Source organism: Arthrobacter sp. NPDC080073 (assembly GCF_040686575.1).
Taxonomy (GTDB): Bacteria; Actinomycetota; Actinomycetes; order Actinomycetales; family Micrococcaceae; genus Arthrobacter.
Genome location: NZ_JBFBKR010000010.1, coordinates 1 through 115,343, shown reverse-complemented (window position 1 = coordinate 115,343; position 115,343 = coordinate 1). Strand labels below are relative to the sequence as shown.

At 63.8% G+C, this 115,343-nt stretch carries 106 protein-coding genes, 1 tRNA gene and 1 rRNA gene; 37 read left to right on the top strand and 71 right to left on the bottom strand.

What is annotated here, in order from left to right; translation table 11 throughout:
* The first annotated feature begins 39 nt into the window (after positions 1–39).
* Positions 40–393, top strand: coding sequence for a hypothetical protein (locus tag AB0O52_RS13315; protein WP_234750020.1), 354 nt, complete (start codon positions 40–42; stop codon positions 391–393).
* Between the two features lie 212 nt (positions 394–605).
* The gene (locus AB0O52_RS13310; RefSeq protein ID WP_364538243.1) at positions 606–1,034 is read left to right on the top strand and encodes an OsmC family protein; all 429 of its coding nucleotides are present in this window, start codon (positions 606–608) and stop codon (positions 1,032–1,034) included.
* Between the two features lie 76 nt (positions 1,035–1,110).
* On the opposite strand, the gene AB0O52_RS13305 is transcribed toward AB0O52_RS13310, so the two are convergent.
* Positions 1,111–4,596 (bottom strand): S41 family peptidase, encoded by a 3,486-nt coding sequence (locus AB0O52_RS13305; protein ID WP_364538241.1) that lies wholly within the window; start codon positions 4,594–4,596, stop codon positions 1,111–1,113.
* Between the two features lie 84 nt (positions 4,597–4,680).
* On the opposite strand from AB0O52_RS13305, the gene AB0O52_RS13300 reads away from it, so the two are divergent.
* The gene (locus tag AB0O52_RS13300; RefSeq protein ID WP_364538239.1) at positions 4,681–5,580 is read left to right on the top strand and encodes a TIGR01777 family oxidoreductase; all 900 of its coding nucleotides are present in this window, start codon (positions 4,681–4,683) and stop codon (positions 5,578–5,580) included.
* 17 nt (positions 5,581–5,597) lie between these two features.
* Here the strand turns inward: AB0O52_RS13300 and AB0O52_RS13295 are convergent, their stop codons facing one another.
* Positions 5,598–7,220, bottom strand: a complete 1,623-nt coding sequence (locus AB0O52_RS13295) for a serine/threonine-protein kinase (protein ID WP_364538237.1) — start codon at positions 7,218–7,220, stop codon at positions 5,598–5,600.
* A gap of 143 nt (positions 7,221–7,363) precedes the next feature.
* On the opposite strand from AB0O52_RS13295, the gene lipB reads away from it, so the two are divergent.
* From lipB to AB0O52_RS13280, 3 genes are all read left to right on the top strand, one after another.
* Positions 7,364–8,032 carry a lipoyl(octanoyl) transferase LipB gene (gene lipB / locus AB0O52_RS13290; RefSeq protein WP_364538235.1) on the top strand — a complete coding sequence of 223 codons (669 nt, stop codon included), beginning with the start codon at positions 7,364–7,366 and terminating at the stop codon, positions 8,030–8,032.
* Positions 8,029–9,048, top strand: a complete 1,020-nt coding sequence (gene lipA, locus AB0O52_RS13285) for a lipoyl synthase (protein WP_364538233.1) — start codon at positions 8,029–8,031, stop codon at positions 9,046–9,048. The genes lipB and lipA overlap by 4 nt, the downstream gene beginning before the upstream one ends.
* Positions 9,049–9,137: 89 nt before the next feature.
* On the top strand, positions 9,138–9,902 hold the full coding sequence (locus AB0O52_RS13280) for a DUF4191 domain-containing protein (RefSeq protein WP_364538231.1): 765 nt from the start codon (positions 9,138–9,140) through the stop codon (positions 9,900–9,902).
* 64 nt (positions 9,903–9,966) lie between these two features.
* On the opposite strand, the gene AB0O52_RS13275 is transcribed toward AB0O52_RS13280, so the two are convergent.
* The gene (locus AB0O52_RS13275) at positions 9,967–10,404 is read right to left on the bottom strand and encodes an RDD family protein (RefSeq protein ID WP_364538229.1); all 438 of its coding nucleotides are present in this window, start codon (positions 10,402–10,404) and stop codon (positions 9,967–9,969) included.
* Positions 10,405–10,722: 318 nt separating this feature from the next.
* Here AB0O52_RS13275 and glnA point away from each other — a divergent pair, with 318 nt between their 5' ends.
* On the top strand, positions 10,723–12,147 hold the full coding sequence (gene glnA, locus AB0O52_RS13270) for a type I glutamate--ammonia ligase (protein ID WP_364538227.1): 1,425 nt from the start codon (positions 10,723–10,725) through the stop codon (positions 12,145–12,147).
* 211 nt (positions 12,148–12,358) lie between these two features.
* Positions 12,359–12,631, top strand: coding sequence for a hypothetical protein (locus AB0O52_RS13265; RefSeq protein ID WP_364538225.1), 273 nt, complete (start codon positions 12,359–12,361; stop codon positions 12,629–12,631).
* 154 nt (positions 12,632–12,785) lie between these two features.
* On the opposite strand, the gene AB0O52_RS13260 is transcribed toward AB0O52_RS13265, so the two are convergent.
* Positions 12,786–12,950, bottom strand: a complete 165-nt coding sequence (locus tag AB0O52_RS13260; protein WP_148667595.1) for a DUF2207 domain-containing protein — start codon at positions 12,948–12,950, stop codon at positions 12,786–12,788.
* A gap of 92 nt (positions 12,951–13,042) precedes the next feature.
* Positions 13,043–14,437, bottom strand: coding sequence for a GAF domain-containing serine/threonine-protein kinase (locus AB0O52_RS13255; protein ID WP_364538223.1), 1,395 nt, complete (start codon positions 14,435–14,437; stop codon positions 13,043–13,045).
* A gap of 180 nt (positions 14,438–14,617) precedes the next feature.
* Here AB0O52_RS13255 and AB0O52_RS13250 point away from each other — a divergent pair, with 180 nt between their 5' ends.
* Complete coding sequence (locus tag AB0O52_RS13250; RefSeq protein ID WP_364538221.1) at positions 14,618–14,878, top strand: hypothetical protein; 261 nt, start codon at positions 14,618–14,620, stop codon at positions 14,876–14,878.
* Between the two features lie 7 nt (positions 14,879–14,885).
* On the opposite strand, the gene AB0O52_RS13245 is transcribed toward AB0O52_RS13250, so the two are convergent.
* From AB0O52_RS13245 to AB0O52_RS13235, 3 genes are read right to left on the bottom strand one after another with little or no spacing between them, the layout of a single operon-like run.
* Positions 14,886–15,407: a GNAT family N-acetyltransferase gene (locus AB0O52_RS13245; RefSeq protein ID WP_364538219.1), complete on the bottom strand. Its 522-nt coding sequence runs from the start codon at positions 15,405–15,407 to the stop codon at positions 14,886–14,888.
* Between the two features lie 50 nt (positions 15,408–15,457).
* Entirely contained in the window at positions 15,458–18,469 is a 3,012-nt protein-coding gene (locus AB0O52_RS13240; RefSeq protein ID WP_364538217.1) for a bifunctional [glutamine synthetase] adenylyltransferase/[glutamine synthetase]-adenylyl-L-tyrosine phosphorylase, read from the bottom strand.
* Between the two features lie 9 nt (positions 18,470–18,478).
* Positions 18,479–19,819, bottom strand: a complete 1,341-nt coding sequence (locus AB0O52_RS13235) for a glutamine synthetase family protein (protein ID WP_284751784.1) — start codon at positions 19,817–19,819, stop codon at positions 18,479–18,481.
* A gap of 190 nt (positions 19,820–20,009) precedes the next feature.
* Between AB0O52_RS13235 and panB the strand changes: the two genes are divergently transcribed.
* Entirely contained in the window at positions 20,010–20,921 is a 912-nt protein-coding gene (gene panB / locus AB0O52_RS13230) for a 3-methyl-2-oxobutanoate hydroxymethyltransferase (protein WP_364538215.1), read from the top strand.
* A gap of 24 nt (positions 20,922–20,945) precedes the next feature.
* Here the strand turns inward: panB and AB0O52_RS13225 are convergent, their stop codons facing one another.
* A complete protein-coding gene (locus AB0O52_RS13225; RefSeq protein ID WP_234753867.1) occupies positions 20,946–21,110 on the bottom strand; it encodes an SPOR domain-containing protein in 165 nt (54 codons plus the stop codon).
* Positions 21,111–21,225: 115 nt separating this feature from the next.
* Between AB0O52_RS13225 and map the strand changes: the two genes are divergently transcribed.
* Positions 21,226–22,104, top strand: coding sequence for a type I methionyl aminopeptidase (map, locus tag AB0O52_RS13220; RefSeq protein WP_364538213.1), 879 nt, complete (start codon positions 21,226–21,228; stop codon positions 22,102–22,104).
* 72 nt (positions 22,105–22,176) lie between these two features.
* Positions 22,177–22,980, top strand: coding sequence for a polyphosphate--glucose phosphotransferase (gene ppgK / locus AB0O52_RS13215; protein WP_364538321.1), 804 nt, complete (start codon positions 22,177–22,179; stop codon positions 22,978–22,980).
* A 51-nt stretch (positions 22,981–23,031) separates the two neighbouring features.
* On the opposite strand, the gene nrdR is transcribed toward ppgK, so the two are convergent.
* The 3 genes from nrdR to AB0O52_RS13200 all read right to left on the bottom strand — a co-directional run bounded on the left by nrdR (position 23,032) and on the right by AB0O52_RS13200 (position 25,638).
* Positions 23,032–23,544 carry a transcriptional regulator NrdR gene (gene nrdR, locus AB0O52_RS13210; RefSeq protein WP_364538211.1) on the bottom strand — a complete coding sequence of 171 codons (513 nt, stop codon included), beginning with the start codon at positions 23,542–23,544 and terminating at the stop codon, positions 23,032–23,034.
* Positions 23,545–23,709: 165 nt separating this feature from the next.
* Entirely contained in the window at positions 23,710–25,083 is a 1,374-nt protein-coding gene (hisD, locus tag AB0O52_RS13205) for a histidinol dehydrogenase (protein ID WP_364538209.1), read from the bottom strand.
* Positions 25,084–25,092: 9 nt separating this feature from the next.
* Entirely contained in the window at positions 25,093–25,638 is a 546-nt protein-coding gene (locus AB0O52_RS13200; protein WP_364538207.1) for a hypothetical protein, read from the bottom strand.
* Positions 25,639–25,754: 116 nt separating this feature from the next.
* On the opposite strand from AB0O52_RS13200, the gene AB0O52_RS13195 reads away from it, so the two are divergent.
* A complete protein-coding gene (locus AB0O52_RS13195) occupies positions 25,755–26,255 on the top strand; it encodes a flavin reductase family protein (RefSeq protein WP_364538205.1) in 501 nt (166 codons plus the stop codon).
* Positions 26,256–26,277: 22 nt separating this feature from the next.
* On the opposite strand, the gene dnaE is transcribed toward AB0O52_RS13195, so the two are convergent.
* The 24 genes from dnaE to AB0O52_RS13075 all read right to left on the bottom strand — a co-directional run bounded on the left by dnaE (position 26,278) and on the right by AB0O52_RS13075 (position 53,651).
* Entirely contained in the window at positions 26,278–29,835 is a 3,558-nt protein-coding gene (gene dnaE, locus AB0O52_RS13190; protein ID WP_364538203.1) for a DNA polymerase III subunit alpha, read from the bottom strand.
* A 60-nt stretch (positions 29,836–29,895) separates the two neighbouring features.
* Positions 29,896–30,822 (bottom strand): RluA family pseudouridine synthase, encoded by a 927-nt coding sequence (locus AB0O52_RS13185; protein WP_364538201.1) that lies wholly within the window; start codon positions 30,820–30,822, stop codon positions 29,896–29,898.
* Positions 30,815–31,435: a signal peptidase II gene (gene lspA / locus AB0O52_RS13180; protein WP_364538199.1), complete on the bottom strand. Its 621-nt coding sequence runs from the start codon at positions 31,433–31,435 to the stop codon at positions 30,815–30,817. The genes AB0O52_RS13185 and lspA overlap by 8 nt, the downstream gene beginning before the upstream one ends.
* 93 nt (positions 31,436–31,528) lie before the next feature.
* A complete protein-coding gene (locus AB0O52_RS13175; RefSeq protein ID WP_364538197.1) occupies positions 31,529–32,206 on the bottom strand; it encodes a DivIVA domain-containing protein in 678 nt (225 codons plus the stop codon).
* A 166-nt stretch (positions 32,207–32,372) separates the two neighbouring features.
* Positions 32,373–32,660 (bottom strand): YggT family protein, encoded by a 288-nt coding sequence (locus tag AB0O52_RS13170; RefSeq protein ID WP_284983860.1) that lies wholly within the window; start codon positions 32,658–32,660, stop codon positions 32,373–32,375.
* Positions 32,661–32,763: 103 nt separating this feature from the next.
* On the bottom strand, positions 32,764–33,294 hold the full coding sequence (gene sepF / locus AB0O52_RS13165) for a cell division protein SepF (RefSeq protein WP_364538195.1): 531 nt from the start codon (positions 33,292–33,294) through the stop codon (positions 32,764–32,766).
* Between the two features lie 88 nt (positions 33,295–33,382).
* Positions 33,383–34,132 (bottom strand): YggS family pyridoxal phosphate-dependent enzyme, encoded by a 750-nt coding sequence (locus AB0O52_RS13160; protein ID WP_364538193.1) that lies wholly within the window; start codon positions 34,130–34,132, stop codon positions 33,383–33,385.
* On the bottom strand, positions 34,125–34,820 hold the full coding sequence (locus AB0O52_RS13155; RefSeq protein WP_364538191.1) for a polyphenol oxidase family protein: 696 nt from the start codon (positions 34,818–34,820) through the stop codon (positions 34,125–34,127). Before AB0O52_RS13155 ends, AB0O52_RS13160 begins: the two co-directional genes overlap by 8 nt.
* 39 nt (positions 34,821–34,859) lie before the next feature.
* A complete protein-coding gene (ftsZ, locus tag AB0O52_RS13150) occupies positions 34,860–36,092 on the bottom strand; it encodes a cell division protein FtsZ (protein WP_364538189.1) in 1,233 nt (410 codons plus the stop codon).
* 215 nt (positions 36,093–36,307) lie between these two features.
* Positions 36,308–37,147, bottom strand: a complete 840-nt coding sequence (locus AB0O52_RS13145; protein ID WP_364538187.1) for a cell division protein FtsQ/DivIB — start codon at positions 37,145–37,147, stop codon at positions 36,308–36,310.
* Positions 37,140–38,513, bottom strand: coding sequence for a UDP-N-acetylmuramate--L-alanine ligase (gene murC, locus AB0O52_RS13140; protein ID WP_364538185.1), 1,374 nt, complete (start codon positions 38,511–38,513; stop codon positions 37,140–37,142). The genes AB0O52_RS13145 and murC overlap by 8 nt, the downstream gene beginning before the upstream one ends.
* The gene (gene murG, locus AB0O52_RS13135) at positions 38,510–39,616 is read right to left on the bottom strand and encodes an undecaprenyldiphospho-muramoylpentapeptide beta-N-acetylglucosaminyltransferase (protein ID WP_364538183.1); all 1,107 of its coding nucleotides are present in this window, start codon (positions 39,614–39,616) and stop codon (positions 38,510–38,512) included. Before murG ends, murC begins: the two co-directional genes overlap by 4 nt.
* 6 nt (positions 39,617–39,622) lie before the next feature.
* Positions 39,623–40,927: a putative lipid II flippase FtsW gene (ftsW, locus tag AB0O52_RS13130; RefSeq protein ID WP_364538181.1), complete on the bottom strand. Its 1,305-nt coding sequence runs from the start codon at positions 40,925–40,927 to the stop codon at positions 39,623–39,625.
* A gap of 2 nt (positions 40,928–40,929) precedes the next feature.
* Positions 40,930–42,531 (bottom strand): UDP-N-acetylmuramoyl-L-alanine--D-glutamate ligase, encoded by a 1,602-nt coding sequence (gene murD, locus AB0O52_RS13125; protein WP_364538179.1) that lies wholly within the window; start codon positions 42,529–42,531, stop codon positions 40,930–40,932.
* Entirely contained in the window at positions 42,513–43,622 is a 1,110-nt protein-coding gene (mraY, locus tag AB0O52_RS13120) for a phospho-N-acetylmuramoyl-pentapeptide-transferase (protein ID WP_364538177.1), read from the bottom strand. The genes murD and mraY overlap by 19 nt, the downstream gene beginning before the upstream one ends.
* Positions 43,619–45,109, bottom strand: coding sequence for a UDP-N-acetylmuramoyl-tripeptide--D-alanyl-D-alanine ligase (gene murF / locus AB0O52_RS13115; RefSeq protein WP_364538175.1), 1,491 nt, complete (start codon positions 45,107–45,109; stop codon positions 43,619–43,621). The genes mraY and murF overlap by 4 nt, the downstream gene beginning before the upstream one ends.
* A gap of 6 nt (positions 45,110–45,115) precedes the next feature.
* A complete protein-coding gene (locus tag AB0O52_RS13110; protein WP_364538173.1) occupies positions 45,116–46,732 on the bottom strand; it encodes a UDP-N-acetylmuramoyl-L-alanyl-D-glutamate--2,6-diaminopimelate ligase in 1,617 nt (538 codons plus the stop codon).
* A 162-nt stretch (positions 46,733–46,894) separates the two neighbouring features.
* Positions 46,895–48,691, bottom strand: coding sequence for a penicillin-binding protein 2 (locus AB0O52_RS13105; RefSeq protein ID WP_364538172.1), 1,797 nt, complete (start codon positions 48,689–48,691; stop codon positions 46,895–46,897).
* A gap of 54 nt (positions 48,692–48,745) precedes the next feature.
* On the bottom strand, positions 48,746–49,411 hold the full coding sequence (locus tag AB0O52_RS13100; protein ID WP_364538170.1) for a hypothetical protein: 666 nt from the start codon (positions 49,409–49,411) through the stop codon (positions 48,746–48,748).
* Positions 49,408–50,406: a 16S rRNA (cytosine(1402)-N(4))-methyltransferase RsmH gene (rsmH, locus tag AB0O52_RS13095; RefSeq protein ID WP_364538168.1), complete on the bottom strand. Its 999-nt coding sequence runs from the start codon at positions 50,404–50,406 to the stop codon at positions 49,408–49,410. The genes AB0O52_RS13100 and rsmH overlap by 4 nt, the downstream gene beginning before the upstream one ends.
* A gap of 185 nt (positions 50,407–50,591) precedes the next feature.
* On the bottom strand, positions 50,592–51,023 hold the full coding sequence (gene mraZ / locus AB0O52_RS13090; RefSeq protein ID WP_059389147.1) for a division/cell wall cluster transcriptional repressor MraZ: 432 nt from the start codon (positions 51,021–51,023) through the stop codon (positions 50,592–50,594).
* A 377-nt stretch (positions 51,024–51,400) separates the two neighbouring features.
* Complete coding sequence (locus AB0O52_RS13085; protein ID WP_364538166.1) at positions 51,401–51,766, bottom strand: DUF3040 domain-containing protein; 366 nt, start codon at positions 51,764–51,766, stop codon at positions 51,401–51,403.
* A gap of 235 nt (positions 51,767–52,001) precedes the next feature.
* A complete protein-coding gene (gene dinB, locus AB0O52_RS13080) occupies positions 52,002–53,204 on the bottom strand; it encodes a DNA polymerase IV (RefSeq protein WP_364538319.1) in 1,203 nt (400 codons plus the stop codon).
* Positions 53,205–53,387: 183 nt separating this feature from the next.
* Entirely contained in the window at positions 53,388–53,651 is a 264-nt protein-coding gene (locus AB0O52_RS13075; RefSeq protein ID WP_364538164.1) for a hypothetical protein, read from the bottom strand.
* Here AB0O52_RS13075 and AB0O52_RS13070 point away from each other — a divergent pair.
* Both AB0O52_RS13070 and AB0O52_RS13065 read left to right on the top strand, forming a co-directional pair.
* A complete protein-coding gene (locus AB0O52_RS13070; protein WP_364538162.1) occupies positions 53,629–53,901 on the top strand; it encodes a hypothetical protein in 273 nt (90 codons plus the stop codon). The two genes, AB0O52_RS13075 and AB0O52_RS13070, sit on opposite strands and share 23 nt — an antisense overlap.
* Positions 53,898–54,989: a polyprenyl synthetase family protein gene (locus AB0O52_RS13065; RefSeq protein WP_364538160.1), complete on the top strand. Its 1,092-nt coding sequence runs from the start codon at positions 53,898–53,900 to the stop codon at positions 54,987–54,989. Before AB0O52_RS13070 ends, AB0O52_RS13065 begins: the two co-directional genes overlap by 4 nt.
* Before the next feature lie 105 nt (positions 54,990–55,094).
* On the opposite strand, the gene AB0O52_RS13060 is transcribed toward AB0O52_RS13065, so the two are convergent.
* Positions 55,095–55,448: an Rv2175c family DNA-binding protein gene (locus AB0O52_RS13060; protein WP_364538158.1), complete on the bottom strand. Its 354-nt coding sequence runs from the start codon at positions 55,446–55,448 to the stop codon at positions 55,095–55,097.
* Between the two features lie 224 nt (positions 55,449–55,672).
* On the opposite strand from AB0O52_RS13060, the gene AB0O52_RS13055 reads away from it, so the two are divergent.
* Positions 55,673–57,040, top strand: coding sequence for a LysM peptidoglycan-binding domain-containing protein (locus tag AB0O52_RS13055; protein ID WP_364538156.1), 1,368 nt, complete (start codon positions 55,673–55,675; stop codon positions 57,038–57,040).
* Between the two features lie 74 nt (positions 57,041–57,114).
* On the top strand, positions 57,115–59,205 hold the full coding sequence (gene pknB, locus AB0O52_RS13050) for a Stk1 family PASTA domain-containing Ser/Thr kinase (protein ID WP_364538154.1): 2,091 nt from the start codon (positions 57,115–57,117) through the stop codon (positions 59,203–59,205).
* Between the two features lie 94 nt (positions 59,206–59,299).
* Here the strand turns inward: pknB and AB0O52_RS13045 are convergent, their stop codons facing one another.
* Together AB0O52_RS13045 and AB0O52_RS13040 are read right to left on the bottom strand one after the other, a co-directional pair.
* Entirely contained in the window at positions 59,300–60,694 is a 1,395-nt protein-coding gene (locus AB0O52_RS13045; RefSeq protein ID WP_364538317.1) for a class II 3-deoxy-7-phosphoheptulonate synthase, read from the bottom strand.
* 99 nt (positions 60,695–60,793) lie between these two features.
* On the bottom strand, positions 60,794–61,594 hold the full coding sequence (locus AB0O52_RS13040; RefSeq protein WP_364538152.1) for a lysophospholipid acyltransferase family protein: 801 nt from the start codon (positions 61,592–61,594) through the stop codon (positions 60,794–60,796).
* Positions 61,595–61,750: 156 nt separating this feature from the next.
* Here AB0O52_RS13040 and AB0O52_RS13035 point away from each other — a divergent pair, with 156 nt between their 5' ends.
* Positions 61,751–62,566 (top strand): alpha/beta fold hydrolase, encoded by an 816-nt coding sequence (locus AB0O52_RS13035; RefSeq protein WP_364538150.1) that lies wholly within the window; start codon positions 61,751–61,753, stop codon positions 62,564–62,566.
* A complete protein-coding gene (locus AB0O52_RS13030) occupies positions 62,559–63,134 on the top strand; it encodes a hypothetical protein (RefSeq protein WP_364538148.1) in 576 nt (191 codons plus the stop codon). Before AB0O52_RS13035 ends, AB0O52_RS13030 begins: the two co-directional genes overlap by 8 nt.
* Here the strand turns inward: AB0O52_RS13030 and AB0O52_RS13025 are convergent.
* Entirely contained in the window at positions 63,131–64,246 is a 1,116-nt protein-coding gene (locus tag AB0O52_RS13025) for an ROK family glucokinase (RefSeq protein ID WP_364538146.1), read from the bottom strand. The two genes, AB0O52_RS13030 and AB0O52_RS13025, sit on opposite strands and share 4 nt — an antisense overlap.
* A gap of 208 nt (positions 64,247–64,454) precedes the next feature.
* Here AB0O52_RS13025 and AB0O52_RS13020 point away from each other — a divergent pair, with 208 nt between their 5' ends.
* Positions 64,455–66,266, top strand: a complete 1,812-nt coding sequence (locus tag AB0O52_RS13020) for a long-chain fatty acid--CoA ligase (protein ID WP_364538144.1) — start codon at positions 64,455–64,457, stop codon at positions 66,264–66,266.
* Between the two features lie 97 nt (positions 66,267–66,363).
* On the opposite strand, the gene AB0O52_RS13015 is transcribed toward AB0O52_RS13020, so the two are convergent.
* On the bottom strand, positions 66,364–69,759 hold the full coding sequence (locus AB0O52_RS13015; protein WP_364538142.1) for a pyruvate carboxylase: 3,396 nt from the start codon (positions 69,757–69,759) through the stop codon (positions 66,364–66,366).
* A 313-nt stretch (positions 69,760–70,072) separates the two neighbouring features.
* Here AB0O52_RS13015 and AB0O52_RS13010 point away from each other — a divergent pair, with 313 nt between their 5' ends.
* On the top strand, positions 70,073–70,891 hold the full coding sequence (locus tag AB0O52_RS13010) for a ParA family protein (protein WP_364538140.1): 819 nt from the start codon (positions 70,073–70,075) through the stop codon (positions 70,889–70,891).
* A gap of 116 nt (positions 70,892–71,007) precedes the next feature.
* On the opposite strand, the gene AB0O52_RS13005 is transcribed toward AB0O52_RS13010, so the two are convergent.
* The 5 genes from AB0O52_RS13005 to gcvH form a co-directional block, all read right to left on the bottom strand.
* Positions 71,008–71,601 carry a MerR family transcriptional regulator gene (locus AB0O52_RS13005; protein ID WP_284983831.1) on the bottom strand — a complete coding sequence of 198 codons (594 nt, stop codon included), beginning with the start codon at positions 71,599–71,601 and terminating at the stop codon, positions 71,008–71,010.
* Positions 71,602–71,844: 243 nt separating this feature from the next.
* On the bottom strand, positions 71,845–72,348 hold the full coding sequence (locus tag AB0O52_RS13000) for a bifunctional nuclease family protein (RefSeq protein WP_059389161.1): 504 nt from the start codon (positions 72,346–72,348) through the stop codon (positions 71,845–71,847).
* Entirely contained in the window at positions 72,348–73,064 is a 717-nt protein-coding gene (locus AB0O52_RS12995) for a MerR family transcriptional regulator (RefSeq protein ID WP_234753791.1), read from the bottom strand. Before AB0O52_RS12995 ends, AB0O52_RS13000 begins: the two co-directional genes overlap by 1 nt.
* 20 nt (positions 73,065–73,084) lie before the next feature.
* Positions 73,085–73,564, bottom strand: a complete 480-nt coding sequence (locus AB0O52_RS12990; RefSeq protein WP_364538138.1) for an FHA domain-containing protein — start codon at positions 73,562–73,564, stop codon at positions 73,085–73,087.
* A 142-nt stretch (positions 73,565–73,706) separates the two neighbouring features.
* The gene (gene gcvH / locus AB0O52_RS12985; RefSeq protein ID WP_364538136.1) at positions 73,707–74,093 is read right to left on the bottom strand and encodes a glycine cleavage system protein GcvH; all 387 of its coding nucleotides are present in this window, start codon (positions 74,091–74,093) and stop codon (positions 73,707–73,709) included.
* A gap of 163 nt (positions 74,094–74,256) precedes the next feature.
* Here gcvH and AB0O52_RS12980 point away from each other — a divergent pair, with 163 nt between their 5' ends.
* The gene (locus AB0O52_RS12980) at positions 74,257–75,150 is read left to right on the top strand and encodes a DNA-formamidopyrimidine glycosylase family protein (RefSeq protein WP_364538134.1); all 894 of its coding nucleotides are present in this window, start codon (positions 74,257–74,259) and stop codon (positions 75,148–75,150) included.
* Positions 75,151–75,172: 22 nt separating this feature from the next.
* Here the strand turns inward: AB0O52_RS12980 and AB0O52_RS12975 are convergent, their stop codons facing one another.
* The gene (locus tag AB0O52_RS12975; RefSeq protein ID WP_364538132.1) at positions 75,173–76,396 is read right to left on the bottom strand and encodes an MFS transporter; all 1,224 of its coding nucleotides are present in this window, start codon (positions 76,394–76,396) and stop codon (positions 75,173–75,175) included.
* A 174-nt stretch (positions 76,397–76,570) separates the two neighbouring features.
* Between AB0O52_RS12975 and AB0O52_RS12970 the strand changes: the two genes are divergently transcribed.
* Positions 76,571–77,017, top strand: a complete 447-nt coding sequence (locus AB0O52_RS12970; RefSeq protein ID WP_364538130.1) for a MarR family transcriptional regulator — start codon at positions 76,571–76,573, stop codon at positions 77,015–77,017.
* A 59-nt stretch (positions 77,018–77,076) separates the two neighbouring features.
* Here AB0O52_RS12970 and AB0O52_RS12965 read toward each other — a convergent pair whose 3' ends face one another.
* Positions 77,077–77,373, bottom strand: coding sequence for a zinc ribbon domain-containing protein YjdM (locus tag AB0O52_RS12965; protein WP_364538128.1), 297 nt, complete (start codon positions 77,371–77,373; stop codon positions 77,077–77,079).
* 231 nt (positions 77,374–77,604) lie between these two features.
* On the opposite strand from AB0O52_RS12965, the gene AB0O52_RS12960 reads away from it, so the two are divergent.
* The 5 genes from AB0O52_RS12960 (at position 77,605) to AB0O52_RS12940 (ending at position 81,452) form a co-directional block, all read left to right on the top strand.
* Positions 77,605–77,955 (top strand): hypothetical protein, encoded by a 351-nt coding sequence (locus AB0O52_RS12960; protein ID WP_364538126.1) that lies wholly within the window; start codon positions 77,605–77,607, stop codon positions 77,953–77,955.
* A gap of 253 nt (positions 77,956–78,208) precedes the next feature.
* Positions 78,209–78,607, top strand: coding sequence for a hypothetical protein (locus AB0O52_RS12955; RefSeq protein ID WP_364538124.1), 399 nt, complete (start codon positions 78,209–78,211; stop codon positions 78,605–78,607).
* A 124-nt stretch (positions 78,608–78,731) separates the two neighbouring features.
* Complete coding sequence (locus AB0O52_RS12950; RefSeq protein ID WP_364538122.1) at positions 78,732–79,727, top strand: hypothetical protein; 996 nt, start codon at positions 78,732–78,734, stop codon at positions 79,725–79,727.
* A 38-nt stretch (positions 79,728–79,765) separates the two neighbouring features.
* Positions 79,766–80,338: an ATP-binding cassette domain-containing protein gene (locus tag AB0O52_RS12945; protein ID WP_364538315.1), complete on the top strand. Its 573-nt coding sequence runs from the start codon at positions 79,766–79,768 to the stop codon at positions 80,336–80,338.
* Between the two features lie 481 nt (positions 80,339–80,819).
* Positions 80,820–81,452 (top strand): FtsX-like permease family protein, encoded by a 633-nt coding sequence (locus AB0O52_RS12940; RefSeq protein ID WP_364538120.1) that lies wholly within the window; start codon positions 80,820–80,822, stop codon positions 81,450–81,452.
* A 347-nt stretch (positions 81,453–81,799) separates the two neighbouring features.
* Here the strand turns inward: AB0O52_RS12940 and AB0O52_RS12935 are convergent, their stop codons facing one another.
* Both AB0O52_RS12935 and AB0O52_RS12930 read right to left on the bottom strand, forming a co-directional pair.
* A complete protein-coding gene (locus AB0O52_RS12935; protein ID WP_364538118.1) occupies positions 81,800–82,144 on the bottom strand; it encodes a hypothetical protein in 345 nt (114 codons plus the stop codon).
* A 1,113-nt stretch (positions 82,145–83,257) separates the two neighbouring features.
* Entirely contained in the window at positions 83,258–84,100 is an 843-nt protein-coding gene (locus AB0O52_RS12930; protein ID WP_364538116.1) for a hypothetical protein, read from the bottom strand.
* A gap of 323 nt (positions 84,101–84,423) precedes the next feature.
* Between AB0O52_RS12930 and AB0O52_RS12925 the strand changes: the two genes are divergently transcribed.
* Positions 84,424–85,608: a transposase family protein gene (locus AB0O52_RS12925; RefSeq protein ID WP_364538114.1), complete on the top strand. Its 1,185-nt coding sequence runs from the start codon at positions 84,424–84,426 to the stop codon at positions 85,606–85,608.
* 348 nt (positions 85,609–85,956) lie between these two features.
* Here AB0O52_RS12925 and AB0O52_RS12920 read toward each other — a convergent pair.
* The 10 genes from AB0O52_RS12920 to AB0O52_RS12875 all read right to left on the bottom strand — a co-directional run bounded on the left by AB0O52_RS12920 (position 85,957) and on the right by AB0O52_RS12875 (position 95,717).
* Positions 85,957–86,030 (bottom strand) — tRNA-Pro (locus AB0O52_RS12920).
* 127 nt (positions 86,031–86,157) lie between these two features.
* Complete coding sequence (gene der, locus AB0O52_RS12915) at positions 86,158–87,708, bottom strand: ribosome biogenesis GTPase Der (protein WP_364538112.1); 1,551 nt, start codon at positions 87,706–87,708, stop codon at positions 86,158–86,160.
* A 76-nt stretch (positions 87,709–87,784) separates the two neighbouring features.
* Positions 87,785–88,450, bottom strand: coding sequence for a lysophospholipid acyltransferase family protein (locus AB0O52_RS12910; RefSeq protein WP_364538110.1), 666 nt, complete (start codon positions 88,448–88,450; stop codon positions 87,785–87,787).
* On the bottom strand, positions 88,443–89,156 hold the full coding sequence (gene cmk / locus AB0O52_RS12905) for a (d)CMP kinase (RefSeq protein ID WP_364538108.1): 714 nt from the start codon (positions 89,154–89,156) through the stop codon (positions 88,443–88,445). The genes AB0O52_RS12910 and cmk overlap by 8 nt, the downstream gene beginning before the upstream one ends.
* Entirely contained in the window at positions 89,156–90,262 is a 1,107-nt protein-coding gene (locus AB0O52_RS12900; protein WP_364538107.1) for a prephenate dehydrogenase, read from the bottom strand. The genes cmk and AB0O52_RS12900 overlap by 1 nt, the downstream gene beginning before the upstream one ends.
* 3 nt (positions 90,263–90,265) lie before the next feature.
* Entirely contained in the window at positions 90,266–91,534 is a 1,269-nt protein-coding gene (locus AB0O52_RS12895; RefSeq protein WP_364538105.1) for a pseudouridine synthase, read from the bottom strand.
* 163 nt (positions 91,535–91,697) lie between these two features.
* Complete coding sequence (locus AB0O52_RS12890) at positions 91,698–92,363, bottom strand: SMC-Scp complex subunit ScpB (RefSeq protein WP_364538103.1); 666 nt, start codon at positions 92,361–92,363, stop codon at positions 91,698–91,700.
* Positions 92,360–93,241 (bottom strand): ScpA family protein, encoded by an 882-nt coding sequence (locus AB0O52_RS12885; protein ID WP_364538101.1) that lies wholly within the window; start codon positions 93,239–93,241, stop codon positions 92,360–92,362. The genes AB0O52_RS12890 and AB0O52_RS12885 overlap by 4 nt, the downstream gene beginning before the upstream one ends.
* Positions 93,242–93,246: 5 nt before the next feature.
* Positions 93,247–94,146: an AAA family ATPase gene (locus AB0O52_RS12880; protein ID WP_364538099.1), complete on the bottom strand. Its 900-nt coding sequence runs from the start codon at positions 94,144–94,146 to the stop codon at positions 93,247–93,249.
* 245 nt (positions 94,147–94,391) lie between these two features.
* Positions 94,392–95,717, bottom strand: coding sequence for a cation:dicarboxylase symporter family transporter (locus AB0O52_RS12875; protein WP_364538097.1), 1,326 nt, complete (start codon positions 95,715–95,717; stop codon positions 94,392–94,394).
* Between the two features lie 152 nt (positions 95,718–95,869).
* Between AB0O52_RS12875 and AB0O52_RS12870 the strand changes: the two genes are divergently transcribed.
* The 6 genes from AB0O52_RS12870 to AB0O52_RS12845 all read left to right on the top strand — a co-directional run bounded on the left by AB0O52_RS12870 (position 95,870) and on the right by AB0O52_RS12845 (position 102,649).
* Complete coding sequence (locus tag AB0O52_RS12870; protein ID WP_364538095.1) at positions 95,870–97,537, top strand: ATP-binding protein; 1,668 nt, start codon at positions 95,870–95,872, stop codon at positions 97,535–97,537.
* Complete coding sequence (locus AB0O52_RS12865; RefSeq protein ID WP_364538093.1) at positions 97,534–98,247, top strand: response regulator; 714 nt, start codon at positions 97,534–97,536, stop codon at positions 98,245–98,247. The genes AB0O52_RS12870 and AB0O52_RS12865 overlap by 4 nt, the downstream gene beginning before the upstream one ends.
* 110 nt (positions 98,248–98,357) lie before the next feature.
* Positions 98,358–99,002 carry a GntR family transcriptional regulator gene (locus AB0O52_RS12860; protein WP_364538091.1) on the top strand — a complete coding sequence of 215 codons (645 nt, stop codon included), beginning with the start codon at positions 98,358–98,360 and terminating at the stop codon, positions 99,000–99,002.
* A 7-nt stretch (positions 99,003–99,009) separates the two neighbouring features.
* On the top strand, positions 99,010–100,530 hold the full coding sequence (locus AB0O52_RS12855) for an MmgE/PrpD family protein (protein WP_364538089.1): 1,521 nt from the start codon (positions 99,010–99,012) through the stop codon (positions 100,528–100,530).
* Complete coding sequence (gene prpB, locus AB0O52_RS12850) at positions 100,531–101,439, top strand: methylisocitrate lyase (RefSeq protein WP_364538087.1); 909 nt, start codon at positions 100,531–100,533, stop codon at positions 101,437–101,439. It abuts the gene before it with no gap.
* Positions 101,440–101,509: 70 nt separating this feature from the next.
* On the top strand, positions 101,510–102,649 hold the full coding sequence (locus tag AB0O52_RS12845) for a bifunctional 2-methylcitrate synthase/citrate synthase (protein WP_364538085.1): 1,140 nt from the start codon (positions 101,510–101,512) through the stop codon (positions 102,647–102,649).
* Between the two features lie 142 nt (positions 102,650–102,791).
* Here the strand turns inward: AB0O52_RS12845 and AB0O52_RS12840 are convergent, their stop codons facing one another.
* Entirely contained in the window at positions 102,792–103,295 is a 504-nt protein-coding gene (locus AB0O52_RS12840; protein ID WP_364538083.1) for an 8-oxo-dGTP diphosphatase, read from the bottom strand.
* A 57-nt stretch (positions 103,296–103,352) separates the two neighbouring features.
* On the opposite strand from AB0O52_RS12840, the gene AB0O52_RS12835 reads away from it, so the two are divergent.
* Positions 103,353–104,072 carry a hypothetical protein gene (locus AB0O52_RS12835; protein ID WP_364538081.1) on the top strand — a complete coding sequence of 240 codons (720 nt, stop codon included), beginning with the start codon at positions 103,353–103,355 and terminating at the stop codon, positions 104,070–104,072.
* 30 nt (positions 104,073–104,102) lie between these two features.
* Here the strand turns inward: AB0O52_RS12835 and xerD are convergent, their stop codons facing one another.
* The 9 genes from xerD to AB0O52_RS12790 form a co-directional block, all read right to left on the bottom strand.
* Entirely contained in the window at positions 104,103–105,065 is a 963-nt protein-coding gene (gene xerD / locus AB0O52_RS12830) for a site-specific tyrosine recombinase XerD (RefSeq protein WP_364538079.1), read from the bottom strand.
* 2 nt (positions 105,066–105,067) lie between these two features.
* Positions 105,068–105,730: an NUDIX hydrolase gene (locus AB0O52_RS12825; protein ID WP_364538077.1), complete on the bottom strand. Its 663-nt coding sequence runs from the start codon at positions 105,728–105,730 to the stop codon at positions 105,068–105,070.
* Positions 105,731–105,757: 27 nt separating this feature from the next.
* Positions 105,758–107,500 (bottom strand): CTP synthase, encoded by a 1,743-nt coding sequence (locus tag AB0O52_RS12820; RefSeq protein ID WP_364538075.1) that lies wholly within the window; start codon positions 107,498–107,500, stop codon positions 105,758–105,760.
* 118 nt (positions 107,501–107,618) lie between these two features.
* On the bottom strand, positions 107,619–109,358 hold the full coding sequence (gene recN / locus AB0O52_RS12815; RefSeq protein WP_364538073.1) for a DNA repair protein RecN: 1,740 nt from the start codon (positions 109,356–109,358) through the stop codon (positions 107,619–107,621).
* Between the two features lie 3 nt (positions 109,359–109,361).
* Positions 109,362–110,384 (bottom strand): NAD kinase, encoded by a 1,023-nt coding sequence (locus AB0O52_RS12810; protein WP_364538071.1) that lies wholly within the window; start codon positions 110,382–110,384, stop codon positions 109,362–109,364.
* 13 nt (positions 110,385–110,397) lie between these two features.
* Entirely contained in the window at positions 110,398–111,210 is an 813-nt protein-coding gene (locus AB0O52_RS12805) for a TlyA family RNA methyltransferase (RefSeq protein ID WP_364538069.1), read from the bottom strand.
* Positions 111,211–111,212: 2 nt separating this feature from the next.
* On the bottom strand, positions 111,213–111,434 hold the full coding sequence (locus AB0O52_RS12800) for a hypothetical protein (RefSeq protein WP_364538067.1): 222 nt from the start codon (positions 111,432–111,434) through the stop codon (positions 111,213–111,215).
* 9 nt (positions 111,435–111,443) lie between these two features.
* Positions 111,444–112,433, bottom strand: a complete 990-nt coding sequence (locus AB0O52_RS12795) for an HAD-IIA family hydrolase (protein ID WP_364538065.1) — start codon at positions 112,431–112,433, stop codon at positions 111,444–111,446.
* A complete protein-coding gene (locus AB0O52_RS12790) occupies positions 112,426–113,301 on the bottom strand; it encodes a hypothetical protein (RefSeq protein ID WP_364538063.1) in 876 nt (291 codons plus the stop codon). Before AB0O52_RS12790 ends, AB0O52_RS12795 begins: the two co-directional genes overlap by 8 nt.
* Before the next feature lie 6 nt (positions 113,302–113,307).
* Between AB0O52_RS12790 and AB0O52_RS12785 the strand changes: the two genes are divergently transcribed.
* Positions 113,308–114,387 (top strand): hypothetical protein, encoded by a 1,080-nt coding sequence (locus tag AB0O52_RS12785; protein WP_364538061.1) that lies wholly within the window; start codon positions 113,308–113,310, stop codon positions 114,385–114,387.
* 701 nt (positions 114,388–115,088) lie between these two features.
* Here the strand turns inward: AB0O52_RS12785 and rrf are convergent.
* A 5S ribosomal RNA gene (gene rrf, locus AB0O52_RS12780) occupies positions 115,089–115,205 on the bottom strand.
* Positions 115,206–115,343 lie beyond the last annotated feature (138 nt).

Genomic DNA, 115,343 nt, shown 5'->3' with positions numbered 1-115,343 from the left:
TTGCTACGGCTCGTAGAAGATTCTGGCTAAGCTGGAGCCATGACTATCCTCTTCAACGTCCTGCTGTTCTTGCACATCGTCGGCGCAGCCATGATCGTGGGCTACTGGATCGCCACCCTGAAGCAGCCGACCGTGCACCCGCGCCAGCGGGACGGCGCCTTCGTGCAGCTGATCACCGGTGTTGCCATGATGGGAATCCTGCCCATGCTGCCCAATGCCGATCCCAACTACTTCAAGCTCGGCATCAAGTTCGCGATCGGCCTCGCTGTCGCCGTGCTCGCCGTCATCGGCTCGCGGAAGGTCAAGAAGGGCGAACCGGTGTCCACAGGTCTGGCCCATGGCGTAGGCGGCCTGGCACTGGTCAATATCGCCATCGCCACGATCTGGCAGTGACCTCGCACATGCGCTGACCGGAGCACACTGCGCGGCCGCCCGGACCTTCCGTCCGGGCGGCCGTTGCTGCTTAAGCAGTTGCTGCTTAACCCGCGCAGTCACAATCCTCTGAGAGCGGACAAGCGGTGCGCCGCCGCCGTCGAATCCTTAGGATTGAACCCGGCGGCATCCGGTATCCGGATGCCAATTCGCAACGACGCTGAGGAGTGGACATGGCTACAACACGCACCGCACACACCGTATGGAACGGCAACCTGATGGAAGGCGCCGGCAACACCACGCTGGACAGCTCCGGACTCGGAACCTTCAACGTCACCTGGAAGGCCCGTGCGGAGTCCGCAGAGGGCAAGACCAGCCCCGAAGAGCTGATTGCTGCCGCACACTCGGCATGCTTCTCGATGGCCTTCAGCAACGGCGTGGCAGGCGCAGGCTTCACGCCCGAAGAGGTCAACACCAAGGCTGACGTCACCTTCCAGCCTGGCGTTGGCATCACGGGCATCCACCTGACCGTGAGCGCACGCGTCCCCGGCCTCTCCGAAGAAGAATTCCAGCGCCTCGCCGAAGACGCCAAGACCAACTGCCCGGTGTCCCAGGCACTCCGCGCAACTCCTATCACGCTGGATGCGACGCTCGCTTCCTAGCGGCAACACGTCCCAAGCAGCGAAGTCCCCGCTTTTCCTTCCGGAAGGGCGGGGACTTCGTTCTGCGGGCCTTCAGCTAGCCCTTTTGCGGCCTTGCGGGCAAAGCGGCCGGGCGGACCGTGCGGTAGCCTTGGCGCAGCGGTGGCCGGTCCGTGGGTAGTTCCTGGACCATTTCCTTGAGCGCGCCGATCCCGTACTCCAGCTGGGGATCCGTGCCGGCCGCGTAGGCGTGGGGCGGGAACACCACTTCGATGTCAGGCTCAACCCCGAAGTTCTCCACGCTCCAGCCGATGCCGCCGGAGAACCAGGTGGCATAGCGCGGCTGGGTCACGCCGGTGCCGTCAGCCAGGGAGAAACGGTTGTCGATGCCTACGACTCCGCCCCAGGTCCGGGTGCCGATAACCGGGCCGATACCGCGGAGTTTTGACACCTGCGTGATGATGTCGCCGTCGGAGCCCGCGAATTCGTCGGCCAGGATGATGACGGGGCCGCGCGGTGCGTGATGCGGGTAGGTACGCGGCTTTTCGCCACGGGGCATGCTCCAGCCGGTGACCTTGCGGCCGATCAGTTCAGCGACGAGCTGCGAGGTGTGGCCGCCACGGTTCCGCCGCACGTCGACAATCAACCCGTCCAGCGCGGTCTCGGTATCGAGATCCCGGTGAAGCTGCGCCCAACCGTTGGCCATCATGTCCGGGACATGCAGATAGCCGAACTTTCCGTCCGAGGCCTCCCGCACGGTGCGCCTGTTGGCGTGCACCCATTCCTGGTACCGCAAGCGTTCCTCATCCTTCACCGGAACCACGGCGATCCGCCGCTGTAGTCCCGCCGCCGCGCCGTGCCCACCGCCATTCACGATCGTGAGTTCCACGGTCCGGCCCGCTGCGCCCACCAGTTGTTTCGCCGCAGTACGGTCTGCGGAGAGCCCGACGCCGTCGATCGCCAGGATCACGTCGCCCACCTTCGCGTCGGCTCCCGGCCGCGTCAGCGGCGAGTTGGCCAGGGGGTCGGAAGAGTCTCCGGCGAGGATGCGCGTGATCTCCCAACCGGCCTCGGTGAGCTTGAGGTCGGCGCCGAGCCTGCCTTGCCCATTGCTTCCGGGCTCGCCTACCGCCGCCGGACGCACGTAAGCGTGGGAAGTGCCCAGCTCACCGTGCAATTCCCACAGGAGGTCCACCAGGTCGTCGTGCGAGCCCAGGCGTTCGACGACGGGACGGTACCGTCGGTGCACGGACTCCCAGTCCTGGCCGGCCATGTCTTCGGTCCAGAAGAAGTCCCGCTGCAGCCGCCATGCTTCGTCGAATGCCTGTCCCCATACGGCCAATGGATCCATGACCACCCGGATCCGGTTCAGCTCGACATTGACAAGCTCGCCCGATTCTTCCTCGGCCTTGGCGTCGGACGGTACGGCGAGAACCTTCTTGTCGTTGACGAAGACCAGTTTCTTGCCGTCTCCGGACAGTCGGTAGCGTTCCACCGCGGAGGCGAGCGTGACCTGCTTTTGCTTCGAAAGCTCGTAGCGGACCAAGGCCGGAGCGGGCGCCTTGTCCTGCACCGTGCCGCGGCCATCTCCCGTGACACCTGAGAGCGGGGTGTCGAGCCACAGCAGTGCTCCGCTGGAGGCCGAAAGCGCCGAGTAGTTGCCCTGCGGCACCGGGACGCCGATGACGCGCAGCGGCAGCCCCTCGCGGTCCACACGGACCGTGACGGCGGTCCCGGCAGGTGGAGCGTCCGCTTCGTCCTCGTCCAGCAGATCCACTACCGGGCCGAAGGGCGAAGGAGTGGCTGCAGCGAGTGCCACGAGGTACGGCTTGATGGGGCTGGGGAAAGACAAGTCGAAGGCATGGCCGTCGTAGACGGGATCGAAGCTGCGGTTCGAGAGGAACGCCAGGAATTTGCCATCGGGAGTGAAGGCCGGCGATTCGTCGCGGAAGCGGCCGTCGGTGACCTCCAGGATGTCTTCTGGGGTGGCGGTATTGACCATGCGCAACTTGCTCCGCGAGCCGAAGGACGTCACAGGTTCGGACCATGCGAGCCATTGTGAGTCCGGCGACCATGCGAGGCCTTCAATGCTGCCGTCGCCCACGCTGACGAGCAGCGACATGGTGCCACTGGCAGTGTCGGCCAGATAGACGTCCCCGAACGCGGTACCTACGGCAAGCCATCGGCCGTCGGGGCTGGCTTCGAGGGCGCTTGGACGCGCAGCCCTCGGAAAATCGATCCTGAGGAAGTCGAGCCGTGGCTCTTCGGCTCCGCCACCTGTGGAGCCGACCGGGACAGCCCCGGCGTCAGGGGACGCCGCAGCCGGCTCCGCGTGCGGTTCCGTCAGTCGGACCCCGGACGTCGCGGGCTGTCCCGAGACGGCCGATGCCGAGACGGGCCGTGGCAGTTGCCCGGCCCCGTCCTCTTCGGATCCGCGCGGCGCGGGTGCAGCGTCCTGGACCGGAGCCTGGACGGCCGGCCGTGAAAAACGCGGGGCAATCCTCTTGATGTACAACGAATCGACGCCGTCGTGGTCCGCCACATAGGCGATACGACCGTCAATGAGGGGCCGGGGAAGCCTTGCCCGGACGCCGGGAGTCGCTTCGACCACCCGGGACGGTCCGTCTTTGTGGCGCAGCCAGTGGATGGTTCCGTGGGATTCCACAGCGCTGGCCGAACCAACATGGTTGGGGAAGACGTCGCCCAAGTGTGCGGCGACTTTGAGGGGGGCCGGCCGGCGCGACTGGGAGGCCGAGCCTAGGCTGATGTCCAGCCGGACCGCTTCGGCATCGGCCTCAAGCGTCCGCAGGAGCCACAACTCGCCTGCCGATTCGAAGATGACCCGCTTGCCGTCACTCGCAGCGTGCCGGACGTAGAAGTCCTCGTGATCGGTGTGCCGGCGCAGATCCGAACCGTCCGGTTGCACCGAATAGAGATTTCCGTAGCCCTCGTGGTCCGAGAGGAAGGCGATCCGTCCGCCTACCCACAGCGGGTCCGCGAGGTTCCCGTCGAGCCCGGGAAGCAAGCGCGCGAACTCGCCGTTCCCGTCGGCGTCGATCCACAGTTTTCCAGCGGTACCGCCGCGGTACCTCTTCCACCAGGCAGGCTCGCGGGAGAGCACGCTGGCAAGGACCACGGGACGCTCGTCCCCCACTTCCGGGCCGAACGCCACCGATTCGACGGGGCCGAAGGGAAGCCCGACGGCGGGGCCGCCGTCGAGCGGCAAGGCGTAGGCATGCGTGTGCCGCCCCTCGGCCTGTTCGAAAGCCGTGGTGACCACAACGTCGCCCGAGGAGGTGAATCCCTTGACGCGGGTGGTGCCGTGACCGAAGTAGCTCAACTGCCGGTACCCGCCGCCGTCGACATTCGCAGTCACCACCTCGGGAGCGGCCCCGACGATCGTCGTCCAGACGAGCCGCTTGCCGTCCGGGGTGAAGCGGGGATTGCGTGCAGGGAGCTGCTGGGCCGAAATCCGCCACGCGCGGCCTCCGGCCACGGGTGCAATCCAAACGTCGTCTTCGGCCACGAAAGTGATCAAATCACCGTGCAAATGCGGGAAACGGAAGTAGCTGGAGGAGGTCATTGTTCGATCATAGTCAAAGGAGAAGCGGGCCCTTTTGAGGCCTGCCGTAATGCCGAAGTGATGCTTGCCATGATGAGATGGGGCATGCGAATCGTGATATCGGGTGCTTCGGGATTCATCGGGACCGCGCTCTCCGCGCGTCTGCTTGGCAGCGGGCACGAGGTCCTCCGGCTGGTTCGCCGTCCGCCTGCGGGAACCGGCGAGGCATATTGGGATCCGGCCGCGGGTCAACTGGATGAGGCGGTACTCGACGGCGCAGACGCAGTGGTCAACCTCTCCGGGGCGGGCATCGGGGAGCGCCGATGGACCAAGGCACGCGTGCGGGACATCATCGACTCACGCTTGCGGACAACAAGAACCCTCACGGCGGCCATGGGGCGGCTTGGAACTCCGCCCGGAACCTTCCTGAGCCAGTCGGCCTCGGGTTACTACGGTTCGTCCCGTGCCGGCCTGCTCCGCGAGGACGCGGGGCCAGGCAGAGGCATGTTGGCCACCCTGTGCGTCGACTGGGAGGCCGCCGCCCACACGGCACCCGCCGGCGTACGAGTGGTGACGCCGCGCACGGGTGTGGTCCTCAGCCCTGATGGCGGAGCGCTGGGGCCGCTCCTTCCGTTGTTGAAGTTGGGCGTGGGCGGACCCTTGGGAAACGGCCGCCAGTATTGGCCGTGGATTTCCCTCGTGGATGAAGTTTCAGCCTTCGAATACCTGCTCAACTCCTCGCTCGAAGGTCCCGTCAACGTGTGTGCCCCGGAAAGCGCCGACGTCAACGCCATCGTTGCCCAGCTGGCGGCGGCCCTGCACCGGCCGGCGTTCCTTCGCGTACCCGCCCCCGTACTGCGGCTCGCCCTCGGCAGCCATCTGGCAGAGGAACTTGTGCTTGCCAACCAGCGCATGGAACCGGCACGGCTGATGGACTCCGGCTTTGCCTGGCAGCACCCCGCGCTGGCGGACGCCGCCCGATGGGTGGCAAGCGGCGGCAAATGATCCCGTTGCTTTGCTTGTTAGCTCTGCTTTGCGAGGATCTCGGTGATCCTCCACGCGTCCCCGCCACGCAGGAGAACCACCCTGAGTTCCCGGGGTTCGCCGCGGGGACGCGCTCCGACGACCTTCCCTGAACCGTCCCGTTCTTCATAGGCGGAGGTTTCCACCGTGACGGCAACTGTTGCCTGGTCCGGGCCGGGTGTCCCCTCCACGCTCACGCTGGTCAAAGTGGTGGAGAAACCCGCGAGAACCACGCCGGCGCGGATCAATTCGTCCTTCAGCTTTCCATCCGAGGCCGCGGCCGCCGAGCCCTGCACGTTGACGTGGTCCAGGAGCGTGAACTTGCCGGAACTCAACGCTGCGTCCCGGATCGCCGACAGTCCCCTGATGGCTTCCTCGGGGTTGGGTGACCGGATCAGGTTCCGTGTCGCCGCGGGAACCTCGCTTCGCTCTTCCTGGCCGGGCTCCGACGCCGCGCCCTGCGCCGGCGGACCGGCTGCCGGCCCGCGATCGCCGGCCTGCCACGCCGTGCCGGCCCACCACAGGGTGGTTATTGTTCCGGCACCCGCAACTATCCCGAGGGCAAGCACAATGGAGGCCACCCGCCGTCGTGCGGAAACATGCGCAACCGCCCGGCGGCGCGTTCGTCCTGGCCCCGGCAGACGGAAGCGGTTGAAAAGCGCCGGGATGCGCGCGCGCTTTGAACGGGGACCTGAAGCCCGACGTCGGGTCATCAGTTCCGGAACAACCGTCGCGTGCACCGAAACGGACAGGTCAACGGCTTCCGGCGCTGCGCTCCTGTAGACCGCGACACCCAATTCCGCCGCGGAGGGCCGCTGTTGCCCATCAGGATGAAGCCCGGCCTCGATGGCAACTGCCAGGGCTGTGGGGACCGCGGGCACCAGCAACGTCAGGGGCGGCCTCCGTGCCGCAGTGTCCGGAGCGGAACCGGTGAGGCAATACCAGCCAAGGGCTGCGAGGGCGTAGGTATCGCGCTGCGGCTGGAGTTCCGCGGTCCCCCGGACAACCGGATCGGGATCCACGAATCCGGGAGTTCCGGACTCAGGGACCCCGGCAGCGTCCCCCACTGCCCGGGAAATGCCCATGTCCGAGAGGAGCGGCTTCCCTTGGGCAGTGAAGAGCACATTCCCGGGCGAAACATCGGAATGCGTCATGCCGTGGCGGTGCAGATATGCCAATGCATGTGCGAGGGGCGTCAGGATAGTCACCGTCTCACCCACGCCAAGGCGCCCCCTGCTGGACACCAGCTGCCCAAGCGAGCCCCCGGGGGCGTAATCCATGACCACGCCCACGCCGCCGTCGAAGGACCCTGCCAATTCCACAACGCCGTGGACCTTGATGATGTGCTCGTGGTCCAGCCCGGACAGAAGCCGCACCTCGCGGAGCACGGCTGACATGGCCTCGCCTGGATCCGCCGTCGCCGGGCTCCGGCCAAGGCATTTCACGGCAAAGTTGTTCCCCGACCGCTGCTCCGTCGCGAGCCACACCGCGGCGCTCCCGCCGCGGCCCAGCTCACGGACCGGAACAAATCCCGGGATCACAGGCTCGGAAGGTCCGATATCCGGTGAGGGCATGGTCCCCTCATGGTCCTGACCGCCCTCGCCGGGCGAAAAAGTCTCCATGCCTCAACAAATACCGGAAATCGCGGATCGCCGCAGAAGTTATCCACAGGCCAGAGGGCCGGAGCCCTCGAGCAATCCGAGTGCGACTGAGAGCTTGGCCACAAAATCATGGACTGAGTCCGGCGGGGTCTAAGCTTGTCCCCATGACTCTTGAGTTTTCACAGCTGGGTCTTGCCCCGGATTTCGTTGACTACATGCACGGCTGGGATATCCAGCGCGAACTCCACAACAAGGTTGTTGCCGGCGAGAAACCCAGCACCGTCTTGCTCCTTGAACATGCGGCGGTGTACACGGCAGGCAAGCTCACGGAGGATCACGAGCGCCCGTTTGACGGCACGCCGGTTGTTCCCGTCGACCGGGGCGGCAAGCTGACCTGGCACGGACCGGGCCAGCTCATTGCCTACCCCATCCTCAAGTTGAAGAACCGCGCGGGGATCCGCGACTACGTCGAGCGACTCGAAGCCGTCATGATCGCGATCATCGAGGACTACGGGATCAAGGCCACGCGGGTCAAAGGCCGGGCCGGAGTCTGGGTCCTCGCCGACGACAAGGGTCCGGATCGCAAGATCGCCGCGATCGGCATCCGGGTGCTGGACGGCGTCACCATGCACGGCGTGGCGATCAACTGCAGCAACGACCTCGCTCCCTACGCACAGATCATCGCGTGCGGCATCACCGACGCCAGCGTCACCACCATGTCCATCGAGACAGGCAGGACCATCAACCCGGCCGACATTGCCGAGCGCTTCATCGAAGAGTTCCGCAAGCACGAAGAAGCACTCGTATCCAGCCCCGAAGGAGCACTCCAGTGACCCTGGCACCTGAAGGCCGTAAGCTGCTGCGCGTTGAACAGCGCAACAAAGCCGTCCCGGTCGAACGCAAGCCCGAGTGGATCAAGGCCAAGGTCCAGATGGGCCCGGAGTTCGTGGGCCTGAAGAACCTCGTGAAAAAGGAAGGCCTGCACACCGTCTGCGAGGAAGCCGGCTGCCCGAACATCTTCGAGTGCTGGGAAGACAAGGAAGCGACCTTCCTCATCGGCGGCTCCGAATGCACCCGCCGCTGCGACTTCTGCCAGATCGACACCGGCAAACCCTCCCCCCTGGACCGGTTCGAACCCACCAAGGTCGCCCGCTCCGTCCAGGCCATGAACCTGCGCTACGCCACCGTCACCGGCGTCGCCCGCGACGACCTCGAAGACGAAGGCGTCTGGCTCTACGCCGAAACCGTCCGCAAGATCCACGAACTGAACCCCGGCACCGGCGTCGAACTGCTCATCCCCGACTTCTCCGGCAAACCCGAACACATCAAAGCGATCTGCGACTCGAACCCGGAAGTCTTCGCGCACAACGTCGAAACCGTGCCCCGGATCTTCAAGCGCATCCGCCCCGCGTTCCGCTACGACCGCTCCCTGGACGTCATCACCCAGGGCCGGGCCGCCGGCATGGTCACCAAATCCAACCTGATCCTGGGCATGGGCGAAACCCGCGAAGAGATCTCCGAAGCCCTGGCCGACCTGCACGCCGCCGGCTGTGACCTGATCACCATCACCCAGTACCTGCGCCCCTCCGAACGGCACCTGCCCGTGGACCGCTGGGTCAAACCCCAGGAATTCGTCGAGCTCGCCACCGAAGCCGAGGAAATCGGATTCCTCGGAGTCATGTCCGGCCCCCTGGTCCGCTCCTCCTACCGCGCCGGACGCCTCTGGGCCACGGCGATGCGCAAGAAAGGCCGCGAAATCCCCGCGCACCTGGCCCACATCGCCGAAGGCATCCAGGACTCCGGCACTACCCGCCAGGAAGCCCGCACCCTCCTCGCACACCACGCATAGCACGTCGGCTAAAGCACGGTCAAAGGACCGGACCCCGGACAAGTCCGGCGTCCGGTCCTTTGGCATAAATCACGTAGAATTAAGGCACTATGGCGAAATCCCCTGATTCCAGCAACTCGACAACATCGGCTGCCGACGCTCCCAAGCGCGGCTTGTTTTCCCGCAAGCCCAAGGAAGCCAAGGCCAAGAAGCCGAGCCAGCTGAAGCAGATCGGCGAGGTCTTCAAGATGACCCGCCGCAATGACCCCATCGTCGTGTGGCTCATGCTGTTGGCGTTCTTTGGCGTCGTTGCTGTCAGCCTCGTCGTCGGGCTCCTCCTGAACAACTGGGTCACAGGCCTGATCATCGGAATCCCCTTGGGCCTGCTGGCAGCTGTCTTCATTCTCTCGCGCCGCGCGGAACGGGCTGCCTTCGCGCAGATCGAGAACCAGCCCGGAGCTTCCGGTGCGGCTTTGGGAACCCTGCGCCGCGGCTGGATCACTGAGGACCAGCCGGTCGCCGTCAACCCGCGTACCCAGGACGCTGTCTTCCGCGCCATCGGCCGTCCCGGCGTCGTGCTGGTCAGCGAAGGACCGTCGCACCGCGTCAAGCCGCTGGTTGACGCCGAGCGCAAGAAGCTCGCCCGCATCCTGCCGAACGTCACCATTCACGTGATCGAAAGCGGTCGCGGCGAAGGCCAGGTGCCCATCAGCCAAATCGCAAAGACCATGAACAAATACAAGAACGAGCTCACCAAGGTTGAGGTAGGAGCGGTCAGCAAGCGGATCTCTTCGCTAGGCAACCGCCTGCCGATCCCCAAGGGCATCGACCCCTACAAGGCACGCCCTGACCGTAAGGCAGCACGCGGACGCTAACCAAGACGACAGCCGCCCGTTCCTGGAATTCCAGGAACGGGCGGCTTTTTTGTCCGTGTACGAGTTACATCCGGATGAGAATGGTGTTCATGGCCCTGTCGTGGAGGCCACGCTGGTCGGGATCGAAAACAACCGCAGGAATCACCAGGCACAGGAGGATCGTCCTGACCAAGGCAGCCAAGGGTCCAGCCTGTGCTCCTCCGAGCCGCACCACGTGGATGCCGGCGACCCGGTGTCCGATGCTGTAGCCCAGCGTGCCGATGAGAAGGATCTGTTCCACCGCGAAGACGGCGAGCGTCGCCCACTGGTTGCCGCCGAAGGCAAAGTTGCTGATCACCAAGGCAATGACCCAGTCGATGCAGATTGCCAGGATGCGGCGGCCGGCCCGGGCAATGGAGCCGGGGCCGGACTCGGGCAGGCCGAGCCGCGCTCCCGGGTACTTGGAAATTCCGGACGTGTCCGGCCCTGTGAGCCATGAACCAATATCTTTGCGATCAACCACGCTTCAAGCTTACGGCTTCACCATCGGATGGTTGGCGGCGATGGTCGCAGGTAGTGGAACGTTCACAGTGTTCACAAGGAAACAGACACATAGGCGTAAGACATAGACTGGCACTGCAGTAGACCAGTAGCGTTTACACGGCGGGCAGTTCTGTAACCTGCCCGAAACAATACTGACACTCCGGGGAAATCCCATTTCCCTATGGTTGGAGAAGTTGCTAGCCGCCGCATCAGGGATACTTTTTTGTTTCCCTGCTTTCGGTTTGCGCTGGACCAGACGGCCCGAGGGCCTGTTACCTGTTATGCGTTAGGAGCATAGATGTTCAAGACTGCGGACGAAGTCCTCAAGTTCATCAAAGACGAAGACGTTAAATTCGTCGATATCCGCTTCACCGATCTTCCGGGCGTCCAGCAGCACTTCAATGTGCCGGCGAAGAGCGTTGACGCTGACTTTTTTGTCAACGGCCAGCTCTTTGACGGATCTTCCATCCGCGGTTTCCAGGGCATCGCCGAGTCCGACATGCAGCTCATCCCGGACGTTACCACGGCCTTCATCGACGCCTTCCGCGTCGAGAAGACCCTGGCACTGAACTTCTCCATCGTGAACCCCCGCACGGGTGACCCCTACCACCGCGACCCGCGCGGCGTTGCCGAAAAGGCCGAAGCTTACCTGGCCTCCACCGGCATTGCGGACACGGCATTCTTTGCTCCCGAAGCCGAGTTCTACGTCTTCGACAACGTCCAGTTCGAATCTTCCCCGCAGGGTTCCTTCTATAAGGTCGACTCGATTGAAGCCCCTTGGAACACGAGCAGCGAAGAAGAAGGCGGAAACCTCGGTTACAAGACCCCCTTCAAGGGCGGCTACTTCCCGGTATCCCCGGTTGACCACCAGGCCGACCTCCGCGACGCCATGTGCCTCGCCCTGGACGAAGCAGGCCTCGAAGTCGAGCGCTCGCACCACGAAGTCGGCGCCGCAGGCCAGGCTGAGATCAACTACAAGTTCACCACGCTGGTGCACGCTGCCGACGACCTGCAGAAGTTCAAGTACGTCATCAAAAACACAGCGTGGGAGTACGGCAAGTCCGTTACCTTCATGCCGAAGCCGATTTTCGGTGACAATGGCTCCGGTATGCACTGCCACCAGTCCCTCTGGAGCAACGGTGACCCGCTGTTCTACGACGAGAAGGGCTACGCCGGCCTGTCCGACACCGCGCGCTGGTACATCGGCGGCCTGCTGAAGCACTCCTCTGCCGTGCTCGCCTTCACCAACCCGACGGTCAACTCCTACCGCCGACTGGTCAAGGGCTTCGAAGCTCCGGTCAACATGGTCTACTCGCAGGGCAACCGCTCCGCCGGCATCCGCATCCCGATCACGGGCTCCAACCCGAAGGCCAAGCGCATCGAGTTCCGCGCTCCGGACGCCGCCTCCAACCCGTACCTGGCGTTCTCCGCCCAGCTCATGGCCGGTATCGACGGCATCCGCAACCGCATCGAGCCCCCGGCTCCGATCGACAAGGACCTGTACGAACTGCCTGCCGAGGAAGCCAAGGACATCCCCAAGGCTCCGGGCTCGCTTGAGGAAGCACTCGAGGCCCTGCGCGAGGACAACGAGTTCCTGCAGGCCGGCGGCGTCTTCACCCAGGACCTGATCGACACCTGGATCGAGTACAAGTACGAGAACGAGATCCGTCCGCTGTCGCTGCGCCCGAACCCGTACGAGTTCGAGCTCTACTACGGCGTCTAGCTGGATTGCAGGGCTAAACCGCCCTGGGAACAATGCGCCCCCTGCCCTTTCACCGGGCGGGGGGCGCTTCCGCTTTTAACCGCACTTCGCAATTGCGCGCGCCTCCGGCCGTTGAAAGCTTGGGGCTCCCAGCCTCCGCAAAGGAGAATCCGACGCAGTTTTGACGCAACTGGGGCAGGTTTAAGGAATGAGGCTTTGGAAAAGACCCGTAGTGCACGCAATGGCGGCCCTCGCAGTGGTGCTCCTGGGCGCGGCCGGCGCCTCAGGAGTTGACCGGATGGCAGCAGCCAACATATCTGCCCCTGCTTCGATCGGTTCGTCAGTTCCCGCGGCAGACGGACAGCCACCCTTGCGCCGCCTTGTCCTCCGCGGCCTCGCCGAGGGCTCGCTTCCCGGAGGCTTACCGTATGACGAACTTCGGGAAGAAGCGTACAACGAGAAACATCAAGAAAAACACCACGTTGAGCCGGCCATCCTGGCTTAGCACTGATATGCGCGCGGACCCCAACGCCGTCTCCGTTACCGAATCGGAAATGTCCGCAGTAGAATCCCGCACAAAAAAGAACGGCTGTGTCCGTTAAGACACAGCCGTCCTTTTGCAAAGGCCCCGGATCGCCGGGGCCGGACCCCCAATTTTCCTACACCCGCCGGCGCCCGCTAATCAACCTGAAGAGGAAGACGATAATCGCCAAGACGATCAGTATCGGGGCGATCCACAGAAGGAATCCAAGGGCCTTGACAGTTCCGCCAATGATAAAGAAAAGGATCGCGATGACCGCGACGATTCCGAGGATGACATTCATGATGTACCTTCCGTTTCAGTCGTAAACATTCTGATGATTGCCTTTATCGTTGTGCAAACCTGAGTAACCATACTGTAAGTAGGCTTACTAATCTAATCGACATCGACCGACGCGCGCACGGCTTGTGCCGAAAGCCGGATTTCGAGCCGTAATTCCAGGTCGTTCATGACTACCGCGGCCAGGTCATGGAGTGTGTCGATCTCCGCTGCGGACATCTTTCGCGGAGCGAAGTCGAGGATGCACAGGGTCCCCAAGTTGTAGCCCTCGCGGGTAGTCAGCGGGGCTCCCGCGTAGAAGCCGAGTCCGAACTCCCCCGCCACCAGCGGGTTCGAGAGCGCGCGGGGATCCTCAGGGGCGTTCTCGACAACCCATGTCCCTCCCTGAAGGATGGCCGAGGCGCAGAGACCGGGGTCCCTGTCGATCTGTTCAACCGCAGTTCCGTGGTGGGACTTGAACCAAATCCGGTCATGGTCCACGACGCTGACGATTGCTATGGGTACATCGAAGAGCCGGGCCGCCAGTGCGGTGATCCTGTCGAAAGCGCCGTCCGGCGGCGTATCGAGGATTTGGTATTGGTGCACCGCCGCCATTCTCTCGGCTTCGTCCGCCGGAATGATGGAACTGTCTACTTTGTGCTTGCCCCGGTCAGAGTGGGCCTGCTCGTACAGGGCCTCGGATATGTCCCGCGCTGTCGGTCGGGCTTGGGGATCGGCCGCCGTCATCGCGCCCAAGAGGGTCCGCCAGAACTCGTCAAGGTCGGCGGGGATCGGCGGGTCCTGGATCAGCCGGGCAAGCGCGCTTTGCAGGGGATCTCCCGGGAAAGCGATCCGCCCTGTAAGGCACTCCAGCAGCACCAGGCCGAGGGAGTACACGTCACTGGCCGGGCTCAAAGGCTCCGAACGCGCCTGCTCCGGGCTCAGGTATGCCGCTGTCCCGAACACGCCGCCATCAGGCCCCTGCGGGGCTTCGGAGATCAGGGCGATGCCAAAGTCCGTCAGCTTCGCCCGCATCCTCGCGGACCCCTGCTTGTAGTCGAAGAGCATGATGTTGCTTGGCTTCACATCCCTGTGAATGACGCCACTGCGATGGATGTATTCCAAAGCGTCCGCGAGATCATGGCCAAGGAGGGCCGCGTCTCGCGAAACAACGGGACCATCGGCCAGCCGCTGTTTCAAGTCCGGCCCTTCAACCAGCTCCATCACCAGGTAAACCTTGGGTCCTCCGGGCCCCTCCCGGTCGACACCGGCGTCAAGGAGGGTCACCAGGCCGGGATGACTCATGCGGGCGAGGATGGCCACCTCATCGTCCAGAGCGACGGGCCCCGCCGCGCTTGCGGGCCTGTTGATGATCTTGACCGCGACGTCGCGTCCAAGATACTCATCCGAGGCCCGGTAGACGGTGGCCATGGAGCCGGAGGCGATGCGCTCGTGCACACGGTACCTACCGCCAAGGAGAGTATCTGCAGGGCCTTCGTCCGGTCTATTCATTCAGTAAGCTTACTTTCTCGCTGGGCGAGAGCGATGCAGCACGATGAGCTTGTCAGGCAAACACCTCGGAAGCCTGTCGCCGCAGTAGACGCCGTGGTACGTTCAGCGTGATCAGGATGCTTGGAGCGAGTCCTCATCCCGTCCGGCTCCTGGCGCAACTTCTGAAAGCGGAGGCATACGATGACAACCTTGATGATCTTCCATGAGGTCGACGACGTTGAGCACTGGCTCAGCTCACCAAAACGGGAAGAAATCTTCGGACCCATGGGCATTACGGTCCGAACGTTCGCAGACCCGGCAAAAACCAACCGCGTCGGCCTGATCGTCGAAGTCCCGGACATGGAAACATTCCAGCGGATCATGGAGTCCGAAGTTGCGGCCGACGCCATGAAATACGACGGCGTGCGCCCGGAAACAATCCTGACGCTCGTCGAGTCCTAGATACGGCCTAGCCGCCGAAACCCCGGTACATCGTCCATTGCGGACCGGAGGAACCACCCAGGTACCTGCCCGTCTGGAGAAAACCCGCCTTTGCGTACGCCGCCTGGGCGGCGGGATTGCGTTCGTTAACCGAGAGTACGACGCCGTCCTGGCCGCCACCCAGCCTCCCTGTCAGTTTCTGCGCTTCCCGGGCCGCAGCTACAGCCGACAAGGAGCCCAGGCCCCTCCCCTGGCTCGTCTGGTCGATCAGGAACCCGCGCAGGAGCCACGCCGAATCGTCGTCGGGCCATCCCGCCAAGGTCGCGGCCCCGGCCTGCAAGGTGAAGACTCCGACGGCGGCACCAGCCGCTTCGATCACGTACGGCAGGCGGCTTTCGTCTTCGAGACCCATGAGCATCATCGTGAACGGATCCCCGACGAAATCTTCCTGCCCCGCGGCCAATTCCATCGCAGCGACGTCGCCGAGCTTGATGGCGCGGGCATCGTCGTCGAGATCCTTCAAGGGAATGAGCCACACGGTTTCCAGCATCCTTTGAGCTTAGCCGCCTCCGCGCCCCGCGGGCCGGCAGGCGCGGGGGCTCACTGGCCGTAGAAGTCCTTCTCGAACACAGCCCGGGTCCGCCGGCTCAGGCGCAGGTAATCTTCCTCGAACACCGCGGCTTGCCCGGGAGCGTAACCACACCATCTGGCAACTGCCTCGAGATCCCGGCGGGAGGCCGGGAGGAGATCGGAGGCGCGTCCGGTGCAGATCACATTCGCCGATCGGATACGGCTCGCGAGCCGCCAGGCTTCGCGTAGCAACACGACGTCACTCCTGTCGATCAGGCCCAACGCCTCAATGGCGTCGAGGGCCTGCAGCGTGGACGTCGTCCGGAGTTGCGGATGCTTCCCCGCGTGTTGGAGCTGCAGCAACTGCACAAGCCATTCGACGTCGCTGAGTCCGCCCCTGCCGAGCTTTACATGCCTGGCCGGATCCGCGCCTCTCGGGAGCCGTTCCGATTCGACCCGTGCCTTGACGCGTCGGATTTCGCGCACATCGGTCTCTGCGAGCGATTCCGGGTAGCGGATCGGGTTGATGAGCCTGAGGAACTCCGCGGCCAATTCGTCGTTACCGGCCATTGGCTGTGCCCGCAACAGCGCCTGGGCTTCCCAGATGAGGGACCACCGCCGGTAATACTCCGCGTATGACTCGAGGGAACGGACCATGGCCCCGTTCTTCCCCTCCGGGCGAAGATCGGCGTCGACGCTGAGGACCCGCTCCGCCAGGATGGCCGGCTTGAGGGGTTGGGTCAGCAACGTGGAAATGTGCCCCACGATGGCAAGCGCTTGCTGCTGGGCTTCGGATTCACTCGCGTCGGGAAGGGCGCGATGGACGTACATGACGTCGGCGTCCGAACCATAGCCGATCTCGCGTCCGCCTTGCCTGCCCATGGCAACCACCAGCACTTGCGTCTTGAGGGGGCCCTCGGAAGCCACGATGGTCTCTGCGACGTGCAAGGCGCCCAGAACCGCAGCCCGGTCGGCATCGGCCAGTGCCGCGCCCACCGCGTCTTGTTCCAGAAGGCCGGAACTGTCTGCGATGGCGATCCGGAGGATTTCCCGGCGCCGGATGAGCCGGATGAGCCGCATCGCGTTCGCGGGATCGGCGTGGCGGGACATCTTGGACTGGATTTCCTGCCACTGCGCTTCGAAGCTAAGGGGCGTAAGTTCCTTGTCGGAACCAAGCCACGCAACCGACTCCGGGGAAACCTCCAGGAGATCGGCGATCAAGCGTGAATTGGAGAGCACGTGGCAGAGCCGCTCGGCCGCCGCTTGGGAGTCCCGGAGCATCCCGAGATACCAATGGGTGGTTCCGAGGGCCTCGCTGACGCGGCGGAAGGCGAGCAGTCCGGCGTCGGGATCCACGCCTTCGGCGAGCCAGCCGAGAAGGATGGGGAGCAGTTGCCGCTGCAAGGCGGCGCGGCGGCTGACCCCTGCCGTGAGGGCCTCGATGTGGCGCATGGCGCCTTGCGGGTCGCGGTAGCCGAGTGCCGCGAGCCGGCCTTGGGCGGCTTCCGGGGTGAGCCGGGCGTCTTCGGTGCTCAGCTTCGCGGCCGTGTTGAGCAGCGGCCGGTAGAAGATCCGATCGTGTAGTTCGCGAACGGACCGTTTGGTCTTCTGCCAGGTTTCGATCAGGGCGTCCGGATGCGGCCTGCCCGTCGAAAAGGGCCCTAGGACCGCCTTTGCGAGGAAACGCAAGGACTCCTGGCTCGTAGGCATCAGGTGGGTACGGCGCATCTGGAACAACTGGATGCGGTGCTCAAGAACCCGCAGATAGCGGTAGGCGGCGTCGAAGGCCGCGGCGTCCACCCGGCCGATGTAGCCACCGGCGGACAGCGCGGCTATTGCCGACGTCGTATCCCGGCAACGGAGCGTTTCATCGGACTTTCCGTGGACGAGTTGCAGGAGCTGCACCGTGAACTCGACATCGCGCAGGCCGCCGGGACCGAGTTTGATCTGGCGCTGTTCTTCTGCCGGGGCGATGTTGTTCGTCACCCTGCGGCGCATCGCCTGCACCGATTCCACGAACCCTTCCCGGCCGGCCGAAGCCCACACGAGCGGTTGGACGGCCTGCTCGTAACGCGAGCCCAGATCCTTGTCCCCCGCGATCGTCCGGGCCTTGAGGAGCGCCTGGAACTCCCAGCTTTCAGCCCACTTCGCGTAGTAGCTCAAGTGCGAGGGCAACGTCCTGACCAGGGGACCCGATTTCCCCTCGGGCCGCAGATTCGCGTCGACCTCCCACAACCCGGGTTCGGATCCCGTGGACGAAATGGCACGGGAGATCCCGGCGGCCAAGGCCGTGCCGATGGTTGCGGCCTTGGCATCCTCCAGGTTCGGCGCCTCGATCACGTAGATGACGTCGACGTCGGAAATGTAGTTGAGCTCGCGGGCACCGCATTTGCCCATGCCGATGACAGCCAACCCGACGCCGGCAATATCGGCGGGATCGAAAGTCGCCGCAGCTTCTGCCCTCGCAACCGCCAGGGCCGCTTCTATCGCCGCACCGGCGAGGTCGGCCAGTTCGGCGCCAACCGCCGGCATGAAGTCCTGGGGGCTGGCGGCGCAGAGGTCCTTGATGGCCAGTTCGGTCAGCCCGCGCCGGTAAGCCGTCCGCAGGGCGGTGTAGGCGCTGGCTCCCGTCATCCCCGCAACGGGCCGGGGAGAGCTGGGGTCTGCCTTGACCGATCGGAGCAGCTTGGTCCGCAGCACCCCGGCGTCGGCGGACAAGGGCTCCGGGCTGACGCGGACATCGAAGACGTCCAGATGTTCCGGGTGCCTGATCAGGAACTCCCCCAAGGCCTCGGATGCGCCCAGCAAGCGGTAAAGCGGTTCGCTGCGATCAGGGTCCTCCCCCGCGAGCTCCCTGAGTGAGGGATGCTTCTCAATCAAACGGACAAGCGACTGGAGCGCGGTGTCCGGGTTAGCGCTCAGGTGCAGGCCGGCAAAGATCCTCTCCTGGTCGATGCCGTCGAGTTCACGCGCGGCAAGGAACCGTTCACCCTTTTCAAGATCGCTGAAACCGGCCGAGATGAGCCGGCGGGCCAGGCTCACACTCACAGCCTAGAGAATGCCGAGATTGCGCTTGAGCTCGTAGGGCGTGACCTGGAGCCGGTAATCCTGCCATTCCGCACGCTTGTTGCGCAGGAAGTGGTCAAAGACCTGCTCGCCGAGGATGTCGGCGACGAGTTCGGAATCCTCCATGGCACGGATGGCATCGTGGAGGCTGGCCGGCAACGGCGTGTGACCCATCGCCTTGCGCTCGGCCGAGGTCAGCGACCAAACGTCGTCTTCCGCCGCCGCCGGAAGGTCGTAGCCTTCCTCGATGCCCTTGAGCCCGGCACCCAGCAACACGGCGTAGGCGAGGTACGGGTTGGTGGCGGAGTCGATCCCGCGGTACTCGATCCGTGCGGACTGGCCCTTGCCCGGCTTGTAGAGCGGCACACGAACCAGGGCGGAACGGTTGTTGTGGCCCCAACTCAGGTAACTCGGCGCTTCGCCGCCGCCCCAGAGACGCTTGTACGAATTGACGAACTGGTTGGTGACGGCAGTGAATTCCGGCGCGTGCCGCAGGATACCGGCGATGAACTGGCGCGCGGTCTTGGACAACTGGAATTCGGCGCCGGCCTCGTAGAAGGCGTTGGTGTCGCCCTCGAACAGCGAGAAGTGCGTGTGCATGCCTGAGCCCGGGTGGTCGGTGAACGGCTTGGGCATGAACGTGGCGTAGGTACCTTGCTGCAGGGCCACTTCCTTGATGACCGTGCGGAAGGTCATGATGTTGTCCGCCGTCTGGAGGGCATCCGCGTAGCGCAGATCGATCTCGTTCTGGCCGGGTCCGCCCTCGTGGTGGCTGAACTCCACGGAGATGCCCACGGATTCGAGCATGGTGACGGCCGTGCGGCGGAAGTCCTGTGCCACACCGCCGGGCACGTGGTCGAAATAGCCGCCCTCGTCAACGGGGACAGGAACGCCGTTGGCGTCGAGGTCCTGGGACTTGAGGAGGTAGAACTCGATCTCAGGGTGCGTGTAGCACGTGAAGCCCATGTCCGCCGCCTTGGCGAGGGTGCGCTTGAGCACGTTCCGGGGATCGGCAGCCGATGGCTCGCCGTCGGGGGTCAGGATGTCGCAGAACATCCTGGAGGTCTGCTCGGTTTCACCACGCCACGGAAGGATCTGGAACGTGGAGGGGTCCGGCTGGGCCAGCATGTCGGATTCGAAAACCCTGGCGAGGCCCTCGATGGCCGAGCCGTCGAAACCCAGGCCCTCCTCGAAGGCGCCTTCCACTTCCGCCGGTGCAAGTGCCACCGATTTCAGGGAACCGACGACGTCGGTAAACCACAAGCGTACGAAGCGCACATCACGCTCTTCGATAGTCCGCAGAACGAACTCTTGCTGGCGGTCCATGGGGCCTCATTTCCGGGTCAACGTCCATGCCGCGGGTTCGGGGTTCGAAGCCTGCGACAACTCAGCATTCACTCTACTAAGCATTGGCCCGGAATGGCTGCACCCCCAGTTCGCGTAACACAGCGTTTACAAATGTGAGGCTCCTCATGCGCCGGTGGCTAGGACGGCCGGTACCGCATACGCTCTATTCATGGCCCCAAGCAACAGTTCCGATTCCAGCATGCCCGCCGAAGTTCCCGCGCCTTATGGAACCGGACCTGCCGCTGCAGGTTCCGGGGCTTCAGCGGAGGCTTCAACGCCGAAGCCCGCGGCCAGGATCCGAACCCATCACCTTCAACAGGCCAAGGCCAAGGGTGAGCGCTTTGCCATGTTGACTGCATACGAGCAATACACGGCTGAAATCTTCGACCAGGCCGGCATCGAGGTCCTGCTGATAGGCGACTCGGCCTCCAACAACGTCTTCGGCAACGAAACCAGCCTCCCCGTGACCGTCGACGAGCTCCTCCCCTTGTGCCGCGCGGTGGCCCGATCCGCCAAGCGTGCCTTGGTGGTGGCAGACCTTCCCTTTGGCAGCTACGAAGTGTCACCGGAGCAGGCGGTGGCAACAGGTGTCCGCTTCCTGAAGGAAGGCCTGGCGCACGCCGTCAAGATCGAAGGCGGCGCATTCTACGCGGGCACTGTCCGGGCCATGGTCCAGGCCGGCATACCCGTCATGGCCCACATAGGCTTCACGCCCCAGAGCGAACACTCCCTGGGCGGCTACCGTGTCCAGGGCCGGGGCGATGACGCCGCTCGCCTGGTCGAAGACGCCGTTGCCCTCGCAAATGCCGGAGCGTTCTGCGTGCTCATGGAGATGGTTCCCGCGGAAACCGCAGCCGCCGTCGACGCAGCCATCGACGTGCCGACAATCGGAATCGGCGCAGGCAACGCAACCACGGGACAGGTTCTGGTGTGGCAGGACATGGCCGGACTGCGCGGCGGCAAGATGGCCAAGTTCGTGAAGCAATATGCGGATCTGCGCACCACCTTGGGCGAAGCAGCGAAGGCGTACGCCGACGACGTCAGGTCCGGTCAGTTCCCCGGCCCGGAACACTCCTTCTAGGACCGGAACCGGCCCTCGTCGCCGCTAGTCCTCGTCGTCTTTGTCCCACGCTTCGTTGCGGGCCTTGACCTTTTCGAGGGCATGCTCGGCTTCCTCGCGGGTTTTGTAAGGACCGATCAGCTGGGACCAGTCGGACAACGCGTCCTCTTCGATTTGGTGTGTCTGAACGTTGTACCAGAACTCCGCCACGGTTTCTCCTTTGCGCATCCCGCCGTAACCCCGGCGGGGCCGGTTGCCCTTCGTCCGGGCCGATATTTAGCTACTTAGTTACTTGCGTCTCGTGCGTCCCTTATATGATCAATCTATGCCTTCTCCCGCTCTGACCGCACCCATCGGCACGCTCACCCGTGGAACCGTCAGCCCACAGCTGCCTGTACCGGCGTCCATCCCGCGCCCGGAGTATGTCGGCAAGCCGGGCCCGGCGAAGTTCACCGGTTCAGAGGTCAAATCGGCGGAAACCATCGAGAAGATCCGCATCGCCAGCAAAATTGCTGCCCAGGCGATCGTCGAAGTCGGCAAGCACGTCGAGCCTGGCGTCACGACGGACCAGTTGGACCGGATCGGCCACGAGTTCATTCTGGACCACCACGCCTACCCGTCAACGCTTGGCTACCGGGGCTTCCCCAAGTCCCTGTGTTCCTCGCTCAACGAGGTCATCTGCCACGGCATTCCGGACAGCACCGTCGTAGAAGACGGCGACATCCTGAACATCGACATCACGGCCTACATCAACGGCGTCCACGGTGACACCAACTACACCTTTCTGGTGGGGGACGTAGACGAAGAGTCCCGGCTCCTGGTGGAACGTACCCGCGAGTCCCTTAACCGTGCCATCAAGGCCGTAGCGCCGGGCCGCGAAATCAACGTGATCGGCCGGGCCATCGAGTCCTACGCGAAACGCTTCGGCTACGGCGTGGTCCGCGACTTCACCGGCCACGGCGTCGGCGAGGCCTTCCACACGGGCTTGATCATCCCCCACTACGACGCCGCGCCGGCCTACAACACCGTGATCGAAGCAGGCATGGTCTTTACGATTGAACCCATGCTCACCCTCGGAACGATCGAGTGGGACATGTGGCCCGATGAATGGACGGTAGTCACCCGCGACCACAAGCGGACCGCACAATTCGAACACACCCTGTTGGTCACCGAGACCGGCGCCGAAATCCTGACTCTTCCGTAAGCTCTCCGGAAGGTCACCTGCAGCCGTTCGTGCTGCGACATGCCCACCCCTCCTGCCATGAACGGAAACGCATTGACCAAGAAGGATGAGAAGATCCACAAGAACGGCCCGCTGATCGGCATCGACGTCGGTGGCACCGGTATCAAGGGCGGCATCGTCGATCTCAAGAAGGGCAAACTGCTCGGGGAGCGGCTCCGTATCCCCACGCCGCAGCCCGCCACCCCCGGAGCCGTCGCCGAAGTGATCGCACAGATCGTGGAAGAACTGTCGGCCCGCGAGGATGCTCCGGCCAAGGGTTCGCCCGTGGGAGTTACCTTCCCCGGAATCATCCAGCACGGCGTGGTCCGCTCTGCTGCCAATGTGGACAAGTCCTGGCTCGACACCGACATTGATACGCTGCTCACCAAGCGCCTGGACCGGCCCGTCGAGGTCATCAACGACGCCGACGCAGCCGGTCTCGCGGAAGCCCGCTACGGCGCAGGCGAAGGCGTCGACGGCACGGTCCTGGTCATCACGCTCGGCACAGGCATCGGCTCAGCCTTCATCTTCAACGGGCACCTCGTGCCCAACGCCGAGCTTGGCCACCTCGAAGTGGACGGCCACGACGCTGAAACGAAGGCATCCGCGGTCGCGCGTGAACGCGACGGCTTGAGCTGGGAAGAGTACAGCGTGCTGCTGCAGCGCTATCTCTCCCACGTCGAGTTCCTCTTCTCCCCCGAACTCTTCATCATCGGTGGCGGTATTTCAAAGCGTTCCGACGAGTACTTCCCGCATCTGAAGCTGCGGACCCGCATCGTCACCGCGGAACTGAAGAACGACGCCGGAATCGTGGGGGCCGCGCTGGACGTCGCCCTCCACCACAAGCTCGCCAAGTAGCGGATGGTGCCGGTGGCGGCTGCGGCTTCCCCTCCGCTGCCGCCACCGGAGCTAGATGGGGCTCTTCTCGGAGCTCTTGCCCTTGGCGCCCTTTGCCGCACTTTCGGCCGCTGCGCTTTCGGCTTCGTGGCGGAGCAGCGAAATGGCCGACTCGAAGTCCTCAAGCGATTCGAAGGCCTGGTAGACGCTGGCAAACCGCAAGTAGGCGACTTCGTCCAGTTTCTGGAGCGGTCCAAGGATGGCCAGGCCGACCTCGTGGGCGTCGATTTCCGCCGCACCTGAGGAGCGGATGTTTTCCTCGACTTCCTGGGCCAGCATCGCAAGGTCGTCCTCAGTCACGGGACGCCCCTGGCAGGCCTTGCGAACGCCGTTGATGATCTTGATCCGGCTGAAGGGTTCGCCCACGCCTGAACGTTTGATGACGGAAAGGCTGGTGGTCTCCACGGTGGTGAAACGGCGCCCGCATTCGGGGCACTGGCGCCGCCGGCGGATGGCCGAGCCGTCGTCGGCCATCCGGCTGTCCACAACGCGTGAGTCGGGGTTCCGGCAGAACGGACAATACACGCTGGGCCTCCCCTGTTCTGTTCCGACCCCTGTCCTTGCGGCCTCGGCCGGGAACGCAAAAGGTGCCGGAAGTTTGACTTCCGGCACCAGTTTACGGCTACATAAGGCCTAATGACAAGACTGTAATTACTATATGTAGTGGTTGTGACCCATACATGTAGTGGTTCAGGCGTCCGCGAAACGAATCTTGACGGCGTCGCCGTGGCCGGGAAGGTCTTCGGCATCGGCGAGGCTCACGATGTGCCTGCTGACCTGTTCCAAGGCAGCCTTGTCGTAGTTGATCACCTGGACCGCGCGCAGGAATGTCGTCACGTTCAGTCCGGAAGAGAAGGCTGCGGTACCGCTCGTGGGCAATACGTGGTTGGAGCCTGCACAGTAGTCTCCGAGGCTGACCGGGCTGTAGTCCCCCACGAAAATCGCACCCGCGTTGCGGATCCTTGCGGCGACCGCGGATGCGTCCGCCGTCATGATTTCCAGGTGCTCGGCCGCGTACGCATCGCAGACCGCGATGCCCTGCTCGATATCGTCCACCAGCACCACGCCTGACTGCGGGCCCGACAATGCCGTGGTGACCCGCTCACCGTGCTTCGTGGTTCCTGCCTGGACCGAGAGTTCCCGTTGCACGGCCGAGGCGAGTTCCTCGGAGTCGGTGATCAGGACAGATGCCGCCTTGGGGTCGTGCTCGGCCTGGCTGATGAGGTCCGCGGCCACGAGCGCAGGACGGGCGGAAGCATCAGCCAGGATGGCGATCTCGGTGGTGCCGGCCTCGGAGTCGATCCCCACGACGCCTTTGACAAGCCGCTTGGCGGTGGCCACGAAGATGTTTCCGGGGCCGGTCACAACGTCCACGGGCTCGATGGGCTGATCATCGCCGGCCCCGGGGATGCCGTAGGCAAAGGAAACAATCGCTTGGGCACCTCCGATGGCATAGACCTCGTCGATCCCGAGCAAAGCGGCTGCGGCCAGGATGGTGGGGTGGGGCAAGCCGCCGAAGTCCTTCTGGGGCGGGGAAGCCAAAGCGATCGATGGGACCCCTGCAGCCAGCGCCGGAACAACATTCATGATCACCGAGGACGGGTAGACGGCCAGGCCGCCGGGAACATACAGTCCCACGCGGCCCACCGGTACCCAGTTCTGGCTGACGACGGCGCCGTCCCCCAGTTCCACATCGACGTTCGCGGGCCGTTGGCCATCGGCAAAGCGCCGGGCACGGCTGATGGATTCCTCCAGGGCAGCGCGGACTGACGGGTCAAGGTTTTCAAGGGCTTCGGCAAGGGCTTCGGCCGGGACGCGGGGGTGGGACTGTTCCACGCCGTCGAACGCCAACGCGAACTCCCCAAGCGCCTCGAAGCCGCGCGAACGGACGGCCGCAACGATGTCCAGGACTTTTTGCTCTGCGTCCGCCATGGTCTGATGCTTCGCCCGGGGCACCACGGCGCGCAGTTCCGCCAAGGTCAGGGACCGTCCGCGCAAGTCAATGCGACGGAAGTCCAGGGACTGGGCGGTGGTTTCGGCAGGATTCTCCGGAGAAATGGTCACCAGACCATTTTACGGGGCGAGCGGCGGTGCCTCCGGCTGCTTTCCCATCAAGCTGAAAAGAGTCAGGAGGAATGTCACAAGGGCCGTCGCCCCCGGCCACAGCAGGAGTGCCGTCGCCGCCCGCAAGGTGAAGCCTTCGCTTCCGTTTGCGGCGGGACCCCACCACTGTGCGGCCAGCAACCCCGTCTGCCAGGCCACCAAAGCTCCTGCCGCTCCACCAAGGACTGCCAGGAACGTGCGGATGCCGTGTCCCGGCTTCCGGACTTTGCTATCGAGCAGGACCGCCGTGAAGCAGCCGGAAAGCAGCAGAAGCGCGGCCAGGACCAAGTCCCTCGGAAGCCGCCCGGCCGAGGCTGCGGGATCGGCGAGGGCGGGATTTCCGGAGATCACGTTGAGGCCGCCCGGAGCCAGCAGCCACCATGCGAGACCCAGCCCGATGCCCGAGGCTGTAGGCACGGCGAGCCACAGCCACCATGTGCGGTCCCGCGTGCCCGTGTCCGGGTCCGTGTCCCTCGTGGGACCGGAGTCGAGAAGGTTCGATGTCGGCTTGGTCATGACACAAACATTAACAAACGTTTCTGGACGCTCAACGAGCAAGCGTCCGGGCGAGCAGCGGAATACGCTGAATCCACCAGCGTTATTACCAATAGCTCACGCAGGAGATCGGTAAAGTGGCTTCGGACAATCCGGCTTTTGAAGCAACCTTCAAGCAAATGTTCCGCCGGCATGCCGCCGGGGTGGCCATCATCACTGCCGACCTCCACGGCAAGCCTTTCGGCTTCACTGCGACCTCCGTGGCTTCCCTGTCCGCGGAGCCGCCACGCTTCACGTTCAATATGTCCCGCAGCTCCAGTTCCTGGCCAGCGGTGGCGAATTCGACATATATCGGCCTGCACATGCTCGGCCTTGAGAACCAGGCCCTCGCTGACCGCTTCGCCCGCACCCAGGAACGGTTTGAGGGTGACCACTGGGAACCGGGTCCGTTCGATGTCCCCATCCTCAAGAACGTCGCCGGCTGGTTGATCGGCAAGATCCAGATGCGCCTGTCCTTCGAAAACAACGCGATCGTAGTGGTGGAGGTTGTCGACGGACTGGTCGGCGAGGACGACACTCCCCTGCTTTACCATTCCGGCTCCTACGGCCAGCCCGTTCCGCTTGACTATGAAATCTAGTTAGCTGTCCAGGGAGATCTAGTTAGCTGTCCAGGCAGGTCGGGCCAAGAAGTACCTTGAGGTCGCCGAAAAGTGATGGAGTGGGATTCACGCGCATGTGCACAGGCAGGCCCATGACCTCGACCTTGGAGTCACCCTGCAAGTGAAGCCTGACCTCGGAATTTCCCCGGTGGGTGGTCAAAACATCGCGAAGATCAGTCACGACGGCCTCGGTTGCCTTGTAGGTGGGCATCGTGATGACGAGGGGACCGTTGGTGCTTTCGCTCAGGTCCGGGACCGAGAGCTCCATGCAGTTCAAGGTGACCGCACCGTCGTCGCGCCGCTGCAGGCGGCCCTTGACCACCACGATCAGGTCCTCCGCGAGGACCGAAGCGATGGGGCCGTAGACCTGGCCGAAGAACATGACCTCGATGGAACCGCCCAGGTCTTCGATCTCCGCCCGGGCGTAGGCGTTGCCGCTTGCCTTGGCGATCCTGCGGCTGAGCGAGGTGATCATGCCCGCAATGGTGACGATGGCGCCGTCGTGCGGTCCGTCTTCTCCCAGGATCGAAGTGATCGACTGCTCGGCATGCTGGCTCAGCACACCCTCAAGCCCTTGCAAAGGGTGGTCCGAGACATAGAGCCCAAGCATGTCCCGCTCGAAGGCGAGCTTGTCTTTCTTCTCCCATTCGGGCAGGTCCGGGATCTCCGTGCTGAGTGAGGCCTGCGGCTCCTGGTCCTCGAATCCGGCGAAAAGATCGAACTGGCCGATCGCCTCATTGCGTTTGAGCGTGATGACGGAGTCGATCGCTTCTTCGTGGACCATGGCCAACGCCCGGCGGTGATGGCCGAGGGAGTCGAACGCGCCTGCCTTGATGAGGGACTCGATGGTGCGCTTGTTGCAGACGACCGCCGGAACCTTCATGAGGAAGTCCTTGAAGGAGGTGTAGGCACCCTCGCTCGCCCGGGCCGCCACCATGGCTTCCACTACGTTGACGCCAACGTTGCGGATGGCCCCCATTCCGAAGCGGATATCGGATCCGACAGGGGTGAAGTTGAGGCTTGACTCGTTGACGTCCGGCGGCAGGACAGTAATGCCCATGCGGCGGCATTCGTTGAGGTAGATCGCCGATTTGTCCTTGTCGTCGCCCACGGAAGTGAGCAGGGCGGCCATGTATTCGGGAGCGTAGTGGGCCTTGAGGTAGGCAGTCCAGTAGGAGATGACTCCGTACGCGGCGGAGTGCGCCTTGTTGAAGGCGTAGTCGGAGAACGGGAGCAAGATGTCCCACAAGGTCTTGACGGCATCCATGGAGTACCCGTTGTCCTGCATGCCTTGGGAGAAGCCGGCGAACTGCTTGTCCAGTTCTGACTTCTTCTTCTTGCCCATGGCACGGCGCAGGATGTCGGCTTGGCCCAGCGAGTAGCCGGCCAGCTTCTGCGCCACGGCCATGACCTGCTCCTGGTACACGATGAGGCCGTACGTTCCGCCGAGGATTTCGGCGAGCGGTTCCTCGAGCTCCGGGTGGATCGGGATGACCTCTTGGATCTTGTTTTTGCGGAGCGCGTAGTCCGTGTGCGCGTTGGCACCCATGGGACCCGGCCGGTAGAGCGCCAACACGGCGGAGATGTCTTCGAAGTTGTCAGGCTTCATGAGCTTGAGCAGCGACCGCATGGGCCCGCCGTCGAGCTGGAAGACGCCCAAGGTGTCCCCGCGCGCCAGCAGCTCGTACGACGCCGTGTCGTCCAACGCCAAGTGCTCGAGATCGAGGTCAATGCCTCGGTTCATCTTGATGTTCTCCAGGGCATCGGAAATGATCGTCAGGTTCCTCAGGCCGAGGAAGTCCATCTTGATCAGGCCGAGGCCTTCGGACGTCGGGTAGTCGAACTGCGTGATGACCTGGCCGTCCTGGATGCGGCGCATGACGGGAATGACGTCGATGATGGGGTCCGAAGACATGATGACACCCGCGGCATGCACGCCCCACTGCCGCTTCAGCCCTTCAATGCCCAGCGCGGTCTCGAAGACCTTGGCGGCCTCCGGGTCGGTGCTGATCAGCTGGCGGAAGTCTCCGGCCTCGCCGTAGCGCTTGGCCTCCGGGTTCTGGATGTCCGCCAGGGGGATGTCCTTGGCCATCACGGCCGGCGGCAGGGCCTTGGTGAGCTGTTCACCCATGCTGAACGGGTAGCCGAGCACGCGGGAGGAGTCCTTGAGCGCCTGCTTGGTCTTGATGGTGCCGTAGGTGACGATCATGGCCACGCGCTCGTCGCCGTACTTCCGGGTGACGTAGTCGATGACCTCGGAGCGGCGACGATCATCGAAGTCGACGTCGAAGTCGGGCATGGACACACGGTCCGGGTTGAGGAAGCGCTCGAAAATCAGGCCGTGTTCGAGCGGGTCGAGGTCGGTGATGCGCATGGCGTACGCCACCATGGAGCCCGCACCCGAACCACGCCCCGGGCCTACCCTGATGCCGTTGTTCTTGGCCCAGTTGATGAAGTCGGCCACCACCAGGAAGTATCCCGGGAAGCCCATGGAGGTGATGACGTCAAGCTCGTAGTCGGCTTGCTTGCGCACCTTGTCCGGGACGCCCTTCGGGTAGCGGTAATCGAGTCCCGCGGCTACTTCCTTGACGAGCCAGGAGGTCTCGTCCTCGCCGGGAGGGCAGGGGAACCGCGGCATGTAGTTCGCGCCCGTGTTGAAGGACACGTCGCAACGCTCTGCGATCAGCAAGGTGTTGTCGCAGGCTTCGGGATGGTCCCGGAACAGCTCGCGCATCTCCTGCGGGGACTTCAGGTAGTAGCCACTGCCGGAAAACGCGAATCGGGAGCCGCCGTTGTCATAGGTGGGCTCGAGCAGGGTGGAGCCCGACTGGATCGCCAACAAGGCCTCATGGGCCTTCGCGTCATGCTCATGCGTGTAGTGGAGGTCGTTGGTGGCCACCAGGGGAAGCTTCAGCTCCTTGGCCAAACGCAGCAGATCGCCGGTGACCCGCCGCTCGATGTCCAGGCCGTGGTCCATCAGTTCGCAGAAGTAGTTTTCCGCTCCAAAGATGTCGCGGAACTCGGAAGCCGCAGCCAGCGCCTCGCGGTATTGCCCGAGCCGAAGGCGTGTCTGGATTTCACCGGAAGGGCACCCGGTGGTGGCGATCAGGCCTTCGGAATAGGTGTTCAGCAGCTCCCGGTCCAAGCGGGGCCATTTGCCGAACACCGAGTCGAGGGAAGCAATCGAGGATGCCCGGAACAGATTGCGCATGCCGACGTTGTTGTAGCTCAAAAGCGTCATATGGGTGTAGGAACCACCACCTGAGACGTCATCCTTGCGCTGGCTCTCGTCGCCCCATCGGACGCGTTCCTTGTCGCCGCGCGCCGTGCCCGGCGTGACATAGGCTTCGACGCCGATGATCGGCTTGATGCCTTTGTCCGTGGCCTTCTTCCAGAAATCGAAGGCACCGAACAGGTATCCGTGGTCCGTGGTGGCCAGCGCGGGCATTCCCAGCCGCTCGGTCTCGTCGAACAACTCGGTGAGACGGGCCGCTCCATCCAGCATGGAGTATTCGGTGTGGGTGTGCAGATGGACGAACGAGTCATTGCTGGAAGTCACCACGACAGTCTACCGGCAGGGCCCGCGCAGTTGCAGTGGCGCGCTGGAGGCGTGGATCCTCTAAGCGTTGCCGCTTTCAAGAAGTTCCAACGCATACTGCAGGTCCGCCGGGTACTGGCTGGTGACTTCCACCCATTCGCCGGTCCGGGGGTGGTTGAAGCCAAGCCGCCGCGCGTGCAGCCACTGCCGGGTCAGTCCCAGGTTGGCAGCCAAACGCGGGTCCGCCCCGTAGGTCAGATCGCCCGCACAGGGGTGCCTGAGGGCCGAGAAATGAACCCGGATCTGGTGTGTCCTGCCTGTCTCGAGGTGGATTTCCACGAGGGTCGCCTTGCCGTAGGCCTCGAGGACTTCGTAGTGCGTTACAGAAGGACGGCCATCCTCGATCACCGCGAAACGCCAATCATGCCCCGGGTGGCGCCCGATGGGCGCGTCTATGGTGCCCTCCAAGGGATCCGGCAGGCCCTGGACCACTGCGTGGTACACCTTGTCCACTGTGCGTTCCTTGAAGGCCCGCTTGAGCACCGTGTAGGCCTGCTCGCTCTTGGCCACGACCATGACGCCGGAGGTTCCGACGTCGAGACGGTGGACGATGCCTGCACGTTCCGGCGCGCCGGACGTTGAGATCCGGTATCCCGCACCGGCAAGGCCACCCACCACGGTAGGGCCTACCCAACCCGGTGACGGGTGCGCCGCCACGCCTACGGGCTTGTCGATGACGACAAAGTCGTCATCGTCCAACAGGATATTCAGGCCTTCCACGACTTCCTCCACGACTTCCAAGGGATCCCTGCGTTCGGGAACGGTGACTTCCAGCACGGACCCGGCAACGAGTTTCGCCGATTTACCCACTGGGTTCGCGGCGATGGTGACGTTGCCCTCGGCGATCAGCAAGGCGGCGGCGGAGCGGGAGACGTCCATCAGTTTCGCCAAGCCCGCGTCGGCCCTGGCCCCGCCCAGCTCTTCGGGCACCACGAATTGCTCAGACATCGCCGGGATCCCCATCCTCCGGCGTGGCGGCCTTGGCCGGCGCGGAACCGGCGGAGTGGTGGCGGGAGCCGTCGAGGCCGATCCCCCGCAAGGTCAGCAGGCAGATGATCACGACGCTGGAAACCACCGCCGAGTCTGCGATGTTGAAAATAGCGAAGTTGGGCAACTGGATGAAGTCCACCACGTGGCCCAAGGCGAAGGAAGGTTCGCGGAAGAGGCGGTCCGTGAGGTTTCCGAGTGCGCCGCCCAGCAGCAGGCCGAGTGCCAGCGACCACCAGACCGAGCCCAATCGACGCACTTGGAACAGGATCACCACTGAAACGGCCGCCATGACGATCGTGAAGACCCAGGTGACGTTTTCACCGATGGAGAACGCAGCGCCCGAGTTCCGGATGTAGTACCAGTGCAGGAGCGGAGGAAGGACGGGGATCCGCTCGCCTTCGACCATGGTGCTGGTGACCCAGAGTTTGGTCAGTTGGTCGAAGGCGTATGCGAACGCGGCGAAGCCTGCAAAGACCCAAAGCAGTGCGGGACGCCACGTGTGGGCTTTGATGCGGACCGGCTCCACGCTGCTGTTGGTTGGCTCGGTGCCGTCAGTTTGTTCGTCGCTCATAGTACTTTCATTCGGTAACCGTTGCTTCTGGCGCCTTAACAGGCGAAAGCCGGCGGCCGAGGAATCCCCAGCCACCGGCTTTCAGAATACTTGCTAGACCTCTGCGGCGGCTTCGCCGACCTCAGGAGCCGCAACTGAGCCGCGGGCATCCAGGTCACGCAGCTGGCCTTCGATGTAGGCCTTCAGCCGGGCGCGGTAGTCGCGCTCGAAGCCGCGGAGCTGCTCCACCTTGCGTTCGAGAACGCTGCGCTGCTGCTCAAGGGCACCGAGGATCTTGCGGGACTTGTCCTGTGCGTCGTTGACGAGGGTGGAGGCTTCGATCTGTGCCTCGGCAATGATCTTTTCCTTCTGCTGCTCACCATCGGCGACGTGCTTGTCGTGCATCTGCTGGGCCATGGCGAGCAGGCCGGCTGCGGACTCGGCGGAAGGAGAGCCGGCCGAAGGTGCGGACGGAGCGACGGCAACGGCCGGCTCCTTCCTCTTCTCGGCTTCCGCAGCTTTCGCTTCGGCTTCTGCCTTGGCCTGCGCGTCCTTGTCAGCCTTCCCCTGGGCGGGCACCTTCTCGACCACGGGTGCCGATGCTGCGTTGGCCGGGACCGGGTTTCCGCTTTCGCTGAGCTTCTTGCGCAGCTCGTCGTTCTCTTGGTTCAAGCGCCTCAGCTCGACGACGATTTCGTCGAGAAAGTCATCGACCTCGTCCTGGTCGTAGCCTTCGCGGAACTTGGTCGGCTGAAAGCGCTTGTTGACAACGTCTTCTGGCGTCAAAGCCATCTGGTCACCTCGTTGGTCTAGTTAGTCAGTAGGCCTTCCGGCCGTTCAAAACTACGGTACCTAAATATCATCTGATTCCCCCAATTCAACACCATCGTGTTGGGTCGGAGGATTGCAGCCCGCCAGCCGAAGAAAACAGATCGACGGCAAGCGGCCTACGGAAAAGCTACGCCAGCGTGTAGACGAATCCCATCGCGATGCTGACGACAATAAACACGATCAGAAAGGCCAGGTCAAGGGATACCCCGCCAAGCTGCAGTGGTGGAATCAGCCGGCGGATCCTTTTCAAGGGCGGGTCGGTCACGGAATACACCACGTGCGCGGCCACCAGGGCAGCGCCGCGGGGGCGCCACTGGCGCGCGAACATCTGCACCAGGTCGAAGACGAGCCTGATGATGAGGGTGACCAGGAACAGCAGCAGTGCAATGTACAAAAGGCCGAAAACTATGCCCACGGGTTAGCTCAGATCTCCTAGTTCGCCACTTTTCTCGGTCAGTCCCTCTATTGCAACACAGATGCCAGGCAGATCGCTCTGCCTGGCATCTGAGATGACTGTGCTAGCTCTGGTTGAAGAACGTTGCTTGGGCTTCGCTGACCTTCTTGTCGTCGCCAAGGACTTCGACGTACGACGGCGACAACAGGAAAACCTTGCTGGTGACGCGTTCAATGCTGCCATGGAGTCCGAAGACCAACCCGGCGGAAAAGTCGACGAGGCGCTTGGCATCTCCCTCGCCCATGTCGGTGACGTTCATGATCACGGGGATGCCGTCCCGGAAACTTTCGCCGATGACTTTGGCGTCGTTATAGGAGCGGGGATGGACGGTGGTGATCTGCCTCAGTCCGGAGGCGTCTTCGCGGCTTGATGCCGCACGCTTGATAGGTGTCACGGGTGCGCGGTATTCCTCTTCGGCGACAGGGGGGACTTCACGGACTACTTCACGTACAGGTGCAGCGGCGCGGCGCTCTTCACGATTGTGGTCGACAGACCGTTCCTCGTCCATGTGCTGCACGTGCTGCTCAGACTCGTAGTGTTCATCGCCATCGGCGAGCCCAAGATAAACCATTGTCTTGCGCAGTGCGCCAGCCATGCTGGACTCCTATCGTGTCTGCAGTAGGCGGGCCGCCCATGACTTGACATCGCTGAAATCCCGGCCCGTCGCTTCCAATACTTTGACGCTACCCCACCCGCGGACGCGAACCGAGAATATCCGAGCCTATCCGCAGGTGTGTCGCGCCAAATTGAACGGCGGCTTCTAAGTCCTGGCTCATCCCTGCGGATATCCCCGCGGCATCCGGATGCAGTCTGCGCAGATCCCGCGAAATGGCGGCGAGTTTTTCGAATGCTTCCTCCGGGGGCGCGCCGAGCGGCGCGACAGCCATCACACCGGCCAGGCGCAGTCCGGTGGCGGAAGCGATGGATTCGGCGAGGCGCTCGACGTCGGACGGAGCGGCACCGCCGCGGTGGGCGCCGGCGTCGTCCTCAAGACTGACCTGGATGTAGCAGTCGAGGTCCGGCCTGCCGGACTCGGACTGTTGCCGGGCAACAGCCTTGGCAAGGGCCTCGGCGAGTTGCGGACGGTCGATCGAATGCACGGAAAACGCGTACTTCGCCACGGACTTGGCCTTGTTGCTTTGCAGTTGACCGATGAAGTGCCAACGCACCGGGAGTCCGGCGAGCTCGGCGGACTTCGCGGCCGCTTCCTGGTCGCGGTTCTCACCGACGTCCGTCACGCCGAGCACCGCCAGCCGGGCGACATCCGCTGCGGGATGGAACTTGCTGACGACTATCAGTTGCGGCTCTTCGCTTCGCCCAGCCGCCACGGTTGCCGCCGAAATCCGCTGGCGGACAGCGGCGAGCCGTTCGCGCAGCTCGGCCGTCCGAGGATCGCCTGCAGCGCTTTCCGCTGTGGGGAAATTCTCACTCATGCGTCCACACCAAACCTGCGAAGCGGCCTGTGTGCTGGTTGCGCCTGTAAGAGTAGAGCCGGGGGGTCTCCAGCGTGCACTCCCCCGAGTACTCGATCGCGACGTCGAGTGCTTTCAGCTGGGCGCGCACACCGGCGGGCAGATCCAGAGCGGGCGTACCCCATGAGGTTGTTGACCAGGTTTCAGGGACAACGGCAGCTACGTCCGCCCGCAACTGTTCGGGAACTTCGTAGCATTGACCGCAGATGGAAGGGCCCACCCAGGCGCTGATGGTCGCCGCACCGTGGTTTCGCATGTTCGCCACAGTGGCCGAAACGATGTCCGCTGCGACGCCGGGCCGGCCTGCATGGACCACGGCAAGGACCGGGTCGGTTTCTTCCGGCACTTCGCCCAGCAGTACGACCGGGACGCAGTCGGCCACCATGACGGCGAGAGGCTGTCCCCTCGACACCATGGCGTCAGCCGTTGGCCCGTCGCCGTGCGCGGCGATGAATTCAACGGCGTTTCCGTGGACCTGGTTCATGTATTGGAAATGCCGTTCGCCGAGGCCCGCTGCTGCTTCCAGCCGGGCCCGGCGCGCCATGACATCGTCAGGATTGTCCGCTACGTGCAGTGCAAGGTTGCCCGCATGGTCATCGGAGAAGGCGACCGAAATTCCGGGCCGCACTTCTTTTTGCCACCAAAACACTACTGGCTGACTCTCCTGGGTGGGTCTGAACGGAACGGGCTACTTCAGGAAGTCCGGAACATCGAGGTCGTCGGTGCGGCTTCCCGAAAGGTCCGGTTCGACGACGGCGGGAAGGTCGACGTCGAAGCCGGAGTCGGCCGGCAAAGCCGATGGGCGCTGCTGGCCCCAGTTGCTCAGGCCGGACGCGCCGACGCCAGCGGCGACGTGCTGCGGCGCCGAGTAGGCCGGGGCAGCCGAAGGCGCGGCGGGGCGCTCCGGGGCCGCAGGGGCCTGGTGCTGACCTGGCTGCTGGGAAACGGACTGGTTCATCGACGGCGACGTGGCCTTGACGTCGTCAAAACCGGCGGCGATGACCGTGACGCGTGCTTCGTCACCCAGGGCGTCGTCAATGACGGCACCGAAGATGATGTTGGCTTCGGGGTGGGCCACTTCCTGCACGAGCCTCGCGGCTTCGTTGATTTCGAACAGGCCAAGGTCCGAACCGCCCTGGATGGAGAGCAGGACGCCGTGGGCGCCGTCGATCGACGCTTCCAGCAGCGGTGAGGCGATGGCGAGCTCTGCGGCCTTGACGGCGCGGTCTTCGCCGCGGGCCGAGCCGATACCCATCAGAGCGGAGCCTGCACCCTGCATGACCGACTTGACGTCGGCGAAGTCGAGGTTGATCAGGCCGGGAGTGGTGATGAGGTCCGTGATGCCCTGGACACCGGAGAGGAGCACTTGGTCAGCGGAACGGAAAGCGTCCAGGACGGAGACGTTACGGTCGCTGATGGACAGGAGGCGGTCGTTGGGAATGACGATGAGGGTGTCGACTTCATCGCGCAGGGCGTCGATTCCAGCCTCGGCGGAACCGGCGCGCCGGCGGCCTTCGAAGGTGAAGGGCCGCGTGACGACACCGATGGTCAGGGCGCCGAGCGAGCGTGCGATCCGGGCCACGACGGGGGCGCCGCCGGTTCCGGTGCCGCCGCCTTCGCCTGCGGTGACGAAGACCATGTCGGCTCCGCGGATAACCTCTTCGATCTCATCGGCGTGGTCCTCGGCGGCCTGGCGTCCGACGTCGGGGTTGGCGCCGGCTCCCAGACCGCGGGTGAGCTCGCGTCCGACGTCAAGCTTGACGTCCGCATCGCTCATGAGGAGAGCCTGGGCATCGGTGTTGATGGCGATGAACTCGACGCCGCGAAGGCCGACTTCGATCATTCGGTTAACTGCATTCACGCCACCGCCGCCGATGCCGACGACCTTGATGACGGCCAAGTAATTCTGCGGTGCTGCCACGTTTCGTGCCCCTTGCTTGTGTCCTATAGCGAAACAGATCGAGTCCAACTTGAATCCTTGGACCTTAACCCTCTAGTTGAAGGTTATAGTTATGTCAAGTAACTCTTAAGTGACCGTATGGGCTATGAATCCGACATTCAATGACCGCCTCCGCGTGTCGTGTGAAAGTCCGAAAAATAGCCCCGTACACCGGCGAAGTTACTTCGTGGAATGGCCTATTTGGTGAACGGGTGCCTCGGTGCGCTGACATCGTAGACATTCACCGGAACTTTTGGATTGGCGGGAGCCTTAAGCAATGCCTCAAGGACCCGCGCCTTGAGCTCCTTCTCGTCCGCATTCCCCCACACAACGATTTTGCCGTCCGTGAGCTTGAGCTGGACGGCGTCCGGCGACGAGGCCGATGCGCTGGCCATCTTCGCCAGGACATCCGCCGGCAGCGTCGCAAGAACGGCCGTGATCGCCCTGAAGAGATTCTGGTTGGCTCCCAGCCCGTCGATGAGGGGCAAGGCGACCGATGCGGGATCGGCGGTTGACCCAAGCTGGACGCCGTCGACGTCGACGAGTGAATAGTTGTCGCCGCTCTTGACCAGCGCCACGGGCACCCGCTCCACGACGTGGACCAAAAGTTCCGACGGCGGGCGGGCCTCGGTACTGACGGAACGCACCTGGACGAGGGGCTTGAGAAGCGCGGAGATCTCGGCGTCGTTGATTTGCGGAAGAGGTTTTCCCTTCACCGGTTCGAGGGCCTTCTGGACGCTCGCCGCGGGGAGCAGCTTGGTGCCGTCAACCGTCACCGTGCGGACAGCAAACACCGGCGAGTAGACCGCCGCAACGATAATTCCCGCGACCAGGGCGACGACGATGGCCAACACCGTGAGCACTGTCCGCCGCTGCTTGCGTCCCTTGGGCTCCGGAAAGGCCAGCACGTTGCTGTCCTTGCCGCTGGCGGCGTCCGACGGACCCCCGACGGGATCGTCGAGGCTGCGTTCAGCACTGACGACTCCGGGCCGGGTGCCGGCCTTCGGCTTGAAAGTGGGCTTCCGGGTATCAGCCACCCAACAGCTCCACGATCCTGGGTCCGTAGGCCGTCACGTCGCCGGCTCCGACGGTCAGCACGATGTCGCCCTCGCCGGCCGCGGAGAGAACCGCGTCCAGCGCCTCCTGGCCGCCGGCCACGAGCCTGCCGCTCTTGAGGCGCCCCGTGATCAAGGCACTCGTGACTCCGGGGATGGGATCCTCGCGGGCAGGGTAGATGTCCAGGACGAGGGCTGTATCCGCCTCGCCAAGCGCCTCCGCAAACTGTTCCGCGAATTCGCGGGTGCGCGAAAACAGGTGCGGCTGGAAGAGCACATGCACCTTGTTGCCGCCTGCCACGGAGCGGGCGGCGGACAAGGCGGCCCGGACCTCCGTGGGGTGGTGGGCGTAGTCGTCGTAGACCCGTACGCCCCTCCCCTGTCCCTTGAACTCGAATCGCCGCGATGCGCCGGTGAAATGGCCGAGGGCAGCCGCGGCGGACCCGGGCGCCACGCCGAGCTCGACTGCGACGCCGAACGCAGCCGCCGCGTTCAAGGCGTTGTGCCGCCCGGGTACTTTGAGCTCAAGCTGGTATCCCTGTCCGTCGATGGACACCCGGACGTCGCCGGGCCCCCCATCGTGCAGGCGTATATCGGCGTCCTCCGCGGTGCCGTAGCTCAGCACCCGCGTATTGCCCGCGGCGCGGGTCCGTTCCGCGAGGGCCCGGGCGCCGTCGTCGTCCGCGCAGGCAAAAAGCACGCCGTTGGCGGGCAGCAGTGCCGCGAAACTGTCGAAGGAGGCGTAGACAGCCTCAGGCGTGCCGTAATAGTCCAGGTGGTCTGCCTCGACGTTCGTGACGACGGCAATGAGCGGCCGGTAGTTCAGGAAGGAACCGTCCGATTCATCGGCTTCGGCGACGAAGATGTCCGAGGTGCCGTGCGCCGCGTTGACACCGAGAGCGGGTACGTTGGCGCCGATGGCGAAGGACGGGTCCAGTCCGGCTTCCTTGAGCAACACAGCAACCATTGAGGTGGTCGTCGACTTGCCATGCGTGCCCGCCACGGTCACAACGCGGTCTGTCCCCATGGTTGCCGCGAGGGCCTCCGAGCGGTGGAGCACGGGAATGCCGGCCGCCCGGGCCGCCTCCAACTCCGGATTGTCAGCCCTGATGGCCGAACCCGCGACGACGGTCTGCGCGTCACGAAGGTTTTCCGCGGCGTAGCCAACGGCGATCCGCGCCCCGGCGGACTGGAGGTCCTGCATGACGGGCAGGTCCTTGGCGTCCGAACCGCTCACCGGAACGCCCCGGGCCACCATGATGCGTGCGACGGCAGACATGCCCACGCCGCCGATGCCGATGAAGTGGACCCGGCCGAGGGAATCGACGTCTGCGAGGGGCCGGGTCATTCGCTTACCGCTTCCAAGACGAGATCAGCCATCCGCTGATCAGCATTTCTGATGCCAAGTTCCCTTGCCTTGCTGGCCATTTCCTCGAGGCGGGCCTGATCCGTGAGCAAAGGAATCAACTCGGCTTTGAGCCATTCCGCGGTCAGGGCCCGGTCGTCGACCAAAAGCGCAGCCCCGGCCTTGACCAGCGCGGATGCGTTCATTGCCTGCTCGCCGTTTCCGATGGGCAGCGGGACGAATACCGCAGGGAGCCCGACGGCGGCCACCTCACTGACGGTTGCCGCGCCGGAACGGGCCAGGAGAACGTCGGCGGCCGCGTACACGTTTTCCATGCCGTCGACGTATTCCACCTGGTGGTAGCCGTCGACAGCCAGGGGGGCGCCGTCGTCGTTCGTCACTGCCTTGCCGGGGCCGGTGATGTGCAGCGTCTGGATGCCGGCTTCCGCCAAAGCGGCGACAGCACCGGCAATGGTGCGGTTGATGCTCAGCGCGCCGGAAGAGCCGCCCGTCACGATGAGCGCGGGTTTTCCGGCGTCCAGGCCAAGCGACTGCCTGGCATCCGCGCGCCAAGCCGCCCGGTCCAAACCGGCGATGGCCTTGCGCATCGGCATCCCGACGTGGCGGGCGTGCCTTAGCCGGGTCTCGGGGAAGGCCACGCCCACGTGCTTGGTGAACATCGCGCCTACCCGGTTGGCAAGCCCGGCCCGCGTGTTGGCCTCGTGGATGACGATGGGAATCCTGCGACGCCACGCCGCGAGGTACATGGGAGTGCAGACATAGCCGCCGACGCCGAGGAGGACGTCGGCCTGCGCGTCGTCCAGGATGCGCCCGGCTTGTTTGACGGCCGCAGCGAGCCTACGGGGCAGTTTGAGCAGATCCGCGGAAGGCTTCCGGGGAAAGGGAACCCGGTCGATGGTGGCCAACTCGTAGCCTGCAGCCGGAACGAGGCGCGTTTCCATGCCGTTGGGTGTGCCGACGGCAAGGATCCTTGCATCCGGCCGCAGTGACTTGATGGCATCGGCAATGGCGAGTAACGGGCTGATGTGTCCGGCGGTCCCGCCGCCGGCTAGGACCACGGAGAGGGGTTTGGGCTGGGAATTCATGGAGTGCTATGTACGCTTTCGTGCAGTTTTTCCAAGTCGCCAGCGCGGCTTGGAACGGCTGGCAGGAGCGATTTGGGCGCGGGCCAAAGACAACACTACGCCCACGCCGCACAGCGACATCACCAACGCTGAACCACCGTAGGAAATGAAAGGCAGAGGAACGCCGATCACGGGCAGCAGTCCGGCCACCATGGCCATGTTGATCGCGGCCTGTCCAAGCATCCACGCCATGATGGATCCGCCGAGCACCCGGGCGAACAAGTCTTCCTGGTGGCTGACGACGCGGTAGATGGCAACGGCGAGCAGCGCAAAAAGCACCAGGACCACGATGGTCCCCACAAGCCCGAGTTCCTCCCCGATGACGGCGAAAATGAAGTCGTTGTGGGCTTCGGGAATCCACTGGTATTTTTGCCGGCTCTGGCCAAGTCCGACACCAAGCCAACCTCCCGAAGCCAGGGCGCTGAGCCCCTGTTCGCTTTGGAAGCCGATGTCGCTTGCCCCTGCGCAACTCTGTCCCATCCACGAGGTGATCCGGCACATCCGGTTTCCGCTCGTGAACGCCAGAATCAGCGCGGCAGCGGCGGCGACACCACCGGCAGCAGCGAAGAGCTTCAGGTTGACGCCGCCGAAAAACAAGCCCGCAGCCATGATGAGCATGACCACCAGCGAGGTGCCGAGGTCATGCCCCAGGACAATGAGGGTAATGATGACGCCGGAGACCGGGACGATAGGGATCAGCGCGTGCGTCCACTTGTCGAGAAGTTTTGCCTTGACGGAAAGAACCGTGGCCATCCAGAGCACCAACGCGAACTTGGCGTATTCCGATGGCTGGAAGGTGAAGCCACCGATCTCGATCCAGTTCTGGTTGCCCAGCACACGCTTGCCGATAACGAGTACCAGCACCAGCAAGGCGCAGGCAAGAATGATCGAAGGCCAGGCGAACCTTTTCAGCCAGACGACGTTGACCCGGGAAAGCACCAGCATGGCAACGACGCCGATGCCTGCGAACATGCCCTGCTTGGTGGCGATGGAGTACGGGGATTCGCCGGCCGCAATCGCCTCGACGCTGGACGCCGAGAGGACCATGATGATCCCGATGGCCGTGAGCGCCAGCGAAGCGCCAAGAATCAAGTAGTAGGTTGACCCGCCGCTCGATTTACCGCTTCCCTCCAGAGTTGCCCAGAACCCGGAAATCCCCGAGCGGATGCGGGACGGCAGCGAGGCTCGGGCAACGCCTGCCGCGCGTCCAGCGGGGTCTGGCTTGCCGGCCCGGGTCCGCCCGGGCCCGCTGCGCGTGGGCGTGCTGACCATTGTTACTCCTCGGTGGTCTGTGCCTGGCCTTCCACAAGCTCGCGCACTGCCCGGATGAAAGCATCGCCACGGTGAGCGTAGGAAGAGAACTGGTCCATGGAAGCAGCCGCCGGAGCCATCAGCACGGTATCGCCGGGCTCGGCGACACTTGCTGCCGACTCGACAGCATGGGCCATGACGGTGTCGCCGAAGATCGGAGACGGTTCCGCGGCGGCACCAGCTGAATCGGCGGACTGCACCTTTTCAGTGTCGCCCTTGGGCTGCCCGATTACGGGCACATCCGCTGCGTGTCGCCTGAGGGAGGCTTCCAGGTCCGCGGTGTCGGAGCCGATCAGCACCACCGCCTTGAGCCTGTGCGCGTTGCTTTTGACCAGGTCGTCATAGTTGACGCCCTTGGACAAACCGCCTGCGATCCAGACGACCTTGTCGAACGCCGACAGGGCTGCAGAAGCTGCGTGCGGATTGGTCGCCTTGGAGTCGTTGACCCAGAGCACGCCGTTCTGCTTGGCCACAGGCTGGATGCGGTGGTCTCCCGGGAGATAGTTCCGGAGCCCCTCACGCACTGCAGCCGGTTCGACGCCGTAAGCGCGCACGAGTGCGGCAGCGGCCAGCGCGTTGGCGACCATGTGTCGGGGCGCAGGCTGGCCCAGATCCGCCAGGGACGCGAGTTCCTCTGCTGAACTCTTGCGCTCTTCGATGAACGCACGGTCCACGAGCAACCCCTCGACGACACCGAGCATGCTGACAGCCGGGGTCGAGGTGGTGAAGCCGATCGCCCGGCAGCCCTCCACCACGTCGGCGTTTTCCACCATGCGTTCGGTCTCGATCTGCTCGGCGTTGTAGATACACGCCTTCTGGGTGTGCTCGAAGATTTTTGCTTTGTCCGCGAGGTAGGACTCGTAGGAGCCGTGCCAGTCGACGTGGTCCTCGGCGACATTGAGGCAGACGCTTGCGACCGGGGAGAGCGATTCGATCCAGTGCAATTGGAAGCTGGAAAGCTCGACCGCGAAGGCGTCGTACTCCACCGGGTCACGGAGTGCGTCCAGGATGGGAGTACCTACGTTCCCTACGGCGATTGCCTTGAGCCCCGCTGCCTGCAGCATGGCTTCAGTCATGCCCACAGTGGTGGTTTTGCCGTTGGTACCGGTGATCGTGAGCCAGTCCGCCGTCTTGCGGCCTTTGCGTTCGCGCACCCGCCAGGCGAGTTCGACGTCGCCCCACACCGGTACGTGGGCCCGTTTGGCAGCTGCCAGGAGGGACTGGTCCGGCCGCCAGCCCGGCGACGTCACGACGAGTTCGGCCTTTTCGCCGTCCACGCGGGGCAGCGTCTTGACGGCGTCCTGGCCGAGGAGGACGTCGGCTGCGCCGACGATCTTCAAGGTGTCCGCCTGGGCGAGGGCTTTGGCACTCGTGGCAGCGTCAACCACCACTACCCGTGCGCCGAGTTCGATCAAGGTGTCGGCGGCCGCGAAACCGGAGACACCGATGCCGGTCACGACGACGCGCAGGCCCTTCCAGTCGGAATCCCAACTGACGAGGTTACGTAACCGGTCGTTGGCAGAAGGCTTGGTTTGAGGACTTGAGCTCACAGCAGCACCACCCATTCAGCATAGAAAATCCCAAGGCCCGCGGCCACGAAGAGGCCACAAAGAATCCAGAATCGGACAACCACCGTGATCTCGGCCCAGCCCTTGAGTTCGAAATGATGCTGAAGGGGGGCCATCTTGAAGACCCGCTTCCCTTTGGTGACCTTGAAGTAGCCCACCTGGATGATGACCGACAGCGTGATGAGGACGAAGAGGCCGCCGATGATGCCCAAAAGAAGCTCGGTGCGGGAAAGGATCGCAAAGCCCGCCACCGCCCCGCCGATGGCCAGGGAACCGGTGTCTCCCATGAAGATCTTCGCCGGGGACGTGTTCCACCAGAGGAAGCCCACCAGGGCGGCACTGCAGATAGCGGCCAGGAGCGCCAGATCGAGCGGGTCGCGGACCGAGTAGCAGCCGCTGCCCGCCTCGCGGGGTGAACCGCAGGCCTGGTTGTTCTGCCAGATCCCCATCAGCGTGTAGGCCCCGAAGACCATGATGGAGGCGCCGGCGGCAAGGCCGTCCAGTCCGTCCGTCAGGTTGACGCCGTTGGTTGCCGCAGTGACGATCAGGTTCGACCAGATGACAAACAGGATGGCCCCGAGGACGGTGCCTCCGAAGGCCAGGTTCAGCCAGGGAATGTCCCGGACAAGGGAAATATGGGTGGAGGCCGGGGTGATCCCCTGCGCGTCGGGGAAGTTCAGGACGAGCACTGCGAAGACAATGCCGACGAACGCCTGAAGGATCAGCTTGGCTTTGGCATTGAGTCCAAGGCTGCGTTGCTTGGAGATCTTGATGAAATCGTCGAGGAAACCAACGAAGCCCATGCCGACCATGAGGAACAACAGGAGCAGGCCCGAAGCCGAAGGGCCCGGTGATCGCGGGTTCATCATCCACATGATCAGGTGGGTCAGCCCGTAGCTGACGAGCACGGCGGCCACCACGACTGTCCCGCCCATGGTGGGAGTACCACGCTTGGTGTGGTGGGAGGTGGGTCCGTCGTCGCGGATGAACTGGCCGTATCCCTTGGTGACGAGAAACCGGATGAAGAGCGGCGTTCCGACCAAAGCCACCAGGAGGGCGACGCCCGCGCCGATCAACAGTGCAATCACAGCAGCTCGTTCCCTTCATTGGCGGCAGTTGCAACCGCGGTGTTCGCACTCGTACCGGCTTGTGGGGGTAATGCTATCCGATCCCCTAAATGCCTTAGGCCCACCCCGTTCGAGGACTTGAACAGCACCAAGTCGCCTGGTTTCAGCTCGGCCTGCAGCAGTTCGTAGGCTTCGTCGGCCGTTTCCGCGAAACTGCACTCGTCGCCCCAGGAGCCTTCCTGGATCGCGGAAATGTACAGCGCCCGGGCTTCGCGGCCAACCACTACGAGCCTGGAAATGTTCAAGCGGACCACTTGCGTCCCCACTGCGGTGTGTTCGCGGATGGAGTCTTCGCCAAGCTCCAGCATCGCGCCCAGCACCGCCCACGTGCGGCGTCCGTGGCCGAGGTCGGCGAGGGTGCGCAGGGCTGCCCTCATGGATTCCGGATTCGCGTTGTACGCGTCGTTGATGATGGTGACCCCGTCCGGGCGCTCGGTGCGTTCCATTCGCCACCGGCTGGCCGGCGACTGCTCGCTCAGCGACTCGGCGATCCCGGCGGCGGGGATACCGGCCGCAAACGCGGCGGCAGCGGCCGCAAGAAGGTTGGTGATGTGGTGCGCACCGATGAGCTTGCTGTGAACGGGATGCGGGATCCCGCCGTCGGGGAGGAAGAGCTCGAATTCCGGGTGGCCGTCTTCGTCGATATCGGCGTTCCTGGCTTCGACTGCGGAGCCGGGAATGCCGGTAGCGGTGGTTCCGAGCACTTTGGCCCGGGTGCGGGAAACCATGGCCGCGACCCGCGCGTCGTCGAGGTTGATGACGGCCGTTCCGTCGTGCCCCAGCGCCTCGACGAGTTCGCCCTTCGCCTTGGCTATGTTCTCGACGCCACCGAACTCGCCTGCGTGGGCGGTGCCGACGCAAAGTACGACGCCGATGTCCGGTTGGACCATCTCGGCGAGGTATTTGATGTGGCCGATGCCGGTGGCGCCCATTTCGATCACGAGGTAGCGGGTGCCCGCGTCGGCTCGGAAAACGGTGAGCGGCACGCCGACTTCCCCGTTGTACGAACCCTGAGGCGCCACTGTGGCGCCGGCGCGGGAAAGAATGCCCGCGAGCAAGTCCTTGGTGGTGGTCTTGCCCGCCGAGCCTGTGATGCCGATGACGGTAAAGGGCTCCCCCTGTGCGGCGCGCGCGGCGCGGATGCGGCGCACGGACTCTGCAGCCAGGGCACCCATGGCGATCACGGCGTCATCGACGACGACGGCTGGGTACGGCCGGCCGTCATTGTCGGAAACGTCGCGCTCGGTCAGCGCCAGGACAGCCCCGCGCTCGAAAGCGGCGCCTACATAGGCATGGCCGTCAGCGTTCTCTCCTGGCTTGGCCACGTACAACGATCCAGCGGCCGCCTCACGGGAGTCGGTAACGACGGACGCCGGGACAATGCCCGGGTCCGCTGCCAATCGGCCGTTGGTAATATCGGCGATCTCCGCCGCAGTAAGTGCAATCATCTCGGTCTAGGACTCTATCCGCTCGTCCGTGGAAACTTTGAATCCCCTGGCTGTCAAGGCCGCCCGTAGTTCCACCCGGTCGTCGAGGGCAAGGTTGACGCCCTTCACTTCCTGCCAGACCTCGTGGCCGCGGCCGGCGACCAGGATGGTGTCTTTCTCAGTGGCCAGTTCCACGGCTTGGCGGATGGCGGCGTCCCGCGGGTACGCTTCCACGATCTCGCAGTCCAGGTCCTCCGACTCGCGGGCGGCACGGGCCCCGGCGATGACTTCCGAACGGATCGCCGCTGCGTCTTCGTCATGAGGATCGTCGTCGCTGACGATGACGACGTCGGCTAGCCGGGCGGCTATGGCACCCATGGTCGGCCGCTTGCCCTGGTCGCGCTGGCCTGTAGCGCCGAAAACAACAATCACGCGGGATCCCGGGGTTTGCGGGCGTACGGCCTTCAGGGCCCTCGCCAGCGCGTCCGGATTGTGCGCGAAATCGACAACGGAGGCAGGGGCATCCGAGATCAGCTGCATCCGGCCGGGTACGGAAACGGTGAAGGGATCGTGCGTGTCCAGCGCCGCCTGGAGTGCCGCCGGCTCGATGCCGGAGTCAAGCACCATAATGGTGGCCAGCGCCGCGTTGGCGACGTTGAAGTCCCCCGGCAATCCCGTATGGACGCGCAGGGCCGTTCCGCCGCGTTGGCGCAATTCGAAGTCCGTTCCAAGCCCGCGTGGCTTGGCTGACTCCACCGTCCAGTCAGCGTCGCTCCCCGCCGTGGCCGACAGCGTGGTCACGGGAATTCCCGCCTCATCGGCCAGCAAGCGCCCCCACGGGTCGTCAACGGTCACCACGGCCCGCCGTGCGCGCGCGCTGGTAAACAGCTCCGCCTTGGTCCGGTAGTACTCCTCCATGCTTCCGTGGAGATCAAGGTGGTCCTGTGTCAGGTTGGTGAAGCCGGCAACGTCGAACGTCACGGAGTCGACCCTGTGGAACGACAGGGCATGGGAGGAGACCTCCATGGAAGCAGCCTCCAGCCCGCGTTCACGCATGAGGGCGAGCAAGGCGTGGACGTCCGTCGACTCCGGCGTGGTGAGCAGGCTCGGAATGGCTTCGTCCCCCGCAAGAATCTCGATCGTCCCGATCAGTCCAGGATTCATGCCCAGGGCGCGGAGCAGGGAGTTGATGAAATACGTCGTTGTCGTTTTGCCGTTTGTACCGGTCACCCCGAAAAGCGTGGGCGAACCGCCGTCGAGGGGCTGGCTTCGATAAATGAGGGCGGCGAGGGTCCCGACGGCTGCACGGGGATTGCTGACGATCAGCACGGGAACAGCGAGGTCTTCAAGTGCCAATTGACGCGCGCCGTCTTCATCGGTTACGACGGCCACAGCACCGGCTGCCACCGCTTGGGTGACGAAGTCGGCGCCATGGCGTGTGGCACCGGGCAGCGCCAGGTACAGGTCTCCCGGCTCGACCGTGCGCGAGTTGAGGGACACACCAGTCACCGACGTTTCGCCGGAGTCCGGCGGCAGCGCGATTCCGAGGGACAATGCGATGGCTTCAAGGGGAACAGGCGCCACGACGGCTGGACGGAAGCCTGGTTTGTCCGTAGCCGACGGGTTCCCTGAAGGGATCGACACGGCATCATTCTGCTCTGACAAGGTGGTCTCCGTTGGTACTCGTAAAACTGGCCGCGCGGGAACCCGGGGGCTCCCGCAAACGGCATGGGTGGATCGTAATGTGGCCGGACAGATGCCCACTAAGCTTACTTGGCAAAACTGGGCTGCCTGCCGTCCTGGCCCCTATTTGCCGTATTGGGGAAGCCGCGCTGGAGTGCCCGTGGACGGCGGGACGTTGTAGGTGCGCAGGACCTGGCCCATGACCGAGCGGAAAATCGGCCCCTGGGTGATGCCGTAAATGCTGCCCTTGGGGCGCTGGATTACAACCTCTACGATGAAGCGCGGATTGTCCATGGGCGCCATGCCCACGATGGATGCGGTATAGCCATCGAACCCGGGCAGGCCATCTTCACGGGGCGCCTGGGACGTGCCCGTCTTGGCGCCTACCCGGTATCCGTCAATCGCGGCATCCTTCACTTCGCCCATGGTGACGTTGCTCTCCAGGATGTCCCGCACCTGCTGCGCGGTGTCCTTGGTCACGACTTGCCGGGAATCCTTGGCAGGCACTTTCTCCTCCACCCCGTCAGCTCCGACGTAGCCGTCAATCAGCCGCGGTTGCAGCATCACGCCGTCGTTGGCCACGCTTTGGTACGCACGGACGGTCTGCAGCGTGGACTGGGAAACACCTTGGCCGAACAACACGGTGTACTGCTGGCGGTCATCCCATTGATCTGGCTTGGCCAGGATGCCTGAGGTTTCGGCGGGAAGACCAATGTCCGGAGCTTGGCCGATGCCGAAGCGCGTCAGGTAGTCGTAGCGCTGTTGCTTGCTCAGGCGGCTGCCGATCATCACGGTACCCGTGTTCATCGAATAGCCAAGGATGCCGGCAAGGGTCCTCTGCTCGGTTCCATGGTCGAACGCATCGGTGAAAGTCTGACCGTCGATGGTCAAAGCCGGTGGAATGGTGACGGTGTCCAATGGGCTGGACTTTCCTTCATTGATCGCTGCGGACGCCGTGATCATCTTCTCCACCGAACCGGGCTCGTAGGCAGCCGTCACGGACCGTACGCCGCGGTCCGCAGCCGCTACCTTGCCGGGGTCGTTGGGATCCGGTGCGTTGGTGTCCGCCATCGCGATGAGGTTCCCGGTTTTGATGTCCTCGACGACGATTGATCCCCACTCGGCATTGAGCTGGTTGACCTGGGTCTGGATGGCCTGCTGCGCAAAGTACTGGATGTCCGTGTTCAGCGTCAGCTTGACGTCTTTGCCGTTGACGGCCGGGGTCAGAAGGTCGGTTGCCACAGGGATACGAAGACCGTCGGCGCCGATCTCAAACACGCGCTTGCCGTCTTTGCCGCGGAGCAGCTCGTCCTGGGTCTGCTCAAGGCCTGCCTGGCCCGTGGTGCCGTCTTTGAGGAAGCCGACTATCCCACCAGCCACGCTGCCGTTGGGATAGACGCGCTTGCTGATGCCCTCGGAGACGATACCCGGGATGTGCAGTTGGGCTATCCGGTCCTCGACGTCCGGCTTCACTTCCTTGGCCACGATGTTGTACTTCTTCACGCCGGTCACGGCTTGTGTGACCTGCCCGACGTCCATCCCGAGGGCGCTGGCAAGCTCTGCTATCCCCTGGGACCTGGAGATCGTATCGATGGCTTGGGTCTGGGAGTTGAAACGAGGAAACTGATCGGTGTTGGTGTTGACCGTTTGGTCCACCACGATGTTGTAGCGGATCACGCTGCTGGCGAGAACCGTGCCGTTGGCGTCAAGGATCTTGCCTCGTTCGGCGGGCAGGATCGTGGTTGTCAGCCGGTTGTTGTAGGCCGCCTCGGCCAGGCCACCGACGTCCAGCCCCTGGACGAGGAACAACTTGCCCCCGACCACCAGCAACAGCGTCAGCATGACCCCGAGGCCGAGGCGCAGGCGCTTCTTCGCCGCCGGCGTTCTCTTGTTCTTCGATTTGCCGGTTTTCTGCACCACGTCGATTCCTTGCTGCTTGCCTTGCTGGTTACCTGAAATCAGGTCGGCTGGACGTTACTGCCCTGGTACCTTCTGCGGTGGAGCCGGGACCGAACCACCGTGGAGATCCACAGCCGGCGGCTTGGGTGCCGCAGGAACCGCGGGCGCCTGCGGTTTGGCCGGTGTCGAGTCGGCGGCCCCGTTCGGCTTGCGGCTGTCCAGTGAATCATTCTTGGCGGGTGCGGACGGAGCGACGCTGGACTGGCCTGCAACCGCAGGAGGAGCGATGACGGCACCGGGATTCTGTCCCTTGGTTGCCGGCGTGGCTTTTCCTGTGACCGTCAGGTTGTCCAGATCGATCTGGCCCGTGGCAGTGGAAGCTACCATTCCCAATTCTGCGGCCTTGGCGGCAAGATTCTGGGGAGCTTGGTAGTTCTGGACCTGCTGTGTCAGGTCCTGGTTCTGTTTGGTCAAGGACGCAGCGTCGTTCCTGAGCTTCACAAGGTCGTATTGGGCCGTGGAAACGGAGATGTTGAGCACCAGGACAGTCAGCAAGGCGGCCGCCAGCACGCCGAAGCAAAAGACGACGAACGGAGTCCGTCGTCGTCCGGGAACACTTTGTACGAGCGAGAGCGGCGTCCGCGCCTTGCGCGTCGTGTCGCGCTCCGGTCCCTGGGCGGGCAGGGCACGCGCAGTGTTCCCCACTGTGGTCGGCAGGATCTTCGCGGCAGCGGTGCTCATGCTGTTCTCCTCGCTTTGATGCGTTCCACGGCCCGCAGGCGGGCAGATGCCGCACGCGGGTTTTCGGCGATTTCTTCAGGGGTAGGCACTTCCGTGCCCTTGGTCAGGATCTTGAATTCCGGCTTATGTTCTTCCAGCTCCACAGGGAAGCCGAGCGGTGCCGAGGACTTGGACCGGGACTGGAAGACCGACTTGACGATCTTGTCTTCGAGTGAGTGGTACGACATCACCACTACCCGTCCGCCCATTGCCGAGGCTGCAAGGGCCGCAGGAACTGCCCTCTCCAGGACATCGAGTTCCTCGTTGACTTCGATCCGCAGGGCCTGGAAAGTCCGTTTTGCCGGATGTCCGCCGGACTTTGCGGCCGCAGCGGGAACAACGCCCCGGATCTGCTCGACGAGTTCCCCGGTGGTGGCGAATGGCTTGGCGACCCTCGCCGTGACGATGCGGTTCGCGATCCTGCCGGCAAACTTTTCCTCGCCCCACTTGCGGATAATCCGCACGAGGTCTTCTTCGGAATAGTTGTTGACTACGTCGGCGGCAGTCTGGCCGCGGCTGGTGTCCATCCGCATATCCAGCGGCGCGTCGTAGGAGTAGGCAAAGCCGCGCTCCCGCTCGTCCAGTTGGAGGGAAGAGACACCCAGATCCATGAGGATGCCGTGCACCTCCGGGATGCCCAGGTCGGCAAGCACATCTTCGATTTCGTCATAAACGGCATGTACCAGGTCAGTGCGGGCCGCGAACGGTTGCAGGCGCTCCCCAGCGAGGGCCAGGGCCTCTTCGTCCCGGTCGATACCAACAAGGTGCAGATCGGGGAACCGCTGCAGCATCGCTTCGGAGTGGCCACCCATTCCCAATGTGGCGTCGATGACGACGGGCGTTTCGCCTCGGCTGCGGGCGGCCTCAAAACCTGGTGCCAACAAATTGATGCACCGGTCCTTCAGGACCGGTACATGTCGCTCCGAGGTTGGTTTTGGCGCGTCTTGCTCCTCCATGCGGCCTCCTCAGAGCTGAATTGTTCATCTGTCAGTTTCGTGCTGAGCGGTCGCTTCTTGGGCCGGATCCCCATCCGCGCCTATCGCATCGTCTGCCTGGCTCCGGGGAAGGTGAGCCAGGAAAACAATGTGATGGGCGGCTGGAGATCCCGTCCAAGAAGCATTGCTGCTTCCTGTGCCGGTTTCTAAATGAAACCGGGAAGGTTGTCGTCGTCGGTCTCCGAGAAGGCGGCTTCCTTCTCGGCCAGGTACTCATCCCAAGCCTGGGCGTCCCAGATCTCTGCACGGGTTCCGGCGCCGATGACCGCCAATTCCCGCTCAAGACCTGCGTAGCTCCGGAGCGCCGGCGGAATCGTCACGCGCCCCTGCTTGTCAGGCACCTCGTCAGAGGCTCCGGACAGGAAAACCCTGATGTAGTCACGTGACTGCTTGGAGGAGATGGGGGCCTCCCGCATGGATTCGTGAATACGTTCGAATTCCCGCTGGCTGAAGACGTAGATGCAACGTTCCTGGCCCCTTGTGAGGACCAAGCCGTCAGCAAGTTCCTCGCGGAACTTGGCGGGAAGGATGATCCGGCCCTTTTCGTCCAGACGCGGTGAATGCGTGCCAAGAAACACTGGCCCACCGCCCCGTCTGTAAAGGTGCCCGTACCTGCCCCACGCCGCCACTACCCTCTTACTTGCTCCACTTTACTCCACAAGCCCCCACAGTCAACGCAATCCGGCGTGTTTCTGCCCCACTTTCGTATGCGGGAGCCTGAAAACATGCGGCTCCCGGGGGTGGTTGGTGGTGGAGGAGACTTTGCGGCGGCGCTCCAAGGAGGCGCACGACGGCGGCTCGCCAGCCCCGCCTACAGGCTCGCGGGGTGCGGCGAACGTGGCGTTAAATGCGAAAAGACCCGGGATTCGGGTCTTTTCGCAATCAGGTCAGAGCCTGGTGGTGCAATGTGGAGGACTCGGCATCCGTCTGGAGTACAAGCCCCTGGATGGAGCGTTCAGCTCTCCTCGCCGCGGCGGCGCTCGTCCCAGCGTTCCTCAAGGTTGCTCATGAATGAGTTCCTTGCCTTGCCCGGCTTGGCACTCTTCGACTTCCCGCCGGCTGCCCTTCTCAGGGTGGCGAAGTAAACGCCGGCGCCCATCACGATGAAGCCCAGCACCCCAAGGAAGATGTTCTGCAGGGACACACCTACCAACAACAAGAGAATCCCGACGATAGTGCCGAGAACGCCAATAACGATGTGCCTGGTCGACCATGAGCGAATGGGGTCAGAGCCCATTGAATTGGCAAACTTTGGATCGTCCTCATGCAGTTGCTTCTCGAGTTGCTCGAGTAGCTTCTGTTCGTGCTCCGAGAGGGGCATCGCGACCTCCTTTAGTCGGCCAGCGTCTGGATACGCCGCGGCCGTTGCCTCTTGTTCCTTGAACGGACAAACCCAAAAAAGGGTTCCCGAAGACCGGGTCTTGTGAACACGGTCTCACGGAACAGACGCAACATGGCAATTTATCCAGACGGTCTAAATCTGTGTATCTCTAGGATAGTTTGTTGTCCGCTGTTCTGAAAGACACGCCGGAGGGCATGCGAGGGCTCTTCGAAGCCTATGGAGAGCCCGGCCCGTCCGGCTGCGCCTGCGGCTCCAAAAGCGTCGCAGGAAGGACGGTCTTGCTGCCGAATCGCTCGGTGACACGGTCAAGCGCCTGTTCAGCCGCCCGCCAGTTGTCGTCCCTGCGATCGAAGCTTAACTGCAGCGAGGTGTGTTCCGCCGGTTCGAGCTGCTCAGCCCGTACTCCTACAAGGCGCACGCTCATGGGGCGCTCCCCCAAGGACGCCAGCAACTGGCTTGCCACCTGATAGATCATCTGGGCGCTGTCCACCGGCGTGTGCATTGTCTTGCTTCGGCTGATTGTCGAAAAATCCGCATAACGCAGCTTCAGCGCGATGGTCCGGGCCAGCATTCCGGCTGTCCGCAGCCGTGAAGCGGTTCGGTGGGAGAGCCTGAGCAACTCGCGGTGCAGGAGCGCGTCATCCGGGGTGTCAATAGCGAACGTTTCCTCGGAACCGATGCTCTTTTCGAGGCGGGTGGGCGTGACCGGCCGCGGATCCATGCCCATAGACAATCGGTGGACGTGCTCGCCTGAAGCTCCAAGGACCTTTTTCAAGGAAGAAAGCGGGGTGGCCGCCACGTCGGCCACGGTACGGATCCCCAGCCTGGCGAGGACATCGGCGGTCTTGGCCCCGACTCCCCACAAAGCGTTCACGGGCAGGCTGTGCAAATAGGCTACGGTCTGCCCTTCCTCAATAAGGAGCAGTCCGTCGGGTTTGCAGCGTGTAGAAGCAATTTTGGCAACGAACTTGTTGGCGGCTATTCCGACAGACGCAGTGATTCCCAGCTCCGACGCAACACGGCGCCGGATCAAACGGCCGATCTGGAGGGGCGGACCAAGCCTCCTGATGGCGCCTCCCACATCAAGGAAAGCTTCGTCGACGCTCAAGGGCTCCACGAGTTCCGTTATCGATTCGAAGATGCCCATCAACTGCGCGGACACCTCGTAGTAGAGGCTGTGGCGGGGCTCGATGATGACCGCGTTGGGACACATCCGCATGGCGTTGGCCATGGGCATGGCGGACTTCACGCCCAACGCGCGGGCTTCGTAGGACGCGGACAGCACAACCGAGCGATCCACCGGGAAGCCCACGATGACGGGTTTTCCCTTGAGTTCGGGCCGGGTGCGCAATTCCACCGAGACAAAGAAGGCATCCATGTCCACGTGGAGGATGCTGGTGCGCCGCAGTTCCCGCAGAGCATCGGGATCCGGGGCGAATTCCTGTCCGGGGCCCCGCCCGTTGTTCTCTGCTTGTGGTCTCACAAGGAAATCCTATGCCGCGGCACTGGTTACTGGTGCCAGCGTCCGGCGCCCTAAACTGGAGGCAGCATCCGGCGTCGTCCCCCAGGAGGAAATCCCTGTGAAGCTCTTTGGAAAGCCTCAACCCGTCAGCCTGGCCTTGTTGGCCACGGGCGTCGCGTTGACCATCTCGGCGTGCGGGTCGTCCCCGGCAAGCACGGCATCCCAAGGGGCGGCGCCAACATCGTCCGGGACGGCCACTGCCTCGGCAAGTCCGGCGCCGGGCCCAACTTCCACGGGGTCCGCGGGAGCTTCGGCGGCGGTCGGCGCCTTGGTCCCGGGATTCCCCCAGCAACTGATTCCACTGATGCCCAAGGCAGCCGTGGAATCCAGCAGTTTCGACAAGAACTCCTCTCCGGCGTCGGTGGCCCTTGTCGGGAACATTGCGTCGCCGCCGGACGAAGTAGTGGCCTTTTATACCTCCGCGCTCACGGCGCAGGGCTTTAAGGAAGTCCCCGGCAGCACTGTCGGAAGTATCAAATCAAAGGATTTCCTCCGCGGCGACAATGAAACGGTGAATATCTCGGTGGTGGAAACCGCAGGCAAATCCACGTTCACCATCGGTGCCAACGTGGCCGCCGGGTCAATCAAGTGACCACGGAGAGCCTGGGTTCGGAACAGAGCCGTTTTGTGGCCGATGTCGCCGCCAAACTGAACGGTTTCCTTGGGGTGCAACAAGAAACCATGGCCACCATCTCCCCCGATGTCGCCCCGCTCATGGGCTCAATCACAAGCCTCGTGACAGGTGGCAAACGGCTCAGGGCACTGATGTGCTACTGGGGTTGGCGAGGTGCCGGAGGCGAGTCCGCACACCCCGACATCATCACTGCCGGTTGCGCTTTGGAACTCTTCCAGGCTGCAGCCCTGATTCACGACGACATCATCGACCGCTCCGACACACGGCGCGGCGGCCCAAGCGTCCACAGGCGGTTCAGCCAGCTCCATGAGGGCCAAGGCTGGGCCCTGGACAGCGAACGCTTCGGGCATGCGGCCGCGATTCTCACCGGAGACCTTTGCTTGTCCTTCAGCGAGGAGGCGTTCACGGAGATTGGCGGCAGGGCTGCTTCCGGCACAACCGCACGGCGGATCTTCAACCTGATGCGGGCCGAGGTCATGGCCGGCCAATACCTGGACATCCTGGAGGAAGTTGCGGGCCCGGTGCGGGACCGCGCGGGTGCCGTCCACCGCGCCCAGTCCATCATCCGTTTCAAGTCGGCGAAGTATTCAACGGAACACCCCTTGGCCTTGGGGGGCGCCTTGGCCGGCGCCAGCGAAGAGCTCCTGCAGGGCTATTCCGCCTTCGCGTTGCCCCTCGGCGAGGCATTCCAGTTGCGCGACGACGTTCTGGGAGTGTTCGGAGACCCGGGGACCACAGGAAAACCCGCGGGAGATGACCTCCGCGAAGGCAAGCGGACCGTGCTGGTGGGCTTCGCCATCAACCAGGCGGGGACTGCTGATTCGAGCTACATCGATACCATGCTCGGAAGGCCGGACCTTGGCGAGGCCGAGGTTGCCGAGATCCGGCGGATCATCGTGGATTGCGGCGCGCTCGAAGCCACGGAATCGATGATCGAGGAACTCAGCAATGAGGCTTTCGAGGCCTTGGAACGCCTCCCCCTGGCTGAACTCCCGCTTACCGCGCTCAGGCAGCTGGCCGAAGCCGCCGTCAGCCGCGCCGCGTGAACTCTTGGATAAATCCAGGTTAAGGGCAGTCTAAATACCTGCTTAAATACGGTGGTGGCGATCAGCATTGCTGATCGCCACCACCGTATTTAAGGCAGGAGTCCCTTACCAGGCAAGTGATTGAGCCCTGCGTCGGATTTCAGTTTTGCGCCCTTCACGGAGCGCGTCGACAGGGCGGCCACGCAGCGACTCGTCCGGAGTGAAAAGCCACGCGATGAGCTCCTCATCCGTGTACCCGGCATCGCCAAGCACTGCGATGGTGCCCTTCAGGCTATCCACCACATGACCGTCCTGGATAAAGAGGGCAGGAATCGAACGGATGCGGCGTTCGCCCACTCTCACAGCCACCACTGCACGCTCATCCAGAAGACCGTGGACCTTGGTGATTGAAACGTTCAGCAGCTCTGCCACATCGGGCAGCGGCAGCCATTCGGAAACGAGGCTTTCTACATTACTCACGGATCAAGATTGCCACGACCGCGCGCTTTGCGCCTAGCCGGACGGACGGTAAGGGCGGAATTTGTGCCCCCGAATTGCCCGGGAATCGAATGCGCCGGGATTTCTTGTGCGGAATCGAAAAATGTGAGAGATTCACATTGATCACATTTGCATCACTACTAACTTTAGTAACACTGGCAACAGCGGTATTCCCAACATCCGCTGCTGAGATGAGGATTGCTCCCATGACGACGCCCCGCTCGCCCAAGAAGACAACGAGCATGCCCATAATGGCGGCCACCACGGCGGCCCTGCCCGCCGTCATGCTCTCTTCATTGGCGCTCGCCCAGCCGGCAACAGCGCTTCCGGCGGTACAAACCCAGAAGATCCCCGCATCGCTGGCTGCGGCCATCCAGGCCCGGGCCGCCGCTATGTCCGCAAACGTCATTCCCGCCTCTGCGGTTGCCGCGACCATCCCGGCTGCCATGCAGCCCATGGCACCGGCGGCTCCGGCCACGTACACCATCGTCCGGGGCGATACCATCAGCGGCATCGCGGCCCGCTACGGGCTGGACACCAACACCGTCCTGAAGCTCAACGGGCTCTCGGGCAACACCATCATCTACCCGGGACAGCAGATCAAGTTGTCCGGTTCCGCAGCGGCTCCCGCGCCGAGCCCGGCACCCGGCACGTCCTCGTCGGCTGCCAGCTACACAGTCGTATCCGGCGATACCCTGAGCGGCATTGCCGCCCGCCACGGCGTCGCGCTGTCCGACGTCTTCACTTGGAACGGCCTCAACGGCCGGTCCATCATCTATCCCGGACAGAAGATCAAGGTCGGCCCGGGAACGAACGCACCGGCCCCGGCGGCACCGGCTCCCGCTGCACTGGTCCCTGCATCCGCGCCGGCGGCGCCGGCAGCACCGGCACTTGCCAACACCGGCTCGTACACCATCAAGTCCGGTGACACCCTGGGCGGCATCGCGTCACGCATTGGTGTGTCCCTGTCATCGCTGCTCTCGGCGAACAAGCTGTCCGTGAGCACCATCATTTATCCGGGGCAGAAGCTCGCCATTCCGGGTGCTCCTGCGGCCTCGGCTCCGGCTCCGGCTCCGGTCAGCACCCCCTTGGTTCCGAGCACGTTCCTGGGCTACACCTACCCGGAAGCCGTGGTCAGTTCAGCCAACGCGAACAAGGCGCTGCTCAATGCGTCCCCGGTTCCCAGCACCGCCCAGATGAAGGGGATCGTAGCCGATACCGCGCGCCGAATGGGCGTAGACCCGTCCTTGGCCATGGCGTTCGCCTACCAGGAATCCGGTTTCAACCAGCGTGCGGTCTCTCCTGCCAACGCCATCGGCACCATGCAGGTGATTCCCTCCTCCGGCGAATGGGCTTCCCAACTGGTGGGACGCAAGCTCAACCTCTTGGACCCGTATGACAACGTGACTGCCGGCGTCGCCATCATCCGGGCCCTCGTCAACACCAGCAAGGATCTGAACACGGCCATCGCGGGCTACTACCAGGGCCAGTACTCGGTCAGCAAGCACGGCATGTACGACGACACCAAGGCCTACGTCGCCTCGATCCTGGCCCTCAAGAAGAACTTCAGCTAAATCGCTTCGCACACAACACGGGCCCGGATCGTATGCCGATTCGGGCCCGTGTTTTGCTCAACTAAGATCGAAGGGTGCAGGAACAAGTTTCGGACCAACTCCTCGGATCCCTCGTGGACGGGCGCTACCTGGTGCGATCGCGCCTCGCGAACGGCGGAATGTCAACCGTCTATCTCGCCACGGACGAGCGTCTCGACCGCGACGTGGCGCTCAAAGTGCTGCATCCGCACCTGGCCAATGACCAAAATTTCCTGGACCGCCTCCAACGCGAGGCCCGGGCCGCGGCCAGCCTTTCCCACCCACACGTCGTAGGTGTCCTCGACCAGGGACAGGACGGCCACATTGCGTACATCGTGATGGAGTACATCAAGGGCCACACTCTTCGTGACGTCCTCAACGAAAAGGCAGCGCTTCCGCCCCGGCTGGCCTTCGCACTGATCGATCCGGTCATCGAAGGGCTCGCCGCCGCCCACGCGGCGGGGCTGATCCACCGCGACGTGAAACCCGAGAACGTCCTGATTGCAGACGACGGCCGCATCAAGGTGGGCGACTTCGGACTGGCCCGGGCGGTCACGGCGACAACCAGCACCGGCGCCCTGATCGGCACAGTCGCGTATCTGGCTCCCGAGCTGGTCCTCGGCAAACCCGCGGACGCCAGGAGCGACATCTACTCCACCGGCATCATGCTTTACGAAATGCTTACCGGCGGCCAACCCTTCGCGGGCGATGTTCCCATCCAGGTTGCCTACCAGCACGTCAACGCGGCCGTCGCTCCGCCGTCGCTCGCGGTGCCCGGCCTTGCCGCGGACGTGGACGAACTCGTCCAGTGGTGCACGGCGAAGGAACCTGAAGAGCGTCCCGTGGACGGATCCGCGCTCTTGTCCGAACTGCGGCATATCCGCACAACCTTGAGCGACGCACAACTGGACATCAATCCGCCGGCCGCCAGGGCGGCAACGCCCGACGGGCAACGGGAAGCGGACGGGGCAACCGCCGTAGTCGCCCCCTTCAATGCCGAACGTACGGAGCCCCTGGAACGGATCGGCCGCCCGACCGAGATTATCTCAAGCCAGCGCAATCCAACCAGGGTGCTTCCGCCGTCGGGGTTCTCCCCCGGCGCCGCGGCTTTCGACGTCCAGGTGCCACAGGACCGGGAACACCGGACGCCGGCGGGCGCCCCACCGAGCAAACGCGACATCAAGCGGATGGAGCGCCAGGAGGAAAAGGACCGCGCGCGGGCCGCGGCCACGCCGTCGCGCTCCTTGCGGGAAGGCAACCCGCGCCGCCGGGCAGTGATCTGGACGATTGTCGTGATTGTGCTGGCGATCCTGGCCACCGCGGCCGGCTGGTTCTTCGGCATGGGGCCCGGCTCGCCCGGAACCATACCGGACACCAGGAACAAGACGGTCGCGGAGGCACAGCAACTGCTCAGGACCGCCGGCTTCCAATCCGAGCCGAAAGACGTGTTCGACGACGAAGTCACGGCAGGGTTGGCGGTTGGAACGGAACCCGCATCCGGCCAGGTGGTCCGCAAGTTCCAAACCGTGTCGCTCTTCGTCTCGAAGGGTCCGCAGTTGTTTCCGCTTACCGCGATGTCGGGCATGACACTCGACCAGGCAAAGAACGCCCTTGGCGCGGCCGGAATGACCCTCGGCAACGTCACGGAGCAGTTTGACGACAAGGTGCCTTCAGGCACGGTCATCTCCCAGTCCCCGGCCCAGGACACCCCGGTCCGGCACGGCACGCCGGTGGCTTTGGTGGTTTCCAAGGGACCCCAGCCCCTCCCGGTACCGGATGTCCGCGGCATGACCCAGCAAGCAGCGGTCAAAGCGATCAACGACGCCGGATTGACCGCGAAAATTGCGCCGGAACCCGTCAACGACAAAAAGGTCCCCGCGGGAGCGGTGGTCAGCCAGACCCCTGACAGCGGCACCTTGTTCCGCGGCGACTCCGTCACGTTGACCCTGTCCAAGGGGCCGAAGATGGTGCACGTGCCCAACTTCATCGGCAAGCAGGCGGACGCTGCCCGCAAAGCCTTGGAACAGCTCGGATTCGACGTCAAGATCAACAACATCCTGGGCGGCTTCTTCGGCACTGTCCGCGACCAGAACCCCGTGGACAGCGATGCGCCGGAGGGCTCCGTCGTCACCTTGACTGTCGTGTAGGACGTCTGAATACAGGAAAGGCGATCCGGAATGCTCCGGATCGCCTTTCCTGTATTCAGGCCTTCACGCAGGATCGCCTGCTCGCGGGATGGGACTAGCGCTTGGTGAGGGCTCCAGCCACGAGGAACGCCATCTCGAGGGACTGCATGTGGTTCAGGCGGGGATCGCACACTGACTCGTAGCGGTCCAGGAAGGCATCCTGGTCAATGGGATCGGCGCCACCAAGGCATTCCGCGACGTCATCGCCGGTCATTTCCATGTGCAGGCCACCAGGTACCGTGCCCAGGGCGTGGTGGACTTCGAAGAACCCGCGGACCTCGTCCACGACGTCGTCGAAGTTGCGGGTCTTGTACCCGTTGGGCGACGTGACGGTGTTCCCGTGCATGGGGTCCGTGACCCAAAGGATCTGCGCGCCGGAGGCCGTGACCTTTTCGACGACGGCGGGCAGCTTCTCGCGGATGTTCTTGGCACCCATCCGGGTTATGAAGGTGAGGCGGCCGGGCTCGCGGTTCGGGTCCAGCTTGTCAATGAGCCGCAACGCGTCGTCTCCGGAGGTCCCGGGACCGAGCTTGACGCCGATCGGGTTGCGCACGCGGGACAGGAAGTCCACGTGCGCATGGTCGAGCTCACGCGTGCGCTCACCGATCCAGAGGAAGTGCCCGGAGGTATCGTAGGGAAGTCCCGTGCGGGAGTCGATGCGCGTCAGGGCACGCTCGTAGTCCAGCAGGAGCGCCTCGTGGCTCGCGAAGAACTCCACGCGCTTGAGGGCTTCGAAATCGGCACCGCAGGACGCCATGAACTTGATGGCCCGGTCGATGTCCCTCGCCAAGGACTCGTAGCGGGCATGGGCCGGGTTTTCGGTGAAGCCCTTGTTCCAGAGGTGCACCAGCCGGAGATCGGCGAAGCCGCCCTGCGTGAAGGCGCGGATGAGGTTCAGTGTGGAAGCCGAGGTGTGGTAGGCCTTCAGCATGCGGCTCGCGTCGTGGGCGCGGGACTCCGGGGTGAAGTCGTAGCCGTTGACGATGTCGCCGCGGTACGCAGGCAAGGTCACGCCGTCGCGGGTTTCCTCGTTCGAGGACCGCGGCTTGGCGAACTGGCCCGCCATGCGGCCCATCTTGATGACGGGCATGGCCGCACCATAGGTGAGGACAACGGCCATCTGCAGGATGGTGCGGACCCTGGCACTGATCTTGTCAGCTGTGGCGTCCTCGAAGGTTTCGGCGCAGTCGCCGCCTTGGAGCAGGAATGCCTTGCCCTGGGCTGCGGCGGCCAAACGCTCGCGCAATATGTCGACTTCGCCCGCGAAGACCAGCGGAGGAAGCACGGAGAGTTCCTTGACGGAGGCGTCGAAGACGCCCCTGTCGGTCCAGGTGGGTTGCTGCGAGATAGGCAGCTGGCGCCAATCGTCCAAGCCGGGATAGTTCGCCGCGCCACTTTGCGCGGTGCTGGTCAGGGGGCTGCCCAGGGAACTGTTCAGGGGGCCGGTCATGGACGGTGCGGGGTTCGCGGATAGCTCAGTCACTCTCCAAGACTAGTTGCCTTGCCCGCTGTTCGGGGCACGGCTTCCGTAACCCTTATTCGCCGGCCGTCACACTTTCCCGGCCACCGCACCGCCGCCGTCCGGTTCCGGACCGTTGCCGGACGGATGCCTGCCCTCCTCGCCGGCGCCGGCTGCATTCGCTTCGCTTCCGCCCGCCGGCTCCGGAAGCTGCCCGGCCAGCCGCTGCTTGACGACGGCGGCGTATTCGTCCACGTATTCCTGCCCCGAGAGCCGCATGAGTTCGTACATGATTTCGTCGGTCACGGCGCGTTGGACGGAGCGGTCTTCTTCTTGGCCGTAGTACCGGCTGAAATCCAATGGTTGACCGAAGATGATCCCGATCCGGCGGATGGTGGGCAAACGCTTACCGATGGGTTGGACTTTCTCGGTGCCTATCATCGCTACGGGAACAACGGGCACCCGGGTTTGGAGTGCAAGCTTGGCGACCCCTACTTTGCCTCGGTACAGCTTGGCATCGGGGCTGCGGGTGCCTTCCGGGTAGATGCCCAGCAGGCCGCCGGCGGCCAGGACGTCCCTGCCGGCCTGCAAGGACAACTCGGACGCGGCCCCGCCCGAACGGTCCATCGGCAACTGGTTGGTGAGCCGGAAGAACATGGCCGTAAGCCTGCCTTTGAGCCCGGTTCCCGTGAAGTACTCGGATTTGGCCAGGAAACTGACGCGCCGGGGCACCATCACCGGCATGAAGATCGAGTCTGAAAAGGACAAATGATTGGAAGCGAGAATCGCGGCGCCATCGTGGGGAACATTGTCGAGGCCCTTGACCCAGGGGCGGAACAGCAATTTGAGAAGCGGACCCAAAAAGATCCGTTTCATGACCCAATAGAACACGTTGGTTCCTCTCCGGGGCGGCGTCTGCAAGGCGTCCGGACGGTCCCGGCCCGCATTCAGAAGCCACCATACTCCAGTGAGAAATGTCCCGAACAGTGACACGATGGACTCAACACGGAAAGCAGTGCCGCCAACTTCAGTAGCCTCGGAGTCATCATGAACACTCTCCCCGATCCCTCGCCATACGCGAGCGACTTCACCGGTAGTGGACCCAGCATCGGCGTGGTGATGAGCCACGGCTTCACGGGCAGCCCGCACAGCATGCGCCCCTGGGCCGAGTACCTGGCCGCGGAAGGCTACGCTGTCCGCCTCCCCCTGCTTCCAGGCCATGGGACCACGTGGCAGGACATGGCCACGCGGCGCTGGCAGGAGTGGCACCGTGCGGTGGATGCGGCATATCTCGAGCTCCAGTCCGAGTGCGACTTCGTCTTCGCCGCCGGCTTGTCGATGGGCGGGACATTGGCTCTCCGGATCGCGGCGACGCGGCCGGTGGCCGGTACCGTCGTCGTCAATCCGGGACTCGTGATCGATGATCCCCGTGCCGCCGTGGTCGGCGTCCTCAAGCACGTCATGAAATCCACCCCGGCGATTGCCAACGACATCCTCAAACCCGGCATGGATGAGGGAGCGTACCCCAGGACACCGGTCGCCGCCGCCCATGAGTTGAAAAAAATGTACCGGGACACCGTCACCCTGCTCCCCCGGATTTCCGCACCGGTGCTCGTCTTCCGTTCCTCCGTGGACCACGTGGTTTCGGATCGAAGCGTCAGGCAGCTGAAGGAGCGGGTCACTGCTTCCATGGAGTTCAGCACCTTGGAGAACAGCTACCACGTGGCCACGCTGGACAACGATGCCTTGGAGATTTTCCGAGGCTCGGTCGAGTTCATCAGGAGAACGATGGCAGGACTGACAAGCAGTTCCGCCCCTGCCGGCCAGTCCGCCGCCGAGCTTCGGGATTCACCCAATGAATAGGCCAGGGCCCGACTCCCCCGACCAGAGCGCCAACAAAGACGACGACGCGGTCTGGCTCGATTTGGTGGCACGGCTTGAGTCGATGCCTTCCTCCGCCCTCGACGAGGCGCCGACGGCCGAGGAGCCCGGCAGCGGTGCCGGAACAGAGCCGGGGCCAGGTCCGGACGACGTTCCAGGCCGCTCATCGTCCCGTTCCTTCCAAGACTTCGACCCTCTTGGATTGTCTGGAGTTTCAAAAAGAAGCGCTGCGGAAGAACCTGCGGGCAACGGGGACGGCAGCAGGGACGGCAGCGGAGCCACCGGACCGCGTGACTACGACGTCGAGGACGAGAACGGCTTCGTCCCGGAGGACCCGCCGAGCCTGGCCGGTACCGAACCCCTGACCATGCTCGCCTGGATCGGGGCCGTGGGCGGCCCGCTTGCCCTGCTGTTCACCGCGATGTTCTGGCGTTCGGCGCCGCTCCTGGCAGTGATGGGAATCCTGGCGACCTTTCTGGCCTCAGTGGTTTACCTCATCATGAAGCTGCCCCAGGAAAAAGACGAGAACGACGACGGCGCCCGCGTCTAGCCGCGTGCCCTGCCGCTGACCCGGGACAGGTCGGCAGCGCCGATCATCCCCGCCCGCGGTCCCAGCGCGGCAAGCTTGATGGCGGCCGCGGGACGGAAACCACGGCCGGTGAGGTTCCGGGTAAATGCTGCCCGCGCAGGGCCCACAAGAAGCTCACCGGCGTCGCACAACCCACCGCCGATAACGAACGTCCCCGGATCGAGCGCGGCCGCCAGGTTCGCGAGGCCGAGCCCGAGCCAGTGCCCCACTTCTTCCAAGAGCTCCCTCGAGGCGGAGTCTCCGGCTTTTGCCTGCTCCGTCACGGTAACGCCCGTGATGTTCTCAGCCGAGCCTCCGGCCGCCTTGAGCAGTTCGTAGGCAACCGGTGAATTCCGCAAGGCCAGCTCCCGGGCCTCCCTGCCGAGCGCGTTGCCGGACGCATATTGCTCCCAGCAGCCGCGGTTTCCGCATTCGCAGCGGTGGCCGCCGGGCACCACGATCTGGTGTCCGAACTCCCCCGCCACGCCGAAACGCCCCCGCTCCACCCGTCCGTCCATGACCATGGCGCCACCGATGCCGGTGCCGAGCGTGATGCAGACAAGGCGGCTCTCCCCTTGTCCCGCGCCGAAGCGCCATTCAGCCCAGGCGGCAGCGTCGGCGTCGTTGGTGACGAGTACCGGGCGCCTCAGCAGGCTCTGCAGGTTTTCGCGGAGCGGCTCGTTACGCCAGGCGAGATGCGGGCTGAACAGCACGGTACCGCCGTCGAGATCCATCCAACCGGCCGCGCCGATTCCCACAGAGGCAATCCGGTGGCTTCTGCCCAGTTCCTGGACAAGGTCGACGATCACCCGCTCCACTGCCCGGGCGTCATTGCCCGGAGTGGAGCGCCGCGCTTCCTCGACCACGCGGCCCGAGGGATCAACAACTCCTGCTGCCACCTTTGTGCCGCCGATGTCGATCCCGATTGCCAGCCCCCTCCGGCCAAGATGGGAGCGGCGCGCGGCCCATGGCACCGACTCCCAGCGCGGGCCGCCGTGCGTGGAGCCGGGGCGCCGGCCGCTTGACGCCGAACCGGACCAGGAAATCTTCCGAACTCCTGCCGGCATCTGGTCGTTGGATGAATTCAGAGGCATGTCGCCCATCCTATTCCGAGAGCCGCATATGTACTGACATGCTGGCCCTGCGGACGGAGCCGCCGCACCTCTGCATTGGCGGAACCGCGCGCTTCACGTAAAGTTACTCATCAGTAACTTGAGTAAGGTGAATTGCGACACACCCATTACTTGGCCGTATAGAGTTAGAGCAGCCCCGCAATGGTCTGTTGATATCGAAGGAGCTATCGTGCGTGAATTCAGTGTTCCGCCCCTGGTGAATGTTGCCCCCGAAACCAACATCACGGACCTCGTGGTTCGTCAGGCCGCCGAGCCATCCAACCCGGCACTGTTTGCCAAGCTCAACGGCGATGGCCAATGGCAGGACATCCGGGCAAAAGACTTCCTCCAGGACGTATCGGCCCTGGCCAAAGGACTGATCGCGAACGGCGTTGGTGTGGGCGACCGCGTGGGCATCATGTCCAGGACCCGCTACGAATGGTCCCTCGTCGACTTCGCCGTCTGGTTTGCAGGCGGCATTTCCGTGCCGATCTATGAAACGTCATCGCCGTCGCAAGTGGCCTGGAACCTAGGCGACTCCGGCGCAGTCGCGGCATTCGCTGAGTCTTCGCACCACGAGGACGTAATCCGCCAAGCGGTCACCGCCGAAGGCCTCGGATCAGTCGCCCATGTCTGGCAGCTTGAAGGCGGCGGCCTTGACGCCCTTCGCAAGGCCGGCAGCGGCGTCAGCGACGAGGAACTCGAAGCGCGCCGCAGCAGCGCAGAACTGGCCGACGTCGCCACGATCATCTACACCTCCGGCACCACGGGGCGCCCCAAGGGCTGCGAACTCACGCACGGCAACTTCGTGGAGCTCTCGGAGAATGCTTTGGCCTCCCTCGGCGACGTCGTCAACGAGAACGCCAAGACCATCATGTTCCTCCCGCTGGCCCACGTCTTTGCCCGTTTCATCTCGGTCCTGGCCGTCGCTGCCGGCGCCCAGGTGGCACACACGCCCGATATCAAGAACCTGCTGGCCGACCTGCAGAGCTTCCAGCCGACCTTCATCCTGGCTGTTCCACGTGTCTTCGAGAAGGTCTTCAACTCGGCCCTCACGAAAGCGGAGGACAGTGGCAAGGGTGCCATCTTCCACAAGGCGGTGGACACGGCGATCGCCTACTCGAGGGCACAGCAGTCGGGCTCCGTCGGCTTGGTGCTGAGGCTCAAGCACGCCGTATTCGACCGTTTGGTGTACGGGAAGCTCCGCGCAGCCATGGGTGGCCACGTCAGCCACGCCGTCTCCGGTGGCGGCCCCCTCGGCGAACGGCTTGGTCATTTCTTCCACGGCATCGGCTTGCAGATCCTGGAAGGCTACGGACTTACGGAGACCACCGCACCCATTTCAGTCAACACCCCGTCCCTGATCAAGATCGGCACGGTGGGGGCCCCGCTCCCCGGCAATGCGGTCAAGATCGCCGACGACGGCGAAATCCTCGCCAAAGGCGTCTGCGTCATGAAGGGCTACTTCAAACGGGACGACCTCGCCGCGGAAACCTTCGTGGACGGGTGGTTCCGCACAGGTGACATCGGCGAACTGGACGAACAAGGTTTCCTCAAGATCACCGGCCGCAAAAAGGAAATCATCGTCACGGCCAGCGGCAAGAACGTCGTGCCTGCACTGCTGGAGGACCAGATCCGTGCGGACGCCCTGGTGTCCCAGGTCCTTGTCATCGGCGACAACCGGCCCTTCATCGGCGCGCTGGTCACCCTCGACGAGGAAGCCCTCCCCGGCTGGTTGGAGCGCCACGGCCTTCCCGCGTCCACGACGACGGCGGCCGCCGCGGACAACGCCCTCGTCCGGGCAGCCGTCCAGGAACTGATCAGCCACGCCAACCAGTCCGTCTCCCATGCGGAAGCGATCAAGTCGTTCCGGATTGTGCCGTCCGACTTCACCGAGGCTTCCGGCCACCTCACGCCGTCCTTGAAGGTCAAGCGCGCCCAGGTCATGAAGGACTTCGATGCAGTGATCGAGGAAATGTATTCGGCGCCCAAGGCGTCCTGACCCACCCCGCCGGACGCATCCGGAAACCAAAGAAGGAAGGTCCCGGGCTAACAGCCCGGGACCTTCCTTCATGTGTGCTCCACAGAGGAGCGGGCCGCTAGCCGACCACGATCAACAGATCGCCGCCCTGGACCTGCTCCACGTTGTTGATGGCGACGCGGGAGACGGTACCGGCTACCGGCGTCGTGATGGATGCTTCCATCTTCATCGCCTCAATGGTGGCGACAGTATCGCCGGCCTTGACGGTGTCGCCGGCCTTGACTGTCAGGGTCACGGCACCGGCGAACGGCGCTGCGACGTGGCCGGGCTGGGACGCATCCGCTTTCTCCGCGGCCTTCACGTTGCTGACCACAGACTTGTCGCGGACGACCACAGGGCGCGACTGGCCGTTGAGCTTGCACATGACGGTACGCATGCCCTTTTCGTCGGGCTCCGAGACTGCTTCCAGGGAGGCGATCAGCCGCACGCCCTTTTCGAGCTCCATGACGTGTTCGGCACCGAGCTGGAGACCGTACAGGTAGTCGCGGGTGTCAAGCACCGACAGATTGCCGTAAGTGTCCACGCTCTTGAGGTAGTCCTTGGTGGGGCCCTCGAACAAGAGCCGGTTCAGGGTCCTCTGGCGGGTCTTGGAATCGCCCTTGAGCGCTGAACTGTCTTCTGCGCTCAGCTCGACGTCGCGGACCTTGATGCTGCGGCCCTGGAGTGCCTTCGTGCGGAACGGCTCCGGCCATCCTCCCGGAGGATCTCCCAGTTCACCCGACAGGAAGCCGATGACGGAGTCCGGGATGTCGTAGTTCTGCGGGTTCTCGTTGAAGTCCGCAGGATCTGCATGGATTCCCACGAGGTGCAGCGCGAGGTCGCCAACCACCTTGGACGACGGCGTCACCTTGACCAAGTGGCCCAAGATGCGGTCCGCGGCGGTGTACATGTCCTCAATGGCCTCGAAACGCTCGCCAAGGCCCAGCGCGATGGCCTGCTGGCGCAGGTTGGACAGCTGGCCACCGGGGATTTCGTGCTGGTAGACCCGGCCTGTAGGGCCGGGAAGCCCGGACTCGAACGGCGCGTAGACCCTGCGGACCGCTTCCCAGTAGGGCTCCAGGGAGCTGACGCTGGCCAGGCTGAGCCCGGTGTCGCGCGGGGTGTGTGCCAAGGCGGCCACAAGGGCCGACGCCGATGGCTGGCTCGTCGTACCGGCCAGGGACGCTGAAGCGACGTCCACGGCATCCACGCCGGCATCCACGGCCGCCAGCAGGGTTGCCAGTTGGCCGCCTGCGGTGTCGTGGGTGTGCAAGTGGACCGGAAGGTCGAAGCGTTCACGCAAGGCGCTGACAAGCTTGGCTGCGGCTGCCGGACGAAGGAGGCCGGCCATGTCCTTGATGGCGAGGATGTGCGCACCGGCGTCGACGATCTTCTGGGCGAGGTCCAGGTAGTAGTCGAGGGTGTACAGGTTCTCGTTCGGGTCGAGGAGATCGCCGGTGTAGCAGAGTGCCACCTCCGCTACCGCTGTGCCGGTGGCCCGCACTGCCCGGATGGCCGGAGCCATCTGGTTCACGTCGTTGAGGGCGTCGAAGATGCGGAAGATGTCGATGCCCGTTGCCGCCGCCTCGTTGACGAATGCTTCGGTGACTTCCTCGGGGTAGGGCGTGTACCCGACGGTGTTGCGGCCGCGGAGCAGCATCTGCAGGCAGATATTCGGCAGGGCCTTGCGCAGGGCGGCCAGCCGGTCCCACGGATCCTCGCCGAGGAAGCGCAGGGCGACGTCGTAGGTTGCACCGCCCCAGGCTTCTACCGAGAGCAGTTCGGGCAGCAGCGCGGAGACCGCCGGGCCGGCCGCGACGAGGTCGCGGGTCCGGACACGCGTTGCGAGCAGCGACTGGTGGGCGTCGCGGAAAGTGGTGTCCGTGATGGCCACGGCCTGCTGCTCGCGCAGCGCCTTCGCGAAGCCTTCGGGTCCCAACTCCTGCAGCCTCTGGCGCGAGCCGGCCGGGGCAACGATCCCTGCAAGCGAGGGGAGCTTGGATGCGGGGTCGGTGTGGACCTTGAGTTCGCCGTTGGGCTTGTTGACCGTCACATCGGCCAACCAGGTCAGCAGTTTGGTTCCACGGTCCGCGGAGACGTGGGACTTCAGCAGCTCAGGGCGCTTGTCGATGAAGTCGGTCGCCACGTTGCCCGCAATGAAGTCCGGGTCGGCAAGGACGGCTTGGAGGAACGGGATGTTGGTGGACACGCCACGGATCCGGAACTCGGCAAGGCCGCGCCGGGCGCGGGCCACCGCGGCCGGGTAGTCGCGTCCGCGGCAGGTCAGCTTGACCAGCATAGAGTCGAAGTGGGGGCTGATCTCGGCACCCGAGTAGACCGTGCCGCCGTCAAGACGGACGCCCGCACCGCCCGCGGAACGGTAGCCGGTGATCCTTCCGACGTCAGGCCGGAAGCCGTTGGCGGGATCTTCCGTGGTGATGCGGCACTGCAGGGCGGCACCCTTGATGGATACGGACTCCTGGCTCAAACCGAGGTCTGCGAGGGTCTCCCCCGAAGCGATACGCATCTGTGCCTGGACGAGGTCCACGTCCGTGATTTCCTCGGTGACGGTGTGCTCAACCTGGATGCGGGGGTTCATCTCGATGAAGACGTGCTGGCCGGCCCGCTCGCCCTCGGTGTCCACGAGGAACTCGACCGTTCCGGCGTTGACGTAGTTCAGTGCCTTCGCGAAAGCGACGGCATCCCGGTAAAGGGCCTGGCGGATGGAATCGTCCAGGTTGGGGGCGGGAGCGATTTCCACGACCTTCTGGTGGCGGCGCTGCAGGGAGCAGTCGCGCTCAAAGAGGTGCATGACATTGCCCTCGGCATCGGCCAGGATCTGGACCTCGATGTGGCGGGGGCGCAGCACTGCCTGCTCCAGGAACATGGTGGGATCGCCGAACGCAGCGTCCGCCTCGCGCATGGCCGACTGGAGCGCTTCCGGAAGGTCCTCGCGGGTCTCCACCCGGCGCATGCCGCGGCCACCGCCACCGGCGACGGCCTTGGCGAAGATCGGGAATCCCACCTCGTCCGCCGCGGCAATGAGCTCGTCGATGTCGCGGGAAGGCGCGCTGGACTTCAAGACCGGCACGCCGGCCTTTCGGGCGGCTTCGAGTGCGGCGACCTTGTTGCCGGCGAGCTCCAGCACCTCAGCCGGCGGGCCGATAAACGTGATGCCTGCCTCTTGGGCCGCCCGGGCGAGGTCCGGGTTTTCGGACAGGAACCCGTAGCCCGGGTAGATTGCGTCAGCACCCGCTTCTTTGGCGACACGGACGATTTCGTCCACGTCCAGGTAAGCACGGACCGGATGACCTTCCTGTCCGATCAGGTAGGCCTCATCAGCCTTCTGCCGGTGGATCGAGTTGCGATCCTCATACGGGAAGACCGCTACGGTCTTGGCGCCCAGTTCATAGCTAGCGCGGAAGGCCCTGATCGCGATTTCGCCGCGATTAGCCACCAGAATCTTGGAAAACATGCTTCTCCTGCATCATTGCGGGTGTAACGGTCGGTGGTCACAGTGTGTAAGACCTCCATACCCAAACACAAATCTTTGTGGTGACAGTCACACGGAGATTCGTCACGAGCAGTGTACCTTCGCGCACGGTGCACTTTCACGTGCTAAAAGACGATCGAGTATCAGGCGGCCCGAACCGTTCCGGGCTGATAAGGCAGGAATCGGCGGCCACTCAACATATGATGTTGAAGGGCAGCGGCAGAGCCCCGGTTCCGGCAAGGCCGGAACACAGGCACCGCGACACGGCAACCGGCGTTAGGTTTTGGGTTTTCAAGTGCAAGTAGTCAGCATCAGCAGCCTCAAAGGCGGCGTGGGCAAGACATCCGTAACCACTGGGTTGGCCTCGGCCGCACTGGCCGCAGGGATCCCCACCCTTGTCGTGGACCTGGATCCCCACGCCGACGCCACCACGGCCCTCGGTGTCCAGGCCGGAGACCAGCTCGACATTGGCCGCATGCTGAAGAACCCCCGCAAGGCCAGGCTCTTGGACAATGTGGCCAGCAGCGGCTGGGTTGACCACCCCCGTGGCAACGGCGGAGGAACGGCCCTTGATGTCGCCGTCGGATCCGCCTACACCGGTATCTACGATCGGCCGGATCTTGGGCGCCGCGATCTCCGCCGCCTGACGGCGGTCCTTGCCGCGGCCGAAAAGTACGAGCTGGTTCTCGTCGACTGTCCGCCGTCCCTCAACGGCCTCACCCGCATGGCCTGGAGCGCGAGCGACCGCGTGGTCCTCGTCGCCGAACCTGGGCTCTTCTCGGTAGCCGGCACGGAGCGCACCATGCGCGCCATCCAGCTGTTCCGCCAGGAGTTCGCTCCGCAGTTGGCCCCCGCAGGGATTGTTGCGAACCGGGTCCGGCCGTCCTCGACCGAGCACACGTACCGGCTCGCGGAGATGGAATCGATGTTCGGCGAGCTATTGCTGGCACCGCATATTCCGGAGCAGGCGAACTGGCAGCAAATCCAGGGTGCCGCCCACGCCGTCCACCACTGGCCTGGCGACTCGGCCAAGAACACCGCCAAACTGTTTGACTCTCTTCTGGAGAACATGTTGTCCTCAAACAACAGCACGCGGGAACGCCGCAAGCGCTGACGGGAATCTGCAAAGCGGCAGCCATCCCGCTTAGACAATAGGGATGAAGCCGCCTTCCTGCCGGAAGGCGGCTTCATTGGTCTTCAGTGGCCGCTTGCGGCGATCCCGACGGCGGTTCAGCCTGTGCGGCGCGCGGAACGGCGCTTGCTGAGTTCGTCGTCCGGAAAGGACTGCTCTACTGCGTGCTCGCTCGGGAGTGCAGCAAGGCTGCCCTCGACTTCGCGCCACACGCGTCCTACAGCGATGCCGAAAACGCCCTGGCCCCCCTGCACCAGGTCAATGACTTCGTCCGCTGAAGTACATTCATAGACACTCGCGCCATCGCTCATGAGGGTGATTTGCGCGAGGTCTTCTACTCCGCGTTCACGCAAATGCTCGACGGCCGTGCGGATCTGCTGGAGGGATACACCTGTGTCCAGGAGGCGCTTGACGACTTTGAGGACGAGGATGTCGCGGAAGCCGTAGAGCCGCTGCGATCCGGAACCGGCGGCGCCTCGCACAGCGGGTTCAACAAGTCCAGTACGTGCCCAGTAGTCCAGCTGGCGGTAGGTGATCCCTGCCGCCTTGCACGCGGTGGGGCCACGGTAGCCGGCATCTTCGTCCAGGACCGGAAGGTCCTCGGTGAAAAGCAGACCCTGGGCACCGCTTGCGGGTACAGCAACGCCTGTCGAGGCCTGCTTTAGCTCGCCTGCTTCGCCTTTGGGACTCACGTGACCCTCCTTGTCAGAAGTTCCCTTGGGGATGGTGCATACGGCGGCTAACACGAAACGGGGAAATGCACTCGTGTAATTTCAACGCGTCCGCACCTTTCAGTGTGACTTGCGCGGGTCCTGTATGCAACGGGAACTTGATATCTTCGACGTTAGGCGTGCGGGAGCCTCAGGTCAAAGACGTCCGGGGCATTTTCAGATCGTGTCGAAACTTTCACCCTCAACTTTAACCTTAGGCTGCCTTCAACCTTCGAAATCCTCGGGCTCCACGTCGTCCAGGAACTCCCGGAACCGGCGCAATTCCCGTTCTTCGTCAACTTCGGGACCCGGCTCGGTGTCTTCGCCCTCGTCGTGTTCGGTGATCCGGACGCCGGCCTCCTCCATGACTGCGTCGGCACACCAGATGCGGCATTTCGCCCGCAACGCCAGCGCAAGCGCGTCGGAAGCGCGGGAACTCACTACAGTCCCGTCGTCGAACTGGAGCTGACCGTAGAAGATGTTGTCCTCAACCGCCACAATGTTCACGCTGATGATCGTGTGGCCGAGTGCCTCAACGACGTCGATCATCAGATCGTGGGTCATGGGACGGGGCGGCACCACTCCTTGCTGGGCCAGGGCGATGGCACTGGCTTCGGGCGTTCCGATCCAGATGGGGACATGGCGCTCCCCGTGCATCTCCCGCAGGAGGACCAGAGGCTGGTTTGAAGGCAGTTCAATGCGAACTCCAACGATCTCGACCTCAATCATCATGCGTCCATACGGGAGATTCGGTCCTGCACCAGGGCTCGATGCAGGCTGAGGCAGAGTTCGCTGATTTCCCGGGCGGCTTCCGCAGCCCGGGATTGCGATGCCGCATCCTTGCGGGACGTCAAGGGAGCGACGACGCGCTCCACCAAGCCGAATTCGCGTTCGGCAGCCGCTTGGAACGGACGGAGGTGCCGCGGCTCAAGTCCGTGGCTTTCAAGTTGGACACAGGCACGCGCAACTTGCAGGGCGTGTTCGTCGAATTTGCCGTTGACGTGGCTGATGAGTCCGAAACTGAGAAGGGACTGCAATAGCGGGACGCTCGCCCCGGATTCCGTCCGCAACTGCTCCTCGCTCAGGGCGCGTGCGCGGCCCTGCAGCTCAGCCGCAAGTTCGTCCGAGACGATCCGAGGGGAAACCGACACCCCGGGAGGAAGGTTCTCGGGACGCTCGCCACGATCGATCGCGTCCAGGTAATCCTTGATGACTTTCAGTGGCAGGTACTGGTCACGCTGGAGTGCCAGCACGAAGCGCAGGCGCTCGACGTCGCTTTCGGCGTATTGCCGGTACCCGGCAGGCGTGCGCTTGGGATTGATCAGTCCCTTTTCCTCGAGAAAACGGATCTTGGACGCCGTCATGGTGGGAAAGTCGTCGCTGAGTTGCGCGAGGACCTCCCCGATGTTGAGGACCTGCGGTCCTCGCCGTTCCGGCTGGGGCATTGCCACAGGCGTACCCGGAATCAGTCTTGGCCTGCTGCGCGGGCAGGGCTCAGGTAGTAGGTGAGGCGGAACTTCCCGATCTGGACCTCGCTGCCGTTCTTGAGCAGGACGTTATCCACCCGGTCCTGGTTGACGTAGGTGCCATTGAGGCTTCCGGTGTCCACCACTTCGAAGCCCTCAGGGGTGCGCACGAATTCCACGTGCTTGCGCGAAACCGTCACATCATCCAGGAAGATATCCGCATCCGGGTGGCGGCCGGCGGTGGTGATGTCCGAGTCCAGGAGGAACCGTGCACCCGCATTGGGGCCGCTGTGGGCAATCAGCAAGGCCGATCCAGGAGGCAGCGCCTGGACCGCAGCGCGCTCCTCGGCTGCCAGCGGCGGACGGGCATCCGGCTCGTGGTGGCGCACAGGCGTGAGCTGGATCGAGGTAGTCTCCGAGGTTGGCTGTTCTACAGCACCGTGCTCGTCCCGGGCGTGGTTCCGCTTGCCGCCAACCATGGAAATCCTCCTCATCCGCCGGCAGTTATCATCAACTGCCGGTTACGCATCTGCCCGGTTCCCCCGGGCCAAACAGGTCGCTGGCCCGCCGCCGCCGCTCCCCCTTTTCCGGGGAGAACCAACTTGGCGGGCCAGATACCATTTAGCCTACCTGTTGTTCGTACTCTGATGCACTGAGAAGGGTTTCGATGGCGTCAGCTTCCGAAAGCTTTACTTCGAACAGCCAGCCGTCACCGTAGGGATCCGAGTTGATCAGGGCTGAGTCGGTGTCGAGAGCATCGTTGCGGGCGACAATTTCGCCGCTGACCGGGGCGTATATGTCGCTCACGCTCTTCGTTGACTCGACTTCACCCACGACGTCGTTGCCCTTCACCGTGGTGCCGGGCTCGGGTAGCTGGGCGTAGACGACATCGCCGAGTGCATCCTGGGCGAAGTCCGTGATGCCGACGCGTACGACGCCGTCTGCATTCGGGGCGCTGACCCATTCATGTTCGGCGGTGTAGGAGAGATCGGCAGGAATGTTGCTCATGAGTCGCCTTTCATCGGGACATTTCGGACCACGACGGCGGCCCGGACATCCGGCCACCGCTGAAAGTATAAGCACATCCATGCCTCCTCCCCACAGGTGTCTGGAATGATTGGAAGCAGACTTGAGCCGCATAGTCCCGCAACGCCGCCGAAGGAGCGCGATCATGCCGGAACTGCCCGAAATCACTGCTTTAGCCGACTTTCTGGACCAGCGGCTATCCGGGGCGCAGCTTACCCGGTTCCTGCTGCCATCGGCCTTCCCCCTGAAAGCAGCGGATGTTCCCCCTGAATCGCTGATCGGGCGGACAGTCGAATCCGTCGGCCGGCGGGGAAAGTTCCTCGTTTTCGAGATCGCTCCTGAAGCACCCCTGGACGGAGACTCAGCAGCGCCCCTGTACTTGGTCGTCAATTTCGCGAAGTCCGGCTGGCTCACGTTCACGGACGAACAGTCCGGCGACGAAGAAACTGCGGCGGGCGGATACTTCGCCGCGCAACTGGGCTTTTCGAACAACGGCCACGATTTCGGCATTACTCTTAGCGACACCGGAACCTGGAAAGGATTGGCCCTCTTCATCGTTCGCCAGCCCGCGGAAGTCCATGGCATCGCGGAGCTCGGGCCCGATCCCCTTGACCCCGGCTTCGGCCTGGACGAGTTCGGCCGGCTTTTCACGCATAGGCAGCAGATCAAGGGAGTCCTGAAGAACCAGAAGCTCCTGGCGGGCATCGGGAACGCCTACAGCGACGAAATCCTCCACGCAGCCAAGCTGTCTCCCGTGGCCGCCGCTGCATCGTTGGGCCCGGACGCAGTAGAGCGCATCTTCACTACTATGAAGGACGTTCTCAGCGGCGCCGTCCAGGAGCTCTCAGGCAAGAAACCGAGCGAGCTGAAGGAGGCCAAGAAAGCCTCGATGCGCGTGCACGGCAGGTCCGGCGAGCCTTGCCCGGTCTGCGGCGACACCGTGCGGGAGATTGCCTTCGTGGGCACTTCGCTGCAGTACTGCCCCACCTGCCAGACCAACGGCGAGATCCTGGCCAAACGCGGTGCGGGCGAGGCCTGATTCCAGGAAACCGGCGTGTCGCTTAGGCGACCGGTGACCCCTCAGGTTCGCGTACGACGTCGGGGGCTGCTTCCGGAGCGGAAGCTGACTCCCCCGCTCCCCCACGCCGCGCTGCTGCCGCGGCGGCAATCATGACGAGCAAGGCCGCTACAGTGATGGCGGCCCCGGCCCAGATCGGCGAGGTGTAGCGCAGGCCCAGGGTGATGGTGAGGCCGCCGAGCCAGGCGCCCAAGGCGTTGCCGAGGTTGAAGGCGCCGATATTCGCACCGGAGGCGAGGGTGGGCGCTGTGGCGGCAAAGTGCATGACGCGCATCTGCAGACCCGGAACGGTAGCGAAGCCGAAGCCGCCCATGAGGGCGAGCGAGAACAGGGTGGCCACGGGGCTCGCGGCCGTGAGAGCGAAGAACACGAGCACGAGCACCAGGCCCGCGAGGATGACCACGAGGGTTTTGTCGATGGACTTGTCGGCCGCTTTGCCGCCGGCGATATTGCCGACGAACAGTCCTACGCCAAACAGGACGAGGAGCCAAGGGACTGCGTGGGGTTCGAATCCGGAGACGTCGGTCAGGGTGAAGGCGATGTAAGTGAAGGCTCCGAACATGCCGCCAAAACCGAGAATCGTGACAACGATCGACAGCCACACCTGACCGGACGCGAACGCACCAAGCTCGCTGCGGAGGCTGCTCGCAACGGCCCCTTCCTTGGTGCGCGGGACCATGAGGGCGATGCCGATGAGGGCGGCAACCCCGATGACGGTGATGGCCCAGAAGGTGGACCGCCAGCCGAGGTTCTGGCCAAGGAAGGTTCCGAAGGGGACGCCCAGGACGTTGGCGGCGGTGAGGCCAGTGAACATGATGGCGATGGCTCCGGCCTTTTTGTGGGCCGGGACCAGGCTGGCCGCGACGACTGAGCCGATGCCGAAGAAGGCTCCGTGACAGAGCGCGGCAATAATGCGCCCGACCAACATGGCCGGGTAGCTGTCCGCGATGGCGGAGAGGAAGTTGCCCGCGACGAACAGGACGAGGAGACCGATCAGCACGGGCTTCCGGGGCAGGCGGGTGACGGCCGCTGTGACCAAGAGGGCGCCGACAACGACGCTCAGCGCATAGCCGGTGATGAACCATCCGGCGGCTGCTTCGCTGATTCTGAAGTCGGTGGCAATCTCGGGCAAGAGGCCCATGATGACGAACTCGGTCAAGCCAATGCCGAATCCGCCGAGGGCAAGGGCGATCAACCCTGCGGGCATGGTGAGCTCCTTTGTGGGGATGGATTCCCGTAAGACTGGAAGTGCGTCGCCGAGAACCGTAGAATATTAGTTGCAGACGCTGCATATATAGTTGCACACGCCATGTAATTGCGCAAGCAACTACTTTGGCGCGCGTCTGGCTTTCTCATCGATCGGCAGGGAGTTACGGGAGCCATGGGCACCAAGGACGACGCCGTTGAGGTGCGGGCGCAGGGGTGGCGGACTCTCGCGGCGCTGCACGGCAACATCGAGGCAGCACTGGAAAAGGCGTTGCAGTCCGCCGCCGATCTTTCGGTAGTCGAGTACACGGTATTGGACGCGCTGAGCCGCCAGGACGGCTGGCACATGCGGATGCAGCAGCTCGCCAGGGCCACGGCACTTTCCAGCAGCGCCACGACACGCTTGGTGAACCGGCTCGAGGACCGTGGGCTGCTGACAAGGATCCTGTGCGCCGACGACCGGCGCGGGATCTATACGGAACTCACCGAGGCCGGCCAGAAGCTGTTGCTGGCGACCCGGCCCGTGCACGACGAAACCCTCGCAGAGTCCCTGACGGCCGCGGAATCCGTGCCGGAGCTTGAGCCCCTAGTGAAGGCGTTGGGGGCGCTGCAGGGGGCTTGAGGGCGCCAGGCCTTCTTGACCACGCTTGACTTGAGCTGCATGGGTCCGAAGCCGTCCACCTAGCAGTCGATGGCGTGATCCCCCACGCCGTTCACAATGCGGATGTTGCGGACCTTGGTTCCGACCTTGATGGCGGCGGCGCTGCCCTTGACCTTGAGGTCCTTGATCACCGTCACGGTATCCCCGTCTGAGAGGACATTGCCGACGGCGTCCTTGATCTCCGTTGAGCCGGCTTCCGCTTCGTCAGAAGCCGTGGGCGACCATTCGTGCGCGCACTCGGGGCAGACCAGCAAGGCACCCATCTCGTAGGTGTATTCGCTGGCGCATTCGGGGCAAGGGGGAAGGGTATCGCTCACCGTCCAATGATAGATGGGGGCGCCGTCAAACACGGAGACGGCGACCCGGGCACACTGAGACGCCCGGCAGGAACCCCGAAATCTCGCGGAATTGAACACGTAGATCGCTACTGTCGACCACTTAATTCTTGGATTTGACCACTGAGACGGCAAATGTCGGCCATATATTGCTTGCGGGGTGGGCATAGCCGGCTTGGGGCAATCCGAGTCAAACCATAGGAAGGAACCGTCATGAAAAGCGTCATTCGCATCCTGATCGCGGGCTCTGCTGCACTGGTTCTTACGCTCCTGGCCTCGCCAGCACAAGCGGCCAGTTGCCAAGTTCGGACCGTTACTACTTGGAACTGTCAAACCGTAAAGCTCATCGGAAACAGCTGGACAGCCAATGGCACCGGCAAGGCTTCCACGACCAAGGACGGCTTTTGCTGGAATCCGTTCAACACCCTCAAGGTGATGGTCAGTGATGGGTCATCAATCAGCGACAACTCGCTCATTTCAGCGAGTTACATCGCGACGACTATCTCGACTTGGAGGACGGTCACCGGGACGCATGGCCTCGACGGGTCGTCGTTCGAGTCCTAGGAAGTCAACGGCAATGCACTGCATGAGACGCACTCCTCTTGCCCTAGTTCCTTTACTCAGCTTGCTCGTGGGTTGCTCTGAGAAGCCGTCGCCGACTTCATTAGCCTCTGGTCCGATTGTTACCTCAGACCAAATAAAGGACATAGGCCGTCAGTTGCGTACAGAGGGGAAAACCGGGCAAGCCGACATCCTAGAGCAAGGCTCAGTGAGTTTTCCACAGTATGACGGAGCGTTTGGGAACCTAAGAGCTTGCGTGGAGGAGAAAGGATATTCCCTTTCGGAGCCTCAGACGAATCCTCTAAACGGCGTCACATACTCCTTTGTGTTGAAGCTGAACGGCAGAATCCCACAGAAGGCCGCCGCCGACTACTCCGCTTGCAAAGAAGAACACTGGTCCATGGTTGCAGCGGTCTTCGAAAACACGTCCAAAAAGGCTATGGATTCACCATTGTGGTCTGCAACCAAGGATTGCCTTGCGGCGGCCGGCTTTGAATCTCCCTCAAATCCAGGTCTGCTCGTGGACCTGGTGGGCGAAAAGCCCGTCGGCGGCGATGGAGTCCTCTCGCCTCAAGCGAAAGCGGCCACTTCCTGTGTCGAAGAAAATGCGTTGAAGCTCTATCCGAAGCTCGCAGCAGTCGACGTGAGCTTTTGACATGCGCGCTAGCAAGACAGCCCGCCGTTGGCTGCTGGGAATAGGAGTTGCGACCTGGCTCGTAGCCCCAGCGGCTGCGGTTTGGGTTGTGACTCAAAGCGCAGCGGGCGTCCGAATAGAAACGATGAAAGCCGAAGTTTGGTCCCCGGCTCTGGCCAGGGATGCCGAAACCTCACGCGAAGTTCAAATTCTGATGGACTGGGAGGACGGTTCCAAGCTATATGCGCCTGCGTGGGATGGAATAGTGCAAGCCGTGCATCTCAGAACCGGGGAAACCATCAAAGATGGCGACATGGTTACCGTGGTCAATGGCATATCCCGCATGGCCGTTTATACCGATACACCCTTTTTCGGCGAGCTAAGAGTGGGTGATGTCGGTTCAGAAGTACATAAACTAAATGCCGCTCTCACACGATTAGGGTTCGGCAAACCGGTTGGAGATCGCTACGGCGCTACTACTGCTGCCGCGGTGACGCATCTCCAGACCAAGCTAGGAGTGAGCCCCGCCAGCGGAGAAACATTCTCATCGTCTTGGTTTGTTTTCCTGCCTAACGAAGCCGTAAACGTTGGTAGTACCCACCTGGTTCGGGGCTCCATGGCGCCGGCGTTTGGGGCTGAAATTGCGTCGTCACCGAAGCAAGTGTCCAAAGCCGTTGTCGTAATGGCAGGTGCCGTCTCGAAGTCGGCGACCGATGCAACCGAACTGGGCGTCGAAACCTCGCGCACGCCTGACATCACTCAGACCGCCAGACTTGAAGTTTTTCCACAAGAGCGCCTGTTTTTGGGCGACGTTGACCTCGAACTGAATAGTGACCGCCAGCAGCTTTCGAATTTGGGGAAAACAGCTCTTAGGTCCATGGTCCAAGAAGGCGCCCGAGCGACTGACGCGAAGCTGAAAGCACCTTCCGTCAAAGGTAGCCTTCGTGTCCCATCGGCAGCAGTATTTGCCTCAAAGACCGGCAAGACATGCGTGATAACGAGGGAACCTGACGGGACGAAAAGATCGAAGCCGGTTGCGATCCTCTCCTCTTCTGCTGGGCAAGCGGTCGTGACGGCGGATATACGACCAGGCCAGAATGTCGAAATCTCGCCAAGAATTGGAGATAGATCTTGCGAATAGACCTCTTCAAACTGTCCAAATCCTATGGTCCCAGGAAGGTGCTCGCGCGAATTGACGCCTCGATAGTGGGTCCCGGGTTCGTTGCCGTAAGGGGTCCCTCAGGAGCTGGGAAGACCACTCTGCTTTCCATCCTGGCAGGACAAATAGAGCCGACCGGTGGCAGTTTTGCTATGTCTGGCTTTTCCGACGGGATGAGCATCGACTGGATCGTTCAATCGGCACCACTACTGGCTCACCGAACCGTAAGCGAAAATATCATGCTGGGCCCTTTGTCAAAAGGACTGGAGGCGGCGTCTGCGATGCGCGCTAGCCTCGGTGCTGCGCGTTCGCTTGGGATCAGCCACTTGATGCGCAAACGAGGCTTTTCACTTTCAGGTGGTGAGCGCCAAAGAGTTGCAGTGGCACGTTCAGTTGCATGGGCCGGCGAACTTGTATTGGCTGACGAGCCAACGGCAGCTCTCGACGCACACGCCAGGGTGGCCGTGTGCGATGGTCTCCGAGCAGCCGCATCCAGCGGCTCCCTTGTCGTTGTGGCCACCCACGACGATTATGTCTCAGCCAGAGCCGACCTGGTCATCACCCTTCAGCCAGCAATGCACGATGTCAACTAGGCCTCGAAAGAGCTGGCCGCAGCACCTAAAAGGTTTTTCCGCCCACTCGGTCTCAACGGAATCCATTGCAAATGCGCTAGCTCCCCGACTTAGAGCAGCGGTCTCAATGGTCGTGAGCCTTCTGGTCGGTGGATCGGTTGTTGTGGCTACTCACTTGGACGTCACCGCAATCTCAGAACGCGCCAGCAGACAACTTTTTCGGGGGGTGAACGTTTTGGTCGTCACGACCCAGGATCGATCGCCAATATCCTTAGAGGCGTGTGAGCGGTTAGCAAGCGTTGAAGGTGTGCTCCGAGCAGGCGGAGTGGCCAGATCAGAAATGGTCCATACCTCACTAGATCCTCGGAACAACCTGCTTCTATTGTCTGTTAGTCCGTCTTGGCTACAAATCGTTTGGCCGGACAGGCCCAAGCTCACAGGTGTAGCCGTTGGCAATGCCCTCGCCTCTCGACTTGGACTCGTTAGTGGGTCGACGGTCCCCTTGGTATCAACCGGTTCAGACCCCAAAGGAAGCGCGAACCTGGAAATTCAGCAAGTCCTGCCCGTATCACCGCGGAGCGATCGGTTTGAATCCGCTGCTGTCTACGTCGCTTCCCCAACCGAAACTGTTGGAGACTGTCTGGTTGAGAGTGAATCGGGCGCGGTCGAGAAGGTGCGTTCCATTCCGGCGAACTGGTTTTTCCCATCGCCGGTTTTCGTAAGACCCTTCTATTCGCTAGACCATCTGCAGCTGACCCCGCAGCAAGAACTCGATAGTCGTCCGTCCAAGATCGGCCCTTTTTTGGGGTTTGCGATTCTGTTGTCGCTCACAATCGGGCGGTGGGCGGCACGCAAACAAGATTTTGCTCTGTACCGCGTTCTCGGACTGAAGGAACAACAACTGGCAGTGATGCTCGTCTTTGACTCGGCCTTGACGGTGTGGGGACCGGCGATTTTCGGAGGCACCGGAGCCACGTTCGCAGGTCTATGTCTCCTGCGAGCTAGCCCCGTCGCCGCCGAATTGGCGTTGATCGACTATGCGGCCCTTGTGTTCTTGCTCTTGGTCGTTCCAGCCAGTGGATGGCTATGGCTTCGTCTGGTTTCGGTTTCAGACAGCCTTAAAGGACGGAACTGATGCTCAAAAAACTGGAAGTTGGTGCATGAACCGTGCAGTTGCCTTCATGGGGCCTCGTACTGGGATTCCTTATCGTGAGCATATATCTTCGCTCGCTCAAGCTCTTCGCTCTGATGACAATCTGCGCCCTACCTGGGCTGGTAGCTCGTGCAGCAGCGACGCTATTCGCAGAACCCTTGCATTTGACGGCAAACCAACAGGACGGGTTGAACGTCTTCTCGTCCGTCTGGATCTACCTGACGCTGATCCTTTTCGTAGGCATCCGGCGAATGACTGGACCAGGGTGAGGCTGCCGGCCCCACTCCGTGGTTGAATGCGCACGTGTCAAGGACCAAGCTGATGCCTCTCTATGGAACGCTCCCGAACCAGTGGATTCCCGGGTACTTTGAGTTAATCGGCTTCAGAACCGTGCTGTCTCGTTCTCTTCCTTCATCTGTGGGTCCAACGAGCTCTCCAAGCACGATGCCCATTGCCGTTTGGATTGGCTGGCGACGGTCGAAGTCCAGCTCCTCGAGGAGTCGCAGGCCATAAACCCGACCGGCCAGCGCACCTCGCCAATCGTCGTAGACGACCGCGATCCGGGTGGCATCAATAGACGCAGCGTGCCTGTATCTCACACGGCCCATAATGCTTTCGTCCACAAGCTTGAAGCCTTCCTCGAATGCTCGGGCCCAAGCGTCCGCACTGTTCATGGGTGCTTGCGAATCCGTGAGCCCCGAGGGTCACTTGCCTGATGCAGTTGCATTGAGGCTTTTGAAACTCTTCTGCTGCTCATCAAAGTCCTCCTATTGATCTCGCGGGTACTCGCTTCCTGCGAGCGGACACCCGATGGATCACAGATAGAACCACGGCAACAATGAGTCCCACTGTGCTGCACCATCCGCAAAAGCACGGACATGCGACACGGCGAATCCCATGGCCGTGTCCGGGAGAAATCAGGAGCATCGACGGAACAGCGTAGGCGAACAAAATGAAGGGCGCTACCATCCTGGCGTCGAAGGATCTACCAATCCTTCGCGCAAGCGTCCAACAAACGGTGCCCGTCATTCCGCTCCAGGTCAAGAACCAAATGACGTTGCCAAGAGTAGACCCGCCCTGGAACGCCGCATAGGACTCGAAGAGGCCCAATCCGGTGTACTGCGCTGAAACAATGAAGACGGCATAGGCACCTAACGTCCATGGAATAACGGCAGCCAAGGCTATCGCGGTGCCTGCCGGTCGCTCGCTCCGCATATTCAGCCCTCCGATTTGGCAGTTGCAAGTAGTGGCTTGCCGTCAAACTACCTCCGGAATTGGCCGATAGGTGCAGAAAGAGCGCAAATTAGGTGCTCAAGGCTCTAGAAATGAGTGCTCCCTGTGTGGTCGGCGTCAGATTCTGCTCGATAATTACTTTCGCGGAAGTTGTCTGTCCCATAATTCCAAGGCTCAGGAGTTTATCCACTCGAATGATAGTGCAGAATCCAACGCCCCACTCCGAATCAGAACTCGTCGACCTCGAGAGCCCAGGCCCTCGAAAATTGATTCCTTAAGCCGTCGCCATTATTCAGTCCCTGGCGCTAGCTCCCGGCCCCGATGGCTGACTCCGGTGCCGCTGTCGCATCATGGAGAACCATGCCACGAGAATGACAACTGCCAAGATCTGAAAGCCGAATGCAACTTTGAAGAACTCGGCCGACGCTAGCCCCAGTAGTCCGAGCACGGGCAGAACTACTAGGCCTAGAACGGCCAGAACTGCGCAACTAATCCGGTAGATTTTCTGGGTATGTTCCATGGCTTCTCACCTCTGCCTGTCTGTTCGCCTGAGTCTAGTTGCATTGAGGTCCGGCGTACTCGAACGCATTCCAACTGACTATCTGGATAGGAGCGCCCGCGAAGAACAGCCCGGCACATTTACCGTCTGAAACCGCATTTGCGGCGGTGGACTGAATGAAGCCGGCAGCGAGCACGCACGCGGCTGCTGCCCAGGCTCCCGCAGCGGCGCAGGCCGCGGCCGCACCGCCCAGGGTTCCCCACCCACCGTTGGCCAGCCTGGTGGTTTCCCAGCGGTTGAAGTAGAGCGAGCACCAGCCGAAACCGCATCCAACCTGCGGGTCAGCCGTCACGGGGTACTGGGCACCGCGATGATCGACAGTTTGTGTAATTACATTGCCTGAGACCCTGTAACTAGTGGCCAGTTTCTTGCCCGTCGCGTCATGGGCCCAGGCGGGCTGGATGTAGTTCACTTGCTTACCAACCGCGTCGTTGACCGCGATGGATCCATCCGCATTCGCTACCAGGCGCATCGTCTCGTCTCCGATGGTGAACTTGTACTCGCTGGGGGCAGCAGGGTCGTTGATGACGATGTAGCTCGCGTTCAGACCCTGCTGGCCGATGCCGGTCACCGCCCCGTAACTGTCGCCAACCTTTTCGACGGTCAAGCCATCCTCGGTGGTCGTCCGGCTTCCATTTAGTATTGGGGAAACCGGGACGGGCCGGACTTCCGAAGCCCTTCCGTTGAGCTTGGCCTGGGCATTGTTGCTTGCGGCCCTTGCCTTCCCCACGATTGCCTTCTTCCCGACGAGGCCCTGGCCTTCCACCACAGATAGTGGGTCAAACTTCGAGACCCCGTCAACCTTGGCCACAGGAGCCGCGGGTCGAGCATCATCCACAGAATAAGACGTTGAGGCTTGAGCGGTCCCAACGAACATCGTTGTCGCAACGGTAGCCGCGGCTATTGCCGCCACCGCACGCATCACTATCGATTTCATCTGGGTCTCCCATTTAATTGGCAGCAATTCGCCCAGCAGAAACAATCCGGTCAACCGGTTTTATTCTAGCTCAACTGCCTCCATACGCGCACCCTCCCGCGTTGACTCATTGAAAACCTCCGCGTAGCCGGATACGTTGCCTCATTTGAAAACCTCCGCCTAGCGGCGTGGTTCGCAAGGGTGGCGGCGGTCGGGGGGCTATGCCCGTTTTCATGGAGCTAACGATGGCCCAGCGGCAAGCTGTGACGAAGAAGAAGGCCCTCGCCTATAAGGGTGCCGATCGTGCCGGGAAGTCCCGGATCCTGAACGAACTGGTCGAGCTGACCGGTTGGCACCGCGACTACGCCCGGGCGGCGTTGCGGGATGCCCTGGTGTTGAAGATCGTCAGGCCACGCCCGGGCAGGACCCCGGTGTACGGGCCTGATCTGCTGCCTGCCCTCATCAAGTGCTGGGCCGTGCTGCGCGCCCCTGCCGGCAGGCTGCTGGCCCCGATGCTTCCTGTCCTGGTGCCGCTGCTGCGCCGGGACCGGGAGCTTGAACTGAGCGATGAGCAGGCCGGTCTGCTGATGCGGATGAGCGCAGCGACGATCGACCGGAAACTCGCCGGCGAACGGGCGAAACTTTTCCCGCGCAGACGGTCCCATACCAAGCCGGGCACGCTGCTCAAATCCCAGATCCCGGTCCGCACCTGGGCCGAATGGGATGACGCCGTCCCGGGGTTCGTGGAGATCGACCTGGTGGGCCACGAGGGAGGCAACAGCTTCGGCGAGTTCTGCTGCACCCTGACGGTGACGGACATCGCCACGGGCTGGACCGTGAACCGGTCGGTGCAGAACAAGGCCGCCAAATGGGTCTTCGAGGCCCTCGAACACGTCACTGCCGCGTTCCCGTTCCCCATCATCGGCATCGATTCAGACAACGGTTCCGAGTTCATCAACGAGCATCTGCTGGCCTACTGCCACGCGCACGAGATCACCTTCACCCGCTCCCGGCCCGGCAACAAAAACGACGGAGCCCACGTGGAGCAGAAGAACTGGGCCAGAGTCCGGGAACTGGTCGGCTACCTGAGCTACGACACCGCCGCGGAACTGGCCAAACTCAACGAGATCTGGGAGCTGGACCGTGTCTTCACCAACTACCTGCTGCCCCAGCAAAAGCTACTCATCAAGCAGCGGCACGGCGCGAAAGTCACCAAGAAACACGACGCCCCCGCCACACCCCACCAACGCGCGATCCGGCATGAACGGATGCACAAACGCCCGGTCATCCAGATGAACGCCGCCTTCAAACGCATCAAGCCCGGAGCCCTCTCACGCCAGATCCTGGCGCTCACCGGACAGCTGGAAACACTGGCCTTAGCCAAGAAACCAGCACCCCTCAAACCCGTCAACCGCGCCTGGAACCACTAGGCCACCCGGAGGCACTTCACCGAGGCAACGAACCCGCCCATCCGGAGGTTTTCAAAAGAGGCAACGTATTACTCTTCCCGGAGGTATTGCAATGAGGCAACAGGCCTCCTCAGGGATCAAGTTTCTTTTAAGGTCCTGCCCGCCCAGAAGCGTGCTGCCAGCCTCTCGCGTCCCTGGAGCCGCCGCCGAAGGCCTCCGGCGCCGAAAAGGTTGGGCCGGACGGACGTAACACACATGGGATTTGCACACGATGTCCTATGACCCACATTCGGACCGGCCCAAGCCCCTAAAGCGCAAAAATCCCGGGAACCCTTAGGTTCCCGGGACTTTGCTATCCATACCTTGCGGTCGGGCTGACAGGATTTGAACCTGCGACCCCTTGACCCCCAGTCAAGTGCGCTACCAAGCTGCGCTACAGCCCGTCAGTCCTGCCGTTCTCCGCCTAGGTTTTCACCTAAGCAGTCCGGCCGAACCACCTCAAAAAGCTTACACGATGTTCGAGGTTCCCAATGACACCTTGGTGGGTGTCATCTGTGATGCGCGTCTCAATTAGCGCTTCTTGCCACGCTTTTCACGGACGCGCATGTTGACCTCGATCGGCGTGCCGTCGAAGCCGAAGGTTTCGCGCAGGCGGCGAGTGATGAACCGGCGGTATCCGGGGTCCAGGAAGCCCGTGGTGAAGAGCACGAACTTCGGCGGACGGCTGGATGCCTGGGTGCCGAACAGGATGCGGGGCTGCTTGCCGCCGCGGACCGGGTGCGGGTGGGCCGCCACGAGCTCGCCAAGGAACGCGTTGAGGCGTCCCGTGGGGATGCGCTTGTCCCAGCTCTCCAGGGCGAGGTCCAGTGCGGGCACCAGGCGGTCCTTGTGCCAGCCGGTCTTGGCGGAGATGTTGACCCGCGGAGCCCATTCAACGTGTGCCAGGTCCTGCTCGATTTCCCGCTCAAGGTAGCGGCGACGTTCGTCGTCGAGCAGGTCCCACTTGTTGAACGCGAGGACGAGCGCGCGGCCCGACTCGATGGCGAGTTGCAGGATGCGGACGTCCTGCTCGCTGAGCACCTCGTCAACGGCCAGGAGCACGACGGCGACCTCCGCCTTTTCGAGCGCGGCCTGCGTACGCAGGGAAGCGTAGAAGTCCGCGCCCTGGGCCATGTGCTGGCGGCGGCGGATGCCTGCGGTGTCCACGAAGCGCCAGGTGCGGCCGCCGAGTTCGATGAATTCGTCCACGGGGTCGCGGGTGGTCCCGGCGAGGGGATCGACGACCACGCGCTCGGAGCCGGCCAGCTTGTTCAGCAACGAGGACTTGCCGACGTTCGGGCGGCCGATGAGGGCGATGCGGCGGGGACCGCCGGAGCGCTCGACGCCTTCCACGGTGGAGAACTCGGGCAAGGTGTCCATGACGTGGTCCAGGAGGTCGGCAACGCCGCGGCCGTGGAGGGCAGACACGGGGTACGGTTCGCCGAAGCCAAGGCCCCAAAGCGTAGCGGAGTCGGCTTCCTGCGCAAAGTCGTCAACCTTGTTGGCCACCATGATGACCGGCTTCTTGGACTTGCGCAGCATCTTCATGACGCCTTCGTCCGTGGCAGTGGCGCCGACGGCTGAGTCCACCACGAAGAGCACGGCGTCGGCCAGTTCCACGGCCATCTCGGCCTGCTCGGCGACCCGGGCGTGGATGCCCTTGGCGTCGTGCTCCCAGCCACCGGTGTCCACGAGCGTGAAGTTGCGGCCGTTCCAGTGGGCCGAGTACATGACACGGTCACGGGTAACGCCCGGGGTGTCCTCGACGACGGCCTCGCGGCGGCCGAGGATGCGGTTCACCAGCGTGGACTTGCCGACGTTGGGGCGGCCGATGATGGCCAGGACCGGATCCAGCTTGAGGGGCCCGTCTTCGCCTTCGTCGTCGTAGAGTCCGCTCAGCAGGGCGGCGTCGTCCTCGTCGAGGTCATAGTCTTCCAGGCCTGCCCGGAGGGAGGCTGCGCGGAGTTCGGCTTCGTCGTCGTCCAGGGCGGCGAGGTTTTCAGCCACCTGGTCGGTGCCGGTGGGCGTGTATTCGTCGTCGCCGGCTCCGATGTTGCCGGATTTGTGAGTCGTATCGCTCATTGCACTTTCCTTAGTGGTGATCTGCCGGCGTCCCGGCTACTTCTTCTTGGCGGTGCTGCATTGGCTGTGGGCCGGTTCATTTAGTCCCCGGAAGGGACTGACCGGTGGTCTTGACGGCATCCTGGACGTGTCCAGCCAGCGCAGCGCGGATCTCCGCAGCCGCCCTGTCCATTGAAACACGCCCCGGCTCGCCGTTTCTGCGGGTCACATTCAAGGGAGCCCCGAAACTGACGTACAGGCGGCGGCGCAGCCCCGGAATGGAGTCACGGTGTTCGTCTCCGGTCCGCGTTCCGAGGATGGCCACGGGAATCACTGTGGCACCGGACATCAGGGCGAGCCATGCGACGCCGTTGCTGATGTTGCCGGCGGTGCCGCTCCCCCGCGTTCCTTCAGGGAGAATCCCCACGCAACGGCCGGCGTCGAGCGCTTGTCTTCCGAGCTGGAGCGCCGCGCGGTCGCCGGAGCGGTCGACGGAAATCTGCCCCGAGGCACGAAGAACCTTGCCCAGGAAACCCTTGAACATCTCCTTCTTGACCAGGATGTGCATGGGCCGTGGAGCCGCGCCGAACATCACCGGCCCGTCCAGGAAGCTGATGTGGTTGCCCGCGAAAATGACCGGGCCGGATTTGGGAACGTTGGCGCGTCCCGTTATCGCTGTCCGGTACAGGACATGATCCAACAGCCAGCCGACAGGCCGGCTCCACATCATGGTCCAGCGTGCCGGGAGCCGGGCTTCAGTCACCGTAGATGACCTTGCCTACAATGCTCAGTGCCGTTTCAACCGTTTCTTCGAAATCCAGGTCCGAGGAATCCAGGGTGACAACGCCGTCGGCCGCCTGGGTGAAGTTCACCACAGTGGAGTCCTTGGCATCGCGGTGGATCACCTGGGCGGCGAGCTGCTCGTGGCTCTGCGTTCCGCCCAACTGGAGGCCGCGGCGCCGCAGCCGGGCTTCCTCGCTGGCGGTCAGCAGCATACGGACCTCCGCATAGGGCGCGACGACGGTGGTGATGTCCCGTCCTTCGACCACCATGCGGCGGTGGTGCTGTTCGATCAACTGGCGCTGGCGACGAATCAATTCGTTGCGGGCACCGAGCGTGGTTGCAACGGCGCTGACAGACGAGGAGATCCTCGGCTCACGGATTTCCTCCGTGATATCCACTCCGGCAACACTGACGTATTCGGCGTTGGCACTGGTGCTGAGTTCCAGCGGCAGATCCTTTGAGGCCTGCTCGACGGCGGCACCGTCCCCGAGGTCGATCCCGGTCTTGAGGCAATACCAGGTCAACGCACGGTACATCGCACCCGTGTCCAGATAGGCCAGCTTCAAGCGCCGGGCAACTTCCTTGCTGACGCTGGACTTGCCGGAGCCGGACGGGCCGTCGATGGCGACAACCAGCGGCTTTCCCGGACGTACAACGGTCTCCGGGCCGAAAAGTTCACGTTTCATTACTGGAGTACCCGCCATCCACGGTCAGTCAAGGCTTCAACAAGGAGGTCGTGCTTGTTGGGCATGACGGAGAGTTCCACCATGCCAACGTTCTGCCCGGACGAGTGGTCCAGGCGGAGGTCTTCAACATTGACGCCGATCTCACCGATCTCCGTCAACAACCTGGCGATCTGCCCGGGCCGGTCGTCTACCAGAACTGTAAGCCATGAATATGCCTGCGGGGGTCCGCCGTGCTTCCCCGGGATCCTGGCCTGCCCGGCGTTGCCCTCGCTGATGAGCTGGGCAAGGTCCAGGCGGGCGCCGGGCGCGGTGGGATCCTCCAGGGTACCGATTAATCGGTTGAGGTCTTCACGGACACCATGGAGGATATCCACCATCTTGGCCGCGTTGTTGCCGAGGATCTGCACCCACAGGGTGGGATCGCTGGCGGCAATCCTCGTGGTGTCCCGCAACCCGTTCCCGGCCAGGGACAGCGCGTGAAGCGGTGTCCCCTGCAAGCGGCTGGCAAGAAGCGAAGACATCACCTGGGGCAAGTGCGATACCAAGGCAACCGCTTCATCGTGTTCCTCCGCCGTGAACTGGGAGACTATGGCCCCCAGGTCGCCGGCAAGGGAACGTGCGGTCTGAAGCGCGTCGGCGCTGGTCTCCTCGGACGGGCAAAGAACCCAGGGCATGGACGTGAAGAGCTCGCCGCGGGCAGCGACGGGTCCCGACTTCTCGCGCCCAGCCATCGGGTGCGTCCCGACGTAACGGGACATGTCCACTCCCCGGCGCCGGAGTTCGGCTTGGATTGCCAGCTTGACGCTGGCAATGTCCACCACGACAGCCTCCGGGTATTCACCCAGGGCACGCTCGACGACGTCGGCCGTCACATCCGGCGGCGCCGCGACAACAACCAGCTGGGGTGCCTTCTCAAGCTCGGACAGTGGCCTGCCCGCACCGATATCCACGGCCACCGCCTGGTTGGTCGGCGACGGGTCCGAAAGGAACACGGAGACACCCCGGCCGCGCAGGCCGAGACCGATGCTGGCTCCGAGCAGGCCGGTGCCGAAAACGACCACCGGGCCGTCAAGGTGGCCCCGGCCGTGCGAGTGGAATGCCGACATGCCTTACAGTCCTACGGAGGCCAGGAGGTGTCCGACTTCCTGCTTGCCGAGGTTCCTGATGCTGCCTTGGCGCTGGTCGCCCAGGCCGATGGGACCGATCTTGACGCGCACAAGGCGCAGCACGGGGAACCCGACGGCTTCGAACAAGCGGCGGACAATACGGTTCTTGCCGGAGTGCAGCACAACCTCGATCAGCACGTGGCCCGGAGTGGAATCCACGAGTTTGAAGGAGTCGACGGAAGCGATGCCGTCTTCGAGTTCGATGCCGGCCTTCAGCTGCGCACCGACGCCCTGCGGGAACGGACCGCGGACCTGTACCAGGTACGTCTTGGGAACCTCATAGGAAGGGTGCGTCAAGCGGTTGGCGAGTTCGCCGTCGTTGGTCAGCAGCAGAAGGCCCTCGGTGGCGACGTCAAGACGGCCGACGTGGAAGAGACGCTCGCCCTTGTTCTTGGCGGACTTGAGGAAGTCGCTGATGCAGGGACGGCCCTCAGGGTCTTCCATGGTGGAAACGACGCCCTTGGGCTTGTTGAACACCATGTAGAGCATGGTGTCATCGAGCTGGATGCGAATGCCGTCGACGTGGATCACGGCGGTCGCGGGATCGACGCGCATGCCAAGCTCGGTGGTGAGCTGGCCGTTGACCTCGACGCGGCCTTCCTCGATCATTTCCTCGCATACGCGGCGGGAAGCCACGCCGGCCTGGGCCATGACCTTCTGCAAGCGCACGCCATCGGCGTCGTGCTGCTCGGACTGGGCCACCTCGCCGCGGCGGCCACGGGGCTTGCGGATCGGACCAAGGTTCTGGCCGAAGCGCTCGCTGCCAAAAGCACGGGAAGCGTACTGCTTCTTGTTGCTGGCCTTGGGCTTCAGTGCGCCCGGCGTGCCCGGAGCCTTGCCGAACCCGGGCTTGTTGGAGCCTGGCTTGCGGGGGGCCTTTGCCGGCTTCCCGGCGTGCCGACGCTCGTAGCCTCCGGCCGAGGTGGGGTTGTCCGGATCGAAGGGGCGTTCCTCACGCGGACGGGTGGGCTTGAAGGGGCGTTCTCCGCCCGGGGAGAAGCTGCGCTTGCTGCCTCCGGAGGCGCCGGCAGCACGGCTAGCGCCACCGGCACGGCTTGCGCCACCCCGGCCGGCTCCAAAACTGCTGCCGCCTGCACGGCCGGCACTGCTGCGGCCTGCATTGCTGCGGCCTGAGTCTTGCGACTCGTTGCGTCCGGAATTGTTTCGTCCCGAACTATTACGTGGTGAACCCTGGCGTCCCGCCTGTGTCATGACCCGTCCTTTTGTTATGGTGGCCGGCTTGTTCTTTCTCAACATAAGCCAGCCGGACAGAGGATATCTGCCCTGTGTGTCTGCCCGCTACTAGCCGGGCGTTTGTAGATCCTTGCAATATTGAGTTGTTTCGATTTGCGTGCGGCCGCGGTGTTTCCCGCGACTACATGCGTTCGGCGTCGAAGAACTCCTCGATGCCCTCCAGCCCCGGAAGGTGGGGGGACAATTGAGGCAGTTCCGCCACCGAGCCAATGCCCATGCGCTCGAGGAAGTACGAGGTGGTCCGGTAAAGGATCGCCCCCGATTCAGGATCGGTACCCGAGTCCTCGATCAGCCCGCGTTGGACAAGGGTCCGGATGACTGAATCGACATTGACGCCGCGGATGGCCGACACCCTGGCCCTGGAAACCGGCTGCCGGTACGCGATGACCGCCATGGTTTCAAGGGCTGCCTGCGTCAGCCGCGCGGTCTGGCCTTCGAGAACGAACCTTCCCACGACGTCGGCAAAATCCGCGCGTGAATAGATCCGCCACCCTCCGGCAACGTTCCGCAACTCAAAACCCCGGGGTGCAGCGCCGGCACTTGCATCAGTGTGCAAGTCATCAGCGTCCCTGCCCGGGGCTTTAACAGTATAGCCGCTATACTCCTGCCGCAGTCCCTCCAGCAAATCCTCGACGACGGCGACCGTCACGTTGAGCCCGGCAGCGAGCTCTTCCGCGGTGGCCGGTTGGTCGATCACCATCAGGACGGCTTCGAGAGCCGCGCGTGCGCCGCCGGGTACGGCTTCAAGCTCGGCGAGCCCGTCCCCGCCTGTTTCCTGCTCGCTCACAGCCGTTCCTCTCCTTTGTCGATCTGCCCGGCGCCGGGTTCGGAATCGTACTCGTCGCTCAAGTTGTCACTGCTCCAGCCTTCGGGGCGCCCTGTCCAGCGGACGGTCAGCTCGGCCAGCGGACCCGGCTGCTCAAACGCCACCACACGGTCGCGGAACAGCTCAAGGAGTGCCAGGAACCGGGCCACGACAACAAGCGTGGACTCGGCGTCGGCGATCAGTGCCCTGAAGGATTGTGGCTGGCCGCGCTGCAGGCGGTACCCGATGATCTCGGCCTGTTCCTTGACACTGACGGGTGCTCCGTGAAGGTGGTCGAGGCCGACTTCCTCGGGCGTGTTGTCCTTCGGAGCCAGGGTCTTCGCCGCCAGCGCGGCGAACTGTTCGGGCGTATGGCGCCAGATAAGTTCGGGCAGCATCGCCGCGAAATGCCCTTCCAGCGCAACTTGCCGCGGGAAGCGCCGGGCTTCGGACTCCAAAGTGCCGGACATGATCGCGGCCACCTGTTTGAAAGCCTTGTACTGCAGGAGCCGGGCGAAGAGAAGATCCCGGGCTTCCAGCAAGGCAATGTCCTCGGCATCTTCGACTTCGCCGGCCGGCAGGAGCCTTGCGGCTTTGAGGTCCAGGAGGGTCGCGGCGATGACCAGGAATTCGCTCGCTTCGTCCAGGGCCCAGTCCTCGCCCAGTTCCTGCAGGCGCCGGATGTACTTGATGAACTCATCCGTCACAGTGGCCAGCGCGACTTCCGTGATGTCCAGCTTGTGCTTGGAAATCAGGCCGAGCAGGAGATCGAACGGGCCGGTGAAGTTCGCCAGCCTGACCTCAAAGCCGGCCTTTCGTCCGGAAGGCGGCGCGCCTTCAACGGTGAGTGGCTCTGCCACGCGGGCTAGGGTGCGCCGCCGCGCGAAATCAGTTCCTTGGCCAGGCGGCGGTAGGCGTCGGCACCGATGTGGTTTCCGGCGTAGCTGGTGATGGGCTCCGCGGCAACCGTGGCATCGGCGAACTTGATGGAACGCTTGATGACGGTCTCGAAGACCTTGTCCCCGAACGCCTCCACGAGCCTGGAGATGACTTCGCGGCTGTGCAGGGTGCGGGCGTCATACATCGTAGCGAGCACGCCGTCCACCTGCAGGCGCGGGTTCAACCGGTCCTGCACCTTTTCGATGGTTTCGACGAGCAGTGCCACCGCGCGGAGGGCGAAGAATTCGCAGATCAGCGGGATGATGACGCCGTGCGCAGCCGTCAAGGCGTTGACGGTCAGGAGGCCGAGGGACGGCTGGCAGTCAATGAGCACAACGTCGTAGTCGTCCTCGACGTTCTTGAGCGCGCGGTCCAGCACTTGCTCACGCGCTACCTCGTTGACCAGCTGGACCTCGGCGGCGGAGAGGTCGATGTTCGCCGGCAGGAGGTCGATGCCTTCGACGCCGGTCTTCTGGATGGCGTCGCGGATGTCCACTTTGCGGTCCATCAGGACGTTGTAGACAGTGAGGTCGAGCTCGTGCGGGTTCGCGCCCAGGCCCGCGGAAAGAGCTCCCTGCGGGTCGAAGTCGACGAGCAGGACGCGCCGGCCGAATTCTGCGAGCGCAGCGGCGAGGTTGATGGTTGACGTGGTCTTGCCCACGCCACCCTTCTGGTTGACCATGGCGATGACGCGGGCCGGGCCGTGGGAGGCCAGCGGCGCGGGCTCGGGGAAGTCGCGGTGCGGGCGGCCCGTGGGCCCCATGACGGCGTCTTCCAGATCGAAATCCGTGCCCTCCAGCGTAGTCGTTCCCCGTTCGCTGCTCACGTATCTATCCACTCTCTCCACGACGGTCATTTCCTGCGGCTGTCTCCAGCACCAACACTGCTCCCCACCTAGGCTACAGCGCCCGACACGGCATTCTGTGGAACTTGACATTGCCCGCAGTTTGAGCCTTACCTTCTAGCTGAGGTAGAAGGTTGGGCCTTGGCGCCAATAAAACGCAGGCAAGGCAGGCTCCCATGACGGGTTCCTGCCTTGCCTGCGCGGATGCTTCCAAACAGTGTGCCGGGCTAAACCGCCACGGCCTCTTTCACTTCGGGTTCGGCGTTGTGGCTGATCATGGTCAGCTCGTCGAACGGCGTCGCACCGGACAGGACGCTAGTGACCTGGTTGCGGTCGATTTCCTTGACCCAGGTACCGATCAACACGGTGGCGACGGCGTTGCCCGTGAAGTTGGTCAGGGCGCGGGCTTCCGACATGAAGCGGTCGATGCCGACGATCATGCCGACGCCGCCCAGCAGCTCGGGCCGGTGCGCCTGCAGGCCCGCGGCGAGGGTGGCCAGGCCGGCACCGGAAACGCCGGCAGCCCCCTTGGACGCAATGATCATGAACACCAGCAGCGATACCTGGGCGCCCAGGTCCAGCGGAATACCCATGGCGTTGGCGACGAACAGGGAGGCCATGGTCAGGTAGATGGCAGTTCCATCCAGGTTGAAGGAGTAGCCCGTAGGCACCGTGACACCGACAACCGGCTTGGAAACGCCGAGGTGCTCCATCTTGGCGATGAGCCTGGGCAGCGCCGCTTCGGAGGATGAAGTGGAGAAGATGAGCAGGTACTCGCGGGCCAGGTATTTCATCAGCTGGAAGATGCTGACGCCGGACACAACCCGAAGCAAGGTGCCGAGCACCACGACGATGAACAGGGCGCAGGTGATGTAGAAGGCGACCATCAGGGTGAGCATTCCGAAGATTGCCTTCGCGCCGGTGGCACCGACCACTGCGGCGATCGCGCCGAAGGCACCGACGGGTGCCAGCCACATGATCATGATGAGGATGCGGAAGACGAGCGCCTGCCCGTGCTGGATGGCCTTGAGCACCGGCTGGCCCTGCGAGCCCATGCGCTGCAGCGCAAAGCCCACCAGAATGGCGGCCAGGAGCGTCGGCAGGACGGGAATGTCTCCGGGGATGATGCCCAGCAGGAAATCGGCGGTGCTGTTTGTGGCAGCCTTCGCATTGGGATCGTACGGAATCAGCTTCAGGCCCTCGCCCGGGTGGATGATGTTGCCAACTACCAGACCGATGGCGAGCGCGAAGGTGGACATCACCAGGAAGTAGACCAGGGCGAGGCCACCGACCTTGCCAACCGTGGCAGCCTTGGCGATCGACCCGATGCCCAGGACGATCGTGCAGAAGATGACGGGGGCGATCATCATCTTGATGAGCTTGATGAAGCCGTCACCCAAAGGCTTGAGGGATTTGCCCACCTCGGGGAAAAGCAGGCCGACGACGGCGCCCAGCACGACTGCGGCGATCACGGCGATGTAGAGGTAATGCGACTTGTCCAGCCCCTTGCGCCCGGCCTTCGCGGGTGCAATCTCTCCTCTTTGAGAGGTCATGGCTTTGCTCCTTATAGATACTCTGGAAAGCGCCGTGGTTCCTGCGAAATGTCCCTGCGCCGCTCTGTTGTGATATCCATCATTGGGCGCCGCGTGACATGCATCACTGTTGCGTTCATATTGGTCACAGGATTGCCCGCAGAAAGGAGCACGTGATCCGACGCTGGAGCATTGCCCGGAGACTCTTTGTGGCAAACCTGCTGTTCATCCTGGCGCTCACCGCGATCGTGGGAACGGTGGCCTTTGTGGACGCCAGGGACCGGGCCTACAACGACGCCGGCCAGCGGATGCACGCAGTGGCCGCGGCGATTGCAGCCAATCCCCTCGTCCTCCAGGCAGCAGGTACGACCAATCCCTCCGCCGCCCTGCAGCCTTACGCCCAGGTGGTGATGGCAAACGCCAATACCGACTTCATCACCATCATGGCCCCGGACCGGACGCGCTGGACCCACGCCAACCCCGACGAAATCGGCAAGCCCTACATCGGCACCATCGACCCTGCGCTCCACGGGCAGGCGTTCACTGAGGTCACTGCCGGTACGCTAGGCCCGTCTGTCCGCACCATTGTTCCCGTGGAGGATTCATCCGGTAAAGTCCGGGCCCTGGTGGCGGCGGGCGTCACGGTGCGGACGGTGGACGTTGCCGTATCAGCCCGGCTTACGACGATCATTGCCTTCTCCCTGGCCATGCTTGCCGGAGGCTCCCTCGCCTCCTGGTTGCTGGGCCGATACCTCCGTTCGGTCACCCGGGGCTGGGGACCGGAGCAATTGGCGCAATTGTTCGCATACTACGAGTCGGTCCTGCACTCGGTCCGCGAAGGCGTGGTCCTGATCGATACAGGCGGCCGCGTGGTCATGTACAACGACCAGGCCGCGGATCTGCTGGGACTGGAACCGTCCGACGTCGATCCCGCCGCAGGAGCCGCACCGCGCCTTTCGGACCTGCCCCTGGAGCCCAGCCTCCACGGGCTCTTCGAATCAGGCCGGACGGCACACGACGAAATCCACCTCAGCGGGTCCCGGATCCTGGTGGTGAACCAGGCGCCCGCGGTAGGCCCGCCCGGGATGAGGGGCCGGCAGCGGCCTGCGGTGTTCGGGACGGTAGCCACGCTCCGCGACAGGACGGAAATCGAGTCCCTGGGCAGTGAACTCGAAACCATGAAGACACTCTCGGACGCCTTGCGGGCCCAGACCCACGAACACGCCAACCGGCTGCACACCATCGTGTCCCTCATGGAGCTCGGGCGAACCACCGACGCCCTGGACTTTGCCACCAAGGACCTTGAACTGAGCCAGCAGTTGACCGACCATCTTGTGGCATCGGTGGACGAGCCTGTCCTGAGTGCACTCATCATGGGGAAGTCCGCCGAGGCGCACGAACGCGGCGCGGAGCTGACTGTTACGGTGACCGGCGGGGACGGCCTCCAGGGCCTGGCCGTCCAGGACCTCGTGACCATTTTGGGAAACCTGCTGGACAACGCACTCGACGCCGCCACGGCCGCTCCCCCGCCGCGCAAAGTGGAGCTGGGCATCGAATCCGGACCTGAGGGAACCACGTTCACGGTGGCCGATTCCGGCCACGGAATCGACCCCGGCATCGTGGACGACGTCTGGCAATACGGATTCAGCACGAAGGCCGCCGGCATCGGACAGGCCGGCCAACCTGGGGCTCCCTCCCGCGGTGTGGGCCTGGCCCTCGTACGGCAAGCGGTGCAGCGGCTTGGCGGTACGCTGTCCATCAGCGAATCCACGAGCGCCTTGGGCGGCGCGTTCTTCCGCGTGGCGCTCCCCGCGCCGGACTCCAGGAAAGAAGCCGAATGACCGAAATCCGCGTCCTCGTTGTCGAGGACGAACCCATCGCCGCCGCTGCCCATGGCGTCTACGTCGGCCGGATCGACGGCTTCGCTGTTGCGGGAACCGCCCCGGACGGGCAGTCGGCCCTGCGGCTGCTCAATGAATTCGCCGTTGCCGGGCAGCCAGTGGACCTCGTCCTGCTGGATATGAACCTGCCGGATCTTCACGGGCTGGATGTTGCCCGCCGGATGCGCGCTTCGGGACTGCTCGCCGACATCATCGCCATCACCGCCGTCAGGGAAGTGAACATTGTCCGGAGCGCGGTGTCGATCGGCGTCGTGCAGTACCTCATCAAGCCGTTCACCTTCGCAACGTTCGCGGACAAACTCGCCAGCTACCGCACCTTCCGCGAGCAACTCGCCGCCCCGGCGTCGGGCGCCCGGGCGAGCGGAGCCTCGCAAAGCGATGTGGACCAGGCGTTTGCCAGTCTCCGCGCACCCACCGAAGTCCCGCTGCCCAAGGGCCTCTCCGCCCATAGCCTGGAGTCCGTGAAAGACCTCTTGGCCGGCCTCGGCCGGGCCGTGTCCGCGAGCGAGGCAACGGTCGCCCTGGGGATGTCCCGGGTCACCGTGCGCCGCTATCTGGAGTACCTGGCCGACGCCGGGATGGTCACGAGGAATCCGCGGTACGGCACCCCCGGACGGCCGGAGAACGAGTACCGCTGGAATCGGAGCTAGCCCACGATTCACCGCGGATGTATACACAGATCAGATCTCATCGCCAAAAGCTAGGCTTTTTCGTGGTTTATGTATACACTGAGGATATCCACCCAGCGAAGGAGGGTCCCATGCGTGCCAGCGACAAAGCCTATGCGGCCCTGCGCGAAGACATCATTGAGTGGCGCCTGGCACCCGGCACTGTCCTCGCGGAAGTGGAACAATCCGAACGCCTGGGCGTGTCCCGCACACCTGTCCGGGAGGCGCTGAGCCGGCTCAGCGCGGAAGGACTGACGACGGCGGCAGGCGGCCGCGGCGTCGTCGTCACCGACATCTCGCTGGAGGACATCGACGAACTGTTCGAGCTGCGCGAAACCCTGGAAGGCAAAGCCGCCGCCCTCGCCGCGCAGCGCGGTGATCCTTCGGTCTTTGAAAAGCTCCACGCCGAGCTCCTCCGGGCCCCTGAGATGCTCAACGATTCCGATCCGGCGCGGCACGACTACTACGGCTTGGTGGGAAGGCTCGACGAAGCGATCGACGAGGCGATCTCCAATTCCTACCTCGCCCAGGCCATGCGCAGCCTGCGCGTCCACCTGGTGCGGGTCCGGCGCCTCGCGGCCGACGACGCCGAACGCCTCCATGCCGCCGCCGCGGAGCACGCCGCGATCGCCGAAGCCATCGCGGCAGGCAACCCGAGGCTCGCCGAAGCCGCCACCACCCTTCATCTGCACCGCAGTCTTTCCCACGTCAAAGCCACCCACACACCTCACAAATAGGAGCACCATGGTGAAGAACAACCACGTCCGCGTCTACAAGAGCGAAGAGAACCTTCCCCGTGAGGAGCAGTTGGCGCACAAGATCGCCACGGTCGCCGCCGACCCCGTCGAGGTGACTCCCGAGGTCACCGACATGATCATCAACCGGATCATCGACAATGCCTCCGTTGCCATTGCCTCCCTGAACCGTGCCCCGATCATCGCCGCCCGCGCGCAGGCCCTGACCCACGCGCCAACCACCAACGGCAAGGGCTCCTCCGTTTTCGGGATCAGCGACAAAGTCTCCCCCGAATGGGCCGCCTGGGCCAACGGCGTCGCCGTCCGAGAACTTGACTACCACGACACGTTCCTGGCCGCGGACTACTCCCACCCGGGCGACAACATTCCCCCGATCCTGGCCGTGGCCCAGCACGTCGGCTCCGGCGGCAAGGACCTGATCCGCGGCATCGCCACCGGCTACGAAATCCAGGTGAACCTGGTCAAGGCGATCTGCCTGCACAAGCACAAGATCGACCACGTGGCCCACCTCGGCCCCTCCGCCGCGGCAGGCATCGGCACCCTCCTGGGCCTCGACGTCGAGACGATCTTCCAGTCCGTCGGGCAGGCCCTGCACACCACCACCGCCACCCGGCAGTCCCGGAAGGGCGAAATCTCCACGTGGAAGGCCCACGCCCCTGCGTTCGCCGGCAAAATGGCGGTCGAATCCGCGGACCGGGCCATGCGCGGGCAGACCTCGCCCGTGCCCATCTACGAAGGCGAAGACGGCGTCATCGCCTGGATGCTCGACGGCCCGGACGCCTCCTACGAGGTCCCGCTCCCTGAGGCCGGGGAACCCAAGCGCGCCATCCTGGACACCTACACCAAGGAACACTCCGCCGAATACCAGGCCCAGGCCTGGATCGACCTCGCCCGCAAGCTGAACCGCGAGCACCCCGAAACCACCGACCCGGCCAACGTGGAATCCGTCCTGATCAAAACCAGCCACCACACCCACTACGTGATCGGCTCAGGCGCCAACGACCCCCAGAAATACTCCCCCACCGCCTCCCGGGAAACCCTGGACCACTCCATCCCGTACATCTTCACCGTCGCCCTGCAGGACGGCACCTGGCACCACGTCCACTCCTACGCCCCCGAACGGGCCTCCCGCCCGGACACCGTGGAACTCTGGCACAAGGTCACCACCGTGGAAGACCCCGAATGGACCCGCCGCTACCACTCCCTGGACATTGCGGAGAAGGCCTTCGGCGGCACCGTGGAAATCACCCTCACGGACGGAACGGTCATCACCGAATCGATCGCCGTGGCCGACGCCCACCCGCTCGGCGCCCGACCGTTCGCCCGGGAACAGTACGTGAACAAGTTCCGCACCCTTGCTGCCGGTGTGGTCGAGGAGGCCGAAATCGAAAGGTTCCTCGGCGCCGTCGAACGCCTCCCGGAACTGGGACCGGGTGAGCTGGACCAGCTGAACATCGCTGCCGCCCCCGGCGTCATCGACCTCGCCGCCGCGCCGAAGGGACTGTTCTAGATGCTGTACTCCAAGACCACGCCCGAACAGAAGCGCCTCAAGCTCCGCGAACTGTTGAACTCCGGGACCATCGTCCAGTTCCCCGGCGCGTTCAACCCGCTCTCGGCACGGCTGATCGAGGAGAAAGGCTTCCCCGGCGTCTACATTTCCGGTGCCGTGCTCGCCAACGACCTCGGCCTGCCCGACATCGGTCTCACCACACTCACGGAGGTCGCCACCCGGGCCGGGCAGATCGCCCGCATGACCGAGCTGCCGGCCCTGGTGGACGCGGACACCGGATTCGGCGAGCCGATGAACGTGGCCCGCACCATCCAGGAACTCGAAAACGCCGGCCTCGCCGGCTGCCACATCGAGGACCAGTTCAACCCGAAGCGCTGCGGGCATCTGGACGGCAAGAACGTCGTCGACACCGACACCGCCGCCAAGCGCATCCGCGCCGCCGCCGACGCCCGCCGGGATGAGAACTTCCTCATCATGGCCCGCACCGACATCCGCGCCGTCGACGGCATCGAGGCAGCGCAGGAACGTGCCCGGGCGCTCGTCGAAGCCGGCGCCGACGCCATCTTCCCTGAAGCCATGAGGGATCTGTCCGAGTTCCAAGCCATCCGTGATGCAGTGGATGTGCCGATCCTGGCCAACATGACCGAGTTCGGCAAGAGCGATCTCTTCACCACCGAACAGCTCCAGGGCGTCGGCGTGAACATGGTGATCTACCCGGTCACCCTGCTCCGCATTGCCATGGGGGCTGCAGAGCGTACGCTGGAAACGATCAAGGCCACAGGAACGCAGGAGGCGCAGGTGGAGAACATGCTCACCCGTGCGCGGCTCTATGACCTCGTGGACTACGAGGCTTACAACCACTTCGACACGAGCGTTTTCAACTTCCAGGTTCCTGGGCTCAGCCGGTAACTGGATCAACCAAGGGATGCAGGCGTTCCGGCTATTCCGGAGTGCTTGCCGATGAACGAAGGAGAACAGCATGGTAGCTGTTGAGATCAAGAAAGGCCTGGCCGGCGTCGTAGTTGACTACACCGCGATCTCCAAGGTCAACCCGGACACCAACTCGCTGCTGTACCGCGGCTACCCCGTGCAGGAACTCGCCGCCAAGTGCAGCTTCGAAGAAGTTGCCTTCCTGCTGTGGAACGGTGAATTGCCCACGCCGGAGGAGCTTGCAGAGTTCACAGCCCGCGAGCGCGCGGGCCGCGCCCTTGACCCCGTAGTAAAGCAGGTCATCGATACGCTGCCGACGACGGCCCACCCCATGGATGTCTGCCGGACGGCCGCTTCGGTGCTGGGAGCTAGGCACCCGCTGACCGAGGATTCCACCCCGGAAGCAAACATGGCCAAGGCCATTGACTTGTTCGCGGCCATGCCCGCGGTGGTCGCCTACGACCAGCGCCGCCGTCGCGGCCAGGGCGTCGTGGAACCCCGCGAAGACCTCGGCTACTCCGCGAACTTCCTGTGGATGACCTTCGGCGAGGACCCGGTAGAAGAGGTCGTGAAGGCATTCAACGTCTCGATGATCCTCTACGCCGAGCACTCCTTCAATGCGTCCACCTTCACCGCCCGCGTGGTCACCTCCACCCTCTCGGACCTGCACTCCGCCGTGACCGCGGCGATCGGCGCCCTCAAAGGCCCCCTGCACGGCGGCGCCAACGAAGCCGTCATGCACACCTTCGAGGAAATCGGCATCCGCACCGAGGAATCACTCGAGGACGCAGCCGCCCGGGCGAAGACCTGGATGGAGAACGCCCTGGCGCAGAAGAAGAAGGTCATGGGATTCGGGCACCGTGTGTACAAGCACGGTGACTCCAGGGTGCCCACCATGAAGGCCGCACTGGACAAGATGATCGCCCACTACGGCCGGCCCGAAATACTGGGCCTGTACAACGGGCTCGAGCAGGCCATGGACGAGGCCAAAGCCATCAAGCCAAACCTCGACTACCCCGCCGGGCCCACGTACCACCTCATGGGCTTCGACACCCCGACATTCACCCCGCTGTTCGTCGCCAGCCGCATCACCGGCTGGACAGCACACATCATGGAGCAGCTCGGATCAAATTCGCTGATCCGCCCGCTGAGCGAATACAACGGCGTGGACGAACGGCACCTGCCCTAGTTTTTCGGAACGTTCGACGGCGGGCCGGTCACTCCCCACGAGCCCCCTGGCCGCGTGGGCCCAGGTGCCGGCCCGACGTCGTTCTCACCGCAGGCGGACAAAGTTACAGTTCACTGCAAGCTTTTTGGGAATCTTTCAGCAGTCAGAGAGCAGCGCCCAAATCCAGCCAGTCCGCGGTGTGCACTTCTGCGACGCTTTCGTTGTCATCCGCGAGCACCACTTCGACCGCGATGCGCTCACCGGAAATCATGGCAGGCAGCCAGTGTTCGGCGTCGGCCCACATCCGCTCGACAGGGAGCCCTGCCACCCGGTACCACTGAGGTGCTATTTCATCGCTTTCGGCGGGTTCGCCGGTCCATTGCTCGGTCAGATACACCGTGGTGAACATGTTCCACTCCGCCTTGGCCGGGAAGACGAAGTCCACTGTCCCGGCAGGAATGAGATGCCGCTGTTCGACATGGACGAAGATTTCTTCTTCCACCTCCCGGCAGACAGCCTCGGCAGCAGTTTCTCCGAACTCCACATGCCCGCCTACGCCCACGATCTTTCCACTGCCGAAGCCGGTTTTCTTCCGGCCCAGAAGCACCTCCTGGCCGGCGTCGCCGTCGCGGAGCAGGAAGCACAAGGTGACGTGAGCTGCAGTCATTGACCAAGCCTAACTCTGCGCGGATCGTCGCGAGCTCGTCCTTGCTACAGTTGGCCCATGAGCGTGGACGAGGGTGAGGGGCCCACGCCGGCGGAGGCCCCGCCAGGAGAGGCAGCCGCCCCGCCAGGGCAAGCCCCCGAGGCCTGGCTGCCTGGCTGGCTGGTTCGGCATCCGCTCCACGCCGGGTGGGTATGGACCGGATTCTGGGCGTTGTTGATCGTGCTCGATGAATTCCTGAACCTGGCTGGCTGGAGCTGGTACCTGCTGGTCGGTATGGCCGCACTGCCGACCCTTCTGTCCACCCTCGCGGTGCTGCACGCAACTCCCCGCAGGCATCTGCAACCACGAAACGAATCAGTGCTGGGCCACTTCTTCGTGCGATTCCTGGCACTGGTGACTGCGTTCCTCGTATGGGGCGTTTCAGTGGTCATGAGCGCCTCGATCTCCACGACTGTCCAGGCAGCCGTGGGAAGTTCCGAGCGCGAAGTCACGGCCCTCGGCTTCAACTTGCTCGTGGCAGCAGTCCCGCTTGTGATTTCGGTGCTGTGGATGGCTTTCATCGTCCGCTGCGCGTGGTTCCTGCGCCGTTTGCGTGGCTGGAGTCAAAGTCCCGCCAGCTCGCGCGTGCCGAAGAAATTCCTGCGCTCCCGGCCGAATCTGAGGCGGGTGGTTGTCGGCTTGGCGCACCCGGGCCTTCTGCTCGTCGCCGGCCTCGGCATGTCCATTCTGGCGTTGTTCCTGAACGCGGTGGAGCTGACCTTCAGGGTCTTGGCGTGACCGGCACCGGACTGCGTTAAGTGGCCTGGGTCAGCCAAGCGCCCGCGGATGCGCGGCCGCGTAGACCTCGCGCAAGGTGTCGGCAGTGACCAGGGTGTACACCTGTGTTGTTGTGACCGAGGCGTGGCCCAGGAGTTCCTGCACCACCCGGACATCGGCGCCGCCCTCAAGCAGATGCGTGGCGAAAGAATGCCGGAGGGTGTGCGGGGAGACGTCCTTGGTGATGTTGGCCTTCTCCGCCGCAGTCTTGAGAATGGTCCAGGCACTCTGCCGGCTGATCCGGCCTCCGCGGGCATTCAGGAACAGCGCCGGGGTGCCTTTTCCCTTGGCGGCCAACGCAGGCCGTCCGCGAACCACATAGGAGCTGACGGCGCGGGCACCGTAGGACCCCAGTGGCACCAAGCGCTCCTTGGAGCCTTTTCCGAAGAGCCGTACGATCGCGGGGCCATCGGCTTCCGCTTCGAGGGAGACATCATCGACGTCGAGGCCTACAGCTTCGCTGATGCGGGCACCTGTGGAGTAGAGGAACTCCAAAAGGGCCCGGTCCCTCAACCCGGTGGCGGTATCGGCGCCGGCGGCTTCAAGGATCCGGGTCACTTCGCCGACGCTAATGGCCTTTGGCAGACGCTTGCCCGGCATTGGCGGGTGGACATCGCTCGCGGGGTCCGCCGTCGTCGTCCCCTCCAGCGCCCAAAACTTGTGGAGGCCCCGGACGGCAACCACAGTGCGTGCCGCAGAGCGGACGCCGAGTGCGGCGCCGCCGTCGGAGCCGTCGGCCAGCGCCTGTACAAAAGCAGTGACGTCGTGCCGGGAGATATTGCCCGGGTTGTCGACTCCGGACGCTGCCAGGAAGTTCGAATAGCGGGACAGATCCCGGCGGTAAGCGGATAAAGTGTTGCTTGCGAGGCCTCGTTCCACGCCGAGGTGTTGCAGGTAGTCCGTGACGGCCCGGTCAATGGCGGTCTGGACCCGGGTCTCCGCGAGCTGGGGCACGGTCAGCGCTGGCTCGGGTGGGCGGGCCAGGGAGCGTTGGCGGGCCGCAGGTTCCTGAAGCCGTCGGCGCGCGCGGCGGCGGCTGCGAGGATCCCGACGACGGCGGACGGGTTGTGCAGGCGGCCTTCGAGCACCGCTGAAACAGCTTCGTCGAGCGTGACCCACACCAGCTCGATTTCGGCTTCTTCATCTGTGCGGACGTGCCGTTCGGCCTCGGGAACCTCTGCCAATCCGCGCGCCAGATAGATTCGAATCGCCTCGCTCGAGGAGCCGGGGGAATTGAAGAAGTCCGCGAGGACATTCCACGTGGCCGCCGTAAGATCGGCCTCTTCCGCGAGTTCCCTGGCCGCGCCCGCCACGAAGTCTTCGCCTGCCACATCGAGAAGCCCGGCAGGAATCTCCCACAGGTCCATACCGACGGGGTGGCGATATTGCTTGAGCAACAGGATTTCGCCGTCGACGTTCATCGGCAGCACCGCAACGGCGCCGGGATGGTCGATGTAGTCACGGACCAAAGTGCCGGTGTCTTCGCCCAGTTCGAAGGCGTCACTGACGACGTCCCAAATGCGGCCTTCATAGACCTTGCTGGACGACAAAAGACGGCGCGGGCTCGGCATGTCCGAAACCTTCCGAAAAGTGCTGGGGGTTTCAGAAATACCGGGCATCGCGCCGTCCTTCGTTTGTGTGAGCGATTACTTCGCAGCTACCTTGCGGGCTGACTTTGCTGCCGAATCCACGCCTGACTGACGTTCCAGCGCAGCCTTCACGAGGCCGGCAAACAGCGGGTGGGGGCGCGTGGGGCGGGAGCTGAGCTCGGGGTGGGCCTGCGTTGCCACGTAGTACGGGTGCACGTCGCGCGGCAGTTCCACGAACTCAACCAGTTTGCCGTCGGGAGACGTTCCGGAGAACACGAGTCCCTCGGCTGCGATCTGCTCGCGGTACTTGTTGTTGACCTCGTAGCGGTGCCGGTGACGCTCGCTAACCGTTGTCGCGCCATAGGTCTCTGCAACCACGGAGCCTTCATCCAGTTTGGCTTCGTACAGGCCCAGGCGCATGGTGCCGCCAAGGTCGCCCTTGCCGTCCACGATGTCGAGCTGCTCTTCCATGGTGGCAATGACGGGGTACTTGGAGTCGGGCTCGAACTCGCTAGAGGACGCACCCTCGAGGCCGACCACATTGCGGGCGTACTCGATGACCATGCACTGGAGACCGAGGCAAAGGCCCAGCACCGGAAGCCTCGTCTCGCGGGCGAACTTGAGCGCGCCGAGCTTGCCCTCCAGGCCACGGATACCGAAGCCGCCGGGAACACATATGGCGTCGACGCCGCCCAGGGACTTGGTGGCGCCCTCGAGGGTTTCGCATTCGTCGGACGGGACCCAGCGGATCTTGACCTTGGTTTCGTTCGCGAAACCGCCGGCACGCAAGGCCTCGGTCACGGACAGGTAGGCGTCCGGGAGGTCGATGTACTTGCCCACGAGGGCAACTTCAACCTGGTGCTTGGGATTGTGGACAGCTTCGAGGAGCTTGTCCCAGCTGGTCCAGTCGACGTCCTTGAACGGAAGGTCCAAGGCCCGGACGATATAGGAGTCAAGACCCTGGGAGTGCAGCGTCTTGGGGATGTCGTAGATGCTGGGGGCATCGGCGGCGTTGACCACGGCGTCAATATCGACGTCGCACATGCGGCCGATCTTTTCGCGCATGGCGTCCGGCACTTCGCGGTCCGAGCGGATCACGATCGCTTCCGGCTGGATGCCGATGGAGCGCAGGGCAGCAACGGAGTGCTGCGTTGGCTTGGTCTTCAGTTCCTGCGAGGGGCCGATGTACGGCACCAAGGAGACGTGGAGGAAAAAGACGTTGTTCCGGCCGATGTCCTGGCGGACCTGGCGTGCGGACTCGAGGAAAGGCTGCGACTCGATGTCGCCAACGGTGCCGCCGATTTCGGTGATGATGACATCAGGAGCGTTCTTGCCCTCAGCGGGGAGGCGCATGCGGCGCTTGATCTCATCCGTGATGTGCGGGATGACCTGGACGGTGTCGCCGAGGTACTCACCACGCCGTTCCTTGGCGATGACTGTCGAGTAGATCTGACCGGTCGTGACGTTGGCCGAACCCTCAAGGTTTTCATCGAGGAAGCGCTCGTAGTGTCCGATGTCGAGGTCGGTTTCGGCGCCGTCGTCAGTGACGAAGACTTCGCCGTGCTGGAAGGGGTTCATCGTGCCCGGATCCACGTTGAGATAGGGATCGAGCTTCTGCATAGTTACAGACAAACCGCGTGCCCGCAGCAAGTGGCCGAGGCTCGAAGCCGTCAGTCCCTTACCGAGCGAGGACGCCACACCGCCAGTGACAAAGATGTGTTTGGTCGTCTTGGACGAGCCCGGGAACCGGGAATTTACACGGGAATTTGATCGCTGCACCACGGAATTCGAGCCTATCATCAATTGCGCCTCCAAAGGATCCGCTAGCCGTTTTCCCAAATGCTCAATAGTCCCCTGCCGTGGGGCAAGGATCAAGAGTAAAGTCCACCCGACCGGGGAAAACAGCCCAGGCGGGCGGCTACGCCTGCTGGGGCAGGAGCTTCGCGTCGTCCAGCAACTCCTGGGCATGCGCCCGCGCCGACTCCGAGTCTTCCTGTCCTGCCAGCATCCTGGCAAGCTCCTTCACGCGTTCCTCGTCATCGAGGAGCTGGACGTCGCTGGACGTGAAGCCCGTGGCGGTCTTGCCGTCGCTTCCCCTGACCGAGGTCTTGGTGACCCGGATGTGTTGATCGGCGAAGGCGGCCACCTGCGGCAGATGGGTTACCACCAGCACCTGCACGTGGCGGGCCAGCATGGCCAGCCGGCGTCCGATCTCGACGGCGGCACGCCCGCCCACTCCGGCATCGACCTCGTCGAAGACGAAGGTGGGCACCGGATCAACGGCGGCGAGGACCACTTCGATGGCGAGCATGACGCGGGACAACTCACCACCGGACGCGCCCTTGCCGAGGGGGCGGGCGGGGGCACCTGAGTGCGGTTGAAGGAGGAAGGAAATGTCGTCGACGCCGTGCGGTCCCAACTGTCCCTGGCTGTCCACGTCAATCACCAGGGTTGCATCCGCCATGGCAAGGGCGGTGAGTTCCGCGCTCACGCGCGCGGAGAGTTCTTTGGCCGCCTTCGATCGCAACTTCGAAATGCGCGCGGCTTGCTTCCGCAATGTTGATTCCGCGGCAGTTACCTCGGCGTCAAGGGCTTCGATCCGGCTCGAGTCATCCTGCAGTTCGTCGAGCCGGGTCCGCGACGCTGCCGCCCATTCCAAGACCTCGTCGATGCTCGGAGCGTACTTCCGGATGAGTTTGGCCAGTGCTGCGCGCCGCTCCTCGATCTCCGAAAGCCGTTCGGGCCCTTCGGAGTCCAGGGAGGCTTGGTAGCTGGACAGCTCCCCCGCGATGTCGTTGATGAGGAAGCCGATTTCGGCGAGCCGCGCGGCGGCTCCCGCCAACGCTTCGTCGTGTCCGGACACCTGGTCCAGCGCCCGTTTGGCCGAGTCAATCAGCGTCGTGGCATCGGCCGTTTCGCCGAATTCCTCCGAAATCAGTGCTTCATGCGCTGCCGCTGCGGCGATGCGGAGCTCTTCCACGTTCGCCAGTTTCACTGCCTCGGCTTTGAGGGACTCGTCCTCGCCCGGTTGTGGATCGACGTCGTCGATTTCCTGGAGTGCGACCTCGAGCGATTCCGCCTCGCGCAGCCTTTCCCGGGCCTCGCCGCGGAGGGTGTCGAGCTCCGTCTGGGTGGACTTCCAATGACTGTAGAGCTCCTGGTAATCCGTGAGCGTCGCGGCGAGGTCGGCCCCGGCGAAGCGGTCCAGTGCGTGCCGCTGCGCCACGGCACCTTTGAGCCGTATCTGGTCCGACTGGCCATGCACCACCACCAGGCTCTCGCCAAGTTCCGCCAGGACGCCCACCGGCGCTGACCGGCCGCCCACGAAAGCACGGCTGCGGCCGTCCGCGCCCACAGTGCGGGCCAGCAGGAGCTGGGTGCCGCCGTCGTACTCTTCCGCGTCGCCGCCTGCCTCCACAGCCCGTTCCACCGCGGCGTGTCCCGGATCAAGCAAGAGCCGGGCCTCCGCTGAGGCCGACTTGGCACCCGAGCGTACCGCACCGGCGTCGGACCGCGCTCCCAGAAGGAGGCCGACGGCGGTGACCACCATGGTCTTGCCGGCGCCGGTTTCACCCGTGACGACGCTCAGGCCGGGCCCCAACGGCAACGTGGCGTCGGTGATGACGCCGAGATCACGGATCCGGAGTTCCTCGATCATGGTTTACATCTCCTTTGTGGGGTCGGCCGCTCTGCCTGTCCGCACGTCCTGGGGAGTCGGCAAAGGGCTGGGCTTGAAGGTCCTTATAACGGGGGTCGGACCGGTGTGGATGTCGGCCGAACGGGGCGCCGGACCCCGCCAGCCGTGGATGGGGAGCTCAAACTTCCGCACGAGCCGCGCTGAGAACGGCGTCTGGTGGGTACGGGCAAGCCGCACGGGCCGGGTGGACCGGGTTACTTCGATCCGGGCGCCGGGCGGCAGGTCCACGGAACGGCGGCCATCGCACCAAAGCACGCCTTGGGCGTCGGTTCGGCTGAGGATCTCCACTGCCAGCCTGGACCGCGGCGAAACCACGAGGGGTTTGGCGAAGAGGGCGTGGGCGCTGATGGGGACAATCACCAGGGCCTCCACCTCGGGCCACACCACGGGCCCGCCGGATGAGAAGGCATAGGCCGTGGAGCCCGTAGGGGTAGCGAGCACCACCCCGTCACAACCGAACGACGTGAGCGGACGTTCATCCACTTCCGTCACCACTTCGATCATGCGCTCCCGGTCAGCCTTTTCAATCGCGGCTTCGTTGAGGGCCCAGGTATGCCAGATCTTCTGGCCACGGACCCACACCTGGACATCGATGGTCATGCGCTCCTCCACCGTGTATTCACGGCTGGCGATCCACTCGACGGTCTGGGCAAGATCGGCCCGCTCGCTCTCGGCGAGAAAACCGACATGCCCGAGGTTCACGCCCAGCAGGGGAACGTCGACATTGCGGACGAGCTCGGCCGCGCGCAGGATGGTGCCGTCGCCGCCGAGAACCATGACGAGTTCGACGTCCTCCAACCGGACATCCTCGTGCAGTATCTCGATCGGCTTATCCACCACGCCAAAGAACCGTTCGATGTCGTCCAATTCGGACTTCTGCATCACGGGGATCAGGCCGGAGTAGTGGAGCTGCCCGCAGGCATCCCAGGCCGCGCGAAGGGAGTCCTCACGCCCTGTGTGGGCAAGGACCAAAACGCGCCTGCTCATGGTGTTCTGCTTTCTAGTGGGTGGTCCAGATTCGTTCCATCAGTGCAGCAACTTCCTCGTCCCGCTCTTCGATCTTAGGCAAGTCCGACTGCATCCTGCGTTTTATCCACAGGAAGTACTCCACATTTCCGTCCTGGCCCGGCAAGGGACTGGGTGCCAGGCCACAGAGTTCAAGCCCTGCATCCACGGCCGCTTTGGCGACTTGCGCCACCGCGCGCCGCCGTTCTTGATCGGAGGTGACCACGCCGGTGCGGCTCAGCCGTTCCTTGCCGACCTCGAACTGCGGCTTCACCATGAGGATCAGGTCTCCCCCGGGTTCGGTGCACGCCGCGAGCGGATGCAGAACGAGGGTGAGGGAAATGAAGGACAGGTCTGCCACGGTGAGCGCGGCCGGCCCGCCGATTTGCCCGGGCGTCATGTAGCGGACGTTGAGTCCTTCATGGACTGCGACGCGTGGATCGTTCCGCAGGGACGGCACCAACTGGTCATGCCCGACGTCGACCGCCACCACGTGCGCGGCACCGTGCCGGAGCAGCACGTCAGTAAAACCGCCGGTGGAGGCGCCGGCGTCGAGGCACCGCTTCCCGTCCACGACAACGGAAGGGAACGCCGCCAGCGCCCCGGCAAGTTTGTGTCCGGCGCGGCTGGCGTAAACGTCCTCGGCGTGTGCTTGAACATCGATTTCCGTCTCGTCGGAGACTTGTTGCGCTGCCTTGGCGAGAACGCTTCCCCCGGAACTGACTTTTCCGTCCGCTATGAGCTTCGCGGCATGGGTCCGCGATCTCGCCAATCCACGGCTGACGAGTTCCTGGTCGAGTCTGGCCATGCTCAGCGTTCTTCGTCGTCGAGGGACGCCATCAAGGAGTCGTGGATCTCGGCGTAGATACCGCTATGCTCGGCCACCGGCAGGGAGGAGATGCCCGACAGTGGCTCCAAGGCGGAATCCACGGCGGCGTCGCCTGTAGGGGCCGTGTTGTCCGGCCACGGGGCATCGTGCGGTTCGACGCCGTGCAGGTCGACGGGACTCTCCGGGTGATCGTTCTCGCTCATTGGTCCAGTCTAGTTTTCCAGCCATTCGAGCCGCGGCGATGTGGCCTCTGCGGCGTCGGGATTGGCGGCCCACCAGGCTGCGCACGCAGCACGCCAGGCGTCCAGATCCTTCTCGGACCCGGAGACGGTGATGAGGCCGTCCTGGACTTCGGCGCTTGCCTTTCCGCAGCGGAACGCGCTGTCCTCCTCGACGATCTCGGGGTACGGCTCGTGCAGTTCCGTGAGATCAGCCAGCAAGTAGCCGGGGCGCTCCGGGCTTCGTGCCGCAAGGATGGACCCGGGCGTGTCGACGCCGGTGAGCACGGCCGCCGTCGCGAAGCCCGCACGGTTGCCGCCAAGGATATCGGTGTCCAGGCGGTCTCCGACAACGATCGGACGCTCCGATTTCAGCCTGCGTGCCGCCGAGTGGAAGAGCGGGGCCTCCGGCTTGCCGGCGACCCGCGGCTGTTTGCCGGTGGCAGACGCGACGGCGGCCACAAGGGTGCCGTTTCCGGGGGCAATCCCGCGGGCCTGGGGAATGGACATGTCCGTATTGGTAGCCACCCAGAGGGCGCCTGCGGCAACAACGTAGGACGCCTCGGCCAGATCCTTCCACCCGATTTCCGGGTTGAAGCCCTGGACCACAGCCACAGGGTTCTCTTTGGCGCTGTGAACAGGCTTGAGGCCCACGAGTTCAATTTCGTGGGCCAGCGCCGGACTGCCGGTAATCATTACCCGCGAACCCGGAGCCAGGAGTCCTGCCAGAAGATCCCCGGCGGCCTGCGAAGAACTGATCACTTGGTTGTCCTCTGCGGGCGCGCCAAGTTCACGAAGATGCGCCGCCACCTGTGCCGGGGTACGCGAGGCGTTGTTGGTTATGTAGCCCAGCCGGACCCCGACCGATTCAAGCCGCTGCAGGGACTCCACGGCGCCGGGAATGGCATGCGGGCCTGCGTAGACGACTCCGTCCAGATCGGAGAGGACAGCGTCGAATTGCGAAACCAGCGAGGCCTCAGTCATTCTTGGTCTCTTCGCCGCCCTCGGAGCCCTCTTCTCCGCCTTCCCCGTATTCTTTGGTGTCCTCGGTGTCCTCGACGTCTTCGGTGTCTTCGACGTCTTCGGTGTCTTCCACGGAATCGCGGTCCGACTCGGCGTCGTCGGACTCAAAGTAGTCAGACTCGACGTCGTCGAGTTCCACATCGTCCTGTTCGCTGGCTTCAGGGGCGATGACCGCCTCCGCGCGTGCGGGCGCAGTTTGTGGCATGTCCGCCTCGGTCCGCTCCGCGTTCTCCTCGATGTTCCGGAAGCGAGGCTTGCGAGCTTCGCTTTCATCGTCCTCGCCGAGGTCGATGATGTCCGGGTCCTCGAAGTCTCCTACGCCGAGGGCATTTTCTGCCACGACGGCCTGGCGCTGCCACTTGCCGGCTTCTTCCGTGCGGCCCACTGCCGTCAGGGCGTCTGCGTAGGCACGGAACAGGCGCGGGCTGTAGGAGAAGGCGCGGTTGATGTCGAGCTGGATGATCTCCAACTCGGCCACCGCGGCGTCCAACTGACCAAGGTCGGTCCTGGCTCCCGAAGCCACGATTGCCAGCTCAACCTTGCCGGGCGCGTCGAGGTCCTGTGCTTCGGGGGAACGGACGACGTCCAGTGCACGGTCCGGCCGTCCCAGACCGCGTTCGCAGTCAGCCATGAGGGGCAAATGGACGTTGGAGCCGCTGATCCGGCGGTAGGTGCGGAATTCGCGAAGAGCCTCGCCATAGTGGCCTGCAGCGTAGGCGGTCAGGCCCACGGCTTCGCGGACAGCTGCCAAACGTCCACCACGGCGGCTGGCAGCCAAGGCGTGCTGGAAGGACAGCTCAGGGTCGATATCGATGAGGCGGCCCGCCATCACCAAGTGCTTGGCGACCCAATCGGCATTGGTACCTTCAAGGGTCTTGATCTGGTGCTTCGTGACCCGGTCGAGCTCCTGGCCCGTAACGTCGTCGTCGATCTCCGGGGAACGCTCGCGGTCCGGGCGGTTGGCGCTGCGCAGATCCGCCGCGTTCGGAACCCGCGCGGGACGGTCTTCCCAAGATCCGCCACCGAGGCTGCGTCCCTCGCTACGTGGGCCATCGAACTTGCGGGGACCGCGCTCGGGGCGGTCGCCGAAGCTACGGCGCTCTCCGTCGCCTTCGCGGCGAGGACGGTCGCCGAACGGCTTACGATCACGATCACCAAAGCTCGGGCGGGCATCCCCGTCACGACGCGGACGATCACCAAAAGGTTTGCGATCACGATCACCAAAGCTCGGGCGCGCATCCCCGTCACGACGCGGACGATCACCAAAAGGCTTACGATCACGGTCACCAAAGCTCGGGCGCGCATCCCCGTCACGACGCGGACGATCACCAAAAGGCTTACGGTCACGATCGCCAAAGCTCGGGCGCGCATCCCCGTCACGACGCGGACGATCACCAAAAGGTTTGCGATCGCGATCGCCAAAGCTCGGGCGCGCATCCCCGTCACGACGCGGACGATCACCAAAAGGTTTGCGATCACGGTCACCAAAGGGCTTACGGTCACGATCGCCCTCACGGCTCGGACGGTCGCCGAACGGCTTACGATCACGGTCACCAAAGCTAGGGCGCGCATCCCCGTCACGACGCGGACGATCTCCAAAAGGCTTACGATCACGATCACCAAAGGGCTTACGGTCACGATCGCCCTCACGGCTCGGACGGTCGCCGAACGGCTTACGATCACGATCACCAAAGCTCGGGCGCGCATCCCCGTCACGACGCGGACGATCACCAAAGGGCTTACGATCACGGTCACCGCCGGTAGCGCCGTCACGGTTGTCCCTCGAACGGAATCCTCGCGGGTCGCCCCCGGAATTGTTGTTGGCGCGGAACGGACCGCGGTCGCCACGGCCACCGCCGAAGTTGCCGCGGTTGCCGCCGTTGTGCTCAGCCATGATGGATTCCTCCTGTTGTGAGCTGACCACTGGCGCATGCGCAGCCGCTCTTATCCGTATTTTGTTCTCACGCCGCCGGGATCCGGCTCGTATCTCTTATGCAATTCTAGGTGAACAGCCATCCGCGAACGCACCCGAAGGCCGCCTATTCAGCTTCCCGTGGGAATCATCACAACCCCAGGTATGACTGGGACCGCTTCGGCTGGCTTGCGGATCCAAGTCCGCAGGCGGAGTGTCGGCCCTTCGGGCAGCCAAATCGCCTGAAGCCTCGCCGACGCCCGCTCACATATACCGGGCTTTCCCCGAACGCCAGCTCACATATACCGGGCTTTCCCCGAACGCCAGCTCACATATACCGGGCTTTCCCCGGACGCCCGCTCGCATATAGCCGGTTTCGGCGGGAGCCCGCTCACATATGCGGGCTTCCCCCGGACGCCCGCGACCGTTCATAGGTGAGCCGGGGTGTGGGATTTCCGGCTCATATGTGAGCCGGGGTCCGCCCGGAACCGTTGATACGTGAGCCGGGGTGTGGGATTTCCGGCTCATATGTGAGCCGGGGTCCGCCCGGAACCGTTCATACGTGAGCCGGGGTGTGGGATTTCCGGCTCATATGGGAGCCGGGGTGCGCCTGGACCCGTTGATATGTGAGCCGGGGTGTGTTGGGGGTGTTGTTAAATGGGTCAGGCCCCGACGTGTGTGTCGGGGCCTGGCCGTGAATGGTTGTCCGGCGGTGTCCTACTCTCCCACACCCTCCCGGGTGCAGTACCATCGGCGCTGTGGGTCTTAGCTTCCGGGTTCGGAATGGGACCGGGCGTTTCCCCCACGCTATGACCGCCGTAACCCTGTTACCCGTCACCAGGCCGCCCGTGGGCGGGGTGTGGTGTGGGAAGTCTTTGTGGTTACAACTTTGTGGTGTTGTTATTCAGTTATTGGTTCCGGCGAGCAACGGGTTGTTGTTCGGGAACCACATAGTGGAC

What these genes read in the sequence shown, in the direction of transcription:
- AB0O52_RS12995 (WP_234753791.1), bottom strand. Translation starts at nt 73,064, where the DNA reads ATGCCCCAGCCGGAACGGCGAGGACCGCAGGTCCTCAACATCGGGGAG.
- AB0O52_RS12865 (WP_364538093.1), top strand. Translation starts at nt 97,534, where the DNA reads ATGACCGAAATCCGCGTCCTCGTTGTCGAGGACGAACCCATCGCCGCC.
- AB0O52_RS12820 (WP_364538075.1), bottom strand. Translation starts at nt 107,500, where the DNA reads ATGATAGGCTCGAATTCCGTGGTGCAGCGATCAAATTCCCGTGTAAAT.
- AB0O52_RS12795 (WP_364538065.1), bottom strand. Translation starts at nt 112,433, where the DNA reads ATGACTGAGGCCTCGCTGGTTTCGCAATTCGACGCTGTCCTCTCCGAT.
- cmk (WP_364538108.1), bottom strand. Translation starts at nt 89,156, where the DNA reads ATGAAACGTGAACTTTTCGGCCCGGAGACCGTTGTACGTCCGGGAAAG.
- AB0O52_RS13280 (WP_364538231.1), top strand. Translation starts at nt 9,138, where the DNA reads ATGGCGAAATCCCCTGATTCCAGCAACTCGACAACATCGGCTGCCGAC.
- AB0O52_RS13250 (WP_364538221.1), top strand. Translation starts at nt 14,618, where the DNA reads ATGACAACCTTGATGATCTTCCATGAGGTCGACGACGTTGAGCACTGG.
- prpB (WP_364538087.1), top strand. Translation starts at nt 100,531, where the DNA reads ATGCTGTACTCCAAGACCACGCCCGAACAGAAGCGCCTCAAGCTCCGC.
- AB0O52_RS12825 (WP_364538077.1), bottom strand. Translation starts at nt 105,730, where the DNA reads ATGCCCGGTATTTCTGAAACCCCCAGCACTTTTCGGAAGGTTTCGGAC.
- AB0O52_RS13315 (WP_234750020.1), top strand. Translation starts at nt 40, where the DNA reads ATGACTATCCTCTTCAACGTCCTGCTGTTCTTGCACATCGTCGGCGCA.
- AB0O52_RS12810 (WP_364538071.1), bottom strand. Translation starts at nt 110,384, where the DNA reads ATGAGCAGGCGCGTTTTGGTCCTTGCCCACACAGGGCGTGAGGACTCC.
- AB0O52_RS12990 (WP_364538138.1), bottom strand. Translation starts at nt 73,564, where the DNA reads ATGGTTGGCGGCAAGCGGAACCACGCCCGGGACGAGCACGGTGCTGTA.
- AB0O52_RS13000 (WP_059389161.1), bottom strand. Translation starts at nt 72,348, where the DNA reads ATGATTGAGGTCGAGATCGTTGGAGTTCGCATTGAACTGCCTTCAAAC.
- AB0O52_RS12855 (WP_364538089.1), top strand. Translation starts at nt 99,010, where the DNA reads ATGGTGAAGAACAACCACGTCCGCGTCTACAAGAGCGAAGAGAACCTT.
- AB0O52_RS13015 (WP_364538142.1), bottom strand. Translation starts at nt 69,759, where the DNA reads ATGTTTTCCAAGATTCTGGTGGCTAATCGCGGCGAAATCGCGATCAGG.
- murD (WP_364538179.1), bottom strand. Translation starts at nt 42,531, where the DNA reads ATGGGTGGTGCTGCTGTGAGCTCAAGTCCTCAAACCAAGCCTTCTGCC.
- AB0O52_RS13260 (WP_148667595.1), bottom strand. Translation starts at nt 12,950, where the DNA reads ATGAATGTCATCCTCGGAATCGTCGCGGTCATCGCGATCCTTTTCTTT.
- lspA (WP_364538199.1), bottom strand. Translation starts at nt 31,435, where the DNA reads ATGAGCGACGAACAAACTGACGGCACCGAGCCAACCAACAGCAGCGTG.
- sepF (WP_364538195.1), bottom strand. Translation starts at nt 33,294, where the DNA reads ATGGCTGGCGCACTGCGCAAGACAATGGTTTATCTTGGGCTCGCCGAT.
- AB0O52_RS13310 (WP_364538243.1), top strand. Translation starts at nt 606, where the DNA reads ATGGCTACAACACGCACCGCACACACCGTATGGAACGGCAACCTGATG.
- AB0O52_RS13245 (WP_364538219.1), bottom strand. Translation starts at nt 15,407, where the DNA reads ATGCTGGAAACCGTGTGGCTCATTCCCTTGAAGGATCTCGACGACGAT.
- AB0O52_RS13100 (WP_364538170.1), bottom strand. Translation starts at nt 49,411, where the DNA reads ATGAGCACCGCTGCCGCGAAGATCCTGCCGACCACAGTGGGGAACACT.
- ftsW (WP_364538181.1), bottom strand. Translation starts at nt 40,927, where the DNA reads ATGGTCAGCACGCCCACGCGCAGCGGGCCCGGGCGGACCCGGGCCGGC.
- AB0O52_RS12900 (WP_364538107.1), bottom strand. Translation starts at nt 90,262, where the DNA reads ATGTCGGCATTCCACTCGCACGGCCGGGGCCACCTTGACGGCCCGGTG.
- AB0O52_RS13200 (WP_364538207.1), bottom strand. Translation starts at nt 25,638, where the DNA reads ATGACCAAGCCGACATCGAACCTTCTCGACTCCGGTCCCACGAGGGAC.
- AB0O52_RS12975 (WP_364538132.1), bottom strand. Translation starts at nt 76,396, where the DNA reads ATGCCCGCAGGGTTGATCGCCCTTGCCCTCGGCGGATTCGGCATTGGC.
- AB0O52_RS13030 (WP_364538148.1), top strand. Translation starts at nt 62,559, where the DNA reads ATGAATAGGCCAGGGCCCGACTCCCCCGACCAGAGCGCCAACAAAGAC.
- AB0O52_RS13035 (WP_364538150.1), top strand. Translation starts at nt 61,751, where the DNA reads ATGAACACTCTCCCCGATCCCTCGCCATACGCGAGCGACTTCACCGGT.
- recN (WP_364538073.1), bottom strand. Translation starts at nt 109,358, where the DNA reads ATGATCGAGGAACTCCGGATCCGTGATCTCGGCGTCATCACCGACGCC.
- AB0O52_RS12960 (WP_364538126.1), top strand. Translation starts at nt 77,605, where the DNA reads ATGAAAAGCGTCATTCGCATCCTGATCGCGGGCTCTGCTGCACTGGTT.
- AB0O52_RS13175 (WP_364538197.1), bottom strand. Translation starts at nt 32,206, where the DNA reads ATGGCTTTGACGCCAGAAGACGTTGTCAACAAGCGCTTTCAGCCGACC.
- AB0O52_RS12835 (WP_364538081.1), top strand. Translation starts at nt 103,353, where the DNA reads ATGAGCGTGGACGAGGGTGAGGGGCCCACGCCGGCGGAGGCCCCGCCA.
- AB0O52_RS13255 (WP_364538223.1), bottom strand. Translation starts at nt 14,437, where the DNA reads ATGAATAGACCGGACGAAGGCCCTGCAGATACTCTCCTTGGCGGTAGG.
- AB0O52_RS13045 (WP_364538317.1), bottom strand. Translation starts at nt 60,694, where the DNA reads ATGACCGGCCCCCTGAACAGTTCCCTGGGCAGCCCCCTGACCAGCACC.
- AB0O52_RS13295 (WP_364538237.1), bottom strand. Translation starts at nt 7,220, where the DNA reads ATGGAGACTTTTTCGCCCGGCGAGGGCGGTCAGGACCATGAGGGGACC.
- lipB (WP_364538235.1), top strand. Translation starts at nt 7,364, where the DNA reads ATGACTCTTGAGTTTTCACAGCTGGGTCTTGCCCCGGATTTCGTTGAC.
- AB0O52_RS13305 (WP_364538241.1), bottom strand. Translation starts at nt 4,596, where the DNA reads ATGACCTCCTCCAGCTACTTCCGTTTCCCGCATTTGCACGGTGATTTG.
- AB0O52_RS12860 (WP_364538091.1), top strand. Translation starts at nt 98,358, where the DNA reads ATGCGTGCCAGCGACAAAGCCTATGCGGCCCTGCGCGAAGACATCATT.
- AB0O52_RS13160 (WP_364538193.1), bottom strand. Translation starts at nt 34,132, where the DNA reads ATGAGTGAGAATTTCCCCACAGCGGAAAGCGCTGCAGGCGATCCTCGG.
- map (WP_364538213.1), top strand. Translation starts at nt 21,226, where the DNA reads ATGCCTTCTCCCGCTCTGACCGCACCCATCGGCACGCTCACCCGTGGA.
- AB0O52_RS12845 (WP_364538085.1), top strand. Translation starts at nt 101,510, where the DNA reads ATGGTAGCTGTTGAGATCAAGAAAGGCCTGGCCGGCGTCGTAGTTGAC.
- AB0O52_RS12805 (WP_364538069.1), bottom strand. Translation starts at nt 111,210, where the DNA reads ATGGCCAGACTCGACCAGGAACTCGTCAGCCGTGGATTGGCGAGATCG.
- glnA (WP_364538227.1), top strand. Translation starts at nt 10,723, where the DNA reads ATGTTCAAGACTGCGGACGAAGTCCTCAAGTTCATCAAAGACGAAGAC.
- AB0O52_RS12980 (WP_364538134.1), top strand. Translation starts at nt 74,257, where the DNA reads ATGCCGGAACTGCCCGAAATCACTGCTTTAGCCGACTTTCTGGACCAG.
- AB0O52_RS12875 (WP_364538097.1), bottom strand. Translation starts at nt 95,717, where the DNA reads ATGACCTCTCAAAGAGGAGAGATTGCACCCGCGAAGGCCGGGCGCAAG.
- AB0O52_RS13300 (WP_364538239.1), top strand. Translation starts at nt 4,681, where the DNA reads ATGCGAATCGTGATATCGGGTGCTTCGGGATTCATCGGGACCGCGCTC.
- murF (WP_364538175.1), bottom strand. Translation starts at nt 45,109, where the DNA reads ATGATTGCACTTACTGCGGCGGAGATCGCCGATATTACCAACGGCCGA.
- AB0O52_RS13025 (WP_364538146.1), bottom strand. Translation starts at nt 64,246, where the DNA reads ATGCCTCTGAATTCATCCAACGACCAGATGCCGGCAGGAGTTCGGAAG.
- AB0O52_RS12970 (WP_364538130.1), top strand. Translation starts at nt 76,571, where the DNA reads ATGGGCACCAAGGACGACGCCGTTGAGGTGCGGGCGCAGGGGTGGCGG.
- AB0O52_RS12935 (WP_364538118.1), bottom strand. Translation starts at nt 82,144, where the DNA reads ATGAACAGTGCGGACGCTTGGGCCCGAGCATTCGAGGAAGGCTTCAAG.
- AB0O52_RS12925 (WP_364538114.1), top strand. Translation starts at nt 84,424, where the DNA reads ATGGCCCAGCGGCAAGCTGTGACGAAGAAGAAGGCCCTCGCCTATAAG.
- AB0O52_RS12800 (WP_364538067.1), bottom strand. Translation starts at nt 111,434, where the DNA reads ATGAGCGAGAACGATCACCCGGAGAGTCCCGTCGACCTGCACGGCGTC.
- rsmH (WP_364538168.1), bottom strand. Translation starts at nt 50,406, where the DNA reads ATGGAGGAGCAAGACGCGCCAAAACCAACCTCGGAGCGACATGTACCG.
- murC (WP_364538185.1), bottom strand. Translation starts at nt 38,513, where the DNA reads ATGACCCGGCCCCTCGCAGACGTCGATTCCCTCGGCCGGGTCCACTTC.
- AB0O52_RS13185 (WP_364538201.1), bottom strand. Translation starts at nt 30,822, where the DNA reads ATGTCTGAGCAATTCGTGGTGCCCGAAGAGCTGGGCGGGGCCAGGGCC.
- murG (WP_364538183.1), bottom strand. Translation starts at nt 39,616, where the DNA reads ATGAATTCCCAGCCCAAACCCCTCTCCGTGGTCCTAGCCGGCGGCGGG.
- panB (WP_364538215.1), top strand. Translation starts at nt 20,010, where the DNA reads ATGGCCCCAAGCAACAGTTCCGATTCCAGCATGCCCGCCGAAGTTCCC.
- AB0O52_RS12840 (WP_364538083.1), bottom strand. Translation starts at nt 103,295, where the DNA reads ATGACTGCAGCTCACGTCACCTTGTGCTTCCTGCTCCGCGACGGCGAC.
- der (WP_364538112.1), bottom strand. Translation starts at nt 87,708, where the DNA reads ATGAGCGATACGACTCACAAATCCGGCAACATCGGAGCCGGCGACGAC.
- AB0O52_RS12895 (WP_364538105.1), bottom strand. Translation starts at nt 91,534, where the DNA reads ATGACACAGGCGGGACGCCAGGGTTCACCACGTAATAGTTCGGGACGA.
- AB0O52_RS12790 (WP_364538063.1), bottom strand. Translation starts at nt 113,301, where the DNA reads ATGGCGGGCCGCCTCATCGATATCGACCCTGAGCTGTCCTTCCAGCAC.
- AB0O52_RS12950 (WP_364538122.1), top strand. Translation starts at nt 78,732, where the DNA reads ATGAAAGCCGAAGTTTGGTCCCCGGCTCTGGCCAGGGATGCCGAAACC.
- AB0O52_RS13235 (WP_284751784.1), bottom strand. Translation starts at nt 19,819, where the DNA reads ATGGACCGCCAGCAAGAGTTCGTTCTGCGGACTATCGAAGAGCGTGAT.
- gcvH (WP_364538136.1), bottom strand. Translation starts at nt 74,093, where the DNA reads ATGAGCAACATTCCTGCCGATCTCTCCTACACCGCCGAACATGAATGG.
- AB0O52_RS13085 (WP_364538166.1), bottom strand. Translation starts at nt 51,766, where the DNA reads ATGCCCCTCTCGGAGCACGAACAGAAGCTACTCGAGCAACTCGAGAAG.
- AB0O52_RS13055 (WP_364538156.1), top strand. Translation starts at nt 55,673, where the DNA reads ATGACGACGCCCCGCTCGCCCAAGAAGACAACGAGCATGCCCATAATG.